Here is a 115,343-nt window from a genome sequence, read left to right on the forward strand (position 1 = left end):
AAGAACACCAACGGTTCGGTACACGCTTACATCGAAGGTGGCCCGGCTGTGTTGTTCAATGGTGACGTGTCGCAGAACATCCCGCTCACCACCAGCCTCAATGGCGTCACGCTGACCGGCACCCCCCAGGAAGTAGTCAATGAAGCCGACTCCACCCCTGGCGTGGGTGCTGAAATGCGCATCGTCGCGGCCAAACCGTCGGCCACCCAGCGTGGTTCCTACACCGCGGTGATGCCGGTGGTGTTCGACGCGGTATTGCCAACGCCTTGAAACCCATAAGTGCCCGCGACGTACGGGCACCCCTTGTATGACTTGCAGGTCGGCTGATTTTTCCTCCTCGGTCTGCCGACCTGATTTTCATTTTTGGCCCTGGCATTCCGAGTATTCCGTTCATGTTTCCGATGACGCCTATCGCGGCAGCGCTTGCGCTGTTGGTGTGTACGAGTGCCCTGGCAGCGCCCGCCACTTCTGGCGCTGCCACCCCCGGCAGCCTGATTTCTCAGGCCCAAGGCTTGCCCGCAGGGTTTGCCGACCATTTTTTTGATGTGCCGCTGGCGGTGCGTGTGGACCTGGACCAACAACTGCTCGGCGAAGCCTTGATCGTGTTGTCTCAAGACGACCGCGTGACCCTTCTGGAATTTACCGATACCGGTGACAGTAAAGTCCCGGCGGCCACCCGCGACACCTGGCAGGCCGTGCTGGAACAAGGCGTGGCGCTGGGCGCCTGCACCCAGTCCTGCCCGCAAAAAATGATCTCGGCGTACTACAACCTCGAAAGCTCGCAGTTGTCGATCCTGACGCAAAACGTCGAATTGGCAGACGACACCCCGCGTTTCTATGACCAACCGGAAGGCGGCAGCCTGGGGTTGATCATCAATAACCAGCTCAATCTCAATGGCAGCCAGCAAGACAGCCTGGGTGGCCGCTATGGCCTGCAAGCCAGCTCCAGCGTGGGTAACTGGAGCCAGGTGTTCAACCTGCAGTTGGCCCGCCAGAGTGGCGATGAGGCGCAAATGCGTCATGCGATCCACGAGCTGTACACCCAGCGCGAACTGCAAGGGCAGTTTTTCCGCCTGGGCCACTTCACGCCGAATTCCGATGGCCTCACCCGTCAACTGCGCAGCTTCGGCGCCAGCCCCGATACGGCGCTGGGTGTGATGTATGGCAGTTCCGACACGTTGGCGATCAATGACGCCAAGCCCAGCGTGTATCCGATCTACGTCACCGCCAGTCGGCAGGCGGCGGTAGAGATTTATCGCAATGGCTTGTTGATCAACACCCAGTCGGTGACGGCCGGCCTGCAAACCCTGGACACCCGGCCACTGCCGGGCGGCATCTATGAGGTCGAAGTGCGCCTGGTGGAAGATGGTCTCACCACCAGCACCAGCCAGGAACTGGTGTACAAGCCCAGCAACTGGCGCAACGCCGACGACCCGTGGCGCTACAACCTGTTTGCCGGGCGCGAGACCAAGCTGTTCAGCAACTGGGATGAGCAGGCCTCCGGCGCGATCACCGCCGGTGCGTCACTCAACTACCTGGTGCATCCGCGCGTGATCCTCGGCCTGTCCGCTCGCCAGGTGCGCGAGCAACTGCAGTACGGCGGCTCGGTGGATTGGACCGTGGCCGGCAATACCAGCCTCTACGCCAACCTGTATCAAACCCAGGAACATGGCACTGGCATGGACCTGCAAGGGCTTTACAGTTTCGGTGCGACCAACCTGGTGTTCAGCCATAACCGCAGTTGGCTCGACACTCGCGACACTTACGAAACCCTGCCCGACGGTACACGCCTGCGGCGCAACACCTTCGTCGGCCAGGCGAGCAATTCTGCCCTGTCGGTCAACCACCGCCTCGACGCACAGAACACCTTGAACCTGCGGGTTTCCCACAGCCAGGGCAATGTGGAAGGGGCAGGCGTGGACTTGGGCTGGAGCCGCCACGACAAACTGTTCGGCAGTGATGCCAACTGGCGTTTCTCGGTATTCGACCGACCGGGCAGCAGCGGCACCAACGACCAACGCAACCGTGGCGTCGACGTGACCCTGAGCATGAACCTGGGCACAGACGGCCGGCAGATTTCCGGCAGCGTCGGCACCCGCACCGCCCGCGATGGTGGGCGTGACAACAACGCCTCGCTGACGATTCGCCAGGACCTCACCGACCACGTGCTGCAAAGCGTTTCGGCCACAGCCATAACCGACACCTACGGCGTCGGCTTGTCGAGTATGGCCAGCTTCAGTACCGATGCGCTCAGTGGTGACGGCTTTGTGCAGCGCAGCTCCTTCAACGGTGATTTCAGCGGTGGCTTGAACCTCAACAGCACGTTCGTCGCGGGCGCCGGCAAGATGTTGCTGAGCAGCCAGTACCAGGGCAATGGGGCAGGCATGATCATCGATGTGGAAACCGACCTCGACGAAATTGCCCTGCGCGCCGACGACCTTGGCGGCGGCAGCGCTGTGTTGCGGCCAGGGCGCAACTATGTGCCGGTCTCGGCCTACAAGAGCAGCAGCGTGAGCTTCGACTTCGAAGGCAATCACCCGCCGGCGGCCAATATCCAGCCCACCCGTTCCAGTTACCACTTGAACAAGGGCGGTGTGGACTACCGCAAGGTCACCGTGATGAAAACCGTCACCGTACTCGGTCGCTTGCTGGACGGGCGAGGCGCGCCGCTCAAGGGGCATCACGTGATCAACCACGCCAGCCGCGGCGTCAGCGAAGTGGACGGGTTTTTCTCCATGGAGATGAGTTCCAGTTCACCGACCCTGCAAGTGCGCTACCAGAACCAGTTGCTCTGCCAGTTCCGCCTCGACCCGAGGCATACGACCAATGAAAACGATGTGTTGATGATCGGTGATCTGCGTTGCACGCCGGACACGCTGGCTGAAGCTAACCACAAGGCCGACACCGCCGGTTGACGGCGGCTTGGATGGGATTCGATGACTTTTATCACTGCAATAAAAACACTGTTGAGGCCGATGCCCCTGGCACTCGCACTCGGCTGTACGAGCTTGACGGCGCAGGCGTTCGTTGAGGACATCACGGCGGTGTTTCGGCCTGATCCGACGAACCCGATGAGTAACAAGTTCAAGAACACCACGGCTCACAGTGGCGTATGCGCCTGGCACATACCGACGCGATGTGAGGCCCTTAATATCTTCAGTATTCGCAACATGGAGTTCCGGGCTGAATCTGCCACACCGATTGCGGCCGGGCATACCGACCCGCGGCAAGGCGCCTATTTCAAAGTGCCTTCAGCGTGGCGCGACGTGCAGGTGACTCACACGGGCACAGGCGAAAGCGCCACCGTGCAGATGCGTATTGCCGGGGTGGGGACCCGCTGGGATATTGCCTACCCGCCCGGTGTCAGTGCTTGGCAGTATGAGGGCAAACCGTGGGATTTTTATTGGAAGGCCGGCGCCCCGCCGTGTGTGGGGCTGGGCTATCACGCGGCGTGGATCAATTTCGGGCTGTTTTTCTGGAGTGTTCCAGAAAATGCCGGGGCGTGCAGCCTCACGCCGGGGTACGACATTCCATGGCTCAAATACAGCTATATGGAATACGGTTACGAGCTCAGAACGCCCAACCCATTGACCATGACGGCCGGCGAGTATCGCGGGTCGTTGACTTACAGCATGGGGCCTGGCGGTGACTTTGACTTCGGTGACGTGATGATTCCCAGCGACAACATCGCCACCTTCAATTTCACCCTGCAAGTCGAGCACATCCTCAAAGTCACCCTGCCTCCGGGCGGCAACCGTGTCGAACTGCTCCCCGAAGGCGGCTGGCAAGCCTGGCTCAACCGCGGGCGGCAGCCCTCGCGATTGTCCCGTGATCAGACCTTCAGCATTTTCTCCAGTGGGCGTTTCAAGATGACTCTTGAATGCGGCCTGGCGATCGGCAACACCTGCGGCCTGCGCAACGGCGCGGGGGATGAGGTGCCGTTGCAGGTCGCGGTCAGCTTGCCGTTTGGCCTGCACAACCAGCGCGACGAGCCCGTAAACCGGCAGCCGTTACGCCGGGATGGGGTAGGCACCGAGTTGATCCAGTCCGTGCACTACGTCAACAACCGTCCCGGCACGCTGCACTTTCAAGTCGACAAAGAAGACGTGGGCGACATGCTCAAGCATCCCGGGAGTACCTATTCAGGCGTAGTCACCGTGATCTGGGATTCGGAAGTCTAGGCGGGTTTTGCCCGCACATCGGCCCGCTGTCGTGGCGGGCCGCGTTCAATCAACAAGGCGTAATCAACTATGAAACATGCAGTGCTATGGGCCGGGCTTTTCCTGATGTCGTTGACGGCGCAGGCGGGGCCGGCAATCAACGTCGGCGTCGTGTACGACTACCTGGAAGGCGACCGCAGCTCCTACCTCAAGCGGGTATTCAACGGCGGCACCAGTACCGCGTTCATCAAGGTCAATGTGCTGGAGATTATCTATAACGCCGACGGTACCTCCCGGGAAGTGCCGGTCGCCTCGATGACCGACGCCAAGGGCAGCACCACCAATCGCGACGGCCTGATGGCCAGCCCGGCGCGCCTGATCGTGCCGGCCGGCGGACGCCAGGGCACTCGTCTGTTGTACATGGGCCAGCGTGACAAGGAGCGTTACTTTCGTGTGCGCTTTATCCCCGTCGTGCCGGAAAAGGAAGATGACTTTGCGGTCACCGACGCAGAGCGCAGCGAATACAAAAAAGACCTGGCAGCCGGGGTCAACGTCATGGCGGGCTATGGCACGGTGTTCTTCGTGCGCCCCAAGGATACCCGCTTCGATACGCAGATCAGCGAGACCGCCAGCCAGTACACCCTGCGCAATGCCGGCAACAGTACGGTCGTGCTCGATGAGTTCCGGGACTGTTCAGTGGCAAAGAAAACCGACTGTGAACCCACCACCAAGCACCACATCCTGCCTGGCCGCCAGCTGGTATTCGAGAAGAAAGTCGAACGCCAATTCAGCTTCCAGTTGGTTGAAGGCCGGGACAAAAAACCGATGAAGGTCACCCGATGATATTTAGACAATTGACGCGACTAGCGGCGCTGATGGTGCCGTTGACCCTGGGCGGGCAAGCGATGGCGTTTCAGGAACGCCAGAGCTTTGATGTGTCGGTGACCATCCCGATCCACGAAGCCTATGTCTTGCCTTCCGAACCCGACTGGATGGGGCAGGATCAGTTGCTGGCCTGGGACTTGACGACCTCCCGGCTTGGCCGCCTGCGCAAGCATTTCGACGTCAAGAATCTCAATGGCGGCGTTGCGGCACGCCTGGGAGACGTGCCCTATCTGTTGAGCGGCAATGACCGTATCGATTTGCGCGTGCTGTTCAACCGGGTGCCCCTGACCCTGGACTCGACCCAGGTACTCAGCGCTGACGAAGCGGGCATGGGCCGGCGCGTCGAGCTGGATATTTCGGCGATCGAGCCGCAGGGGGGTTATCAGGGCGGGGCCTACTACGGCACGGTGCATCTGATGTTTGATTTTCTTGCGCCTTGAACGCCAGGGCCGCATCAAGCCCGGTTTTTACGTGCTCCGGCCCGGTTCAGCGCAACACGCGTCAGATCTCGCAGCCACTGATTGTGCCGGTACCCCAGCTCATTGAGTGCTGTGTCGTACTGTGTTGAACTCATAGGGTTGCCGGATAACACGCTGTCTTCGTCCAATCCCAGGGCTTGCGCCAGGCCGCGCAGTTTTACCCGCTGGGCTTGCCGATCAATCTCCGGCAGCGTCTGTGACTGGGCGTATTGCGCTTGCAGTGCCTGTAATTCATCGAGTTGGAGGTACTTCAAGTCGAAGGCTGTGTCATTGTTCCATTTGGCGGTGGGGTTGTGCTGCTCAAGGTAACGCTCCCAACCTTTGTCCAACAGCATCTGGTTCACCAGCCCGTCACCTTCTTCCAACCTGGCTACTGCGGCGGCCACCTTTTCGATCTGCGCGGGGGTTACATCGGCGAGAGTGCGGTAAGTCATATGGGTCGATAGCCACGGCAGGTCCAGCCGGTCTGCCAGGGTGCTGCGATAGGCTAAGTGAATGCCGGCCTCGTCGACCTCGCCATGCTCGCCGTCGATGACCTGCGACCATAGCCGTTGCCCCAGCCCGCCCTGATCTTTGGGTTTGAGGCGGTGGGCGATGTCTTCACCAATGGCTTTGCCCATATAGGCATCGCGCGCGGCTCCGCGGGCCAGCACCACCAGCCTGGCCTCGAGTTCTGCCGGTGTGGTGCTGGTTCGATAGGCTTCGCTGGCGAGTACTTCGACGCCCAGTTTCTGGAATATCAGCGCGCCGGCGTCGGGGCACAAGCCGGGGTAGCGAGTATCCTTGAACACGCGCTCGCGCAGGTCGCTGTCGGCTTCGACCGCCCTCAGCAGGCGCCATACCCTCTGGCTCAGCTCAGGCCGGTTGTTCTGATAGGCCAGGCGGTCTTCCTCGGCCTGGAACTCGTCCGGCTCTTCGAGCGATTTGATCACCTCAAACAGACCTTGAGAGCCGGATTCCTTTTCAATCGCGTCCCACAGCTGCCGGTGCTGCTCATGCTCCTCAGGCTTGATGTCACTCAGCCAGGGTGCGCTTTCACCTCTAGGCGCGTAGAAGCGCAGCGGGTCCAGCCCCACAGACTCGCGGTATTCAGCGAGCAAGTCCTGAAAGTCCGAGGTGAGCCTGCTCTGGTCCAGGCGGGTACGGGCAATGATGTCGGCATCATCCGAACCTGGGGCGACATGGGGTAACTGGGTGATCGGGTTCTCGCTCAGGTCCAGTTGGAACCCGCGCGCGCGTGAGCGACCGACGAGCCCGACGGGCCAGTCCTTTATTTGCGTATTGCGCAGGTTCAGCAAGGTCAAGGCCGGCATTTGGCTGATATTCGGTGTTTGCCCCAGTGGGTTGCCGGCCATCTCAAGCTGTTTGAGACGCTTGAGCCGTCCAAGTGTTGCAATGGCGGCATCGTCCAGAACCAGGGCATTTGCTTCCAGATGCAAGCGTCGAAGACGTTTGAGCTTGCCCAGGGTCGCAGGTAACTGGGTGAGCTGGTTGTGACTCAGATCGAGGTCGCGCAGATGCGGGAAATTGTCTAGAAAGGCGGCGTGGCGATCGGAAAAATCACAACCACGCAGGTCCAGGTCGCTGATGTGGTTCAGTGGCACGTTAAGGGTGGGCAGTTCGTCGGGCATGGGCGTATTGAACAAGTCCAGAGCGATACCGCCGCGGTGTTCGAAGCTTTCGTCCAGATGCACCGTCAGGCCATTGCTCCAGCCATCATAGAGGCGGGTCGCGACTTGCGCCCGGCGTTTGCGGACTTCCGGCTCCAACAGCGTGCCCGCCCTGGGCGTCGGACCCTTTATGTAGGCGTCGAGCTGATTGAACAACTGCTGTTTTTGCGACTCCATCTGCATCAGCGTTTGCTCGCCTTCGGCTGTGCTCATCGTGATTGATAAGCGTCGAACGCTGTCGTTGCTCATCGCGGGCAGTAACTGTTTGATGCGTTCTTCAATGGTTTTGGGTTGCATGTCATAGCTGTCGACCCGGGACATTTTGCAGGATGCGCCTCCGCCCAGCAGCACCTCGGTCTCGGGAGCGGGCCGCATGCGTAAGGGCGGCTCAGCCAATGCCAGGCGTCGCTCGGCCGGTGCCTGGTTATGTTCGATCACCCACTGCCTGAGCTGTTCACCTTCGCCGACGGTGTAGGGCGGGGCGCGCTGCGGATCCTGCGCCAGGGTCCAGAGCAGGGACTCGTACAGCGTGGTGGCTGGGTTGAGTGGGTTGGCATCGGCGTCGAATACGGTGTAGGTCCCGTCTGCGCTGCGTACCAGTGTGCGGGCCTGCGGCGCGTCGGTTTCACCGACGCTGCAGCGCAACGGGCCGGTGGGGCTGTTGTCCCGGATGTCGATGTTCAGATGGCTGAACACGTCGCTGTGCAGGCGCAGGGTATTGAGCACCAACCGTTCGCTGTGCGCCGAGGGTTGCCGGGGAGGGTAAAGCCCTTCGACAGCGCGGCTGGCCTGATGGTCGAAGTCCAACTCCCGTGCCAGGCTTTTGAGGCGCAGGGGCAGGCGCTGTGTGTCGTTCATCACCGTTGTTTCTTCAGGCCAGGCCTGCTTGAGCAACGCGTTCGCACTGCTCAGCGCCAGCTCGGGAAAGTCCTGGCGCAACAGGGCCACGTGTGGGTCGCTGCTGGCTTGGCCCAACTGGTAATGACTTTTGGCGACATGCCCGCCATAACCCTCTACGTAGTTCGCCAGTTTATTGCGCAGTGCCTGGGCCTGTTGAGCCTGGGGCAAGGTTTCACCCAACAACGTATTGACCTGAGGTTCGTCCAGAAAACCCAGCACGCGCTCGGGCAGCCTGGCAGCCATCACGTCAGCCAGGCTGATGCGCAGGGTATCGGCGGGCGCGGCGTGGGCATCGCCGTATTTGCGCGACTCGCCGCTCAGATCGCTGTTGTGAAACACCTCCAGGGCTTTGCTCGGCGGCCAGCCGGGGAGGTCGGTAACGGCTTGTTCGAACCAGTAGGAATAGGGGGCGAGTGTCTGGCCCGTACGTATTTTCTGGACAGACGCCTGGGCGAAACGGTCTGCGCTAAAGCGTTCGATGCTGTCGGCCAGCAGCGGCGGGGACGGCTGGTTGCGCACATACATGTGGCGCAAATGGTCTGGCTCGCTGCCGCTGATGATACGGATCTGTTCAAGCTGCTCGTTGGTGAGCGTCTGGGTGGCGGGGCTGATGCGGCGCATCAGCGTGTGATCGTCCCAGCTGCGCGGTTGTTCGCCTTCATGTACCCAGGCGCCGTGACCATTGAAGCGCACTTTCGGTTGATAGGCGTGTGGCCGGCGGGGGTGCACGATTCGGTGATGAGGCAACTGCGGGTCCGGTTCTACCTGGTAGTGATGGTCGGCATGGGCCAGCCAGTGTTTCTGGGCATGCTGATACAAACCCTGTGTATCAGCGGCGATGCCTTGGGGCAGGCTGATGGTCTGCTGGTAAGGCGAAAGATCGGGGTTCCACAAGCGCTTATCTCCGCCATCCAGCGTCACCGGGTGCAGGCCCTCGACGAAGGGCGACAGCTTGAGGGTGACAGCCTGGCCGACGGTGCCGGCCCCCGCCCAAATGCCTAGTTGCACCACCGTTTCCACCACGTCCATGACATGCCCGATGGCTTCCAGTCCGTTGCCTTGCGCCCAGTCAACAATACCTTCGAACACATCGCTGGCCACCTGGTAGGCGGTGTAGGCGAGCATCAACTCCCCCAGGAACGGCACGAAGGGGGTGACCACCAGGAGCGCCGCATTGAAAATATCCGAGAGAATCTTGCCCAGGTTATCCCACCAGGCCCAGCGCGCCATCAAGTCGGCGTAAGCGGTGCTGATCGCCACTTCCCGGGTATCGTTGACAATTTTATTGACGTTGACCCGGTACAGGTAGTGCCACAGCGTGTCAGGCTCCGGATGCCCGGAAGGCGCTCGGTTCTCGTGGTCGTCAAAAATGTTTTGCACGCTGAAGTGCAACCGCGGCGTGTCCACCGCGATGGTTTGCCAACTGGGGCCACTATCGGTGCGCTTCTTTTCGTGCCACTGCACCTTGAACAGGCGGCTTTGCAGCTCGGCAAAAAAATGCCCGCGTTGTTTATGGTCGACAAATCGACTGAAAAACTGCCGGTAGGTGGTCTTTGCAGGCGCTTGGCCGTGGGCATCCAGGGTGGCGGTGCTGTCGCGCAGTTGGCGCGTCAACTCATTCATGAATTCAATGGGCGAGGGGTACTCCTTCAACGGGTGCTCCGGGTCTTCAGGAACATAGGCAATCAGGCGTTCGATGTGTTTGTCGCTGCCCTGTGGCGCGGCAATCAGCACGATACCGCTGAGCCGGGCATCCAGCAGGCTGAGGTTGTAGTACTCCACCGGTATGCCGTCCAACGCTGGGTCGGGCTTGCCCTCGACAATATCGAACAGCAGACGTCGGGCGTCCTCATGAATGTGCTGCTGCGACCAGGCGATGCAGGCGGCGTTTTTCAGCGTGGCCTTGTCGCAGGTAATCACTTTGCGCCGTAGCGTATCGGCCTGGACTTGATTGCCGAAGCCAAGGGTGCGCAATAACCGTGTCTGGTATTGGCGGCCTATATCCAGGGTGCGGCACAGATTTTTGAATACTTGCGCGGTCAGGGGCTGGCCGCTGGTATTGGAGGTGAACGTCAGGTTGGGCTGCTGGCCACGGGCGTCGGGCTTGGACAAAAACCCATAGTCGGCAAACTGCTCGCTGGCGGAAAAGTTATGCAGAGCGGCGTCCAGTAACGTTACGGTCCGGCTGGTTACGCCTTTGCGAACGCCAATGACCCACCAGCTTTTTTCGGCCGGGGCATACAGGCGAATGAACGTGTTTTTTACATCAATGTCGCCGTATTCACGCAAGGCCTTTTTGAGCAGAGGCTCTGCGAATGAGTACACGTCCTTGATGTATTTGAAGTGTTCATCCAAGGCATTCCTGGCGGTCCACTGCTCGGCCATGGCCTCTGTGGACACCGTATCTGCGCGCGTGTCGAGCGAGTTGAGTCGGGTGTAGACAAAAGGGCTTGCGGCTTTCAGTGCGCGAGCGCGTGTCAGCGTGGTCGCGCTGAGCCAATCTGGAATGGAGCGCTGGATAACATCAAAGTGCATACCCTTCTGGGCATGGCTCGCAGCGTGTGGGGAGGGGCGTTCGAAGAACATGGTTGTGTTGCCTTGAGATGAGTAGTGGGGGGGTCAACCCGATCTACACTAATCACCCTCATGAAACGTTCAGGCATACATAAACACTACTTGGCCCCTCCCTGGAAAAATCAAACGCAGGGCTCGAGAAATGGGCGTTTTGGATCAATAAGCCTGGAGCAAGCAACAACGGATTACTACTCTGGCGCGGCGCTCATCGAGGCAGGCATGTGCTCTGACTCTCACCTTGCAGATAAGGCATCAATATCGGGGCCATGCCTTTAAGCACTTGTACCGGCAACGCCGAGGTGAACTTGAAGCCCTGCGCCGAACTGCCCGGTACGAACGCAGTGAGTGTGCCGAAGTGGCGCTCGCCGATGTAGAACACGAAAGTGGCGGTGCGGTTGATCGCCTTGGAACTGATGATGCGTCCGCCCGGACCGATCGCTTCGATGCGGTTGTCGCCGGTGCCGGTCTTGCCGCCCATGGCCAGTGGTGTGCCGTCGGCCTGTTTGAAACTGCCGGCGACGCGTTTTGCAGTGCCGGCGTCCACCACTTGGGATAACGCGCCGCGCAAGGCCGTGGCAACTTCGGAGGGCATGACACGATGCGCCCGGTCGGGGGCGTTGATCACGCGGGTGTCGTACGGTGTACCGGCGGCAAAGTGCAGGCTGTCGATGCGCAGTACCGGGATGCGCACGCCGTCGTTGAGAATGATGCCCATCAACTCGGCCAGTGCGGCAGGGCGGTCGCCGGAGCTGCCGATGGCGGTCGCCAGGGACGGCACCAGATGATCGAAGGGGTAGCCTACGTCCTTCCAGCGTTGATGAATCTCCAGGAACGCTTCGATCTCCAGCATGGTGCGGATACGGCTGTCGCGTGCGCTCTGGTGGCGGCTCTTGAACAGCCAGCTGTAGACCTCCTGGCGCTCGAACTGGCTGGCCTTGACGACTTCGCTGAACGTCGCCTCCGGGTGGTTGATCAAGTAGCCCAGCAACCACAGGTCCAGGGGATGCACCTTGGCAATATAGCCCTGATCGGGCAGGTCGTAGGCGCCGGGGCCGTAGCTGTCATAGAGTGCATCGAGGCGCTTGTCGGTCAGCGTCTGCTCGCCCTTGGTGCCGGCCAGGCGCGCGCGCACGAAGCTGTTGAAGCTGTCGCGGCTGGCCTCCGGCAGCAGATAACGGTGGACCGCGGCCAGACGGATCGCCGTGGGATGCAGGCTGTCGAGGAAGGTTTCCAGGCGCGCCTGGGTGTCTTTCTTCTGGTATTTCTTCCAGAACTTGAGCAGGAACGTGGTGCCTTCGCGGTCGGCGAATTGCGCCAGGTATTCCTGACGGCGCGGCTCGTTGTCGTCCTTGAGCAAATGCGCGCTGTTGTTGGCACTGGTGTAGGTGGTGTAGCGCACCAGATCGCGCATCAGGCGGATAAAGGGCAGGTTGATCGATTCACGCAGGGCGTCGCGCAGGGTCGGGTTGCGGCCATTGTCTTCGTTGCGAAAGTTATGGAAGCGGTGCAGGCCACCACCGGTGAAAAAGCTCTCGCCCGGGCTTGCCGAATAGGTGCGGTCAAGCGCAGCGTCGAGCATGTCGGCCAGGGATTTGCGGGGGTTTTGTAGCAGGTAATCGACGGCCCAACGGCTGATGCGGTCCTGCTCCGCAACCTCGATTTTTTTCAGTGCCGCAGGTGTTGCGGCGCCGTAGCGCTCATGCAGTTCGGCGACGATTTGCAGGTAAGTGGTGAGCACCCGCAGCTTGGCGGTGGAGCCCAGTTCCAGTTTGCTGCCGTTGTTGATGTCGAAGGGTTGGTCCGTGTTGTCGGTCTGTACTCGTACCCGTGCGCCATCATCGGTGCGCTCGAACAAGGTGAAGCTGTAGCGTACCTGCGGGGTACTCGCCGGGGTGAGCAAGCGCTCGCCGAGTAACCCGACTTCGGCGGCATAGTCAGGGGCGGCAAGGCGTTTGAGGTAGGCGGTGACTTGCTCTTGCAACTGGCCCTGCAAAGTACTGGTGGCCGACAGGTCCAGGCGGTCCAGGTCGTACAGTGGGCGGTCGAGCAGGGCGGCCAGGCGGCTGCGCGCGACGCTGATACCTTTGTTGGTCTCGACTTTCTGCAGGGTTGGCTGCTGCTGCCAATCACGGTAGCTGACCTTGCTTGCCAGCGCCGCCGTCACCCACTCGGCCGGCACCACACCATTTTGCGCCAGCAACCGTAAGTGGCTGTCGGTCAGTTGCACCAGGTCGTCACGGCCCTTGGTCAAGTAATAGGAGGGGCGGCGCTGGGCGATGATCAGCGAGAGCACTTGGCGCAACGCCAGGCCGCGCGCTGCGAGGCTGGCCGGGGTTTGTGCGGTGTCGTTCAAGGCCCGGTTGACCTGGGCAAAGTCGGCGCCGTACCACACCCGCAACCCCTCGGCGATGCCATGCACTTCGCCGTGCCCAGGGACCGCCGACAGGGGCACGCTGTTGAGGTAGTCGCGCACTACGTTTTGCCGTGCGGTGAGGGTGTCGGGCCCGTGCTGGTAGGCGCGTACGCTGGCGGACAGCATCTGGCGGATCTTTTCGCTGCCCGACAGGGTCAAGCCGTCCGGGGAGTGACGGTACTTCTCCAATTGCGTCGCCAGGGTGCTGCCGCCCGCCGATTGCCCTGGCAGGTGCAACTGACGGGCGACTTGCGACCAGGCAGCCTTGGCAAAGCGCGGCCAGTCCACGGCGGGGTTCGCTTGGGGCGGGTCAGGGTCGAGCAATTGGCGGTTTTCAATGAACAGCAGGCTGTAGACCATCAGCGCTGGCACCTCGTTGAAGTGCTTATACAGCTGAGGCGGATAGTTGAATTGATAGAGCGGTGCGGCGCGGCAGTCGGTGATGGTCAATCCGGCTTGCAGCTTTTCGGCATAGGGAATGAACAGGCCATGGCGGCTGTAGTCCATCAGCGCGTCGGAAAAGCGCGCCTGGGATTCGATCAGATAGTTGCGCTTGAGCAGGCGCGGCAGGAACTCACCCAAGGCGCTGTAGCCCAGGCGCCGATCGAACGGACCGTCGCCGGGGTACACCATGGCATCGCTGGCGCCGGGGCCCACCGTGTAGGTCAGTTGGGCCGCCCACTGGCTGAATGTGCGGGCTTGCCAGTGGGCCGTGTGCATTTCACGGGTGGCGGCAAACCCCAGGGCGATCAGGGCCATTAACAGAATCATCCAGTACAGCCGGCGCCACGACTGGGCGGGTTTGAGTTTTTTTGCCAGCGGCGTGGCTGACGGGCTGTCAGCTTGCGCCTGGTGTGAGTCGGTTTGCCACAGTGCGCCCATAGTCGATTGACCATTCTTATAGATTGATCGGACTTGTCTGAAGCGTAGACGCTGATTGACTGCTCTACGAAGTTTGTAGGGCGCTAAAGATCGAGTCGTCAGACGGGAGGGTAGATAACTACCGCGTCGCCAGGATGGCAGCGGGTAGCGTTCGTGATTTAAACCATCATAGAGCTCTGCCATGACCCTTTCCGATACCGCTTCAGGCTCGCCGCGCCAAGCCACCATTGAGCAAATCCAAACCTTGTTCGGCGAGCCGCCGAGCCTGCTCACAGTCGCGAACGACAGTGTCCAGGCTTATCTGGACGAGCATTTGGGCGCGGGAAAATGGCAGGTTGGCTTGATTTACATCGCCACCCCGACCGATGACGACGACGCGCTGGCCTACCGGTCTTTGCCCGAGTGGGTGCTGCAACGCTTGGCCAGCAGCAAGCCCTTGCTGTTGGTGGCGGACTATCACGTCGTGGTGCAGCGCGTGCGGGAAGTGTTTGTGGTCGGTGGCCCGACCCTCAGCGAGCTGGAGCCGCTGCTCAATCGCTGCGGCGCGGGGTTGTTGGGGGCGTATGCACAGCGCTTGCAAGCCTGGTGGCGTGAGGCGTTGCCGGTGGAGATGACGCGTTGGGGCTACCTGTCGGATGATCTGCTGACGTTGCTGTACGATGCCGGCAAACCACCTGGTTTCAATGACGAGGGGTTTGCCCGGCTGTTCTCCAAGACCCTGCTGCACCCGACGCGGCCCGACCGCGAGTGGAGCGCCCACGGTGAGGCGTTGCGTGTACAGGCGGTGTTCCTGGCCGGCGCGACGCCGTTGATGTTGCCGTTGCTGGTCCTCAGCCACGGGCAACAGACGTTGCTGTTCAGCCCGGCCAGCGGTGTTCATCCATTGGGCAGCATTGAGGATGTGGCGGCGCTGTTACCGGCCTATGTGCCCGAAGACGCCGACACTGAGCAGTGGTTTGCCCAGGACGTGGAAAGCGATCCCTTCGATGCGTTGGCCGCCAGTTACCTGGCGCTGCAGCTGCGGGAAATCGATCGCATCGACCGCAACCTGCCCCTGGCGCCGGGCCAGCACCAAGCGTTGCTTGCGTACATCACCAACCCCCACCGCTGGTTTGTTGCGCACCTGAGTGCAGGCCAGCGCAAGCTGCGTGAGGCCCTGCCGTTGTGGCTGGTCCATGCCAACCGTGACGACAGCATCACCTACGCACGTCTGGTCCAGGCGCTGGTGCTGGCCCGTGAGCACAGTGGCGGGCAACATTTTCTGGACGGGATTGATTCAATTCAGGTGTTTGCCGACCGGGCCTTGCGCACTTGCCTGCAAGCCGAACCCGCCACCAAAACAGTACGGCCCGCCGACGTTCAGTTGACCTTCAACCGCGTGATCGCTGCGGCGATTCCAGTCCCAGGGGGCTTTGTCGCCGGTGAAGTCGACCCGGTCACGGTGAGCCTGACCGAGCTGGCCCTGGAAAACCTGGCCGGCTTCCCGCACACCGTCACCGAGATCACCCTCAAGGGTGCCCAAGCCCCCGAGTGGTTGACCTATGGCCTGCTTCAAGGTTGTGTGGAAAAAGCCGATGTGGGCCAGGCCTACCCGGATCTATTGAAGAAAAAACTGCTGGATGACCCGTTGGAACGCAGTCGTCGCTCAGGGTTGTTCACCCGCCAGTTACGGGTGCAACTGCCGATGCTGGCGCTGGAACTGAAACTCAAAGGTGAGCACGGCCTGACTCAGGAAGGTGTCGACCGCGTACAGGCCGCGTTGCAAGCCAGCCTTGCCGAGCGCAAGGTGCAAGGCCAGGCGATGACGTTGTGGCCGCTGGCATTCAAGGCTTCGCCTGAGGCTGCGCAGGATGTGGTCACTAATCACTTCATCATTGGGCCGGCTACCGGGAACGCTGGCGTTCATCTGCTGTACCGGCCCTTGCTCAAGCCGATGTTGCAAGGGTTCGAGTCGATCAAGGCTTTGTTTGACGCCATCAAGGCTAACGGCCCGCTGCAGGATGACGTGCTGACGTGGCTCGCCCCGGCACGCCAGGCGGTATATGCCAACGGCGGCTTCCTTGAACCGCATATCCGCCGCTTTTTACCCGGTGATGAATTTACGCTGTACGAGAAACCTGCCCCGGTCCAGCTCAGCAAACAATTGAACGACGAGGACGCTTGCAGCCTGGTCTTTGAGGGCACGGCCCAGGCCCTGGTGGCTCTGGCTGATCGGCAATCGGTATCGAATGCCGAGCAGCGCTGGGCCAGGCTTAAAGAGGTGGGGTGGCTGCTGTTTGGCAGCGTGCTGCCGTTTGCCAGCGGGCCCTTGCAACTGGGGGGGTGGCTGGTGCAACTGATCGACAGCCTGCAGCAAGACATTCAGGACTTGGCCAGCCAGGATGAACAGGTCAGGAACAAAGCGGTCATGGACGTGTTAAGCAATCTGATGGTTGTCCTTGCCCATCAAGCCACGCCCCATGATCCTTTACCGCCATTGCAGCTGGAGCATCCGGTGTTCGCCCCCCTGGCCCGAGCCACTGCCACCACCAGGGTGCCCACACGTGGCGCACCGCCCGCGACGTTCAGCTCGCTGACCCGTTGGAGTAACGCCCGCGATACCCTGACCGCCGCGCAACATGCACGGGCCCGTACCTTGAGCCTGGGCGCGTTCTCAGGCGGCTGGGACCACGCCGAGTCAAGCGGCCCGCGCCGTGGCTTGTTGCGTGACACCGCTTATTCGCCGCCGCAATGGCGAGCCTTGGTGCGTGGGCATCTTTATCGGGTGGTGGACGAGTCGGGCGCGTGGCGGGTGATCAGCGCCGATGGTGCCCAGAAAGGGCCGTGGCTCAAGCCGTTGGGGGACGGGCATTGGGATTTCGATGGGCGCTTGCGCTTGGTCGGCGGCAATGCCGATGCGGCGATGGAGGCTCAGTTGCAGGCGCTGGAGCTTTCACTGCCACGCCTTGAAGAACAGTACCGTGAGGCTGGACGTTCGCGTGCCAAAGCGGCTGCCGCCATGCAGGTGGCGCGCAAGCTGGTGGTTGAGTCCAAAGATAAAATCGACGCCCAACAGCTTGCCAGGCTTGAGCAGCGTTACCAGCAGGAACTGCGCAACAAGGTCGAGTTTTCCGAGAAGGAACTGCAACTGCTCATGCGTCTGCGGGCAATCAAGCCCCGTCCCCGTTACGAGGAAAATCTGTGTGAAATACTCGAGTCGCTGATTCTCACCTTGCGATTGATGGACGCTGACACCCGTGAGCGCATGATCCAGATCAATCGGCGGATCAAACCTTTGTTGGATCTGCTGCAAGACGAAACCGATGACGAAGCCGGCTCCGACCTTAACCGTCAGGCCCATGCCAACCTGAAAAAAAACATGCGCGAACAGGTGACGGCCGAGGACGCAGCTATCAGCAATCGCAAGTTGGAAAGCGCCTATATGGAGCAGTTGAACAGCGTACCGCGCCTGGGCCGTGACAAAGCCCGGGCGCTGGACGCACAGCTGCCTTCGCGCCCCTCCATTCTGGATTTGCAGGCGTTGCAGGTCACCACGCTGTGGGGCATCACCATCGACATTGAAGGGCCGCCCCTGGAAGCAGAGTTTTTTGACAGCTTGAACCGGGTGATCAATCGGGCCCGTTGGGCCAGCCGCTCTCTGGCCGAATTGGAGAACCTGACCACCACTGTTGAGGAGCGTATCGAACTGCTTAAAAGCCTCAGTCATGTCTACGCGGTGACCGACGACCATATTCAGTTCTGGCGAGCCATGGCACCGGACACCTTTGACTTGCCCAACCTGGAAAAACTGCAGGCGCTGTTGGCCGACCTGCACCAGCAAGCCGATGGGCAACTGGCTGATCTGCTGGCACCGTTGCCCGGCGGCAGACAACCCAGACAACCCAGGCCGCCCAGCGCAGCAGGGACGCGGGTCAAAAAGATCATACGCACCCGTAACCGGGATGTTTATGTGGCACGCATCAAGACGCCAGCGGGCACTGCAGAGCTGGTGGATGACACAGGCAGTGTGCTTGCCACCTTCACCGAGGCTGAAGACGGCATATGGGAGCCGGTTGAGCCTGCGCCCCAGCGCACGGCCAACCCACAATTGGGCGCGCTGCTGAACAAGGGCCAGCGATTGTTGGAAGATGTCGATATCGCCATCCTCAAGGTGCAGGTCTTGGCCAGCCAATGCGAGCCTTCATCTCTGCAAGCCTTACTGGCGGCTCAGGCCAACAGCCGGCGGATGGTCGCTGCGGATATCGACAAGAAACTGCTGACCTTGAACCCGTCACGGCTGAAGCCTACCCAGCAAAACACGGCGAGAGTGCGTGCCACCCAGTTGCGTGCCGCCGCGCTGCGGTTGGACGCAGCGGGTGTGGAGGCGCGGGTGCGCGCGAGCAAGCTGAAGTTGAGTCGCGCCGAAGACGTGGACTTTCTGCACGGGCTCAATGAAGTTCGCATCGTTCGCCAAGACGCGCGCGTGCCCATCAAGGACAAAGCCCGGGATTTTATCCAAGTGTATGTCGTGCAGGACGCGGACACCGGGCTGCCCCTGTGTTACGCGCATTTTCACTATGAAAACCGCCAGGGGCCGGACGACCACTACACCGCTGCCCACCTCAAGAGCCCTGAACAGGAACGCCTCGGGCGCCAGGCCCAGGCCCAGGCCGAAGCCCAGGCGTTCGCGCGGATTCGCACCGGCCAGACCGGCCGTGTACAGCAGACCCTGGAGATCGAACGGGCGAGCATTTCCAGGCTGTTGGCGCGGCGTTTGTTCTTCAGTGTTGACTGACTGCCAAGGTGGGCTCGCTCGCGCCTGCGGCGGATGCGCGAGCCCAACCGGTAACAGGTTATGCAATACTCTGCGCCGTTTTACCCTGGGAAGGCCGGTCTAGAGGCCTGGTACTTCCCCCGCCCAAGGACTTTTTTACGGGGCATATCGCCAAATTTGTGTGTTTATAGAGTGAAATATCCTACCGCTTGCTTTTTATACTGACGCCCCGCTGACCTGGCCGCCTACGCCCGCCAGGCGGGTTTGCCCACGAGGCAGACCCGGTCAAGCCGGTGTATCGGCCTACACGCTGCTGCACCACAGGCTCGGTGGCTTAATCCAATAACAAAATGAGGTTGTATCCCTATGCCTGTCGGCAAACCACTGCCCCCTGGCGAGACCGCTCAAGGCGGACCGCTCAAACGCGAACTCGGTGAACGGCATATTCGCCTGATGGCGCTTGGCGCCTGCATCGGTGTGGGCCTGTTCCTGGGTTCGGCCAAGGCGATTGAAATGGCCGGCCCGGCGATCATGCTCTCGTACATCATCGGTGGCCTGGCCATTCTGGTGATCATGCGCGCCCTCGGTGAAATGGCGGTACACAACCCCGTGGCCGGTTCGTTCAGCCGCTATGCCCAGGATTACCTCGGGCCGTTGGCGGGTTTTCTCACCGGCTGGAACTACTGGTTCCTGTGGCTGGTGACCTGCGTCGCGGAAATCACCGCCGTAGCGGTGTACATGGGCGTCTGGTTCCCCGACACGCCGCGTTGGATCTGGGCCCTGGCGGCACTGATCAGCATGGGCACCATCAACCTGATCGCGGTAAAGGCTTTCGGTGAGTTCGAATTCTGGTTTGCACTGATCAAGATCGTCACCATCATTGCCATGGTAATCGGCGGCGTCGGCATCATTGCCTTCGGCTTCGGCAATGACGGCGTTGCACTGGGCATTTCCAACCTGTGGGCCCATGGCGGCTTCATGCCCAATGGCGTGCAGGGCGTGCTGATGTCATTGCAGATGGTGATGTTCGCCTACCTGGGCGTCGAGATGATCGGCCTCACCGCCGGTGAGGCGCGCAACCCGCAGAAGACCATCCCCAGCGCCATTGGCTCGGTGTTCTGGCGCATCCTGTTGTTCTACGTCGGCGCGTTGTTCGTGATCCTGTCGATCTACCCGTGGAATGAAATCGGCACCCAGGGCAGTCCGTTCGTGATGACCTTCGAGCGCCTTGGCATCAAGACCGCTGCCGGCATCATCAACTTCGTGGTGATCACCGCCGCGCTGTCCTCCTGCAACGGCGGTATCTTCAGCACCGGGCGCATGCTCTATAGCCTGGCGCAGAACGGCCAGGCGCCAGCTACCTTTGGCCAGACCTCCAGCAATGGCGTGCCGCGCAAGGCGCTGCTGTTGTCAATCTTTGCCTTGCTGCTCGGCGTATTGCTCAACTATCTGGTACCGGACCAGGTGTTCGTCTGGGTGACCTCCATCGCCACCTTCGGCGCGATCTGGACCTGGCTGATGATCCTGCTGGCGCAGCTCAAGTTCCGCAAAGGTTTGAGCCCTGCCGAGCAGGCAGGCCTGAAGTACCGCATGTGGCTGTACCCGGTCAGCTCCTACCTGGCGCTGGCGTTCCTGATACTGGTGGTGGGCCTGATGGCGTACTTCCCGGACACCCGCGTGGCCTTGTATGTGGGGCCTGCGTTCCTGGTATTGCTGACTGTGCTTTACCATGTGTTCAAATTGCAGCCAACGGCTACCCCTAGCACTGCAACGCGCTCGGTTTAACCTGTTGCAACGGCCTGCCGCAGCAGGCGGGCCGTTTTCTTTCAGGGCTGGGTGATTGACGCCCGTATGGCTTGCGTCAGTTGTCGCAGCAGCGAGGCCAACTCCTCCTTTTCATCGTCGATGATTGCCTGGCGCCGGTCCAGGTAGGCGTCCGAGCGTCTGTCCAATTCCTCCCGATTAAGCCTTTCGATTTTGTGGCGCGTGGTGTCCCGAATGGCCGTGAATGGCTCTGGCAGGTGGCGCGTCATGAACTCGATCCAGAAGGGTTCGGTCATCAGCGCTTCGTACGCGGCGTCGGTGTTCTTGAGCGCTTGCAGCCGCTGGCGAGCGCGGGTGACGTCTGCGGCGCTGACCCAGCTGTCGACCGAGTACAGCATTTCCTCGCGACCTACCGGCAGGCTGAACTCCTGAGCCAGCGCTATGCGCAAGTAAAGCTTGATTTCAACGTCGTCCGGGTTTTTGTCAGCGGCACGCAGCGCCAGAATATGTTCCTCGGCGAATTGGTCCAGTTCACGCAGGAAGAATACGCTGATGCTCAGTTCCATCAGTTCGCGGCTGGCTTGCAGAGTGGCGGGTTGCACCTTGGCCTGGTGACGCCGGTGCGCGATTTCCATATCAATGAAGGTCAACAGCGCACCGTCGCCGCAGGTGCCTGCCAGGTAGGTGTTGAGGAAGATTTCATTGCGCAATTCAGTGGAGTTGCCCATGGCCTCCATCAGTTTCCAGACGCGTTCGGTCAGTGCTGGGCGCAAATGCGTATTGCGGTAGGCATAAGCGCTGGTCAAATCCCGGAACACCCGAAAGGCGTCATCGGGCCTGGGCTCTTCGATCTGCAGCAGTTGGTCCCAGAGGGTGCGGCGTTGTGCGTGTTCAGCCTGCGGTATGCCGCTCAACCAATCGGAACAATCTGCCGGGAGGAGTTGATGGACAATTCCGGGTAGTGGCCCACCGGCGGTGTTCCCGGTGCGCAGGCGGTATTCACCTATCAATGCCAGGGACTCGGCATTCAGCGGGTTGTCATGCAAATTGATATTGCGGCTGGAGCGGACCCTTCGATCGGATTGGAACAGGGTCGGCGGTAACGTCGTCAGTTGATTCTCCTGCAGCAGCAGTTGGGTCAGCAGAGGCCTGCTTTCAGCCCCGGCGGGCCATTGATCGAGCTGGGTGTTACGCAGGTTGAGGATTCGTAAACGCTCCATGGCGCTGACGTCCGGAGCCAGGCGCAACGGGTTGTCGTTCAGGTTCAACTCCTGCAACGCCGTCATTTGCCCCAAGCGTTGGCGAGCCTCCTCGGTCAAGGTGATGTTGTTGCCACCCAGGTTCAGAATTTGCAGCTGGCGCATCTGGGTGATTTCGACGGGCAGCTCGTTGAGCAGGCAATCGATATTCAGCGTACGCAGATTGGAAAAGCGACTCAGAAAGGCGTTGCCGGTGGGCGGGAAAGCATTGCCCGAGATGTTCAGGTATTCAATGTGTTCAAAGCCCCGTGTTCCCAGGATGAAGTCGGCGTCGGGCAGGTTGTTGTCATCCAGACGCAGGATCATACAGTGGGTATCGAACTGGCCGTGGATATGGCCGCGCCAGGTTTCCCGGCGCCAGGCCCGACGAATGTGCTGGGCCAGGTGGCGCCGCCGGCCCATGTTCAGCCCCAAGGGGTCGCTGGCAGAGTCGTCAATGGGCTGCGGGGTTTCTGCCCACCGAGTCAAACCGTAATCCAGGCTGGCGTATTCGACTCTGCGCCGTTCCAGTTCCAGCAGCAGGGCGGGTTGTGACAGGCCCAGTGAGTCGATCAGATCACCGGCGTGCAACGCATTGAGGCTGGGGTAGAGCGCCTGGACTTTGCTGATCAGGTCTGGCGACCGAAGGGGGCGGGCGGGCCACAGGTTTTGCAGCGAAAGCGGGTACACCACGAACGAGCTGTTTACCTGCATGGGCGGCTGCAGCCATGGCGGAATATGGGGCAGGTCGAGCAACCGTTTGATCGACACCCGCTGGTTGAGCGCCAGGTCGACGATACGCGCCTGCAGCGCCGTTAGGTCCAGCCGGTCAGCCACGCCCAAGGCCTCGCATTCGCGTGTCGACAGCAGCAGGATAATCGCGCTCAACAAGTCACAGGTACTGTCTGCCGGATCGTTGAGTGAACGGCCTTGTGCGTCGAGCGCACGGTAACGCCCACCCTCCCGGATAAGTGAGCGGCGATCGGTGCCGTTCAGATTGCCGCCGCTCTCGAGCAGGCGCCCCGGGTCGCGTTCAGAGTGAACATCCAGGCGCAATTGTGCAGGCCAGCCCGGAAGGGTTTTGAGCAAGTGCAAGATGATGGAGTCGCTGTCGGGGTTCATCAGGGTGGTCAGGTACAGGCCTTCATACGCACGGTTGAGGCGCAGGTCGTTGGCGGTCAGCCGGGCTTGTTCGGCCAGGCGCAGGCCGACCTGATCCTTGTCCTGGAGCTGGCGCTGTTCTTTGAGCGTGGCCTGGCCGAGGATGGCCCTGACGGCACTGACGGGCAGATGGGGATGTTGAGCTTTCAGGCGCGTCTCCAGAAGTGTGCCGGGCTGTTCGCTTTGCGTGTAAAACTGCTCGAACAACTGGGCCCGTTCCTGGTAGGCGTACTCGGCGATTTTCTTTGCCAACTTGAACTGGCGTTCTTGCACGGTGCCTGGCAGTTCCCCCAGCAGTGCCTGGACCAGGGTGTCATTGAGTGCCGCATCGTGCAGCGGCGTCGGCCCTCGGGCGTCGGCTTCTGAAATCAAGATCTTCTCTATGGGGTTTTTGACCCTGGCCGGGTATTGCGCCAGTACTTGGCGTTGTCTGCCCACCACTTGCAACACATGGGTCTCAGGCCAGCCCGGCAGCAGGCTCAGCAACATCAATTGCAGGGTCGGGCGGGCGTTTTGGCGGGCTGACGCCGTGCGCATGGCCTCGATGAAGTGCAGGATTTGCCGCTCGATAGCCACCCGCTTACGGGTATCGGCAAGCAGCGGCGGTGGCGGCAGGCCGGCGCTGTGCACTTCACGCAGGGCCCGAGCCGGGGTATCGGTGATGGCGAGGATGCGTGCCGAGGTTGGCCGGTCGATGTGGAGCTCTTGCGGGCCCAGGCGATAGAGCAATGCATGGTCATCCCAGCTAAGCGGGTCTTCGCTGGCCAAGCGCCAGGCGCCGTGGCCATTGTGTTCGAGCCGTGGTGTATCGACGCCGACTTTCTGCGGATGCTTGAGCCGCCACTTGAGCACTTGTTGATCGAATGTGATCGGATACAGCGAGCCGTAGAGGGCAATCAACTGCTGGTCTCGCCATTGATAGATGCCCTCGGCATTCGCCTGCACGTGCGCCGGCAGCAGCACATTCTGTTCGTACTGCCCCAGAGAACCGTTGAGCAGGCTGACACCTTCGGGGCCGCGCCGTTCGCTCATCAGGTCGCCCAGGGTTTTGCGCAGGCCCTTGGCATCGGTGTCGGCGGTCATGCCCAATTGGGTGCGTTCGTGAGGTTGCAGCACCGAGGCAATGGCCAGGTAAAAACTGTCGGTGGTGGGCGATACAGGAATGGTGCCGCCGTTGCGCATGTCATACGCTTCGTAGCGGCCTTCGCCGTAATGGCGCAGTTCAACCGTGGTGTCATCGGGCCCCGTCGAGACATAGGGCCGGGTGATAACGCCATCGACGACCTCGGTCACCACGAAAGCGCGGTTGAGCCGCGTGCGTAGCAGGCTGGATGCAAACTCCCGGGCCCACTGGTCGTTGTCTGGATTGAACGGGCGCGAATGGTACAGGCCGTCGATGGCGGCATCGAGACGCAACGCGATGCGGTGTTGTTCCAGCCCTTGATGGACTGTGGGTGGCAGGGTGGCGTCCTGTAAAAAGCGTGCTTGCTGCTCTGAGGTCAGTGGGTGTTGCTCAAGCAATTGTGCCAGGTTGGCTGGCGTGAGCGGGGGATAGCGTTCGTGCAGTTTTCGCAGCAATGGCGTGATCGCTACCAGCGGTTGAGCCACCCTGGTGGGTACAAGCGAACGGGCCGGATGGTCCGCAGGCATTTCGTGGCGGGCGTAACCGGCGAAACGAGTCATGGCGTTGAACAGGTCGGCACGTCGGGCCTGGGCCAGGGCGCTGATTTGCAGGCGCAAGCGGGCGATACGCTGGGTATTGTTGAGCAGCGGGCTACCGGCCTTGCCCAATACGGAACCGGCGGGTTGCTGGCGCAGGATCAGCTCAAACAGTGCCTGCCTCGTCGTTTCGCTGTCAGCAGGATCATCAAGCCCCGCGTAGCGGCCATCGTCGCGCCGCTTGATATTAATGGCCGTGGTCGTCTGCTCACTGGCGCTGTAGGTTTCGCTCAGATTGCCTTGGCCGTCATACACATTGATTGCCGCGCCCGCCGGCCACTCCGGTAATTGAGTCAGCAGGCACAGCACGGCACCGTCGGCGTGGGGCGGCATGTGGTCGCGTCGATGAAAGGTGTGGATGAGTTGTTCGATCACACGGTCGGCCTGCAGTCGACGCACCCCTTCGGTAAGGTTGACCGGCGTCGGCTGGCCTGCCCAGATAGCATCCAGGGTACTGCGGTTGGTGGCCGTGCTGCGCAGCAGGTTTTCCATGGACTCAATGGGCACGGCGGCAGCGCCATTGGGCAGCATGCGTTCGGCCAATTGCACGTTGGACAGGGTGTGTGCGTTTTGCAGGTCCAGCGTCCAGGCGTCCAGGTGCGGGGCGAACACAATCGGTGGGGCAAAGCCGCCCTGGTGGTCGTTCTTGAGCACAAAGCGCATCAGGCGGTTGTCGTAGCCCACCTCCACCACGTGTTTTTGCTCGGCCGCTTGAAGCCACACGTACTGTTTGCCCCTGAGCGAATAGATCCCCTGGGCATTGGCTATCTGGCCGTTGAGCAGATGTTGGTCGAGGATCGCGTAGGGGCTGATGTCGGGTTTCCACAGCGCAGGGCTGCCATCGTTGCGCGTGACTTTGCGCGGGTTGCCCAGTTGCTGGAGCAACTGGTTCATGCGGCGACGATGTACTCGGCCGGCGGTAGAGATCAGCAGGCCGCTGATTGCCAGGTCGGCGACGTCACCTATCGCGGCGGCAAAGGTACTGGCCTCGCCCTTGAGCGCTTCGTTGACGCCCTGCGTGACGCTGTGGGCCAGGCTGCCGAATACCGCCACGTGCATGACCCGGTTCAAGCCGGTGACGCCGCCCGGTACAGGCGTCAGCAACAATTCCAGGACTTCGGCGGCAATCGCGGCGGCGCCATCGATGACGGCTTGCACGTCGCGGTCCGTACGGGTATTGGCCAATGTGGCCAGGTTGGACTGCAATTGTTGCACCATCGAGGCGGTCAAGGTGTCGACCACTGAAACGGGACGCGGGCTCTTGGGCACGGGTGTGAAGCGCAGGTCAGCCAGCGTGCGTTCGGGGAACAGGTAGTGCAGGCTGTCGTACAGAAAAGCGGCAGCGGCAGACAAACCCTCGGGGCGCTCTTGCGCGTACAACAGGCGTTTGAACTCGTTGAGTTCGGTGATCGGCAACTGGCGAGAAAACCAGCCCAGGTCGTGTTTGCGATGGCTTTCTTTGAGTTGCGCCAGAAATTGGGCATGGGCGCTGCGTGCATCGGGATGGAAACGCAGCGCGCCACCGGGGCGGAAAGGGAAGTAGGAGACTACTCCAAGGCTGGCGACCGGAATCAGCAGCAGCGGCAATGGAACAGCGCTGGCGGGCGGCGTGAGGGTGACCTGCGGAAACACACCTGACGGTTTGCTCAGCGCCAATTGCTCAATGTGCTGGACCGTTTCATCCTTGTCGATGGCCTCGATCAACGTGTTGTAAAGCCCAAGGGTCAGGCCAGAGCTGCGGCGATTGCGATAGGCTTCTAGGGCCTCGAAGCGCAGGCAGGCGCGTGCACTGGTGCGCAACAGGGCATGCAGGTTGCCGTCCGGGCGCAACTGCGCATTGAGGGTTGCTTGCAGCGCGCCGCCCAGGTCCAGCTCGCGGGTGATCGCGATAAACGACTCCACCGTCAGCGACTTGTCGTGGCTGCCGGACAGGTAGGAAGCGTCGACGAATGTGTGGCCGGAAGCCTGGCGCGTCTGGGTGGCGAAACTGAAGTTCAGGCACGCGGCTTCCCACAATGACATCGTCGACAGGTGCGGCCGGTATTTCCATTCGTCATACGCCCTGCGAAAGCGCTTGGGGTTCAGGCCGTTGACCGTGCTGGCACGGGGCTCCCACGGGAGGGGCGGCGAGACCGGTTCCAGATAGCGTGTGTGCAGGTAGATTTTTTCTGGATCCTGGCCGCCGACCTTCGCCCTCAGGCGTGCCAGGCCCTGCGCCTTGAAGGTGCTGATCAGGGTGTTGTTGGCGGCTTCCACCGCCATGAGTGCGCGATGTGCCTCGCGCTGCAGCTTCACATACTCACGTTGTTGGGGGGGCGTGAGGCTGGCCAGGGTTTGGGCGACGGTGTCGCGGATCATTGCCAGGGCTTGTTGCCGGTTCCAGGACTCGCTGTCTTGCAAGGTCCCGGATAAACCGTTGAGCAGTAACTGGGTGGGCATGGCGCCATTTCCTTTCACGGTGAGGTGGAAGGGCAATGGAATCATCCCGCTGATGGGCGCCGTGGCTAACTATGTAGCGATGCGGCGCGGGCGGCGGCGCGTTGGTTCAGTTGCTTGTTCACGTCCAGCCACCCCGCGAGTGCCGCCATCAGCGCCGCCCCTGCCAGGGCCGTGGTCAGCTTGATCGCCAGGGAGTCGCCGGCCATGGCATTGAGCATATCGGCCAACGGTGCCAACACCACTCCCAGGCAAAACACTTCCAGTGAATAACGCCCCATCCGCGCCAGTTGTCGGGCCAGCCACTGTTGCGTCCAGCCGACATCGGGAAGGAGTTTGGCGGTGACGTAGGCCAAGGCCAGGAAGTGCAGCAGGCGCACGGGGGACAGGTCAGTCTTGCTGATCGGGTACAGCCATTCGCCAATCGCCCTCGGCATCCAGGCGTCGTGCACCTCGGGCCAGCGCCACGACAAGGTGATCACGCAGGTCACCAACACGTAGACCGCAGCGGCAACGAATAGCGGTTGGCGCAGCAGCGGGCGTGCATCGACCGGGCCTGGCGAACGCAAGGCCGACGCACCGCCGAGGATAAACAGGCATTGCCAGGTGACAGGGTTGAAGTACCACACGCCGCCGTTGCTGGCCGGCAGGTTCCAGCCTTGCCAAGGCGCCAGCAGATACACCGCTAACGATATCGCCACCATCAGCGTGGGCGCTCGCACCAGCAGCGGCAGGGTAATGGGCAGGCTCATCATCAGCACGATATACAGCGGCAATGGGTCGGTCAGGTTGGGTTTGAAGCGCAGCAACAGCTCATCGAGCAGGGCCTGCTGGGTGTGAGTGAGGAAATACTCGAGGCCCATCTCCTGCACCAGATCGCGGGTTTCGATATGGCTGTTGGCAAAAATCACGATGCCCATCAACAACGCCAACAGGAAAATATGCACCACATAAAGCGTCCATACCCGGCGCAGGATCTTCACGCAGGCAAACACGTAGCCGTCGCGCAGCAGGATCTTGCCGTAGGCCAGCACCGCCGCGTAGCCGGCCAGGAACACGAAGATTTCGGCGGCGTCACTGAAGCCGAAATTCTGCACGGTGACATTGGCCAGGGGGTTGTGAGGCACGTGATCCCAGAAAATGAAGATCAACGCCAGGCCCCGAAAAAAATCGATGCGCGGGTCGCGTCCGTTCAGCATGGCAGCGGGCTCTTGAACAAGTAGTTGATTGACGATAGGTGAGCGTGGGCGTCGCCGCACGTAGGGCGGGCGCAGGTTGGCGGTATTTGTAAGCAATTGCAAAGGCTGGGTATTACTGAATGTCTCTAGAGATCAATGATCACCAGGGTGCCCTGGCTGCCTATGAGCACACCGTGGGCAGTGCCGGCTTCCACCAGGTACATCCGGCCGGCGTCCACCCTGATGGCTTGATCACCGATGCGCAGGTGCAAGTACCCGCTGATCACCAACAACCCTTCGTTGTAGTCGTGGGTCTCTTCCTCGTACGCCTGTTCATCCATGCGCAGTACTTTGATCCGCGCCGGGCCAACCTGGCCCAGACGTGTGGATGTCCAACTGCCGGGCAGTTGCGCGGCGATAGCGACGAAGTCCAATAACGGCATGTGAATCTCCTTGTTTCAACGATGCCGTCGGTGGTCCGGTTCAGCAGGCGGCGGGTCAGAAAGCGTCCATCAACAAGACCCGGCATGGCTTGGCTTGATGCTCATTGATCTGGGGCACCAACCGGGTGAAGTGCTCGGTCTGGCAGTGCGCATCCAGCGCCGCTTGATCCGGCCATTGCTCGATAAAAATGAAGTGCCCGGGGTCTTTTTGATCGACAAACAAGTCGTAGGCGATGCACAGCGGTTCCTGGCGGGTTTTTTCCACCAGTTCGGCGTACCAGGGGCGCACGGTTTCCACATGTTCGGGCTTGATAAAGTCCTCAGCGATGACTTTCAGCATGGCAGGCGTCCTTCAGGCTGCTGCGGTTTCATGAGGCTCAAAACTGTCCGCCCGCGCCATCTGCCACATCCGCGAATAAAACTCGCCGTTCACTTCCCCGGTGAGCAATTCCCCAGGCTTCAGGAATACATGCAACTGCGAAAACAGTTTGATCTCGGTCGCCGACATGCGTCGCACCAAGTGCTTGGCCGACAACTGCGACGGGTGATCGAGCCCGGCGGCGGCGAGCATTTCGGCCAAAGCGTGCAGCGTGTTGCGGTGGAAGTTGAATACCCGCTGGGCCTTGTCCGGCACCACCAAGGCACGTTGACGCAGTGGGTCTTGCGTCGCCACGCCGGTCGGGCATTTGTTGGTGTGGCATGACTGCGACTGAATGCAGCCAATGGCGAACATGAAACCACGCGCCGAGTTGGCCCAGTCGGCGCCGATGGCCAGGACGCTGGCGATGTCGAACGCACTGACAATCTTGCCGCTGGCACCCAGCTTGATCTTGTCGCGCAGGTTCAGGCCCACCAGGGTGTTGTGCACGAATAGCAAGCCTTCACGCAGTGGCACGCCAATATGGTCGGTGAACTCCACGGGGGCGGCGCCGGTGCCCCCTTCCTTGCCGTCCACCACGATAAAATCCGGAAGGATGCCGGTTTCGAGCATGGCCTTGGCGATGCCCATGAATTCCCACGGGTGGCCCAGGCAGAACTTGAAGCCCACCGGTTTGCCGCCGGACAGTTCGCGCAATTGGGCAATGAATTGCATCAGCTCGATGGGCGTGGAGAACGCACTGTGGCGCGACGGTGATATGCAGTCTTCGCCCATCATGATGCCGCGCGTATCGGCGATTTCCTGGGTGACCTTGTGCTTGGGCAGGATCCCGCCATGGCCGGGCTTGGCACCTTGGCTCATCTTGATTTCGATCATGCGCACTTGCGGGTTCTGGGCCTGCACGGCGAAGCGTTCGGGGTCGAAACGGCCGTCGCTGGTGCGGCAACCGAAGTAACCGCTGCCCAGTTCCCAGGTCAGGTCGCCGCCGTTTTCTCGGTGATAGGGGCTGATGCTGCCTTCGCCGGTGTCATGGGCAAAGTTGCCGAGCTTGGCGCCGTGGTTGAGTGCCCGGATCGCGTTGGCGCTCAATGAGCCGAAACTCATGGCCGAGATATTGAACACCGACGCCGAGTATGGCTGTGCACACTGCGGGCCGCCGACCATCACGCGAAAGCTGCTGGGGTCGCTCAGTGGCGCAGGGCGCATGGAGTGGCCGATAAATTCAAAGCCTGACTGGTACACGTCAATCAGGGTGCCGAAGGGTTTGTCCGCCGTTTCGTTCTTGGCGCGCGAATACACCAGCGAGCGCTGGGCGCGGGAGAAGGGCAGGGCGTCGCTGTCGGACTCCAGCAGGTACTGGCGGATTTCCGGGCGGATGGTTTCTACCAGGTAACGGATATTGCCCAGGATCGGATAGTTACGGCGCACCGCATGGGGGCTTTGCAGCAGGTCGACAATGCCGATCAGGCTGAGTACGCCGGTGACCAGCGTGATCGGCCACAGCCATTCATGTTCGATAAAGGGGAGGCTGGCGAGGGTGAAAATGACGCACACAGCAAAGAAGGCGTAGCGGCTTAACAAGGACAGGCTCATACGGTTTCCTTGGGTTCGGACTCTTCAGGTCGATCCGCCATTCTGCGCCTGTCAGGAAACCATAGACAACCTGTGGGAATATTCAGTTTGGCAACGCGGGTTGGACAGACTGGCGTGGGATAGACACCTGTCGGCGCTTGATTCGGTTCTACCCTTGTCAGCATTGATAGTTTCGGGCCGCTCTCAGCATCGTCTTACTAGACGCAACAAGCCTAACCTTATTGCAAAAGGTTCTCGTTTGGGTGCTTGATGTTGTGTTACTGTATAACAAATCAACCGCACCCAGACGCCCCGGAGGCCTCATGAAAGCTGGTATCCACCCCGACTACCGCACCGTGCTGTTCCACGACACTGCCGCCGACGTGTTCTTCCTCATCGGTTCTACCGCCGACAGTGATCGCACCCATAAGCACAGCGACGGCAACACCTATCCCTACATCCCGCTGGACGTCTCCAGCGCCTCGCACCCGGTCTACACCGGCCAGCAGCGCAAGACCCAGGCCGAAGGCCGGATTGCCGGGTTCAACAAGCGTTTTGCATCGTTTGGGTCGAGCCCGAAAAAAGCTGACGCATGAGCATGATTCGGCGGCGTGCCCTACGCCGCCGTCTGCCGAATCGGCAGTACTACCCGAAACTTCGTACCCTTGCCTACCTCACTGCTGACGCTGATATCGCCACGGTGTTTCTTGACGATCCCGTAGGACAACGACAACCCCAACCCCGTCCCTTCGCCCACCGGCTTGGTGGTGAAGAAAGGGTCGAAAATCTTCTGCACGGTGTCGGGGGCAATCCCACAGCCGTTGTCTGCGACTTCCAGCCACACGTTTTCGCCTTCCACTCCGTTGCTGATGGTAATGGTGCCGCGCTCAGGGCCCATGGCTTGTGCGGCGTTGATCACCAGGTTCATCACCACCTGGTTGAGTTGGGAGGCCAGGCATTCGATTTCCGGCAGCGGCGTGTAGTGCTTGACCACATCGGCCTTGTACTTGAGTTCGCTGGCGACGATGTTCAGCGTCGAATCGATGCCTTGCTGCAGGTTGGCGAATTGCCAGGTCTGGTCGTTATCCACCCGTGAGAAGTTCTTCAGGTCCTTGACGATCTGCACCACACGGCCGATGCCGTCCTTGGATTCGCGGATCAGGATCGGAATGTCGTCCTTGAGAAAATCCAGGTCCAGCTCGTTGCGCAATGCCGTGAGCGGTTCGCGATGTTCTGGCGCCCCGATGTGCGCTTCGCTGCGCTGGTAGGCATCGAGCATCTGTTGCAGCTGCTTGAAGTAGCTGTCGAGGGTGCTGAGGTTGGAGGAAATAAAGCCCACCGGGTTGTTGATCTCATGGGCGACACCGGCCGCGAGTTGCCCCAGTGAGGCGAGTTTTTCCGACTGCACCAGTTGGCTTTCCAGGAGCTTGCGCTCTTCAATTTCCAGTTGCAGCGCTTGGGTGCGTTCTTCCACCAACCGCTCCAGCTGCGAGGTTTGCAGGGAGGCGCGGCGCGCCATGTCCCATTTGTTGGCCAGGGTGTTGGCCATTTGCTGGACTTCAATGTTGTCGAACGGCTTTTTCAGGATCAGCAGGCGGTCGTGGGCGTGCAGGCGAAACAACAGGTCATCCCAGGAATAGTCCGAGTAGGCGGTGCACACCACCACTTGCAGGTCAGGGGCGACTTTCCACAGTTCTTCAATGGTCTTGGCGCCGTCCCAACCCTGGGGCATCCGCATGTCAACGAAGGCCAACGCATAGGGGCGCTCTTGCGCCATGGCGCTGGTCAGCAAGCCCAGGCCTTCTTCGCCGCCATAAGCGCCGTGCAGTTCGAATGCCTGGGCTTGAGGTTTGGCCGCGTCGCCAAACAGTGCCGACTCCATCTCATCCAGCGCTTCGGTTGAGGCTTCGTCGGGCATCAGGATCTTGCGAAAATCCTCATGGATGGACGGTGTGTCATCGATCAGCAGGATGCGCCGGTTGGGAGGTTGGTTCATGAGCTGCTTCCGGCAAGGGTCAGGGGGATGGTCAAGGTGAAGACGGCGCCAAGGCCCGGCCCGTCGCTGTGGGCGCTGAGCTGGCCGTTCATTTCCACGGCGGCCAGGGCGCAGCTGTGCAGGCCGAAGCCGTGGCCTTCCTTGCGGGTGGTAAAACCGTGGGTGAAGATGCGTGCCATGTTCTCGGGCGGTATGCCTTCGCCATCGTCCTTCACACTGATCTTCAGGGTCTCATCGCCTACCGATTCCACCGCCAGGGTGATTTGCCGTGGCCGCTCAGACAGTTTGTCCATGGCGTATTTGGCATTGCTGATCAGGTTGACCATGATCAGCAGTAACCGGTGCTTGTCCGCCAATATCTCCGGCACCGGGGCGTACGCCTTCACAACAGTGACATGGTGACGGCTCAGCGCGCCGGCGTTCATGCGCAGGGCGTCATCCATCAAGGCGCTGATATTGACCGGCTCCAGCAAGGTAGACGCACCCGCATAGGATTGCTGGGTCGAGACGATGTCCTTGATGTGGTCCACGCTTTTGCTCAACTGCGCCAGCTCATCGCTCATGCCTTGCTGTTCGGTGGCAATCGCTTCGACCAACTGGTTCAGATAGCCCGGCAGCAACTTGCCCTTTTCATCCTCGGTAAGGAAGGTACCCAGGTCGCCTTGGTGAGCGTTGATCAGTTGCATGGCCTTGCCCAGGCCGGGCGCCTTGCTGCTGCGCAACTTGCGGCTGACCAGGTCGGCGGAGATGTTCACACTGTTGAGCACGTTACCGACGTTGTGCAGCACGTTGGTGGCGATCTCCGCCATGCCGGCCTGGCGGGCGCTGTCCATCAGCTCGCTCTGGGCATCCTTGAGCTGTTGCGTGCGCCGCTCCACCCGTTGCTCCAGGGTTTCGTTGGCGGCCTGCAACGCGCGGTTGACGCGGTTGATCTCGGCGAAGCTGCGCAGCAGGCGCACCGCCAGATAAAGCAGTAACACCACCAGCAAGGTCGAGAAGATCAGCAGGTAGCGATGGTACTGATGATCGATGAGGTCAGTGGCCTGCTGGTCCTGATTGAGGTGAGTGGTCAGGTCATCGAGGTGTTCGGCCACCGGTACGGCGGCAATCCGCTCGAGCAGGCTGTTGACCAGTGGCTGTTCGCGCAGGATCAGCGAAATATGATTGCTGAGAATCTCCACCGGTGCCTGGAACTCGCTGGGCAGGCTCTGTTGGTTGATGGCCAGCTTGCCCAGGCCCACCAGGATATCGGCGGCACGTTCGTCGCTGGTGACCTGGGCGAACTCCAGGCTGCTGAGCAGCAGGTCGTAAGTGTCGGTGGCCACGCTTTGCAGTTGCAGGCGGCCTTCGTCGGTCATGCTGTTGAATTGGGCCTGGATGTCGTCTTCGGCCGTCGGCAAAAAAGCCAATGAGTTACGCAGCACTGCGTTGTGGGATTTGAACTGGTCGACGAGCCGGGCTTTTTCCTCGATGGCCGTCAGGTACGCCGCATGGCTGGCTTGCCAACCGGGCAGGTCGGCAGCGCTGTGGTAGGTGTCGCGGCTCTCCAGTTCAGCGCCGATGCGGGTCATTTCGGTCAGCGGTGTGACCAGTGGGTCGTAGTTGTGGGTGATCGCGATGCGGGCCTTGAGTACTTCGCTGTCCCACTGGGCATTGAGCTGCTGGAGTTGGCGGATCAAGTCGCGCGACTGGGTATAAGTGGCTGTCTGGTCGCGTGAAGACTTGAAGTACAAAAACACCAGGGTGGAGGCCAGGAGCAGGGTGATGAGGCCTAGCAGGATCTGACTGGTGCGTCGGCGTGACAAGGGTCTCATAACGGTTTGCCCGCCCATTCACCGGTCAGGGTCTTGAGAAACTGGATAATCAGGTCCTTGTCTTCCTGGGACGGGTTGCGCCCCAACTGGTACTTGAACATTACGTCAACCGCCTCTTCAAGGGTCTTGGCCGAGGCGTCGTGGAAGTACGGCGCCGTGACGGCCACATTGCGCAGGCTGGGCACCTTGAACACATGGCGGTCCTCTTCATCCTGGGTCAGCAGGTAGCGCCCCAGGTCTGATTCCAGCGGGTTGCCGCGGGCCTTGAAGTAGTCGCCCATCACGCCGAACTTCTGGAACATATTGCCGCCAATGTTCACGCCCTGGTGACAGGCGATGCAGCCGTAATCCTTGAAGCGTTGGTAGCCGTATTTTTCCTGGCGGGTCAGGATATCGGTGTTGCCCAGCACGTATTGGTCAAACCGCGAGTTGGGTGTCAGCAGCGTGCGCTCGTAGGTGGCCAGGGCATTTTGCACATTGGAAGCGGTGACGCCATCGGGATAGGCCTGTTCGAACGCGTTCTGGTAGGCGGGCAGGGCAGACAGGTTGCGCACCACGGTTTTCCAGTCGCTGCCCATTTCCACCGGGCTGATCACCACCTGCTCGACCTGGGCCTCCAGCGTGTCCACCCGACCGTTCCAGAACTGTTTGAAGTTCAGGCTGGCGTTGAACACGGACGGGGTGTTGATCTGCACCGGTTTGCCGTCAAAGCCAATGGAGAATGGCTTGTTGTCGGCGCCGCCGCTGGTCAGTTGGTGACAGCTCGCGCAGGACAAGGTGTTGTTGACCGACAAACGCGGCTCGTTGAACAGTTGGCGACCCAATTCAACCTTGGCAGGGTCCAGTACTGGAACCGCCGGCAAGGGCTTGAGTGCTTCGTCCAGCGGCGCGGCTGACAGCGATGCGGTGCCCAGGCATAACGCGAACATCAGGCCGGAACGGTGGTTTACGACATTGCTCAAGCGAGCACTCCTTGCAGGCCCAGGGCTATTGATTTTATTGATCCGGCATCAGTGTCGCGCTATCCGTTTGCAGCAACTGCACGAAATCTTTCGAAGGCAGCGCCTTGCTGAACAGAAAACCCTGGCCCTCCTCACACTGCTGGGCTTTGAGGAAATTCAGTTGGCCGACGGTTTCCACGCCTTCGGCAATGATGTTCAGTTCCAGGCTCTTGCCCATGCCGATGATAGCGCTGATCAGTTGTTCGTCCTGGCTATTGATGCGCAGGCCGCGCACGAAGGATTGATCGATCTTCAGCACGTCGATGGGAAAGCGCCGCAGGTAGCTGAGGCTGGAGTAGCCAGTGCCGAAATCGTCCAGGGCCAGGCGGATGCCCATGGCCTTGATCTTTTGCAGGGTTTCCACGGTTTCGTCGACGTTCTGCATCAGCACGCTTTCGGTGATTTCCAGTTCCAGTTGGGTGGGCGGCAGGCCGGTGTCCTTGAGGATGGCGGCCAGGTTGTCGACGAAGTCCCGTTGGCGAAAGTCGATCGCCGAGATGTTCACCGACATGCGCAGGGGCGCCAGGCCCATCTCGCGCCAGGCTTGGGCCTGTGTACAGGCTTGGCGCAGTACCCACTGAGTCAGGCGTACGATCAGGCCGCTGTCTTCGGCGACCGGAATAAACTCCGCCGGGCTGACCCAACCCGACTGCGGTCGAAACCAGCGTGTCAGCGCTTCCGCACCGACGATGCGCCCGGTCTCCAGCGCCAGCTTGGGCTGGTAATGCAGCACAAACTCATCGCGGTCCAGCGCCTGGCGGATCGCGCTTTCCAGGTTTTGCTGGTGCTGGGCGCGCAGGTTCATGTCTTCGGTGTAAAAGCTGAGATCCCCCGGGCCGCGTTCTTTGCTGGTGCGCATCGCGGTTTCAGCGTGCTTGAGCAAACCCACGGCATTGTCGCTGTCATCGGGGTAAATACTGATGCCCAGGCTGGCGCTCACACTCAGGTCATGCCCCGCGACATGGCGAGTCGCGCTGACGGCATTGAGTACCTTTTGCGCAATGTGCTGGGTTTGCTGGGGGGGCTGGATATCGTTAAGCAGCACCACGAACTCATCGGAGCCATAACGAAACACCGAATCCGACGCCCGCACCGCCGCCACCAGGCTCAGGCTCACCTGCGCCAGCACCTCGTCGCCTGCCGGATAGCCCAGGGCGTTGTTGATGCGCTTGAAGCGGTCGAGCCCCAGAAACATCACCGCCAGTTGCGTGTCGTGCCTGCGGGCCAAGGCGATCGCCTGGGTCAGGCGGTCGCCCAGCAACGTGCTGTTGGGCAACTCCGTCAGGGCGTCGTATTGCAATAAGTGCGAGACCTTGAGCAGCTCCTGCACGCGTTCCTCGATGGTGCGCTCCAGGCTGATCACCTTGAGGGCCGCGTCCTGGGCCAGTTGCCATTTCCAGGTCAGGGCGCTGGCCATCTGGCGGATTTCCAGGTGGTCGAAGGGCTTTTTCAGGATCAGCAGTTGGTCGTTGTACTTCAGGCGCGCTTCGATGGCCTCGAAGGAATAGTCGGAATAGGCCGTGCAGAGCGCGATTTGCAGGTTGGGGTCCACCTCCCACAACTGTTCGATGGTGTGCAGGCCGTCCCAGCCAGGGGGCATGCGCATGTCGATAAACACCATGGCGTAGGGCGAGTGGGCGTCCAGGGCTTTCTTGACCAGCGCCAAGGCTTCCTGGCCCTGATAGGCCGAGTCCAGGTCAAACGCCTGGCGCACCGGCACCGTGGTGCCGAACAGGGCGGACTCCAGAGTGTCGAGGGAGGGCTCGCCGTACTCGTCGGCACAAAGGATCTTGCGGAAATCCTGGTGGATCGAAGCCGTGTCATCCACGATCAGGATGCGCCGGTTGGCCCGGCCCGATTCCGTCCTCATGGCGCACTCGGCACGTGCAAAAGGCTTGATGGCATGACAATTCCTTCCCTGGTTCTACAACTGAACGGGGCGCGAGCATGCAGTGCAGCATAGTTGAGTTCCCTTGATATCGACGGCCAGTTGGCGTCAAATCAATCGCGCTTTGTATTGCGCGGATTCAATTTAGCCTAACTTCGTTTAATTTGAAGGCAGAGTCGCCATGGATGAACAACTCGCTACGAAGTCCGTTGTTTTGCTGGTCGACGATGAAGAGTCGATCCTTAACAGCCTGCGCCGCCTGCTGCGCGGCCAGCCCTATGACGTGGTATTGGCCACCAGCGGCGCCCAGGCGCTGGAGATCATGGCGACCCGGCCTATCGATCTGGTGATGAGCGATGCGCGCATGCCCGGCATGGACGGCGCCACGCTGCTGGCCGAGGTCCACCGCCTGTATCCCGCCACCAGCCGCATCCTGCTCACCGGCTACGCCGACCTGACCACCATCATCAAGGCGATCAACGACGGGCAGATCCACCGCTACATCAGCAAACCCTGGAACGACGAGGAGTTGCAACTGGTGTTGCAGCAAACCCTCGAGCACCAACGGCTTGAACGCCTGGCCCGAGACCAGACCGAACAGCTCAAGCTGCTCAACGCCACCCTGGAAAAACGTGTGGCGGCGCGTACCGCCGAGTTGCAACAAACCGCCGACATGCTCGACCTGGCCTACGACGAGCTCAAGCGCAGCTACGTGACCGGCACCGAAGTGTTCTCGCTGCTGGCCAACCTGCGCTTGCCCAAGGACAAACAGACCAACCGTGCGTTGATCGAGTTGATCCGCGTGTATTGCGCCGCCCAGTCCATGGACGAATCCAGCACCCGTGACCTGACCATGGCCGCCGCGTTGTACAACATCGGCAAGTTGAGCTGGACCGACAGCATGATGGTTGCACCGTCGGACAAACTGCATAGCACCGACCGCGGTTTGTACCGTGAGTATCCGGGGCAGAGCGAGTCGTTGCTGATGACCCTGGAGCCGATGAAGGACGCGGCGCGGATCATTCGTCATCACCAGGAACGTTGGGACGGCACGGGGTTTCCCGACCACCTCAAGGGCGATACCATCCCGCCCGGTTCACGGCTGCTGAAGCTGGCGGTGGACTTTATCGAATTGCAGAAAGGCCTGATCCTGGAGCGACACCTCAACAGCGACGAAGCGCTGTTGTATATCCGCAAGTACGCCGGGCGCCTGTATGACCCGGCGTTGGTGGAAGATTTTGTGCAAGCCTGCGCCACCTTCCTCAGCGACGTGACCCTGGGCGACCCTACGGTCAAAGTCCTCACCACCCGTGAGCTTGAGGCCGGTATGGTGTTGGCCCGTAACCTCAACGCCGATAACGGCATGCTGTTGCTCAATGCCGGCAAAGTGCTGAACTTGCCGCTGGTGGACAAATTGATCGCGTTCGAAGCGATGGAAGGCGCCAAGTACAGCGTATTTATCAAACAGCCCGAAGAGACCTCGATTCTTTCATGAATGATTCAACCATCCGCATCGCCGCCGCCATCCTCATTGATCAAGCCGGCCAGACCCTGCTGGTGCGCAAGCGCGGCACCCAGGCGTTCATGCAACCTGGCGGCAAGATCGACGCGGGTGAACAACCCGTCCAGGCGCTGGCCCGTGAGCTTTATGAAGAGTTGAACCTGCACATCAAGGTAGAGGACGCCACGTACTTGGGCCAATTCTCGGCGCCTGCCGCCAACGAACCGGGCTTCACCGTGCAGGCCGAGCTGTTCCAGGTGCAGATCGACGTTGCGGTGATGCCAGCGGCGGAAATTGAAGAAATCCGCTGGATCGACCCCTCGGGCGATGGCGGCCTGCAATTGGCGCCGTTGACCCGCGATACGATCCTGCCGCTCTACCGCGCGTCGCTGATCGACGCATGATCATTCGCGCGCTGGAGGCTAAAGACGCGCCTGCTTACCGGGCGTTGATGCTACAGGCGTATGGCGCTTATCCCCAGGCGTTCACCTCCAGCGTGGCCGAGCGTGCTCTGATGCCCCTGAACTGGTGGGAAAAACGCCTCGACAGCCCGCTGGACCGTCTGTTTGGCGCCTTCGACGGCGATCAGTTGGCGGGTATTGTCGGCCTTGCGTTCGAGCCACGGGAAAAGGCCCGGCACAAAGTGACCTTGTTCGGCATGTACGTGACCGAGGCTTATCAACAGCAGGGGCTGGGGCGGCAACTGGTGCAAGCGGCACTGGAAGAAGCCCGCCGCCACCCGCGCCTGAAGCTGATCCAACTGACGGTCACCGCCGGCAATGACGCCGCCTTTGCGCTCTACCAGCGCTGCGGTTTCATTCAGTACGGCCTGGAGCCACTGGCGGTGCGGGTAGGCGTCGAATACTTCGACAAGATCCACATGTGGCGTGAATTGCACGTTGACTGAAATTCACTGTGGGAGCTGGCTTGCCTGCATCGCTGGCAAGCCCTGATCCCGGTCAGTTAAGCGAACGCAATACTCAAAGCAACGAAGATCAAAATGTGGGAGCGAGCTTGCTCGCGAAAGCGCGATACCAGTCACTGGATACGTTGACTGACCCACCGCATTCGCGAGCAAGCCCGCTCCCACAGGGGGGGCTGCGTTTAACTGACCGGCATTACTCACACAAGGCCACACACTTGAAGCCCGTTCAACGCGCCGCGCTGACGCCATCCAAGGTGGAAAATGAGGTGTCCTTGGCCGTCAGCAAAAAGTCGCGCATGTAAGGCGCATCGAGCATGTCGGCACGAATGCCCGCATACAAGGTGGCGAACAAACCCTTCTCACCCAAACGCTTGGCCTTCACATACCCGCGCGAGCTGTATTCATGCAGCGCCCAGTGGGGCATGCCGCACACCCCACGGCCGCTGGCCACCAGTTGCATCATCATCACCGTCAGCTCCGAAGTCCGTACCTGGGCCGGTTCAACGTCGGCCGGTTCCAGGAAGCGGGTGAAGATGTCCAGGCGGTCACGTTCCACCGGGTAGGTGATCAGGGTTTCTGTCAGCAGGTCTTCCGGCACGATGTAGGACTTGTTCGCCAACGCGTGCTGGTTGGCCACCGCCAGCATGGCTTCGTAAGTGAACAGCGGCACGTAGGTGATGCCCGGCAGTTCCAGCGGGTCGGAGGTCACCACCAGGTCCAGGTCGCCACGGGCCAGGGCCGGCAGCGGCGCGAAGGCAAAGCCCGAGGCCAGGTCCAGCTCGACTTCCGGCCAGGCATCGCGGAACTGGTCGATGGTCGGCATCAGCCACTGGAAACAACTGTGACATTCGATCGCCATGTGCAAACGCCCGGCGGTGCCCCCGGCCAGCCGCGCAATATCGCGCTCGGCGCCGCGCAGCAAGGGCAGGGTGGCGTCGGCCAATTGCAGCAGGCGCAGGCCGGCACTGGTGAAGCGCACAGGCTTGGTCTTGCGCGCGAACAACTGCATGCCCAGGCGCTCTTCCAGCTCCTTGAACTGATGGGACAGGGCGGACTGGGTCAGGTGCAGGCGTTCGGCGGCCTCGACCAGGCTGTCAGCTTCGCGCAAGGCGTGAAGCGTCTTGAGGTGGCGAATTTCGAGCATGGCGGCCTTCATGAGTGCAATTTGCGTTCAATGATAATGCATTGAGCTTTGTTCATGTTGGCCGCAGCGTAACGGCGTCAACCCAATGGCAGGAAGTGGGTTTCGGCGATCGACTTGTCGATGTTGCCGCGCCAGATCCTGGTGTCGGCAAAGGCAGCGCCAGCACCCTCTTTGGCGGCTTGCCATTTCATCCCGAGATATTGCTGATGTTGCAGCTTTAAATGTGCTTTGCGAAAACTGTCGAATGCCGAGTTCGGCGCATCGTAATGAAAATGGGCGTACCAGATCGGTTTGTCGGTTTTCGCCTGCTTGCTCGCCTCGTATATTTCATATTCTTGCAGGTAGTCGTCTTGTCCATCGGGACGCTTTTCGCGCATTTTTTGCCGTGTGCCTTTCTTGCGGATTACCACGCGACCTTTGCCCATCAGGTAATCCAGGTAGCCCTCGGTAGGCGTACTGCTTTGCAGGCTGCGCGTGATACGCAACGCTTCACCGGACTTTTCAAGCGCACTGGCTCGAGTGTTCAGTTGTTCGATGATCGGGTTGTTTGCATCCAGGCTCTGCACTTTGCTGGCGCGGGCACGCAGATCGTTGGCCTCGGTCACCAGCATATGTTCAAGATTGATCGGTTCCATGGTTTTGTAGCTTCGCACCTTATTTTCAAAGGCATCCGCCGCCGCCAAGCGTGCACGGGCGTTCGCGAGCAAGGCGTTTACGTCGGTGGGGAGCTTCGGTGGGGCGGCAACCGTTCGGCTTTGGTTGGTGTTCAAGCGAAAGGTGTTGCTGTCGCCAATCTTGTCCCACACTTCAACAGTCGCCCCATCCGCATCGTTGATGATCAATTGCCTCGGCGACTGCTGGCCGGCCGGCTTCTCGATACCAATCAATAACTGACCCTCGTCAGTTTCAAACACCGTTTGGGTGGTGTTCGATGTTGACTGGGAAGCGGGCTTTTTTATCGTGCGCTGGGCTTTTCGTATCAGGCGGGCAAGATCCTTCTGCAGCAGCGCCAGAAAGCTTTGGTCGAAATGGCTGGGCGATTTTTCGTTCCAGGTTATCAAGTCAAGCGACAAGTCTTCATAGACCTTGATGCAGTTTTGCAGGACCCGGTTGCGTTCGACACGGCTGATGTTGGCATCGGGCAACGTCATGTGGCTGGTGACGGCACGATCGAACCTGCTTCTGGCTCGATGCACTGCGGCCTCCAGAAACAGCCAGTCAATGCTCAAGGTGTCTGGCCGCAGGCTGAGCGCTTGCATGAGATTGCTGCTTCTCGTGCTCGCCATGCGCAGGTCGGTAAACCTGTTTTTCCAGGCATCCAAGTAGGTGGAGACCTCCGTGCGCGTGTGCCTGACGGTGATGCGTTTGACCCACGTGCTCATGTCTTTCATCGAGGCCTCTATCCGGTTCAGCTCATCGAGCAAGTCAAGGCGACACTGTCTGATTTCCTGGGTCAGTGCTTGAAGAGCCCCTGGTGTGTGAGATGAGCGGTTCAGTTGGTGGTTGATCTCGATGATTCGATCGATAAGCACACCGGCCCGGTCTTTTGCATTCTGGATCAGGTGGTTCAGGCGGTCCGCTACGATGTGGGCTGTCCGGTTCAGTTCCTCGGAATAGTCGAGGTCGCGAATATGCACTTGACGCTGTTTAGCCGTTTCGAACGATGCATACAGGTGCTTGGCATCGTCGACGTCTTTGGTCAGCGCGATATCCAGGATTTTGCTGTCCGTTAATTTTTGTGGTGATACGTCTGACGGGGCCGGATAGTCACTGGCAAATTTCTTTAGCTTGCTGGTGGTCTCGCTGACCTGACCGTAACAGGCACGGGCCTGGTTTTGCAGGGATTGGCCGAGTTCGAGGCGCTGCATATTGACCTCAAGCGCGTCTGCAGGCAGTTGCCGAGCGACGGTTGCTGGCACGTTGGCCCGCGCCCGCGATGCGTCACGTCCTGTGCGCCTGCTGCCGCCGCCATAACCCGTGAGGTGGCCGCCATGCAGTGCCGAGTAAGTGTCCCACTGCAACGCGTGGTCCAGGGCAACGGCCGGTGAGTAATACTTGCCCTTGGCGACCAGACGCATCTCGTGAGCCGTTGGGTCAAACTTGACGTTGTAATAGCGCCCCTCACTGAGGATGAAATGCTCGCCAGAGGTGTGGCGCAGGGTATGGCGATAAGGCCCGGTATGTACCGGTTGCAGGCTGTCGATACTGAAGATATGCGGGTGTTCGTAACCGGCAAAACGCTGGCGTGCGGTTGTGCGCTGGTGTGTTTTGACAGAGCGCCAAAAGTTTGGGCGTCGCGGATGCTTGAGCTGGTGGGCGGCGCTCAATCGCCGGGCCGAACTGCCGCGTGAGCCGGGCACGGCCGCCAGCGCCAGGGTATCCATCGCCGCGTATACCAGGCACTCGAACACCGAGGCTAATTGTTCGATGCCATGCCCGCTGTCACCGCGCCTGAAGGCAGCTACGGCTTGGTACAGGCTGGTGGTGGCGTCTGCCAGGGACACTGCAGTGCCGATAAAGGGTACGAACGACAGAGCGATTTTGATGCCGTTGAACACCTTGCCGCTTTTGAGAGAATATTTTTCGTGGGCCAGGTCATCATTGGATCGCGCATCATTACGATGCGCTTCCAGCAAACGGCCCATCTGAGCATTCAACTGATGGGCGGCCAATGAAGTGGTGACTGGCCAGGGGAGTCCGGCCTGTATCATCGCGTCGTAGCCTTTACCGGTGGCATGGTCGATACGACCCAGGTGTGCTCGCACATCACCCTTGATTGCGCGACCCGCCACGTATAGCGCCATGCTGTCGAGACGGCAGAGTTCGAACAGGGCAATGCGCGCCTGCTCAAGATTGGCATAACGGCGCAGGTAGCGTTCGTCAGGCGCGTCCGGAAGGTAAAGCAAGGTGCTGCCCGAGTTTTGTTCCTCGATGAATGTGATGCCCGACAGGGTAATCTGGCTCTCCTGCCGGGTGTCCGCACCACCAACACTCAGATGAGCCGGCAGCAGACGGATGCGCTTCGCGCTGGCGTGCCAGGCGGCCTGGGTATCGGCGTCGATGGCGGTGTTCAACACCCGTACTTCGTCGGCGCTGATGTGGTTCTGCATGTGCGCCAATATGCCCTGCGTTTTGAGCATCAGGCGCAAAGGCTCCACCAGGCATTCGCGGCGGTAGAGTTTTTGATGGATGGATTCGCCCTGGGCGCCCTTGAACGCGTCGAGGATGCGGACTTCGTACTGTTTAGCCAGGTCAAGGCCGGTAACTAGATCCTTCAGGTAGCTTTTTGTGATGCCAGCCTTGAGGGTGTCACGCTCTTCGACATCGTCGGCTGTCACCTGGACAGTCACGAACCCCAGGCGCTGGCTCAGTTCGGCGTCGATGTTGCGTAGCGCCAGGTCGTCCAACGTCATCTGGCTGCGCCTGGCACTGGGTATATCAATGATTTTGACCGGAGTACCCGGTGCGGCGCCGGCAATGATGTCGCGTTTTTGCTCCACCGAGTCAGGCAGTTCCAGTTGAAGAGTAAAGCCTTTGCGGATGGAAAAATCCTTGCGTATACGCGCATCGAGCTTGTGCCTGACGAACGCGTCACGCGGTGGCAGGGAGCGCTCCAGCAGCGTCTGGGCATTGTTCAGCGCCGGTATATAGGCGCGTAGCAGGGCCTTGAATGCCTCGCGTTTTTCAACGGGTTGAGTGATCAGCCATGACGGCAGTCGTTCGGCCAGCAGCCGCGCATTATGTTGTTCGACAAGTAGCAGAAACGCCGCCTCACGCGCCGAGTTTTCGGGCACCAACAAGCCAGGCAGCGTTTGCTCCACCCGTTGCTCCAGTTCACCGACGCGCTGTGACGCGTGTTCATCGGCTGACCACGTCTGGCGCACGCGGGCGGCCTGTTCTTCAAAGGCGGCCTGTTGACTGCTCAAGCTGTAGTCGAATGGGTCCTGGGTCAGTGTCGTGAATTGCAGCGCCAGTTGTTGATCCTCGGGCTGAATGCCAAATATCCCATCCTCCAGTGCCTGGCGCGACGAGAAACGCTGCAAACCACCGTCCCTGCCGGGCCAGTAAATGATATGCACGCCTTCACGTGTCCCGGCCGTGGATTCGTCCTGGGGTGGAAGGAAAACCAGTGGCCCGTTGAGTTCGGTGCGGGTAGGCGTTGGATTCCCGGCTTGAGTGACCGACAAGGTCAACGCGACGACATCCGGCGAGGGTGCGGCCAGGGCGTTTTCGATCAGTTGCAGTTCGTCCTCACTTAGTTGATCGAGGGTTCTCTGGATACGCGCTTCGGTCTTGACCCCCTGCAAACGTGCCTGGTACAGCGCGGTGTAGTGGGTGTTGAGCGTGTCGAAATCCAGGGGCGCTCGGTTGAGCATGGCCCGCGCCGCCGCTTCGGCAGCGTGTTGTAGCGCCTTGAGTGCGTCCAGTTGTTGCTTGAATGACTGCCAGCGCTCACTCGTTGGTGTGTCGTTGCCCAACAGGTTTTCCAGGGCGCGCCGTTGGTGCTCGATCAAAGCTTTGCGTTGGCGGGTATCGACACCGTTATGCAGCCGGCCGAATTGGGGAACGGGTGGGGTGCTAGTGGTGCCGACGGCCGATTCCGGGTGTTCAGGCTCCGAGGCAAACAGACAGCGGGTTTTACGCATGTCATCAAGCCGGTCGACGTGCTGGAGGGCCAAGTAAGCGTCGTGGATCTGTACGTTCGCAAGCGGGCTCAGAGCGTCCTGATATTGCGCCTCGGTCAATTGTTTCAGCCAAAGGGTGATGCCCGTTTCCAGCGGGTTGTGGCTGGCCTTGTAGTCGATCCTTGCCAAAGGATCGACCTCGGTGATGCCGAACAGCGTTTGCTGTCGGTCGAGCAGCCAGCGTTCCAGGTCTTCGCGTCTGCTCAATACCTTCCATGTCGGAACCTGAGTGGGCAGGTACAGCAGTTGACTGGCCGGCGTTTCCGTATCGAGGCTCAATACCCAGGCACCAGGCAGGGCGATGGCTGGGGCGTCGTGGGGCTTGAGAAATAGGTGTTCGGTGTAGCGGCGAGGTGTCTGCGCTGTAGCCGACTGCGAATGGAGCAGTGAAAACACGGGATCGAGGACTTCGGCATGCACCTTCCCCGAGGCGAGTGACCGCTCAGCGCTGGCTTCAATGTGAATCCGGTACAGCTCCAGCACCCGCTTGTAGCAAGTTACCGGCGAGCGGGGCGCTCGCTCTGTACGCCAGTAGCGCAGCCAGTGGTCATCCAGGCTTTGTTCCAGGTCCAGGCCCTTGAGCTCGTCGAGCAGCATCGCCGCGGTGTAGCGCGACAACGCGTGGGCCTGCGGCAGGTTGAGCACACGTGCGTCTGGCACCTGCGCTGTATCAAGGGCCGGATGCTGTTGCATATAGAGGCAGGCATCTGTCAGGACAATGCGGCTGCGCCCACGTCGCTCGGTGGCGGGAAACTCCAGTGCCACGCGCTCGCCGTCCAATTGAAGCTGCGCTTGGAGCATCCGATTGATGGTGTCGCGCACCGTCGGGATACCCTCCATTAGCACGAGCAGCTCGGCGCGGCAGTTCTGCAAGCGTGGCGTGGCATCGGCGAGCAGGTGTTCGTCGATGGCCGGTTGCATCAGTGGGTGTGTCGCAGGAGGTAGGGCAATGGAAGAAGGCATGGGGCGGATTCGCTCTATCTAAAAGGCCAAAGCCCTATTAGAGATCGACATGCCAAGTGGGCTGCGGCACATAGCTATCGACATGACCGCTGGGCACTCTTCATCAAACTGTCATCGAACTGTGGCAGCGCGCTTGAACAAACTTCATCAGACTCGCGCTCTACTGGGGTTCTGCGTTTTGGTGTTTTTCATGCGTGCGTTGTTTTTAGTGGCCGCTCTCCTGTTCGGCCTGCCGTCTTTTGCGGCTTCTCGGTGTGATGTCAATGTCCCGACCCAAACGGTCGACCTGGCTCAGGTGAGCATCGCCTATCAAAGTATCGGCCGTGCGTCCGACCCTGCGTTGCTGCTGGTGATGGGGCTGGGCGGGCAGTTGATTCACTGGCCGGATGAAGTGGTGGTGGCCCTGTGCGAACAAGGCTTTCGGGTGATTCGCTACGACAACCGCGACGTCGGCCTGTCCACCTGGCGGCAGGCGCCGGCGAGCGCCAACCTGACCTTCGAAGTGCTGCGCTACAAGCTCGGTTTGCCGGTGGCGGCACCCTATACGTTGACCGACATGGCCGACGACGCGCTGGGCTTGATGGATGCATTGCAGGTGCAGCAATTTCATGTCCTTGGCGCAAGCATGGGCGGCATGATCGCTCAACACCTGGCGGCCATGGCGCCACAGCGTGTGGAAAGCCTGACCCTGATCATGACCAGCTCCGGCGCCGAGGGCCTGCCCGCACCGAACGCAGCCCTGGTGCAATTGCTGTCGCGGCGCAGCGCGCCCAATCGTGAGGTGGCGCTGGAGCAACAGGCAGACTTGCTCGCGGCGTTGGGCAGCCCGGATATCAAGGACGATCGCCAGGCGTTGCTGCACCAGGCGGCGCTGTCCTATGACCGCGCCTTCAACCCCGAAGGCGTGAAGCGCCAGATCATGGCGATCCTGGCCGAGCCGAGCCGTGTGCCCTTGCTCAACCAACTGCGGGTGCCGACCCTGGTCGTACACGGCACCGCCGACCCGTTGTTGCCGGTAATGCACGGCGTGCATCTGGCCGCGCATATCCAGGGCAGCCAGTTGAAATTGATTCCCGGCCTGGCCCACCGTTTTCAGGAAGCGTTCAAGGCGCCCTTGCTGGCGGCGGTGTTGCCCTACCTGCAAGCCCATCGCCAGGATGCCGCGCACTGGGCGCAGATCGATTTGAGCGAGCCTTCGAAGGTGCTGTGAAGGTGGTGTATCGTGCAACCTTTATGTATGCGCATGACTGCCCGCGAGGTTGCCCACCATGAGTACCCCCCTGAAAATCGATTTCGTCAGCGACGTATCCTGCCCCTGGTGCATCATCGGCCTGCGCGGCCTGACCGAAGCCCTCGACCAGCTCGGCAGCGAAGTGCAGGCCGAGATTCATTTCCAGCCGTTCGAACTGAACCCGAACATGCCCGCCATCGGGCAGAACATCGTCGAGCACATCACCGAAAAGTACGGCTCCACGGCGCAAGAGTCCCAGGCTAATCGTGCGCGTATCCGCGACATGGGCGCCGCATTGGGCTTTGCGTTCCGCACCGACGGCCAGAGCCGTATCTACAACACCTTCGACGCGCACCGCCTGTTGCATTGGGCCGGGTTGGAAGGTTTGCAATACAACCTCAAGGAAGCGCTGTTCAAGGCGTATTTCAGCGATGGCCAGGACCCTTCCGACCACGCGACCCTGGCGATCATCGCCGAGAGCGTAGGGCTGGACATTGCGCGCGCCGCCGAGATTCTTGCCAGCGATGAATACGCCGCCGAAGTCCGCGAGCAGGAACAGCTGTGGGTTTCTCGTGGGGTGAGTTCGGTGCCGACCATTGTCTTCAATGACCAATATGCGGTGAGCGGTGGGCAACCGGCGGAAGCCTTCGTCGGCGCGATTCGCCAGATTATCAACGAATCGAAATCCTGAGGCCGAGCACGGAGCAAAATGTGGGAGCTGGCTTGCCTGCGATAGCGGACTGTCAGTTGCAAATGGGCTGGCTGACACACCGTTATCGCCGGCAAGCCAGCTCCCACACGTGATACTCATTGTTTGCAAACATGGCGCTCATCCGAGCGCTGGCCCATCCCTTGCATTACACCCCTAAAGCCCAACCGGCCTGCGGTTGGGCGCTGCCATTAGGGGTGAAACTTACCTTGAACATTCTAGACCTTGACCACAGCCTCACCGGCCAGGCACCGATTGCCCGGCGGTTGGCCAGCGGTCGGGCCACGCGCCTGGACCTGCTGGACCTGGGCCCGAAATTGCGTTTGTGGTCCACCGAAAAAACCTGGAAGCGTTTCGTCGAGCGCCTGGCCCAACGGCCACGGCCCCGTGACGCGCGCCCGGAAATCCTGTTTGTCGGTTCCGGCGATTATCACCACCTTACGCCGGCGTTTTTGGCCGATCTCAAAGAGCCCGTCAGCCTGATTCACTTTGACAACCACCCCGACTGGGTGCGCTTTGCGCCCAAGCGGCACTGCGGTTCGTGGGTCAACCGGGCGCTGAAGATGCCGGCGATCCAACGCATCGTCACCCTCGGCCCGTGCAGCGATGACCTGCATAACCCGCAACTGCGCGGCGGCAACCTTGGCGCCCTCAAGCGCGGGCGTTTGCAGTTGTTTCCCTGGCAGCATCCGCCGTCCAAGGTCTGGGGCCGGGTGGGGGACGGCGCCGGCCACCAGCAACAGGAAAACCACCTGCATTGGCGCAACCTGGCGGACCTGGATTGGGCAGCCTTCCTCGACCAGATGATTGCCAGCCTGCCCACCGAGGCGATCTGGATCACCATCGACAAAGATGTGCTGGCCAGTGAAGACGCCGCCACCAACTGGGACCAGGGCGGCATGCGCCTGACCCATTTGCTCCAGGCCCTGCGGGCGTTGGCGGCGGGTAAACGCATCATTGGCATCGACATCTGCGGTGAGTTCGCCACACCGGCGTTCAGCAACGCGTTCAAGCGCTGGGAAGCCAAGTCCGACCAGCCGCCACCGGAGCGCTGGAGCCCGCAAGACTTGCAGCGCAATGCTGCAACCAATGAAGCCTTGATCGACCTGTTTGAGGAGCTGTTCCCGTGACCCTGACCGTGGTGTTGTTACTGGCGTTTTCCATCGTCCTCGATGTGATTGGCCAGCTGTGTTTCAAATTGGGCGTGGACCGTTTGCCCCAACTCGATGGCGGTTTTCGCCTGCGTGCGTTCTGGGGCCAGGTGTTCAATGCGCCGCTGCTGTGGGCCGGCGTCGGCGCCTATGTGATTGAGTTTTTTGTGTGGCTCGAAGCGCTGTCCCGTGCGCCCTTGAGTCTGCTGTTTCCGCTGGCGGCGTTGGCCTATTGCCTGGTGGTGTTGGCGGGCAGGGTGGTGCTCAAGGAAACCGTCAGCGGACGTCGCTGGCTGGGCACATTGGTGATCACTTTGGGTGTGATGTTGGTAGCAATCGCGGGGAACCAGGCATGACAACGCAAACAATCAATACCGGCTGGCTGCATGGGCGGCTTGGCACCCTGGTGCTGTGGGCACTGCTGATCGCCACCGAAAGCGCCGGGCAGTTGTTCACCAAGGTGGCCGGCGATCAATTGGGGCCGATGGACTTCAGTTGGCAATGGCTGGCGGACGTGGCGCGTAACCCGGGGATTCTGGCGGCGATTGCCAGCTATCTGGGTGCGTTTTTTGTGTGGATGCTGATCCTGCGGCGTAGCAGTTTGTCCCTGGCGTTTCCGCTGAGTTCGCTGGTGTTTGTGGCCGTATTGCTGGGGTCTTGGCTGGGGCTGGGCGAGCACATCAGCGTGCTGCATTGGGTGGGCGTGGTGGTGATTATCGGTGGTATCGCGCTGTTGGCTGAAGGCGAAGAACACTGAAGTTAGTGCTATGAAACACAGGCTCAATGTGGGAGCGGGCTTGCTCGCGAATGCGGTGGGTCAGTTAAGTATCGGGTGACGGACACACTGCTTTCACGAGCAAGCCCGCTCCCACAATTTTGCTCCCGTGTAATTCAGTCGAAGGTGTAGCTGATCGCCGTCTGCACCTGGCCCTGATTCACATGGCCAGCCTCCTTGACGATGCTGCTCTTGGCCGCCGACCCCACCAGGTGTACCCAGCTGGCGCTGGTCAGCAGCGACCAATGGGGCGCCATGGGGAAGGCGAAGCTTTGGCTCAGCGTCACATTCTGGAAGCCCCCGCTCGCGTTATAGGGCCGCAAGCCTGAAGCGACGGCTTCGTTGTTGTCCACGCCGAAGAAGGTATTGGTCTGGCGCGCATCGGCAAAATGCGCAACCAGGCTATTGCTGCCGATAATCCCGCCACCCACGGGGTAACCCAGCTCGCCGCCGATTTTGCCCAGGGCGCCGCTCTGGGAATGCCCGCCGCCCACGGCCTGGCCCAATTGCGCATAGACCCGCCAGAAATTGGCCGGGGCGTATTGGACGAAGCCGCCCACCTCGGCCATGTCCGACACGTTGCGCAGGCCCTGCAATTCGCCGTTGGAAGTACGCCCCGGAAGGTAGTTGATATAGGGGCCAGCGGTCAGGCCGTGGGTATCCAGGGCGCTCCAGGTGAGGCCGTCATCGGTACTCAGGCTGACGTCGCCCCAATCCAGGTCCAGGTAAGGCACAGGCCGGGTTTCGTAGCGGCTGGCGCTGGGGTCGTGGGGCTGATAGCTGAGGCCCGCGCCCACGTCGCCCGTGATGCCTTCTGCCCACGCGGCACTGCAAAGGCCCCACCCTCCAAGTAAACCGGTGAATACAGCAGCAGCGAGCTTGGACATGGAGACGTTTCCTGAAGGTGGGCAGGCGCGCATGAACGCGCAAACCGACGCGCCTGCGCAAGCACTCATGTTGTTTGTAGCAAGCTACAAAAATTGTAGCTCCTGCGACATATATCGCTGCGCATTTCGCGCTCACCCCCAGCCCTGCGGGGTTTTGGCCAGTTGGCACAGTCCCTGCTCTATCCCTTGGCAAGCGCAGACAGCGCGCTCCTCCAAGGCCCTTTACCTAAAGGAAAGGCAGATGATCAACTGGCATATCGTGTGTGACTTCGACGGGACCATTACCCCCACCGATGTCATCGACAACGTCCTCCAACGCTTCGCCGGCCCCGAGTGGGAAACCATTGAGCAGGAATGGCTGGATGGGCATATCGGTTCACGCGAATGCCTGAGCCGCCAACTGGCGCTGATCAAGGCCACCCCGGCTGAACTGCTGGCGTACTTTGACAGCGTCCAGATCGACCCGGACTTCCCGGATTTTGTCGATCACGTCATGGGCCTGGGTGCTTCCATCGAGGTGGTCAGCGATGGCATCGAGCAGGGCATTGCCCGCATCCTTTCGCGCAACTACGTGACCTTGTTGCCGATCCTCGCCAACCGCCTGCGCCAGGTCGACCAGGACAGCTGGCGCATCGACTTCCCGTATTCCAGCGATGCCTGTCGCGCCGCTGCCGGCAACTGCAAGTGCAAATCCACGCCGCGCAACAAGCGCGTGCTGGTGATCGGCGACGGCAAGTCCGACATGTGCGTGGCCTCCACCGCCGACTTCGTGTTCGCCAAGGGCAGCCTCGCCGACTACTGCGTCGCCCACCAGATTCCTCATGCGCGCTTCGACAGCTTTGCGCAAGTGCCGGCGTTGCTGGCCAAGCTGCCACAAGGCCTCGCCGCCAACGCCACCACCTTCAACACCTCTTCTGACAATCAGGAACTCTTCCATCATGTCTGATATCCGTATCGCTACCGCTGAAGACCAGGTGCTTCTGGATAAAGAAGCCAAGTATTGCTCCTACGGCGACACCGTTCACTACATCGAGCCGCCGCGTATTTTCAGCCGCTGCGAAGGCTCCTATGTGTGGGACACCGAAGACCAGGCCTACCTCGATCTGCAGATGTGGTACTCGGCCGTCAACTTCGGCTATGCCAACCCGCGCCTGAACAACGCGCTGAAAAAGCAGATCGACACCCTGCCGCAAATCGCCAGCCAGTACCTGCACAAAGGCAAGATCGAGCTGTCGGAAATGATCGCGGTCGATGCCAAGAACAAGTTCGGCCTCGACGGCCGTGTGCACTTCAACGTCGGCGGTTCGCAGTCCATCGAAGATTCCCTGAAGGTGGTGCGCAACGCCAGCAACGGCAAAAGCTTGATGTTCGCCTTCGAAGGCGGCTACCACGGGCGCACCCTCGGCGCCTCGTCGATCACCTCTAGCTTCCGCTATCGTCGTCGCTACGGCCACTTTGGCGAACGCGCCAATTTCATCCCATTCCCTTACCACTTCCGTGGCCCGAAGGGCATGACCAAGGAAGAGTACGGCAGCCATTGCGTGCAGCAGTTCGCCCGCTTGTTCGAGACCGAATACAACGGCGTGTGGGACCCTAAGACCAACCAGTGCGAATACGCAGCTTTCTATGTCGAGCCGATCCAGGGCACCGGCGGCTACGTGATCCCGCCGATGAATTTCTACCGCGAGCTCAAGCACGTCCTGGACCAGCACGGCATCCTGATGGTGTCCGACGAAATCCAGATGGGCTTCTATCGCACCGGCAAACTCTGGTCGATCGAGCACTTCGATGTACAGCCGGACGTGATCGTGTTCGGCAAGGCGTTGACCAATGGTCTCAACCCATTGGGCGGTATCTGGGCCCGTGAAGAGTTGATCAACCCGAAGGTGTTCCCGCCAGGTTCGACTCACTCCACCTTCGCCTCCAACCCGTTGGGCACCGCGGTGGGCCTGGAAATGTTCAAGATGACCAGCGAAGTCGACTACGGCGCCATGGTCATGGCCAAGGGCAAATACTTCCTGGAAGGCCTGCAAGACTTGCAAAAACGCTTCCCCATCATCGGCGATGTGGACGGCCTGGGCCTGGCGCTGCGCTGCGAAATCTGCGGCCCGGATGGCTTCACCCCGGACAAGGCGACCCTGGACTACATGGTCGAAGAAGGCATGAAAGGCGACATGCTGGTAGACGGCCAGAAGCTCGGGTTGATCCTCGATGTGGGCGGTTACTACAAGAACGTGATCACCCTGGCGCCGTCCCTGGAAATCAGCTACCCGGAAATCGACCTGGGCCTGAAGTTGCTCGAGCAACTGCTGGTGCGAGCAACCACGCGGTGAATGCTCAAGGGATCGACCTCGGTGAAGGCACTGCCGGTTTCGTTCTCGGTGATGGTCCGGTCGGGATCCTGTTGATCCACGGCCTGACCGGCACACCGACCGAGTTGCGCCAGGTCGCCAAGGGCCTGGCCAAGGCGGGCAACTGCACGGTGTATGTGCCCACGCTGGCCGGGCACTGCGGCGACAACAGCGACTTGCAGGCCACCGGCTGGCAGGACTGGTACGAAGGCGTGCGCAAGACCTTCGTACAGGTCAAGCAACGCCACGGGCAGGTGTTTGTCGGTGGCTTGTCCATGGGCGCGGTGATGTCGATGTATGTGGCGTCCGAACACCCAGGGCAAGTCGCCGGGTTGCTGATGTATTCCACCACCTTGAAGTACGACGGCTGGAGCATCAACAAACTGGCGTTTCTCACGCCCTTGCTGATGAAGATTCCGTTCGGCGTGCACATTTGCAGCTTCGAAGAGAAGCCGCCCTATGGCATTAAGAACGAGCGCCTGCGGGCCATCGTCGAGCGGCAGATGAAGGAAGGCGAGAGCAGTGAGGCGGGGTTGCTGACCATGGAAGGCATCACCGTGCGCGAGCTGCACCGCATGAACGCGGTGGTCAAGAAACGCATGCCCCAGATCAAGGTGCCGGCGCTGGTGCTGCATTCCATCGAGGACGACATCACCAGCCGCTGGAACGCCGATTACGTGGAGCGCCACCTCGGCGGGCCGGTGACCAAGATCCTGCTGGACAACTGCTACCACATGATCACGGTCGATTTGCAGTACCGCCGGGTGATCGAGTTGAGTGCCAGGTTTGTCGAGCAGCACGCAGTCTTCAAGCCAACGCAGGCACCTGTGGGAGCTGGCTTGCCGGCGATGGCATCACTGCAATCTGCCTGATACACCGCGGCGCCTGCATCGCAGCGATGCGGCGACCCGACAAGCCAGCTCCCACATTGGATCGGCGTTCGCCATTGAAATAAGGGCAATCTGTGATAACCACCCAAGCCTTCCCGACCATCCGGGCTATCCAGCGCGATGCCTGGAACGACTGTTTTCCCGGTGCCCTGGAGGATTGGGACTATTACCTGGCCGTGGAAAACGCCGCGATCGATGACTTTCAGTGGCGTTACCTCGCGGTCTTCGAGGATCAAACGCTGGTGGCCGTGGCTGCCGCGTTCATCACCCATTATCGCCTCGACACTACGCTGTCGGGGGCCGGCAAACGCTTGACCGAGCGCCTGGAGCGGCTGTGGCCGGGCGTTTTGCAACTGGCGTTGTACGCCATCGGTTCGCCGGTGGCTGAGCGCTGTGATGCCGGTGTCGCCAGCCATGTGGCCGAATCCCGGCGCCCGTTGCTGTTGCAGCAGTTACTGGCGGCTGCGCGCAGCGATGCCAACGCGCTCGGTATCGGCTTGCTGGCGGTCAAGGATGCGCCCACCAACGACCCGCATTGGGCCCAGAGCTGCCTTGCCGCAGGCTTTCAAAGCATGCCCAGTTTGCCCACGGGGGTGTTGCCCCTGCCTTATGGCTCGGTGGATGCCTACCTGGGGTCGCTGGGCAAATCCACGCGCAAGGACCTGCGCCGCAAACTGCGCGCACCAGGGCCGCGCGTCGAGTGGCGGCGCAATATCGATGACGTGCTGCCCGAGGTCATGCGCCTGTACGAGGCCACGCTCGCGCGCGCAGACTTGCAGTTCGAGCGCCTGCCCGCCGGTTACTTCACGGGGGTGCTCGAACACCTGCACGAGCGGGCGGTCTGTGTTCTGTACTGGGTGGACGAGCGCCTGGTGGCGTTCAACCTGATCCTGCTGGATGAGCATCGGCTGGTGGACAAGTTCTTTGGCCATGACCTTGCGTTCAGCCGCGAGTACAACCTGTACTTCCGTAGCTGGTTGACCAATGTCGACTACTGTATTGAACACCGTATTGCGCTGTACGAGTGCGGCCAGGCCGGGTATGCCAGTAAACTGCGCCTGGGGTGCGAGTTCGAGGGCAACAGCCTGTTCTTCCGCCACCGTAACTGGCTGGTCAACGGCCTGCTCAAGCTTGTAAAACTGTTTATTCGACCGGATCGTTCCGACCCTGCCATGGCTGCTGCGATAAGCGAAACCTGATGATTACCAAGACCCGCCAGAAAGCCCGCCCCTTTGCCATTTCGCGTTGGAGCGTCCAGCGCAAGCTGGTGCTGGCGTTCTGGCTGGTCAGCGTGATTCCTACGATGATCGCGGCTGAGCTGGCTGCCACCACGCTGTCGCAGATTTTCGACAGCAACGTGCGTATCTGGCTGCAAGAGTCGACCAAGATCGTCAAGGACGAAATCGGCGACATCCTTCACGACAACGCGCGCATGGCCAAGCTGTTCCTGCGCTATACCAGCCCGCCGTCGTCCAAAAATGCCGAAAAGCATGACCGGCTCACCGCCGACATTGCCGATGCCACCGATATCGACGTGGTCGCACTGATTCGCACCAGCGACCGCAAAGTGATGTTCAGCACGGCCGCCGATGACATCGTCAGGCAGATCAACCTCACCAGCAACGCGGTGCTGCAAACCGTGCAAGTCGCCGGCGTGAGCACGGGCCTGGTGGTGTCCACCTTCGAAACCAGCCGTGACGGCGTTGATTACCTGTTGCTGGTCGCCACTTACCTGGACAGCAGTTTCCTCACCAGCGTGGCCGATGTGCATTCCCTCGACCTGCGTCTGTATTTGGCCAACCCTGCCGGTTTTTCCGAAATATTTTCCACCCAGCGCTTCGCCAATCATCCCTCGCGCATCCCCAAGAATGTCGAGGCCTACCTGCGCAGCACCAAGCAGCCCAGCGAGCAGTTCACTAACCAGTACAGCGGTTTGTATTGGCCGATTTTCAATGACGCCGGTGAGTTGCAAGGCGTGATCTTCAGCGGCCTGCTACGCCATACCAGCCTGGTGGGGTTGGTGAACCAGAGCAACCTGTTCGTGCTGATCTTCCTGGTCAGCTCGGCGCTGTCATTGGCGGCTGGGTTGTTGGTGTCGCGGCGCCTGACCAAGCCTCTGCGCGATTTGTCCCAGGGCGTGGATGCGGTGATCTCGGGCAGTTATGCACACCGTGTGGTGGTCAGTGGCGGTGACGAACTGGCGCAATTGAGCAGCACCTTCAACCACATGACCGAACGCCTGGGCGAGTTGCATCATCTGGAAGCCCAACTGCGCCGGCGTGACCGCTTGCATGCCCTGGGTGAAGTCGCCATGGGCCTGGCTCACGAAATTCGCAACCCATTGGGCATCATCAAGACCGCCACCCAACTGTTGCATCGGCGCGCTGACCTGGCGGAAACCGACAAGCGTCACCTGGAATATGTCATCAGCGAAGTCAGCCGCATCAACGAGCTGATTACCGAGTTCCTCGATTTCGCCAAGCCCAACCCGCCGATACGCGTGCAGCAACCGGCACGCGCCCTGGTGGAAGAAATCCTCGGTTTCTGCGGCCCGGAGCTGAGCAGCCATCGCATTGACGCGCAGATCGACGACCAGGCGCCTGGCGCGACGATCTACGCCGATGCCAAGCAGCTCAAGCAGGCCTGTCTCAACCTGATTCTCAACGCCATCGACGCGATGCCCGACGGCGGGCGCCTGACCCTGGGCATTCGCAGCGTGGGCGACAACACCGTGATCAGCATCGCCGATACCGGCGAGGGCATCCCTGCGGACATGGTGGAGCGTATCTTCACGCCATTCGTCACCACCAAGGCCTCGGGCACAGGCCTGGGCCTGGCCAAAGTCTATTCGATCATGGAAAGTCACGACGGCAGCATCGAATGCGCCAGTGAGAAAGATGCCGGCGCGACCTTCAGCCTGTACATTCCGGCTGACGGTGAAGACGACGGTGAAGATGAGGAAGGGCATGACGCATAACGTATTGGTGGTCGACGACGAGCCCAAGCTCTGTGATCTGCTGACCCAGGCCTTGAGCCAGAACGGCATCCAGGTGTTCAGCGCGGGCAATGGCCTGCATGCGCTCAAGGTGCTGGGGGAGGAGGACATCGACCTGGTCATCAGCGACTGGCGCATGCCGGGCATGGACGGGCCGGCGTTGCTGGCCGAAATCAAGGTGCGTTATCCGACCTTGCCGGTGATCGTGATGACGGCCTACAGCACGGTGAAAAACGCCGTGCAGTCGATGCGTAACGGTGCCTATGACTACATTGCCAAGCCGTTCGACATCGACGAGCTGGACATCACCGTGGCCAAGGCCCTGCAGTTTCGCGACATCATGCGCGACAACGCGCGCATGCGCGCCGAGCTGGACGAGCATGCGCAGTTCGACAGCCTGGTGGGCGATAGCCCGGCGTTTCGCCAAGTGCTCCAGGCGGTCGATTCGGTGCGCGACAGCAACGCTACTATCCTGCTGACCGGCGAAAGCGGCACTGGCAAGGAAATGGTCGCCCGCGCCATCCACAAGCATGGCAGCCGTGCCGACCAACCCTTCGTGGCGGTCAATTGCGCGGCCATCCCTGAAGGCTTGCTGGAAAGCGAGATGTTTGGCCATCGCAAAGGCGCGTTCACCGGCGCCGTGGCTGACCGGGTAGGGCGCTTCATGCAGGCCGACAAGGGCACGCTGTTTCTGGATGAGGTGGGTGATATGCCCTTGGCGTTGCAGGCCAAGATTCTGCGCGCCTTGCAGGAGCGGGTTATCGAACCGGTGGGCGACCCCCGCGAGCGCAAGGTGGATGTACGGGTAATTGCCGCCACCAACAAGAACCTGCTGGATGCGGTGGCAGCCAAGGAGTTTCGCGAAGACTTGTATTACCGCCTGAATGTCTTCCCGATTCCGTTGCCGTCGTTGCGCGAACGTGTGGAAGACATTGCGCCCCTGGCGCGCCACTTCGCCCACACCCTGAGCGCCACCACCGGCAAACGCATCGCCGGTTTCAGCCCCGAGGCGTTGCAGGCCATGGCAGCGTATCACTGGCCGGGCAATATCCGCGAGCTGCAAAACTGCGTGGAGCGCGCAACCATCGTCGCGGCTTCATCGGTGATCGAGGATATTGATTTGCCGGGGTATCTGTTTGCTTCCAAACCAAGCGAGGGCGATGTGACCGCGATCCTCAGCGACGGGCCGGGCGTGCCGCGGGATCTGGATGCGGCGCTGGCCGAGGTGGAGAAAGCCTACATTCTTGCAGCGTTGCAGGAGAGCAATGGGGTGCAGGCCGCAGCGGCGCAGCGGATCGGGATTTCCGAGCGCAGCTTCTGGTATCGCCTGAAAAAGCTGGGGATTCAGGTAGACAAGATCGTGCGCTGATCTGAGTGTGGGAGCTGGCTTGCCTGCGATGATCGCTCCCACGCTTCGCGTGGGAGTGCCTCTGGTGACGCTCTGCGTCACGCGCGTGGACGCGGAGCGTCGTTGGCTGCATTCCCACGCGGGAGCGTGGGAACGATCTGCCGCGTTGTGTCAGGTGTGCAGGCGTACCCACACGCTGACCAACACCGTCGCGGCCATCAACCAGGCCACGGCGGCGACTGCCAGCGATGCCTCCAACCGCAGCCGATCGACCATTACATACAGCGTCGCCAAATACACAAAGTACGGAATGATCGACCACATCCCGAACAAGATGGTGGTCTTCAAATCCGCAACTGTTCGGCCTTTGCCGACGATGTAATGGGCGATCAGCGCAAAAGTGGGAAACAGCGGCACCAAGCCTGCGATGTAATAGTTTCTGGTCTTGGCCAGCGCCGCCAGGATCAGCACCACTGCGGCGCCAAGTGCAGCCTTCAAGAACAGATCCATCAGTGACTCAACCCGTATTTCTTGACCTTGTCGAACAGGGTGGTCTTGGCCATCCCCAGTTCCTGGCTGGCCTGGGTCAGGTTGCCGCCGCTGCGTTGCAGGGCATCGTTGAGCAGGTTGCGCTCAAAGGCTTCCACCGCCTCGGTAAAGGCAACCCCTTGGTTGCCGCTGCCGGCGCCGCTTTTCTTGAAGGCGGGCAAGCCCAGGGCGAAGCGTTCGGCGACGTTGCGCAACTCACGCACGTTGCCCGGCCAGTCGTGGCTCATCAGGCTGGACAGGGTCTGGTTGTCCAGCTCCGGCACGGCGCGGTCGAAGCGTAGCGACGATTGCTGCAGGAAGTGTTCGAACAGTTGCAGGATGTCTTCGCGCCGCTCGCGCAAAGGCGGCAGTTCCAGGGTGACGACATTGAGGCGGTAGTACAGGTCGCTGCGGAACTGGCTGGCGCGGCTCAACTCGTCGAGGTCGGACTTGGTGGCAGCGATTACCCGACAATCCACTGCCACGCTCTGGTTCGAACCCAGGCGTTCCAACGTACGTTCTTGCAGCACCCGCAGCAATTTGATCTGCAGGTTGATCGGCATGCTCTCTACTTCATCGAGGAACAGCGTGCCTTGATGGGCATGCTCGATCTTGCCGATGCGACGTTTGCCGGCGCCGGTGAAGGCGTTGGCCTCGTGGCCGAAAATCTCGCTTTCGAAGAGGTTCTCCGGCAGGCCGCCGCAGTTGAGCGCGACGAACTGGTGCGTATGGCGTCGGCTGAAATCATGCAGGCAGCGCGCGACCAGTTCCTTGCCGGTGCCGGTTTCGCCTTCGATCAACACGTTGGCCGAGGTGTCGGCGACGTTGGCGATCAGTTCACGCAGGTTTTGCATCGCTGGCGAGCGGCCGATGATGCGGCCTTCCAGCGAGTCGCGCTCGGCCAGTTGCCGGCGTAACGACCAGACTTCCCGCGCCAGGCCGCGCTGTTCCAGGGCGCGGCGTGCCACGTCCACCAGGCGTTCGGGCGAGAAGGGTTTCTCCATGAAGTCGTAGGCGCCGTTACGCATGGCGCCCACCGCCATGGAGATATCGCCATGCCCAGTGATCAACACCACCGGCAGGCTTTTATCCATGGCCTTGAGGCGGGTCAGCAGTTCCAGGCCATCGATGCCCGGCAGGCGGATATCGCTGATGACGATGCCAGCGAAGTTCTCGCCGATGCGCTTGAGCGCTTCTTCGGCGCTGCCCACGCCGACGCTGGTGATGTCTTCGAGCGCCAGTGCTTGCTGGCAACCGAGCAGTACGTGGGGGTCGTCTTCGACGATCAGGACGGTAAGGTCTTGGGCTTGTGTATTCATGTCGACTCAGCTCGTTGAGCGCCCACCAATGGCAGGTTAAGGACAAAGGCGGTACCACCATTGGCCGGATGTTCCACGGCAAGGCTACCGCCGGTAGCGGCCGCGAGGCTTGCGGAAAGGGTCAGGCCCAGGCCCAGGCCTTGTTCGCCGGGCTTGGTGGTAAAAAAGGGTTCGAACAAATGCTTGCGCGCCTCGGGGTCGATGCCGTGGCCATTATCACGCACCAACAGGCGGTATTTGCCATCGCCGCTCTGGCCTTCCAGCCACAGTTGCGGCACCGCTTGGGCTTGCATGGCATCGAGCGCGTTACCGATCAGGTTGACCAGGATCTGCTCCAGGCGGGTCTGGTCGATCTGCAATTGGGCGTTGGCAAAGTCACGGTGCACGGTCAACGGCAGGCTGTCCAGGCGCGCGCCGAGCACCTGGAACGCGGCGTCCACGGCCTTGCCGAGGCTGGCTTCGCCCTGGTCGTCGCCGCGCCGAGCAAAGGAGCGCAGGCTGGCGGTGATGCGGCCCATGCGGTCGATCAGTTCGTTGATGGTCTTGAGGTTGGTGCTGGCGGTGTCCAGGGCGCCGCGCTCAAGGAAGCGTACGGTGTTGCCCGACAGCGTGCGCAAGGCCGCCAGCGGCTGGTTCAGTTCGTGGGCGATGCTGGTGGACATCTGGCCGATGGCCGCGAGTTTGCCGGCCTGTACCAGTTCGTCTTGGGCGCGGCGCAAGGTTTCTTCGGCCTGGCGTCGTTCGCGAATCTGGCCCTTGAGCCGTTCGTTGCTGGCGCGCAGGTCGGCGGTGCGTTCGGCAATCCGACGCTCAAGCTGGCTGTTGGCTTCCTGCAAGGCTTCCCGTGCGGCGAGGCGGGTGGCGATGACCTTGCGTCGCTCGTTCCAGGCAATCAGCAGGAAGGCGACCAGGCCGAAGGCGACGGCCACCAGGATGCCCTGGTTGATCGCGGCGCGGCGCAGGTCGTTGAGCGGGGTGAGCAGGGTGAAGTTCCACGGCGTGTCGTTCAGCGGGCGGGTCTGCGCCAGGTAGCTGACCGCGTGCTGGTCGTTGACCACTTCGGTGTTGGCCGGGAAGGTCAGTTTCTCGGTGCCTTCGTTCAGGCGCTCACGGGCCAGGGGTTGCAGTTCATTGAGCGTCGCCCAGTAATATTGCAGGCTGTGGGCCAGGCGGTCCTTGGTGTCATCGCTCAGCGGGCGTACGGCCTTGAGGCGACGCGCCGGGTCGCTGGAAAGAATAATGATGCCGTTCTCATCGCTCACGAAAGCTTCGAGGCGCGCACGTTGCCAGCGCTCTTCTAGCGCTTCGAGGCGTACCTTGACCACAGCGACGCCGATGATCTTGCCGTGCTCTTCCAGGCCATGGGCCAGGTAATAGCCGGGTTCGCCGTTGGTGCTGCCGATGCCGTAGAAACGACCGGGCTGGCCGCGTACGGCGTTCTGGAAATAGGCGCGAAAGGACAGGTCCTCACCTTGGTAACTGTCGGCATCGCGCCAGTTACTGGTGGCCAGCACGCGGCCGGTGGTGTCCATCACGTAGATGGCGCGGCTGCGACTGCGGCGGTTCAGGCCTTCGAGGTAGTCGTTGACCGTCTTGCGGGTTTCCTGGTTCGGGTCGGCGAGCAGTTGGGAAACACTGGACTCCAGTTCCAGCAGGCTGGGCAGGTAGGTGTACTTGCTCAGTTCGCTTTCGACGGTGCGGGCGTGCAGCTCCAACTGGCGTTCGCCGTTGTCGCTGAGGGTGCGGATGCCGTAGTAGTCACTGACCCAGAAGCCGATATAACCCAGGCCGACCATCAGGGCGATGATCAACGGCGGCAGGAACAGTTGGCGTATCAGACGAGGCTTCACGGCAAGTGATGGCGGCGCGGCGCGATATTGATTGGGGTCGCATTTCATCACAGATGCCTTGGGTCAGCTACTTCTCGCCAGTGTAAGAGCGGGCTTGTGTGGGAGTCGGGCTTGCCCGCGATGCAGGCGCCTCGGTGTAACAGTTGCACCGAGGCGATGCCATCGCAGGCAAGCCAGCTCCCACACAAGCCCGGCTCCTACAGGACGAACGGTGTTGCTTTTAGTGCTGCAGGATTTTCTCGAGGAAGTGCTGCGCACGCTCGGAGCGTGCGCTGATGTCGCCGAAGAACTCTTCCTTCGGGCAGTCTTCGATGATCTTGCCGGCGTCCATGAAGATCACGCGGTCGGCCACTTTGCGCGCAAAGCCCATTTCGTGGGTCACACACATCATGGTCATGCCTTCGTGGGCCAGTTGCACCATCACGTCGAGCACTTCGTTGACCATTTCCGGGTCCAGCGCCGAGGTCGGTTCGTCGAACAGCATGACGATCGGGTCCATGGCCAGGGCGCGGGCAATCGCCACACGTTGTTGCTGGCCGCCGGAGAGCTGGCCAGGATGCTTGTGGGCGTGAGCCGACAAGCCCACGCGGTCGAGCAGTTGCAGGCCCTTCTTGGTGGCTTCTTCCTTGCTGCGGCCCAATACCTTGATCTGCGCGATGGTCAGGTTTTCGGTGATGGTCAGGTGCGGGAACAGCTCGAAGTGCTGAAACACCATGCCCACGCGCGAACGCAGTTTTGGCAGGTTGGTCTTCGGGTCGGCGATGGAGGTGCCGTCGACGACAATGTCGCCTTTCTGGAACGGTTCCAGCGCGTTCACGCACTTGATCAGGGTGGATTTGCCCGAGCCGGATGGCCCGCACACCACGATCACTTCGCCTTTTTTAACCTCAGTGCTGCAATCGGTCAGCACCTGGAAGTCGCCATACCACTTGTTGATGTTCTTGATAGAGATCATACGGCAAACCTTTTTTGCAGACGCTTGACCAGCAGCGAGGCGGAAAAGCTGATGATGAAGTAGACGACACCGGCAAAGATCAAGAACTCGTTGGAGCGGCCGATGATGTCGCCATTGGAGCGGGCGGAGTTGAGGAAGTCCACCAGGCCCACGGTGTAGACCAGGGAGGTGTCCTGGAACAGGATGATCGACTGTTGCAGCAGCAACGGCGTCATCTTGCGGAACGCCTGGGGCAGGATGATCAGGCGCATGGTCTGGCCGTAGGTCATGCCCATGGCTTGTGCCGCCGCCATCTGGCCCTTGGGAATCGACTGCACGCCGGCTCGTACGATTTCGCAGAAGTACGCAGCCTCGAACATCATGAACGCCACGACGCAGGAGGTGAACGCGCCGATCGGGGTGTCTTCGCCGGTGATCCAGCGCAGCACGAACGGCACCGCCAGGTAAAACCAGGTGATCACCAGCAGCAGCGGGATCGAGCGGAAGTAGTTCACATAGGCGCCGGCCACGCGGGACAGCAGTTTATTGGACGACAAGCGCATCAGGGCCAGAATGGTCCCGATGATGATGCCGCCGACCACACCCATGACCATCAGCTTCAAGGTCATGACCATGCCGTTCCACAGGCCCGGGATGGCGGGGATGATGCCGCTGAAATCGAAGTCCATTATTTGCCCCCCACGGAGATCAGGCCGGGCACTGCGACTTTCTTCTCGACCACGCGCATCAGCAGCATCAGGCTCATGTTCAGGGTGAAGTAGATCAGCGTGGCCAGGGTGAAGGCTTCAAACAGGTTGGCCGAGAACTCGGCGGTCTGTTTGGTTTGCGCCAGCAGTTCCATCAAGCCGATCAAGGACGCCACGGAGGAGTTCTTGAACACGTTGAGGAATTCCGAGGTAAGCGGCGGAATGATGATGCGGTAAGCCTGGGGCAGCAGCACGTTCCAGTAGATCTGCGGCAGCTTGAAGCCCATGGCGCGCGCCGCGGATTCCTGGCCCCGTGGCAGCGCCTGGATACCGGTACGCACTTGCTCGCACACACGGGCGGCAGTGAACAGGCCCAGGCACACTACGACACTCAGGTAGGCCGAAGTGGTCGGGTTCAGGTCTTGTTTGTACCAGTCCTGCAGGTTCTGCGGCAGCATGTCCGGTACCAGGAAGTACCAGATGAACAGCTGAACCAGCAGCGGCACGTTACGAAACAGTTCCACGTAGCAGGTCGCGATGCCCGATACGAGGCGGTTTGGCACCGTGCGCATGACCCCCAGAATGGAGCCCAGCAGCAAGGCGATAATCCATGCCACGACAGCAATGGCGATGGTCCAGCCCAGCCCGGAGAGGTACCAGTCGAGATAAGTCTCGCTGCCCACGCCGGTGGACTTGAAGAACACGCCCCAGTCCCAGTTGTAATTCATTAGGGTCTCCCCTCGAGATCGATCGATGTACAAGCACCCGCTTGGGGAAGATCCGTTCCCGCCTGACGTTGAACGCCAGGCACACACGATCGGCTCGAAAACCGCCAGGTCGAGTGTTCCAAGTTAAAACCAGCAGGTAATTACAGACGCCTGAGGGAGGGTTGGCTCCCTCAGGACATAAGCTTAGTCAGGTATCAGATTTTTACTTCTGGCGCTGGTTTGTCGCTAGGGTTAGCGATCAGCTCCTTGACCTTGTCGCTCATCGGGAAGTTCAGGTTCAGGCCTTTCGGTGGGATCGGGCTTTCGAACCATTTGGCGTAGATCTTGTTGATCTCGCCGGACTTGTACAGGGCGACAATGGCGTCATCCACGGCTTTCTTGAAGTCCGGGTCGCCTTTGCGAACCATGCATGCATAGGCTTCGAATGACTGCGGAGTGCCGGTGATAACCCAGTCATCGGGCTTCTTGGCCTTGGCTTCTTCACCGGCCAGCAGGGCGTCGTCCATCATGAATGCAACGGCACGGCCGCTTTCGAGCATCTGGAAGGATTCGCCGTGGTCTTTGGCGGAGATAACGTTCATGCCCATCTGCTTGTCGGCGTTCATCGCCTTGATGATGCGCTCGGACGTGGTGCCGGCGGTGGTCACGACGTTTTTGCCTTTCAGGTCGGCAAAGTCAGCGTAGGACGGCTTGCCTTCCTTGTCTTTCTTGACCAGCAGGCGAGTGCCGATTTCGAAGATGTTGACGGTGAAGTCAACTTGCTGGGCGCGTTCGGCGTTATTGGTGGTGGAGCCGCACTCCAGATCCGCGGTGCCGTTCTGGATCAACGGGATACGGGTTTGCGAGGTCACCAGGTTGTACTTGGCTTTGAGGTCGGGTTTGTTCAGGTCTTTTTTCAGTTGCTCGACAACGGCCAACTGGATGTCGTGGGAGTAGCCCACGGGTTTGCCCGAACCATCCGCGATGTAGGAAAACGGAATGGAGCTGTCGCGGTGAGCGAGAGTGATGGTGCCGGAGTCGTTGATTTTCTTCAGTGTGCCGGTGAGTTCGGCGGCAAAAACTGGAGTGCTGATCAGAGCAGCAGCGATAGCTGCGCCCAGGATATGGGGAACGATGCGCATCAATACTTCCTCGACATTTGTTTTTTTTATGAAGCCAGCTGAACGGCTCTCTTGTACAGCGACTGCCCGTGACGGCTCCTAAGGCGCCTCAGGCAATCGTTGAAGAGTGTAGAGCATGAGTCGTGCCATACCGAAAATAAAAGGATAACTGCATGATTTATATGGAAATTAACTTTTTGTTTCGGTGATATTTTCGGTCTTTGATCCGGCAAACCGAATAGAGTTGTGGGGCGCGTTCGGAAAACCGAATAGTCTGTAGGAGCGAGCTTGCTCGCGAAAAACGCAAAAACGCCGCGTTTATGCTGAATAAACGCGGCGCTCTCTAGTTTTTCGCGAGCAAGCTCGCTCCTACAGTCAGGCGGTCAGGCCGCTTCGATCTTGCTGCGGTTCTGCTCGACCTTGGACAAATAGCGTTGCAGGTTTTCCTGCTCCTGCTCGGTGGTGAACAGGCCAAGCTTGGTACGGCGCCACAGCACGTCCTGCGGTTGCGTCACCCACTCTTCGGCGCACAGATAGTCGACTTCGCGGCTATACAGGCCGCCACCCAGGTGGTCACCCAGATCGGCGAGCGTTTGCACGCCCTCCAGCAAGCGCCAGGTGCGGCTGCCGTAAGTGGTGGACCAGCGGCGGGCGATCTCGCTCGGTACCCAGTCGAACTTGGCGCGGATGGCGTCAGCCAGGGCTTCAGGGGTGGTCATGTCTTCACCGCCGGGCAGGCTGGCCGTGGCGGTCCAGCTAGGGCGCATCTGGGTGAAGTACGGCGCCAGTTGGGCCATGGCCGACTCGGCCAGTTTGCGATAGGTGGTCAGCTTGCCGCCGAATACCGACAGGATCGGCGCTTCGCCGGTGCCGCCGGACAAGGCCAGGGTGTAATCGCGCGTGATGGCCGATGGGTTGTCGGACTCGTCGTTGCACAGCGGGCGCACGCCGGAGTAAGTGTGGACGATATCGTCACGGCTCAGTTGTTTCTTGAAGTGCGCATTGACCACTTTGAGCATGTAGTCGGTTTCGCCTTCGGTGATCGCCACTGCAGCCGGGTCGCCGGTGTATTCGCGGTCGGTGGTGCCGATGATCGTCAAGTGGTTCAGGTACGGAATGGTGAAGACGATGCGCTGGTCTTCGTTCTGCAGGATGTGCGCGTGGGCGCCTTCGTACAGGCGCGGCACGATCAGGTGGCTGCCTTGAATCAGGCGGATGCCGTAGGGCGAATCCAGCTTCAGGTCGTCCTTGATGAATTTGGCCACCCAAGGGCCGGCAGCATTCACCAGGGCGCGGGCGCGGATCGAGAACAGGCTGCCGTCGGCACGCTCCATGTTCATTTCCCACAGGCCGTTACTGCGATGGGCGCTGACGCAACGGGTCTGCGTGTGGATGTGCGCGCCTTTCTCGCGGGCCGCCATGGCGTTGAGCACGACCAGGCGAGCGTCATCGACCCAGCAGTCGGAGTATTCGAAGCCTCGGGTAATTTCACTTTTCAGCGGGCTGTCGGCACCGAACTTGAGGCTTTTGGAGCCTGCCAGTTTTTCGCGCTTGCCCAAGTGGTCATACAGGAACAAGCCAGCGCGAATCATCCACGCCGGGCGCAAGTGCGGGCGGTGCGGCAGCACGAAGCGCATTTGCTTGACGATGTGTGGGGCTTTGCCTAGCAGCACCTCACGTTCGGCCAGGGCTTCGCGCACCAGGCGGAATTCGTAGTGTTCCAGGTAACGCAGGCCGCCGTGGATCAGCTTACTGCTGGCCGAGGAGGTGTGGCTGGCCAAGTCATCCTTTTCGCAAAGGAATACCGACAAACCGCGACCGGCTGCGTCTGCCGCAATCCCGACGCCATTGATCCCGCCACCAATTACGGCAACGTCATAGACTTCGGCAAGCGGTGGAGCAGGCAAGGTGGAAGGGTTCATCGGCTGGCCTCGCGATCTTTTCGTCTTGGAATTCGAACATTAATGTTCATTTGCGAAAATGGTAGCTGATAATTGCGGGCACAGCCACCCGACTTCGATTGAAAAAACTCATCGAAGGGCGGAGAAAGGAAGAATTATGAACAAAGGTGAATGTATGGGTGTGAGTGAGGCCGTCATCGCGGGCAAGCCCGGCTCCCACATTTAATCGCATTTCAAACTGTGGGAGTCGGGCTTGCCCGCGATGACGCCTGAACAGGCGCTAAACGACTTCCAGCCGCACCTTGTGCTCATTCAGCACTTGCACCAAGGCCGGCACCGGCTGCTGGTCAGTCACCAGGCAGTCCACCAGGCTGATCGGCCCCAGGCGAATCATGGCATTGCGCCCGAATTTGCTGGAGTCTGCCGCCAGAATCACTTGCCGCGCATTGGCGATGATGGCCTGGGAAACCCGCACTTCTTGGTAATCGAAGTCCAGCAGGCTGCCGTCCTCGTCGATCCCGCTGATGCCCACCAGGGCAAAGTCGACCTTGAACTGGTTGATGAAGTCGACACTGGCCTGGCCCACCACGCCACCGTCACGGCGTACATTGCCGCCGGTGAGCAACACATCAAAGTCGTCCTTGGCGCTGAGCATGGTGGCAACGTTGAGGTTGTTGGTGATGATTTTCAGGTGGCTGTGATTGAGCAGCGCACGGGCGATGGATTCGGTGGTGGTGCCGATGTTGATGAACAGCGAGGCATGATCGGGAATCTGCGCGGCGATGGCTTCACCGATGCGTTGCTTCTCGTCGCGCATCTGGTCGGCACGCATGGCGTACGCGGTGTTCTCGACACTGGAGTCATAGGCTGCGCCGCCGTGGTAGCGGCGCAACAGGTTGGCGTCCGCCAGCTGGTTGATATCGCGGCGGATGGTTTGCGGGGTGACAACGAATAGCTGCGCCATTTCCTCGATACTGACGTAGCCGCGTTCGCGGACCAGTTCGAGGATTTGTTGTTGGCGGGGAGGCAGATTCATGGGGCGTCCTTTGGGCTGCCATACAAAAGTGGCCCATGATGACGCAGGAATCCGCTCCCTGCCAGTTACAACCTGCCGTAAGCCAGCGCTTGGCTTATTCGGCGCCTTCGTGCGGCTCCCAGTCACGGGTGCGGCTCACGGCTTTTTGCCAGCCGGCATAGAGTTTTTCTTTGGCCGCTTCATCCAGCTGTGGTTCGAACTCGCGCTCGATCACTGCTTTGCCGCGCAACTCGTCCAGGCTGCCCCAGAAGCCACACGCCAGGCCGGCCAGGTAGGCTGCGCCCAAGGCAGTGGTCTCACGCATTTGCGGGCGTTCTACCTGGGTGCCGAGGATGTCGGCCTGGAATTGCATCAGGAAATTGTTGGCAACCGCGCCGCCGTCCACGCGCAAGGCCTTGAGGCGTTCGCCCGAGTCCTGTTGCATGGCGTCGAGGACGTCGCGGGTCTGGTAGGCAATCGATTCCAGGGCTGCGCGAATAATGTGGTCTACGCGTACGCCACGGGTCAGGCCGAACAGTGCGCCACGGGCATACGGGTCCCAGTAGGGCGCGCCGAGACCGGTGAAGGCCGGTACCAGGTACACGCCGTTGCTGTCCTTGACCTTGCCGGCAAAGTATTCGGTGTCGTGGGCATCGTTGATGATCTTCAGCTCGTCACGCAGCCATTGCACGGTGGAGCCGCCGTTGAAGACCGCGCCTTCCAGGGCATAGGCCACCTCACCGCGCGGGCCGCAGGCAATGGTGGTGAGCATGCCGTGCTTGGATTTCACCGCCTTGTCGCCGGTGTTCATCAGCAGGAAGCAGCCGGTGCCGTAGGTGTTCTTGGCCTGGCCCGCCTCCACGCACATCTGGCCAAACAGGGCCGCTTGCTGGTCACCGGCAATGCCGCCGATAGCGATGCCGCTCTTGGTACGGCCGTAGATTTGCGATGATGACTTCACTTCAGGGAGCATTTCCCGTGGGATGTCGAGAATCTCCAGCATCTTCGCATCCCACTCCAGGGTGTGGATGTTGAAGAGCATGGTGCGCGACGCGTTGGTGTAGTCGGTGACGTGGGTCTTGCCGCCGGTGAATTTCCAGATCAGCCAGCTGTCGACGGTGCCGAACAGCAGTTCGCCATTGCGCGCACGTTCGCGACTGCCTTCGACGTTGTCGAGGATCCACTTGAGCTTGGTGCCGGAGAAGTACGGGTCGGTCACAAGGCCCGTGGTGTCGCTGATGTATTGCTCATGGCCGTCGCGCTTGAGCTGCTGGCAGATCTCGGTGCTGCGACGGCACTGCCAGACGATGGCGTTGTAGATCGGGCGGCCGGTGATCTTGTCCCAGACCACCGTGGTTTCACGCTGGTTGGTGATACCGATGGCGGCCACCTGGTCATGGTGCAGGCCGGCCTGGGCCAGCGCCTCAACCATCACCGCGCTCTGGGTGGCGAAGATTTCCATCGGGTCATGTTCAACCCAGCCCGCCTGCGGGTAGTGCTGGACGAATTCACGCTGGGCGGTACACACCACGTTGGCGTCACGATCGAAGATGATCGCCCGGGAACTGGTGGTGCCCTGATCAAGGGCAATGATGTAGTTCTTATTCTGAAGGTCGGTCATGTCAATTGCCTTGGACGAAATAAGGAAGTCAGAAATCAGCCTGGGCCGCGAAGGGCAGGGGACCAGGGCTGGCGCTTTCAGGAAATACGAGTCTTGCCGTTGACAGCCGTGTCAGGTGTTTCTTCAGCGATAGCCGGTGCTGCGCTCGGCAGATGGCGGGCAATCAGCCCGCGATAGGCCGCAGCACCCAGGCATGCGCCGACAATCGGGGCGAAAATCGGCACCAGGAAGTAAGGAATATCTCGACCGCCAGTAAAGGCCATTTCACCCCAACCGGCGAAAAAGGTCATCAGCTTGGGGCCGAAATCCCGTGCCGGGTTCATCGCAAAGCCGGTCAGGGGGCCCATGGCGCTACCAATCACCGCGATCAGCAAACCGATCAGCAGGGGGGCCAGGGGGCCGCGTGGCAGGCCGTTGTTATCGTCGGTGAGGGCCATGATCACGCCCATCAGGATGGCGGTGATGACCATTTCCACCAGGAATGCCTGGGCCGTGCTCAGCAGCGCATGAGGATAGGTGGAGAACACCGAGGCCAATTCCAGGCTGGCTTGGGAGCCGCGGACCATGTGGTGGGTTTGTTCGTAATCGAAAAACAGATTGCTGTAGAGCGTGTACACCAGGGCGGCGGAGCAAAAGGCGCCGGCGACCTGGGCAAGAATATAGAAGGGCAGCTTGCGCTTTTCAAAATCGGCAAAGATGCACAGGGCGATACTGACCGCGGGGTTGAGGTGAGCCCCGGAAATACCGGCACTCAGGTAGATCGCCATGCTCACGCCGACCCCCCAGATGATACTGATTTCCCACAAGCCAAAGCTCGCACCCGCGACCTTGAGCGCGGCGACGCATCCTGTGCCGAAGAAGATCAGCAGCGCGGTGCCCAGGAATTCGGCCATGCATTGGCTCGAAAGTGAAGGCTGTTGAAGAGCAGTTGTCATGGAAAACCTCAATTGTTGTTCTTGTCTTGCGCACGGCCTCAACGGGCAGTTGCGCGATATTCACCACGAGAAGGATCCCCATCCTGGATCGCGGCTTACTGCGGAGTACCAGAGGATTATTCCTACGGTATTCGGAAACGAAAAAATATAGACAAGAATGACCGCTGTCAAAGGTCGAAAGTGAACCATTGGTCATTTCCGAACTATTGGTGTGATGAATGATCATGGCCAAGGCGCGTTGCTTAAGCGGTAATAGGTCTGTGCTAGAGCGTTTTAGGTAGGCTTGGCCTAGAATTGGCCATCAGTTTGCCCGCCCGGAGCCGCTATGACCCCTGCATTGGACCTGTTGAAAAAAGTTCGCGCCGAACATCGTGTGCATAGTTATGAACATGATCCCAAGGCAGCCTCGTATGGGCTGGAGGCCGCGGAGAAATTGAGCCTGGACCCGGCCCAGGTGTTCAAGACGCTGCTGGCGAGCAGTGAGAAGGGTGAATTGTTGGTGGCGGTGGTGCCGGTCGTCGGAAGTCTGGACTTGAAAGCCCTGGCTCACGCTGCGGGTGTGAAGAAAGTCGAAATGGCTGACCCGGCAGCGGCGCAGCGCTCCACGGGTTATCTGTTGGGCGGCATCAGTCCGTTGGGGCAGAAAAAGCGCCTGCGCACGTTTATCGATGAAACGGCGCAACCCTTTGCAACGATTTTTGTCAGCGCGGGCAGAAGAGGCCTGGAAGTTGAATTGCCAGCGGCGGTGCTGGCAGAACACACCCAGGCCAAATTCGCACCGATCGGGCGGGCCTGATAATCATCTTTGAAGTCTATGAGGATCAAGTGTGGAAGCTGGCTTGCCTGCGATAGCATCAACGCGGTGTAACAGATAACCCGAGTTGTCTGTATCGCAGGCAAGCCAGCTCCCACAGTTTGATCCGGTTTCGTCAGTGAGCGACGCTGTGGCGGCGCACGCCTGACTCAACAGCGGGAATCTGCGCCGCTGTGCTGCCGGATGCCTGGAACACCACCAAATGTTCAGCCGCCACACGGATCCCCACCTCTGCGCCCACTTGGTGATCGGCATGGCTGGGGAAAATCGACTCTAATTGCGCGCCGGTCGGCAGCTGTAACCGGTACAGCGTTGAGGCGCCGAGGAAGGTCTTGCCGACGATCCGGGCTTTCAACGCGCTGTCCGGCGCATACACGATGTCGTCCGGGCGCAGCAGCACATCCACTGCTGCACCGGTCGGCAAGGTATAGGCTCGGTTTCCGCGCAAGTCGCCCAGTTCAGTGCTGACCGATTCCGGTGAGTTCAGCCGCCCACGGATGAAATACCCCTGGCCGATGAAACTGGCAACGTAAGGCGTCTGCGGTTCGTGATAGAGGTTGTAGGGTGTGTCCCACTGCTCTAGTCGGCCTTCCTTGAAGACCCCGACGTGATCGCTGACGGCGAAGGCCTCTTCCTGATCATGGGTCACCAGGATCGCGCTAGTGCCGCGTGCCTTGAGGATGTCGCGCACTTCATGGCTGAGCTTGCGGCGCAGTTCGCCATCGAGGTTGGAAAAGGGTTCATCCAGCAACAGCAGCTGCGGCTCCGGCGCCAGGGCGCGGGCGAGGGCGACGCGTTGTTGCTGGCCACCGGAAAGCTCATGGGGGAAGCGCTTGCCCAGGTTCTTCAAGTTGACCAGTTCCAGCAACTCGGCGACCACGCGCTCTTTTTGCGGGTGTTTGCGAATGCCAAAGGCGATGTTGTCAGCCACGCTCAGGTGCGGGAACAATGCGTAGTCCTGGAACACCATGCCGATGCGACGCTTCTCCGGCGCGAGGGTGAAACCGGCGCGGGAGATGACGTCGCCCGCCAGGCTGATTTCGCCTTCATGCACCGGCTCAAAGCCTGCGATCGCGCGCAGGGTAGTGGTCTTGCCGCAGCCCGAAGAGCCGAGCAGGCAACCGATATCACCGGCGTTGAGGTGCAGGTTGAGGTTCTGCACCACCCGCTGGTCTTGATAGCCGCATGCCAGATTGCGCAGGTTCAGCAGTAATGGCTGGCTCATGCGTGGTGGTACGACGGCGGGACGAGGAATTCGAGCAAGGCTTTTTGCGCATGCAGGCGGTTCTCGGCCTGATCCCACGCGACTGAGCGCGGATCGTCGAGCAGGTCCTGGCTGATTTCTTCGCCCCGGTGGGCGGGTAGGCAGTGCATGAACAGCACGTCCGGCGCGGCCAGGTCGAGCAACGCGCGAGTCACCTGGAACGGCGCGAACCGGGCCAGGCGCTTGGCGGTTTCGTCTTCCTGGCCCATGGAGGTCCAGACGTCTGTGCTGACCAGGTGCGCGCCGACCACTGCGTCTTTTGGATCGCGCAGCAGTTGCACACGGCCATCGGCCTTGGCCATGAACTCGGCGCTGGGCTCGTAGCCTTCAGGGCAGGCGATACGCAGGTGGAAGTCGAACTGGATCGCCGCTTCTATATAGCTGTTGCACATATTGTTGCCGTCGCCGATCCAGGCCACGGTCTTGCCTTGGATCGAGCCACGGTGTTCGAGGAAGGTTTGCATGTCGGCCAGCAACTGGCAGGGATGCAGGTCATCGGACAGGCCGTTGATCACGGGCACACGGGAGTTGGCGGCAAATTCGGTCAAGGTGCTGTGGGCGAAGGTACGGATCATCACGGCATCGAGCATGCGCGACATCACGATGGCGCAATCGCTGATCGGCTCACCACGGCCCAACTGGGTGTCGCGCGGTGACAGGAAGATGGCCTGGCCACCCAGCTGGATCATGCCGGCTTCGAACGACAGGCGTGTGCGCGTCGAGGACTTTTCGAAAATCATCCCGAGCACCCGGTTTTTCAACGGCTCAAACAGTACACCGCGGTTACGCAGGTCTTTAAGCTCAATGCCGCGACGGATCACGCTGACCAGCTCTTCGGGCGTGCAATCCATCAGGGAGAGAAAGTGCCTTGCGCTCATCATTAACTACCTTTTGCAACAGACCGCAGATACTCAAAGCCTTGTTTATTGCGACAACGGGCGAGACCTGCGGCGAAAGCCGCACGGGGCGACGAAATAGGGGAAGACGCGATATTGACATTAAATGTCGCGTTTTACCAATAGGGCTACGGCTTTAGGGATGTTCAAGCAGGGCGCTGGCGCGCGTTTGAAGACGATTTCCTGACAGCAGCGAGCCATTTGTACACTGGCGTCCAGGCCTTTTGCAATGCGCGGGGGCGGGCTTGGGCCAGGCCGCGTCGGTTTCAGCGCCTGCTGGCAAGGTTTCTGAAACATTTGCTCATGCTTAGCCATGCCCTGGCCTATGCCTGTCGATTCACAACGCGAAGGTTGCTGGCGCCCCAAGTGGTCGCGGCCCATAGTTGAGCCAAAGCCCCTATAAAAGAGACTGGCCATGACCAAGACTCTCCACCACCGTGCCTGCCACCTGTGCGAAGCCATCTGCGGCCTCACCCTGGAAACCACCCAAGGCGAAGACGGTCGCCTGGCGATCACCTCGATCAAGGGCGACCCTCTGGACAGTTTCAGTCGCGGCCACATCTGCCCCAAAGCCGTGGCCCTGCAGGACATCCAGAATGACCCGGACCGCCTGCACCAACCCATGCGGCGGGTGGGCAGCGAATGGCAGCCGATTGGCTGGGATGAAGCCTTTGCCCTGGTGGCCGAGCGGCTTGCGGGTATCCAGGCGCGGCATGGGCAGAACGCGGTGGCGGTGTATCAGGGCAACCCAAGCGTGCATAACTATGGGTTGATGACCCACAGCAACTACTTTCTAGGGCTGTTGAAGACGCGCAATCGCTTTTCCGCGACCTCGGTAGACCAGTTGCCTCATCACCTCACCAGCCACCTGATGTACGGCCACGGCCTGTTGTTGCCCATCCCCGACATCGACCAGACCGACTTCATGTTGATCCTCGGCGGCAACCCGCTGGCCTCCAATGGCAGCATCATGACCGTGCCCGATGTGGAAAAACGCCTCAAGGCCATCCAGGCGCGGGGCGGAAAAGTGGTGGTGGTCGACCCGCGGCGCAGCGAGACGGCAGCCATCGCCGACCAGCACGTGTTCGTACGCCCCGGCGGCGATGCGGCATTGTTGTTTGGGGTGCTCAACACTTTGTTCTCCGAAGGGCTGACACGCGACAGCCATTTGCCGGTGCAAGGCCTGGATGATGTACGCAAGGCGATTGCCGGCTTCGATGCCGAGGCCATAAGCCGCCAGTGTGCGGTGCCTGCCGAGCAGATTCGCCAGTTGGCCAGGGACTTCGCCGGCGCTGACAAGGCCGTTTGTTATGGCCGCATGGGGGTCTCGACCCAAGCGTTTGGCACGCTGTGCCATTGGCTGGTGCAACTGATCAACCTGGTGACCGGCAACCTGGACCGTGTCGGCGGCGCGCTCTGCACCAGCCCCGCGGTGGACCTGGTGGCCTCCACCAGCGGCGGCCATTTCAACCGCTGGCAGAGCCGCGTGTCCGGGCGGCCGGAGTACGGCGGAGAACTGCCGGTGTCGGCGCTGGCCGAAGAAATGCTGACCGAGGGTGATGGGCAGATCCGCGCCCTGGTGACGGTGGCCGGCAACCCGGTACTGTCCACGCCTAACGGCCGCCAATTGGAACAAGCCCTGGACGGGTTGGAGTTCATGGTCAGCATCGACCTGTATATCAACGAGACCACGCGTTATGCCGACCTGATCTTGCCCTCCACCTCGGCGCTGGAAAACGATCACTACGACACCACCTTCAATCTGTTTGCGGTGCGCAATGTCACGCGTTTCAATCGTGCCATCCTGCCCAAGCCTGAGGGGGCGTTGCATGACTGGGAGATTTTTGTCGGCTTGGCCAAGGCGTTTGCGGCGCACACTGGCGCGGTGCTCAAGCCCACCCTGCCACCGGCACAGATGATCGACTTCGGCCTGCGTGCGGGTGCCTATGGTGACGCATCTAGTCATAAACTGTCGGTGGCCATGCTGGCGGATCATCCCCATGGCGTGGACCTGGGGCCGCTCAAGCCCAACCTCGGGGCACGTTTGAAAACCGCGGATGCCAAGGTGCAAGCGGCACCGGCCGTGATCCTGGCAGACCTGGCGCGTTTCACCGCGCAGCCGGTGCCGGTGGCCGACGAACTGCTATTGATTGGCAGGCGGCATGTGCGCAGCAATAATTCCTGGATGCATAACTATCACCGGCTGGTGAAGGGTAAGCCACGCCATCAACTGCTGATGCACCCCGATGATCTGGCTAGCCGTCAGTTGAGCGATGGCCAGCGGGTGCGGGTGAGTTCGCGTATCGGTATGGTCGAGGTGGAAGTAGCGGCCAGCACGGACATGATGCCGGGTGTGGTCAGCCTGCCTCACGGCTGGGGCCACGGTCGTCCTGGCGTGCAGATGAGCATCGCGAGCAGCCAGCCGGGGGCGAGTGCCAATGACTTGACCGACGAGCGGCAATTGGATGAGTTGTCGGGTAATGCGGCGCTCAATGGCGTACCGGTGAAGGTGGCGGCGGCCTGAGCATCCTGCTGGATTTTTGCGTTACAATGCGCCACCGTGCCGACCCGTGAGTCGCAAAGTTCCTGCAGAGGTGTTCCATGGATATCATCGAAACGATCAAAGAGCAGATTGCCAACAACACCATTCTGCTTTACATGAAAGGCGCTCCAAACGCGCCTCAGTGCGGTTTCTCCGCGAAAGCGTCCCAGGCAGTCATGGCATGTGGCGAGAAGTTCGCTTACGTGGATATCCTGCAAAACCCCGAGATCCGCGCCAACCTGCCAAAGTACGCCAACTGGCCGACTTTCCCGCAGTTGTGGGTAGCCGGTGAGCTGGTTGGCGGTAGCGACATCATCACTGAAATGGCAGCTGATGGTTCGCTGCAAGCGCTGATCAAAGACGCAGCGCAAAAAGCAGCAGTCAAGACTGACGCCTAATTGGCGAGCAATAAAAAGCCCCGCTTCTCACAAGAGAGCGGGGCTTTTTTTGAGCTTTTCTTTAGGAGCGAGCGCAGTTATTCGCCCATCTGCGATTGCAGGTAATTCTCCAGGCTGACCTTGTCGATCAGGCCCAACTGGGTTTCAAGCCAGTCGATATGCTCTTCCTGATCTTCCAGGATATCTTCCAGCAGTTCACGGCTGCCGAAATCGCCCTTGGTTTCGCAGTGAGCGATAGCGGCTTTCAGATCGCTGTGGCTCTTGCGCTCGAAGCCCAGGTCGCTGCTGATCATTTCCTGGGTGTGCTCGCCGATGTTCAGCTTGCCCAAGTCCTGTACGTTCGGCAGGCCTTCCAGGAACAGGATGCGCTTGATCAGCGCGTCGGCGTCCTTCATGGCCTTGATCGACTCTTTGTATTCACGCTTGCCGAGCTTTTCCAGGCCCCAATCGTCGTACATGCGCGCATGCAGAAAGTACTGATTGATCGCGACCAGTTCATTGGCAAGGATTTTGTTGAGTTGCTGGATGACTGAGATGTCGCCTTTCATGACTGGGGTCCTGCCCTGTAATAGCTGTGTATAGGGCGGAGTCTGAGCGGTGAAAATCCTAGTGTCAAACCTAAGTTATTGAATAATAAATGAAAATTAATCGGAATAAGAATGTTTGTGTTCCGCGTCTTGGCGCTAACTATTTGAATTGATGGCATAAAAAAACCGGACACTAGGTCCGGTTCTTCAAAACATGCCTATTCAGGCGTGTTTAAATTCTGCTGGGTAGGGGAGCGCGGCCTGGGCTGTTTGCAGCTGCGTCAGGGTTTCCCGTACCACTTGCTTGGCCAGGCAAGCACATTTGCCACACTGGCTGGCAACGCCGGTGGTTTCACGTACTTCCTTATAGCTGCAGCAACCTTCGTAGATTGCTTCGCGGATTTGTCCGTCGGTGACGCCAGTGCAGAGGCAGACATACATAAGTGAGAACCGTCGCGGGTTTATGGCTTAAGTGCGATGGATCTTAATGTTAACGAGAATGATTGTCAAAATAGTTTCAGCAGCAATCCGGGGGGAATTGCCCGTGCGCTGACGAACGGTTTTTTCGGTGTATGATGGTCGGTCTTCACGAAGCGTGATTGCGTCATATTTTTGTCTGTTTCCACAGGCAGATTCGACCGGTCCTTTTACTTCAATCGTCACCCCTATATCAGGAGATATCCAATGAGCGTACTCGTCGGTAAACAAGCCCCGGATTTCGACGTACCAGCCGTCCTCGGCAATGGCGAAATCGTAGACAGCTTCAAGCTGTCTGAAGCCATCAAAGGCAAATACGGCCTGGTGTTCTTCTACCCGCTGGACTTCACCTTCGTCTGCCCTTCAGAGCTGATCGCCCTGGACCACCGCATGGACGATTTCAAAGCGCGCAATGTTGAAGTGGTCGCGGTTTCCATCGACTCCCATTTCACCCACAACGCCTGGCGCAACACCGCCATCAACGACGGCGGCATTGGCAAAGTCAAATACACCATGGCTGCCGACATGAAGCACGACATCGCCAAGGCCTACGACGTTGAGTCCGAAGGCGGCGTGGCGTTCCGTGGCGCGTTCCTCATCGATGACAAGGGCGTTGTGCGCTCGCAGATCATCAACGACCTGCCGCTGGGCCGTAACATGGAAGAGCTGATCCGCCTGGTCGACGCGCTGCAATTCCACGAAGAGCACGGCGAAGTCTGCCCTGCCAACTGGAAAAAAGGCGACAAAGGCATGAACGCTTCGCCAGAAGGCGTTGCGGCTTACCTGACCGAGAACGCTGGCAAGCTGTAAGCCAACGTCACGGTAAAAAAAACCGGCCTGAAAAGGCCGGTTTTTTTATGCGCGGGATTTGACTTCAGTCGTTGAAGTCTTCCCAGCCGCCCATCTGCTTCCAGCGGTTGACGATGCCGCAGAACAGCTCGGCGGTCTTCTCGGTGTCGTAGCGGGCCGAGTGGGCTTCACGCCCGTCAAAGTCGATACCGGCCGCCTGGCAGGCTTTGGCCAGAACGGTCTGACCGTAGGCCAGGCCTGCAAGCGTTGCGGTGTCGAAACTGGAGAACGGATGAAACGGGTTGCGCTTCATGTCCAACCGCGCCACGGCGGCGTTCAGGAAGCCCAGGTCGAAACTGCTGTTGTGACCGACCAGGATCGCACGTTTGCAGCCATTGGCCTTCAATGCCTTGCGCACGCCACGGAAGATGTCGGTCAGCGCCGCTTCTTCACTTACCGCCATGCGCAGTGGGTGGTCGAGCTTGATCCCGGTGAATTCCAGGGCAGCGGCTTCGATATTGGCGCCTTCAAACGGCTCGACGCGAAAGAAATGGGTGTGCTCCGGGTACACAAAGCCCTGTTCGTCCATGCCGATGGTGGTTGCGGCAATTTCCAGCAAGGCATCGGTGGCGCAGTTGAAACCACCGGTTTCTACGTCGATGACGACCGGCAGATAGCCGCGAAAACGCTCGGCCATCGGATGGCGCGAGCCACCACCGCCGTGCTCTTGTTCGTCGTCGTAATGGTCTTCACTCACTTGCTTTCCTCCAGCAGGCGCCAGCGCAGTGTTTCACCGGCGCGCAGCGGGATAACGGTCAGCTCGCCAAACGGCAGGCTGGCAGGGGCGGTCCAGTCTTCACGAACCAGGGTAATGCGGTCGGTATTCGCCGGCAGGCCGTAGAAACGCGGGCCGTTGAGGCTGGCGAAACCTTCGAGCTTGTCCAGAGCATTACGTTGTTCAAACGCTTCGGCGTACAACTCGATGGCGGCAAACGCGGTGTAGCAGCCGGCGCAGCCGCATGCGGCTTCCTTGGCGTGCTGGGCGTGGGGCGCCGAGTCGGTGCCGAGGAAGAACTTCGGGTTGCCGCTGGTGGCGGCATCCAGCAGGGCTACCTGATGGGTGTTGCGTTTGAGGATCGGCAGGCAGTAGAAATGCGGCCGAATCCCGCCCACCAGCATGTGGTTGCGGTTGTAGAGCAGGTGATGAGCGGTGATGGTCGCGCCAACGTTGGCCGACGCTTCGCTGACGAACTGCACCGCATCGGCGGTGGTGATGTGTTCAAACACCACCTTGAGCGTAGGGAACAACTCGACCACACGACGCATGTGTTCATCGATGAAGATTTTTTCGCGATCGAACACGTCCACATCGCCACGGGTGACTTCCCCGTGGATCAGCAATGGCATGCCGACCTCCGCCATGGCTTCGATCGCCGGCAGGATCTTATCGATACTGGTCACGCCGGAATCGGAGTTGGTGGTCGCGCCTGCCGGGTACAGCTTGGCGGCGTGCACGTAACCGCTGGCCTTGGCTTCTCGGATTTCTTCAGGCTGGGTGCGGTCGGTGAGGTAGAGCACCATCAACGGTTCGAAGCGGCTGCCGGCCGGTCGCGCAGCGAGGATGCGCTGGCGATAGGCGTCGGCTTCTGCGGCATTGCGCACCGGAGGTACGAGGTTAGGCATGATGATGGCGCGGCCAAACGTGCGCGCGACATCGGCCACGGTTTGAGGTAACGCAGCACCATCGCGAAGATGAATATGCCAGTCGTCGGGACGCAGCAGGGTCAGGCGGTCGGACATTGGGGATTCCAGGCGGGTCAATCTGGTGGGAATGCTACCGGAAAAGACTCTTGCAGGCACTCGCTATCAAGTTTTGCCGGATGCTACCGATATCTCCGGGTATGCCTTAACGATGTATGACGCTTTGAAGTGTTGTAGAAACCAGTGGAGCCTCCCGTGCGCCAGTATTATCTAGCCCTGCTCAGTGTGTTCGCCAGCCTGCCTGCGGCTGCCCTCACGTTCCAGACACGTCTGGAGAATATTGAGTGGAAGGTAGAGGGCGATCAGTTCGAGTGCCGCCTGACCCAGCCGATCAGCGATTTCGGTTCCGGTGAATTCGTACGCCGGGCCGGCGAACAGGCGACGTTTCGTCTGAAAACCTATGGCGGCACCCTTGGCGCCGGCTCGGCAACCTTATTGGCCGCGGCCGCGCCGTGGCAGCCGGGCCGAGGTGATATCAACCTTGGGGCCGTGCGTGTCGGCAGCGGCGACGTCCTGTTCAATAGCTCCCAGGCCCAGGCCGGCCGCCTGTTCACGGGTTTGCTTGAAGGGCGCAGCCCGACCGTGCGGCATTACGGGCGTCAAGGCGGCTACTCGGAAATTCGCCTGCTGCCTGTGAAGTTCAACAAGGCGTACAACGATTATCAGGTGTGCACCACCAAGCTGCTGCCCATGAATTACGACCAGGTCAAACAGACTGAAGTGGGCTTCCCCGGTGGTGGTATTGAGCTGGACGCGGCGGCCAAGAAGAAGTTGTCGGTGATCCTGGCATTCATGAAAGCCGATCCCACGGTCAATCATGTCGAGTTGAACGGTCATTCCGATAACAGTGGCAATCGCCTGACCAACCGTGACGTCTCACGGCGCCGCGCCCTGGCGGTGATGGACTACTTCAAGGCCAACGGCATTCAGGAATCGCAAATCACGATGCGCTTCCATGGCGAAAGCTACCCCTTGGCGCCCAACACCAATGCCGCCAACCGCGCGCGTAACCGCCGTGTGAATATTCAGCTGGAGCGCGTGGCTGCCCCCGAGAAACCGGCGCCCCAGACCATTGCGCCAAGCAACCCGGCGGCTACCTCATAAGGGCGACCATCGGTCGCCCACTCGACATAATCTGTCGCTTTATCTTCATTTGCTGTCGCGCCCCTGTAATTTCACGGTTTTGATCGGTAGAATCGTCGCCTTTCCGTACAACCCCGTGGAGTGATGGCATGGCCGACGTAAACAAGGTCGTTCTCGCGTATTCCGGCGGCCTGGACACTTCGGTGATCCTCAAGTGGCTGCAGGATACTTATAACTGTGAAGTGGTGACCTTCACCGCTGACCTGGGTCAGGGTGAAGAGGTCGAGCCTGCACGTGCCAAGGCGCAAGCCATGGGCGTGAAAGAGATCTACATTGACGACCTGCGCGAAGAATTCGTCCGCGATTTCGTTTTCCCGATGTTTCGCGCCAACACTGTCTACGAAGGTGAGTACCTGCTGGGTACCTCCATCGCACGTCCGCTGATCGCCAAGCGCCTGATCGAGATCGCCAACGAAACGGGCGCCGACGCCATTTCTCACGGCGCCACCGGCAAGGGCAACGACCAGGTCCGTTTCGAACTGGGTGCCTACGCACTCAAGCCAGGCGTTAAAGTCATTGCGCCGTGGCGTGAATGGGATCTGCTGTCCCGTGAAAAGCTGATGGATTACGCTGAAAAGCACGCCATCCCGATCGAGCGCCACGGCAAGAAGAAGTCGCCGTACTCAATGGACGCCAACCTGTTGCACATCTCCTATGAAGGCGGCGTGCTGGAAGACACCTGGACCGAGCACGAAGAAGACATGTGGAAATGGACGGTCTCCCCGGAGAACGCTCCAGACAAGGCGCAGTACCTGGAACTGACTTACCGTAACGGCGATATCGTTGCGCTGGACGGCGTTGAAATGACCCCGGCCACCGTACTGGCGACCCTGAACCGGATCGGTGGCCAGCATGGTATCGGCCGTCTCGACATCGTCGAGAACCGTTACGTGGGCATGAAGTCCCGTGGCTGCTACGAAACCCCAGGTGGCACCATCATGCTGCGCGCCCACCGCGCCATCGAATCCATCACCCTGGACCGCGAAGTCGCTCACCTCAAAGACGAGCTGATGCCCAAGTACGCCAGCCTGATCTACACCGGTTACTGGTGGAGCCCTGAGCGTCTGATGCTGCAACAGATGATCGACGCCTCCCAGGCTCATGTGAACGGTGTTGTGCGCCTGAAGCTGTACAAGGGCAACGTGATCGTCACCGGCCGCAAGTCCGATGAGTCGCTGTTCGACTCCAACATCGCCACCTTCGAAGAAGACGGCGGGGCCTACAATCAGGCGGACGCGGCAGGCTTCATCAAGTTGAACGCACTGCGCATGCGCATTGCTGCCAACAAGGGCCGCTCGTTGTTCTGAACCGTGCGCCTGTCGTGAAAAATGGCCCCTTATGCAAGGGGCCATTTTTTTTTGCCTGGATTTTAGATGTCGCACTGTTTATTAGCGTTTAGCGTGTGTTTAAGGTTTTTTCGTAACTTGCGCAATTATTTACCGGTTTATCTTTTTTTAAGGCTGAATCATTTTTTACATCTGGGGAGGAACTATGTCTGACAGAAAATTCACTCATGTAGTTGCAATGGAGATGTGAGTTGTTGAATTTTCTGTAGGAATTGCGGAAGTGTTGAAATATGTTAAATGGAACTAATGCGGACGGTTTTTCCGGGTCGGTTTGCGGGCGTCATTGCGACAAGCAAGGGGCATTTCCTGAAAGTCTTGTGCGGCACGTTTACCTTCAGGGGCTCATGCCCCAGACATTTCACTCAAAATATGTGCGCGCCGGGAAAGGTCTGAAAGCAACCATAAAGCTACATGCATCTAAGTTGGCGAATTTTTGTAGGTTAATTCCTATCTTCTTGTGGGTTGGGTCTCTGCCTGCTCTTGCTCGGGGTGGAATGCTATGCCAACTAGTAATCGACTAGGCTATTGTGTTTGCTCTAAATAATTCGAACAGCGAAATTGGACTTTCTCATGAATAAAGTGCTGATCGTGGATGATCATCCCGTCATTCGTCTTGCTGTGCGCATGCTAATGGAGCGTCATGGTTATGAGGTCGTTGCCGAGACTGATAACGGTGTCGATGCGTTGCAACTTGCACGGGAACATATGCCGGATATTGTGATACTGGATATCGGAATCCCCAAGCTCGACGGCTTGGAAGTTATTTGTCGGCTGGCTTCGACCAAGCAAGCCGTCTCGTTCAAGGTGCTGGTGCTGACGTCCCAGGCTCCCGGCCATTTTTCCATGCGCTGCATGCAGGCGGGTGCCGCCGGCTATGTGTGCAAGCAGCAGGATCTGACAGAGTTGCTCAGTGCCATCAAGGCGGTGCTTTCCGGCTATAGCTATTTCCCGAACCAGGCGCTCAACTCAGTGCGGTCAACCATGGGCAATGCCAGTGAAGCCGACATGGTCGAACGCTTATCGGGGCGGGAGATGATGGTGCTGCAGCAACTGGCCCGTGGCAAAACCAACAAGGAGATTGCCGATGGCATGTTCCTCAGCAACAAAACCGTCAGTACCTACAAGACGCGCTTGCTGCTCAAGCTCAATGCCAGGTCCCTCGTGGACTTGATCGAACTGGCCCAGCGCAACGGCCTGGTCTAGGAGGATATTGCATCTCTTGAATACCCGTGTAACCGGCAGAAAAAAGCCTCCGTCAGGGAGGCTTCCGGCCGCCAACGGCTCGATCAGAGATCGAAGTCGTAATCGGCCAGCTGTTTTTGCAAGCGTCGCTCTTCCAGAAGATTGTCGATAGTGCGGCGTTTGCTTAAATTGGTCTTGGCCACCTCTGCCACAGGTGCCTCTACCACATCGTCATCCGACTCAACGAGGTCGTCTTCCACTTCCAGTTGTTCGTTGCCAGCGCTCATAAGGTCAACTCCAGGCTAAGACTGCCGTTGGGGCTCCTTATAGCGATAATCCGCGAACGGGTAAAAAAGATTTTTTCAATCGCCTGATCACAAAAAGCAATGATCGCTCAATCGTCGGAGGTCTTGTCCTTGTATTCGCACAAGTCTTCGATACGGCAGCTGCCGCAGCGCGGCTTGCGGGCCTGGCAAACGTAGCGTCCGTGCAGGATCAGCCAATGGTGGGAGTCGAGCAAATAGGGCTTGGGCACGAACTTCATCAATTGCTTTTCCACCTCAACCACATTCTTGCCCCGTGCAATGCCGGTTCGGTTGCTGACGCGGAAAATGTGCGTGTCCACCGCCATGGTCAACTGCCGAAACGCCGTATTGAGCACCACGTTCGCCGTTTTGCGGCCCACGCCTGGCAAGGCTTCGAGGGCTTCGCGGGTTTGTGGCACCTCACCCCCATGCAGCTCCAACAACAGGCGGCACGTTTCGATCACATTCTTGGCCTTGCTGTTATACAGGCCGATGGTTTTGATGTATTCGGACAAGCCTTCCACACCCAGGGCGTAAATCGCGGCGGGTGTATTGGCCACGGGGTACAACTTCGCCGTGGCCTTGTTAACGCCTACGTCTGTGGATTGAGCCGATAGGATCACCGCAATCAGTAATTCGAACGGTGAGGAGTAGGCCAGTTCGGTTTTCGGTTCCGGATTGTCTTCGTGAAACCTGCGGAAGATTTCCAGGCGTTTTGCGGCATTCATAGGGACAGGCGTTTCCTTGCAGGCGGTCGGCGTGATGTTAGCAATACACAGCGCACTGGGTCAGCCGTTGGCCTCGGCATCTTGCAGCGTTTGCTCGGCAGCATTCAATGCGGCTTTCAAGGTTGCCAATTGATGCTCGTCGGCATGGTGATCCTGAGCCTTTTTCAACGCTGCACGGCGCATGGCCAGCTGGATTTGTGCGCGCTTGAACTCGGCGCTTTTAGTGGTCGTCTTTGGTGGCTGCGGTGAGCTGTTGGCCTCCAGTGCGGCAAGCGCCTGCTCGGATGCCTCGAACTGTCGCTGCAGCATAATCAATTGCGACTGTTGCTCAAAGGTCGGCGGATGCCCAAACGCTTTCAAGGATTTGTGCAACTGAGCGCGACTCATGGCGACGCTGCTTTTGGCCTGCTTGATCGCAGCGTCCTGAGCGGCCTGAGTGTTATCAACCGGTGCCACCTCCATCGGCGCTGTGCGCTTGGCTCGTGCCAGGCGTTCGGCGAGCTTGTAGGCTTCTTCACGTTGCAGGCGGGCGTTACGTTGCTCGAAGCGCCGCCGCGCCCGGTTGCGTTTGCGGTCGCGTACACGCCGTTCATCATCGTTGCTGGCCAAGTCACCGACGATAGGCAGAACGTCAGCAAGTGGGCGCATCTCGATACAGTCGACAGGGCAAGGCGCAACGCACAGGTCGCAACCGGTGCACTCGTCGACAATCACGGTGTGCATCAACTTGGCGGCACCCACAATGGCGTCCACCGGGCAGGCCTGGATGCATTTGGTACAGCCGATGCATTCGGCCTCGCGGATATAGGCGACTTGCGCAGGCGCATCTCCACGGCTGGTGTCCAGCTCCAGTACCGGCAGGCGCAGCAGTTGCGCGAGCCCGGCAATGGTTTCCTGCCCACCGGGCGGGCACTTGTTGATGGCTTCGCCTTTAGCGATGCCTTCTGCGTAGGGCTTGCAGCCCGGGTGCCCGCACTTGCCGCATTGAGTCTGCGGCAGCAGCGCGTCGATACGTTGAATGAGGTTCATGCTGTGATCATAGCGTTGATGCCCGGTCCAGGGAGGAGGGCAAGCTGAGAAGCCCCGCTGTAGCAACAGCGGGGCATTTTGCAGAGGTTACTTGATGCGTTGACCCGGCTTGGCACCGCTGTCCGGGCTCAGCAGGTAGATTTCTTCGCCGCCAGGGCCCGCAGCCATCACCATGCCTTCGGAAATGCCAAACTTCATTTTTCGTGGCTTGAGGTTGGCGATCATCATGGTCAGGCGACCATCGAGCTTGGACGGGTCCGGGTAAGCGCTCTTGATGCCGGAGAACACGTTGCGCTGTTCGTCACCGATATCCAGCGTCAGGCGCAGCAGCTTGTCGGCGCCTTCCACGGCCTCGGCCTTGATGATCAGCGCCACGCGCAGGTCCACGGCAGCAAAGGCGTCGAAATCGATTTCCGGGGAAATCGGGTCCTTGACCAGCTCGCCATTGCCCGCCGGCGCGGATTGGCCGGTATCGGTCTGGCTGGCCACCAGGTCTTCTTTCGAAGCATCGGTCATGGCCTGGACTTTCACCGGGTCAATCCGGGTCATCAAGGGCTTGAACGCGTTCAACTGATGATTACCGAGCAAGGTGGTGTGATCGTTCCAGCTCAACGGCGCCACGTTGAGGAACGCCTCGGCATCGGCGGCCAGCAATGGCAGCACCGGCTTGAGGAAGATCACCAACTGACGGAACAGGTTGACCCCGGTGGCGCAGATCGCCTGAACCTCCGCTTCCTTGCCTTCCTGCTTGTTCAGCGACCATGGCGCCTTGTCGGCGATCCAGGCGTTGGCGCGGTCGGCCAGGCCCATGATCTCGCGCATGGCGCGGGCAAAGTCGCGGGCTTCATAAGCGTCGGCGATGCTCGGCGCGGCGGCCAGGAAGGCGTCGGTCAGTTCCGGTGCGGCGTTCTCGGCTACCAGTACACCGGCGTTGCCCTTGTGGATGAACCCGGCGCAACGGCTGGCGATGTTGACGACTTTACCTACAAGGTCCGAGTTGACCTTCTGTACGAAGTCTTCCAGGTTCAGGTCCAGGTCGTCCACACCACGGCCCAGCTTGGATGCGTAGTAATAGCGCAGGTATTCCGGCGACAGATGGTCCAGGTAGGTGCGCGCCTTGATAAAGGTGCCACGGGACTTGGACATTTTCTGGCCGTTGACCGTCAGGTAGCCGTGCACGGCGATGCCGGTCGGCTTGCGGTAGCCCGAGCCTTCAAGCATTGCCGGCCAGAACAGCGCGTGGAAGTTGACGATGTCCTTGCCGATGAAGTGGTACAGCTCGGCGGTGGAGTCCTTGCCCCAGAACGCGTCGAAGTCCAACTGCGGGGTGCGGTCGCACAGATTCTTGAAGCTGGCCATGTAGCCGATCGGCGCGTCCAGCCATACATAGAAATACTTGCCTGGCTCGCCCGGAATCTCGAAGCCGAAGTACGGCGCGTCGCGGGAGATGTCCCACTGCTGCAGGCCACTGTCGAGCCATTCGGAGAGTTTGTTGGCCACGGCGTCCTGCAAGGTGCCGCTGCGCGTCCAGGTTTGCAACATTTGCTGGAAATCCGGGAGTTTGAAGAAGAAGTGCTGCGAGTCCTTGAGCACCGGCGTGGCGCCGGAGATCGCTGACTTGGGATCCTTCAAGTCGGTCGGTGCGTAGGTCGCACCACATTTTTCGCAGTTGTCGCCGTACTGGTCTTCGGTGCCGCATTTCGGGCAGGTGCCCTTGATGAAACGGTCGGCCAGGAACATTTTCTTTTCCGGGTCGAAATACTGGGTCACCGAACGTTGGTCGATGTGCCCGGCTTCCTTCAACCGCAGGTAGATCTGGCTCGACAGCTCGCGGTTTTCGTCGGAGTGGGTCGAGTGGAAATTGTCGAAGTCCACCAGGAACTCCGCAAAGTCGGCGCTGTGTTCAGCCTGCACATTGGCGATCAGCTGTTCCGGGGTGATGCCTTCCTTTTCGGCGCGCAACATGATGGCCGAACCGTGGGCGTCGTCCGCGCAGACATAAATGCATTGATTGCCGCGATGCTTCTGGAAGCGCACCCACATATCGGTCTGGATGTACTCAAGCATATGGCCAAGATGGATCGAACCATTGGCATAGGGCAGGGCGCTGGTGACGAGGATCTTGCGTGGCTCGGACATGGGGCTCGGCTACTTGATGAAACGGAGGTCGGCCACTATAAAGCGCCGGGAAATTTATTTCACCCCGTGACGCTGTTTCAGAATCTTCCGTACTTTCGAAAGCATGCCGTTCGGCGGCTGGAACGGTTAGGATAGCCGCCTGTTTCAGTCAGTCTTTTTTTCGGGAGTAGCCCATGAGCGCCGTCAATCGCGCAGCGGTGGAAGCCGTTCTTCGCCAGTACACCGACCCCTATTTGAACCAGGACCCGGTCAGTGCCGGCTGTGTACGTGCCATCGAGGTCCAGGGCGACCAGGTGTCGGTGCAGTTGCAACTGGGTTATGCCGCGGGATTGTTCAAAAGCGGTTGGGCGCAGATGCTGCAAATGGCTATCGAGGGCCTCGACGGTGTGGGTTCGGCCAAGGTCGACATTCAATGCGTGATCGCGCCGCACAAGGCCCAGGCGCAGATCCCTGGCCTGGCCAACGTCAAGAACGTGGTGGCGGTGGCGTCCGGCAAGGGCGGCGTGGGTAAATCGACCACGGCGGCCAACCTGGCCTTGGCCCTGGCCCGGGAAGGTGCGCGCGTGGGCATTCTGGATGCCGACATCTATGGGCCGAGCCAGGGCGTGATGTTCGGCATCGCCGAAGGCACACGGCCGAAGGTCAAGGATCAGAAATGGTTTGTACCGATCGAGTCCCTGGGTGTGGAAGTGATGTCCATGGCGTTTCTCACCGACGACAACACGCCGATGGTCTGGCGCGGGCCAATGGTCTCCGGTGCGTTGCTGCAACTGGTCACACAAACAGCTTGGGGCGACCTCGACTACCTGGTGATCGACATGCCGCCAGGCACCGGCGACATCCAGTTGACCCTTGCGCAGAAAGTCCCGGTGGCCGGTGCAGTGATTGTCACCACGCCTCAGGACCTGGCGCTGCTCGATGCCAGGAAAGGTGTGGAGATGTTCCGCAAGGTCAACATCCCGGTGCTGGGCGTTGTGGAAAACATGGCGGTGCACATCTGTTCCAACTGCGGGCATGCCGAGCATTTGTTCGGTGAAGGTGGGGGAGAGAAGCTGGCTACTCAGTATGGCGTCGAACTGCTGGCATCGCTGCCATTGGCGATGGAGATTCGCGAGCAGGCCGATGGTGGCAAACCTACCGTCGCGGCAGAGGCCGATGGGCAGATCGCGATGATCTATCAGGAATTGGCCCGTCACGTCGGTGCGCGGATTGTTTTGCAGGAAGCGACGGCGCCGGCAATGCCGACCATTACCGTGAGCGACGATTGATTAGGCTTTAACGGTTACGCGAAAAGTCTGACGATCCGTGGTGCTCTCAGGTTTTTCGCGAGCGAGCTCGCTCCTACAGGTGGGGCGCCAAAAGGGCTTGTTGCTACTTTGCGCAATGCACGTGTAAGCATTCGCTTACTTTTTCGTAAGTGTTTGGTTTTTTTAGCGGTTGCGTACGTCTTGAATCGACGAAGCTATTATCTATCTTTTTGAAAAATAACGATTATTTTCATGCTGGCGAGCGGCAACTTTTGTCAGCCCGCCGTGGGGATCGCGTTGAACTTCCCTTGGAACGCTCTAACATCAGCCCTGTGTCCACGGATTGGCACAGCCATCAAGGAACGATGGTTTGAAGGAACGTCGCAGGATGCGATTCATCAGGATGATGAAAAGGAATACAGGGACTAGGGAAAAAATGTGGGCGGGTCATACCGCCCCTTTTTTTGCCTGTAGAAAAGTGAACCCAGGCACCCGAACGCAAAAAAGGCCCTCAAGGGCCTTTTTTTGTTGGGCAGTGGCGCTTTAGCGCTCTAGTTGCTCAATCTTGTTGGGCTTGCCATCCCATTCGGCGGCGTCCGGCATCGGATCTTTGCGCTCAGTGATGTTTGGCCAGATGTCTGCCAACTCGACGTTCAACTGAATGAATTGCTCCATGCCCGCAGGCACTTCGTCCTCGGAGAAAATCGCGACGGCCGGGCATTCTGGTTCACACAGGGCGCAGTCGATGCACTCGTCCGGGTGGATAACCAGGAAATTCGGGCCTTCGTAGAAGCAGTCCACCGGACAGACTTCTACGCAGTCGGTGTACTTGCACTTGATGCAGTTGTCGGTGACGACGAAGGTCATTTCTAATTTTCTCCTCAGGCGGCGGCAGCGAAACCCCTTGTGGTGGGGTTCGCGAGGTTTGAGAGCGATAGTCTGCGGACCAGGCTAAAAGCCCGCAGCATCCCAAACCGCGCGAGATTCTATCAGCTTGCAAGCGTCTGCGTTATATCCGAGTCTTCAGTGCATATAACATTTCGAGCGCTTTACGCGGCGTCAAGTCATCCAGGTCAAGCTTTGCCAACTCATCCAGCACCGGATGGGGCAGGCTGGCGAACATATCGCTCTGATGCGGCGCGGCAGGTTTCTTGCCGGCCTTGGCCGGGCTGGCGACCACGGTTTCATGGGGCAGGGCCGTGGTTTCCAGGCGGCTGAGGTGTTCGCGGGCACGGGTGATCACCTCGTTCGGCACACCGGCCAACTGCGCCACGGCCAGGCCGTAGCTCTGGCTCGCAGGCCCTGGCAGCACATGGTGCAGGAACACGATGCGCTCGTTGTGCTCGGTGGCATTGAGATGCACGTTGGCCACCAGCGGCTCGCTTTCCGGCAACACCGTCAGCTCGAAGTAGTGCGTGGCGAACAGCGTGTACGCACGCAAATGCGCCAAGCGTTCGGCCGCGGCCCAAGCCAGGGACAGGCCGTCGAAGGTGCTGGTACCACGACCTACTTCGTCCATCAGCACCAGGCTGCGCTCGGTGGCGTTGTGCAAAATGTTGGCGGTCTCGCTCATTTCCACCATAAAGGTCGAACGGCCACCGGCCAGGTCATCGCTGGAGCCGATCCGCGTGAAAATGCGGTCCACCAGCGACAACTCGCAACTGGCTGCGGGTACAAAGCTGCCGATATGCGCCAACAGCACGATCAACGCGGTCTGGCGCATGTAGGTGGATTTACCACCCATGTTCGGACCGGTGATCACCAACATGCGGGTATCGTCGTCCAGCGACAGGTCATTGGCGACGAACGGCGTGGTCAGCACCTGCTCTACCACCGGGTGACGGCCTTGCACGATGCGCATGCACGGTTCGCTGACAAACCGTGGGCAGTTGAGGTCCAGGTTCAGCGCCCGTTCGGCGAGGTTGCTCAACACATCCAGCTCCGCCAGGGCGGCGGCGGTGTCTTGCAACGGCGCCAGGCGGCTGATCAGGTCCTCGAGCAAGGCTTCGTACAGCATCTTTTCCCGCGCCAGGGCGCGGCTTTTGGCCGATAGCGCCTTGTCTTCGAACTCTTTGAGCTCTGGGGTGATAAAACGCTCGGCGCCTTTGAGGGTCTGGCGACGTTGATAGTCGATAGGCGCAGACTCCGCCTGCTTGCTCGGCAACTCGATAAAGTAGCCATGCACGCGGTTGTAGCCGACTTTCAGGTTAGCCAGGCCGGTACGGGCTTTTTCGCGGGCTTCCAGGTCGATCAGGAACTGCCCGGCGTTTTCGCTCAGGGATTGCAGCTCATCCAGCTCACTGTCGTAGCCGGTTTTCAACACACCGCCGTCACGAATGATCGCCGGCGGGTTGTCGATGATGGCCTTTTCCAGCAACGCGGCGAGGTCCGGGTACGTGCCGGCCGTCACGGCCAGCTGTTGCAGGTGCGGCGTGTCCAGTTCGGTCATCGCCACTTGCAACTGAGGCAGGGCACTCAAGGCATCACGCAGGCGCGCCAGGTCACGGGGCCGTGCATTGCGCAAACCGATCCGTGCCAGGATACGTTCGATATCGCCGATTTCTTTCAGTTGCGGCTGCAGCTTTTCAAAGCGATAGCCGTCGAGCAGGCAAGTAATAGAAGACTGGCGTGCTTGCAGCACGGTCAAGTCCCGCAGCGGACGGTTCAGCCAACGGGTCAGCAAACGGCTGCCCATGGCGGTCTGGCAACGGTCTACCACCGATTGCAGGGTGTTATCGCGGCCACCGGCCAGGTTGGTGTCCAGTTCCAGGTTGCGACGGCTGGCGCCATCAAGCACCACGGTATCGTCCAGACGCTCATGGCGCAGGCTGCGCAAGTGCGGCAGGGCGGTGCGCTGGGTTTCCTTGGCGTAGCTGAGCAGGCAGCCGGCAGCGCCGATAGCCAGGGTCAGGGTTTCGCAACCAAAGCCTTTAAGGTCCTGCACCGAGAACTGCTGGCACAGACTTTTCAGTGCCGAATCACGTTCAAAATCCCACGGTGCACGACGTTTGGTTCCCCGACGCTTCTCGGCGGGCAAGTCCTTGGGCCAATCATCCGGGATCAACAACTCCACCGGATTGATACGCTCCAGCTCCGCCAGCAGGTTTTCCCAACCCTTGATCTCCAGCACGCTGAAGTTGCCGCTGGTGATATCCAGCACCGACAGGCCGAACAGACGCTCATCGCCCAACACCGCCGCAATCAGGTTATCGCGACGCTCATCCAGCAACGCCTCATCACTCACCGTGCCTGGGGTGATGATGCGCACCACCTGGCGCTCCACCGGCCCTTTGCTGGTGGCCGGGTCACCGATCTGCTCACAGATCACCACCGACTCGCCCAGCTTGACCAGCTTGACCAAGTAGCCTTCCAACGAGTGATAAGGAATCCCACACATCGGAATCGACTGCCCCGCCGACTGCCCGCGCGCGGTCAGGGTAATGTCCAGCAGCTTGGCGGCCTTCTTCGCGTCTTCGTAGAAGATCTCGTAGAAGTCGCCCATGCGATAGAACATCAACTGATCAGGGTGCTGGTTTTTCAGGCGCCAGTACTGCTGCATCATTGGGGTGTGGGAGGACAGGTCTGAAGTGTTTTTACTCATTGGGTAGTAGGCAAATTCGTTGAAAGTGATGGGGCAAAGGGGGCGCTTGGCCCAGCATTTTTTGCGATGGCGGCAAGGTTAACACGCGAGGTCGGGGGTTCGCAGGTCGCAAACGGATAGGTAAAAAGCAAAAGCGGTGCCGCCCCGATATCCACCACTAAAGGAGCGGCGCCGCCACAGGTTAGCGGTTGCCCGCCTTTTCTATTTTCGCGGCTTACTGGGTATTAACCGGCGAATCCAACACCTTCACCCCATCATCAACCACCGCCTTGACCATTTCCTGCAAGTCATGCGAAGCCCAGGCGTAACGGTCCGTCTCCTTGGTCATCGCCGCATCTTCTACGAGCAGCTTGGCGACGTGGAGAAGATTGGAGGTGGGGTGCAAGGCGTTTTGCAAGGAGACACCGCTGTTAATGCGTGAACCTGCTCTGGTTTTTCATAAAGCCGTGTTTATGAAGAATTGTTTAAGTTGCGCTCGCAGGTCGTGCCTTCGCGAGATCCTTCCTGGGGCAAGCGTTTTTGAGCGGGTGAATATAATTTCGAATAATCAGGGTTTTAGAAAAAACATCCGCACTAAAAAGAATCGTTGATGTGATTTTTATTAGCTTCCTATCATTTTTTCCTGGCTGTCTATTCCAAAAAGGTCTTTTGTCGAAAAATTCGGAGCATGTTTTATTGCTCACAGATGTAACAAATTGTTTCATTTTTTGCCGTTTTTCGGTATCGACAAGGGGGCTTTCTGTCGGCGAACAGGTGAGTTCCGTTCGTTGCGACGCAGTGGGTTAAGCCTGGAACATTGATGATTTTGCGTGTGTCTGTTCGGCGCACTGCAAACAAGGGATTTGACAATTATCGAGGCTTGAACCCATGAATCATGTGATCAACTCCATACTGGAAAATGCATCAACTCGCCCCTCAATCGGCCATACCAACCCCGCGCTACTGCATGACGTCCTATGGCGAGCCCTGGAGCACGCACTCAAGGCCAACACGGATGATGCTTCCCATACCCCGCATGCCCGTGCCTGTCTCAGGATCTATGCTGAAATCGATACGCTGTCGTATCTGGACAAGGGTGATTCGAAATTGGCCGCAGCTCTGGGCAAGGCGTTCTTCGAATCGCGCTCCAGCAAAGACGTCGAGGCATTCTGGAAGTTGTTACTGATCAAGCAACTGCTGTTCGAATTGTCGGTCAGGGGTGTGGCGACCCAGATTGCTTCGCAAGCCAGTCTGCCTCGTCAGTTGCTCACGCTCGATCCGCAGTTGATTGCAGCGCCTGCGGGCGTGAATATCAGCCTGGGAGTGCTGTGCAAAGAAACCGATCAGCTCAAGCATTCCGTTGTGCTGGTCTTGCAGAAACTGGCACAGCACGTCGAGGATCGTGGCCTGAAAAAGCCTCAAGTCACTGCGCAGCTTCTGCTGGAGTTGTACAACGCCGTGTGGTCGGGCAGTAATGGCACCGATATCGAGTCACAGATTTTTTACGCCGACAGTGTGTATGACGCGTTGCCCGACGTGCATCACGCCCTGGGCCTGGCGCCGCAGGAAAAATGGCTGACTTTGTTCACCTGGTTATACGGCGACAAGGATGGCCGCCCCTATGACACCAACCAGCACACCGAAACCCTGGTGGTGGCGCTGGAAACGGCGCTGCGCAATCGCTACATCGCTGATATCGACAGTCTGATCAAGGACGGCGGCGCACGGCATCGCCTTGAAGAGATTCGTGCTCGCGTGGGCAAGGATCATCCCGAGCATTTCAAGCGTCCCGCCGAACTGATCGACGCACTGAGCAGCATCCGTTTTACCCAGCCCGCCGCCATCGACCGTCTGCTGCTGCGGGTGCATGCGTTTGGCTTTCACTATCTGGATATCGAGTTTCGTGAAAACGCCGAGATGTTCAGCTGCGTGGTCGATGAGATCCTTTCCAGTCAGTGGCTGGAAACCATCGGCCTGGGCCAGGGCCGGCACTATCACGAGCTGGATGAGCGTGCGCGTCAGGCCGCCCTTGAGGTCGCGCTGGAGGGCGGGGCGGCCCGGACGCCCGCTGCCCTGTGGCAGGAGTATTTGCAACGCACCACGCCGATTTACACGCGGAAAGTCGAGCAATATGCCGGCCAGGATTACATTGCGCTGATGGAGCAGGATCCGAGCTATATCCGCATGCACGATGCGCGCAACGCGGTGGAACGGTTTGAAATGATTGACCGTTATCGCGACCGGATGAAAATCCACGGGATCGCCGAGTACACCTCGGCCCTCAGCGCGCTGGAGGTGCTGTTCCTGATGAAAGCGGCCCAGGTACGGGACGGGATTGACATCGCTCTGCAACCTGAAGACCTGGCAGGTGCCGAGCGCACGCTGGCCACGGTGCATGAGGTGTACGAAAACCCGGTGTACCGCCAGCACCTGGCAACGCGCGGCAACCGCCAATACATCACGTTTGGCCCCAGCGACACGGGCAAGCAAGGCGGCAAGGCCATGCACAAGCTGAACATGGCGATTGCCAACCAGCACAAGTTGATCGCGGCTCGTTATGGCATCGAGGTGGTCGTCCACGTCATCATGGGCGGGGAACACGCACGGTGTAATGGGGTGATCGCCGAGACCTTGCAGGAGTTCGGCGCGCTGGAGGGCCCGGAAACCCGCTTCATGCTGGCCGGCTGCGCGGAGATGCGCGCTCATCTGCTGACCCGCAACCAGTCCGTCAACTTTCTCAGCCAGTTGTACCGTATGCACGCCGAGCCCAAGCCGCAGCCGTCCGAGGAGGTCATTGCCGGCAGGGTTCAACGTTGGGGGGGCGTGGTGCGCCGCTACCAGGCGACGTTCTTCGAGCATCCGGCGCTGCCTTCCCTGCTGCGGGACCTGGCGCGATTCGATGTGGTCAGGGCCACCGCCAAAGGCACCCGGCCGCCTTCTCGTATCTTCAACATCAAGGTGTTCGAGTCGCGTCCCGATGCCATTCGTGCGATTCCCTGGACCCGCGCCTTGCTGGCCGGTGGATTGCACAGCGAACTGATCGGCGTCGGGCAGTTTGCGCAAGAGCCGGCAACTTGCTTGTCCAAGGCCTTCAACGAGGATGAGAGCTTTCACACCTACGTCAAAGGCATGGCCTACGCCATTGCGCGAACCGACCTCAAATGCGCCTGGCTGACCCTGACCGGCAGCATCCCGGAAAAGGCCCACATCCAGAGGCTGGCGCAAGCCTTGAAGACCGAAGCCGTCGGTACCGCCGAACAGCTGCTGGCCAGCCTGCACCTGGAAGTGATTGAAGGTAAGCGCTTCGTGTACAAAGCCACCAACGGCACCGAGCCGGCGGATCCATGGAAAATCAAGGAAGGCAGCTTGCTCAACCTCTGGCCCAGCCTCAGGGCCGAGGTCTATCTCAAGGAAAAGAACTTGCGAATCTATCGCTTGTTTCTGCTCTACGCCAAAAGCAATCCCGCGTTCATCCAGTCGTCATCGCTGAATGATTTCTACAGCGGGTTCCTCGCGGCCGTGAGTACCGATGCAGGTTTGGTCGATCCCGCAAGCGCCCACCATTTCACCTGGTGATTAACCCCGATGCCCAGGGCAACCTGGGTATCGGCAGGCGCTACCCTCCAAGAGGATCAACTGTATGGCATTTACCACCTTGATACTGGATGCCCCCGGGCCGCCGTTACTGTTTGAGGAAGTCGATCGCTTTCTTGAACTGGGCCTGGGCGTCACCCTCAACCTGCATTATTTCGCGGACAAAGAGTGCATCCGGCAGCACTACGGCACGCGCATTCACTATGCCGAGATCAACTGCCATGACGAGCCTGGCTTTATTGCCGCCGTGAGTCAGGCCGGGGGTTACAGCGTGTTCAAGACGCGCCTGAACATCCCGTTGGGCGCTGGCCTGATCCGCGCTGCCACCTCGCCGGCGTTGGCCACGCCACTGCGCGCCATTGCCCAGGCTGGCACAGGGATCAATCATATTGATCGGCTGGCGTGCGAGCAGTGTGGCGTGGCGATCCTCAACACTCCGGGCTCCAACGCGACCGCTGTTGCCGAATACGTCGTGGCCCAGGCGCTGTTTCTGTCGCGCGACCTGGATGACTACAACGCTGAAACGCACAACGGCCATTGGGCAAAAGGCTCCTTGGCACCTGCCTGCGAATACGCCGAACTGACGCTTGGGCTGGTGGGCACCGGCAGCATTGCCCGGCAGGTGGCGCGCAAGGCTGCGGCGCTGGGCATCAGGGTGATCGCCACCGGGTCCGAACGTTTTACCGAACCGGTGGCGCACAGCCTTGGGCTTGAGCGGCGGGCAGGTCTTGAACAGTTACTGGCCGAGGCGAACATCGTCTCGATCCACGTACCGCTCACCCCGCAGACCCGAGGCTTGTTCGGCACCGCCGAGTTCCAGCAGATGCGCCAGGGATCAATCCTCATCAATACCGCGCGCGGCGGGATCGTCGACGAACACCGGTTGGCCGCTTTCATGCGCCAGTTTCCCAGGCATATCAAAGCCGTCGCCATCGATACCTTTGCCCTTGAAAAAGACCGCTTCGACTCGCCATTGACCGCTATTGCCAATGCGCAATTGACGCCGCACATCGCTGGCAATACCACCACGGCAATCCGGACGGCGTCACGCCAGATCGTCGACAAGATCCACGCATTCAGTGCCGACGCCACCGCGCGTTAACCCACAGGACACAAGGAAGGCCACATCATGCAAACCTCTATTGTTACCCGCCTCGACGCCCTGAGTTGCACCGACCTCAGCGATGCGATGGACCGCCTGAAAATCGTTTGCCAGTGCACCGACATCATGCCTCTGGACCGGTCGTTCAACCTCACAGGCAAAGCCTGGACCCTGCGCTACGGCCCTATTGGCCTGGACGGCGGCTCGGTGGGTGACTACATCGACGACCTTGAGGCTGGCCAGGTGGTAGTGATCGACAACCAGGCGCGGCTCGACACCACCGTGTGGGGCGATTTACTGACCTCTACCGCCGCCCGTAAGCAGTTGGCCGGGACGGTGATTGACGGTATCTGCCGCGATGTCGACCGTGCGTTGGAGCTTAACTACCCGATCTTTTCCCGGGGGAACTGGATGCGCACCGGCAAGGATCGCGTGCGTGTCGAAGCGATCCAGGCGCCCGTTACGCTGGGTGGCGTGCGGGTACAACCCGATGATTGGTTGCGCGGCGACGCTGACGGCCTGGTGGTGATTCCGGCCGGCTCACTGAGCGAAGTGCTGGAGGTGGCCGAAGAAATCCACCAGGCCGAAGAACATATTCGTACGGCTATTGAGGAGGGCGTTCCTTTACGCAAAGCTCGCGCCGATTACGGCTACCACGCCTTGCAGACTCCGCGCCGCTGACTGGCCGACGACAGAAGCCGCCGCGGCTGCGGCTTCAGTTGATGCTGGTCGGGGTGGTCAATAGCACCGACCCGGTTAAGCGGGACCGGGTCTTGCGCAATACAGACGTGGCGGAAATCCGAGGTGTTGGCCGCAAGATGAAACTCCACCTCGGTGCGATTTTTGCAGCCGGTCGCTGCTGGATAAGCTCGGCAAAAACTAAAAAAAAGATCAGTGCCTTGAAGATGATTAACTGACTTTTGCGTGCTCACACCTTAATGCCGGATAGAGAGAAGTCAGGGTATGAGTACGACCAGACTATTTGGATTTACGCCCACTAGCCGGAAACAACCCTCTGATCACCCCAAGAAACGCCGCAAACAAGTTGATTGAAGTCGCCGTAGTGATGGCTATCAACACATTGTCCGAGAACGGCGCTTTACCCGAGTAATACGTCGACCAGCCATTCCACACCAGCAGGACCCCCCAGAAGATCACCCCGCACGCAGCGAACCAAAACGCACGCCCCGCATATTTCTTGCGCAGTTGCCTTTCAGCCTTCTGGTCTTTGAGGTTCTGGCTTCTTTCATCGTCGGTGCCTATGGCTTGCTCGCCACCGGCTTGGGTGTCCTGGTCAGGCCCTGCCACGGGGGGCAAGGTGAGTTCCAGGTTGTCGAGTTCTTCACTCACGGATGCGGCTCTTTGGGTGAATGAGTGTGGCCATGTCTTCCCAGTCGATGGCCGAACCGTCGGCGCCCTTGAGGGCCCAGGCTGTGCCGTCCTCGTGGGAGAGGTTGGACAGTTGGGTGCCAGACCACTTGCCGTATTTGTTGATGATCCGGTCAATCAAACGATGGGTGTAGGTATCGCTCTCAGGCACTCTCGGTGTCACGAAGACAATGTCTTCGGCGTCGGGCTTCAGGTTGCTGAGCAACGCGGTCACCGGGCGATTACCGTAGGATTTTAACTCATGGTAAAGCGACGGAATGACCGGGCCATATTGCCAGCGGGCGAAGTGATCATCCATGAGGGGCTGATCCCGTTCGCGCAAATGCCAGGACTGCGTATAAAACAGCAGTTTTTGCAGCTTCATGGGCGTCAGGCCCGAAAGCTTGCCTTCCTTCGCACGTTCAATGAAGGCGTTAGCGACAGCTAGCGCTGAATAAGCCATGAGCACCTCCGTCGTTGCTGGCTACGTTGTCAAAGAGTTTTATACATAGGCCTTGAGTTGTCGACATGCAAGGTGTTGATCGGCAGCAATACCAAGCTGTCGGAATAATAGAGTGTCGATAACTGGTTGCATATACAGTATTCTGATTCGAATTAAGTAAGGTCCGGATGTTTAATGCATAAATATGCAAATTAGCATTTGCCAACCCCCCAAACTCCCGTCACTATCCGCGCTATGCAAAAACGCAACGTTTCTATCGTCTTAAGAGAGCTGCTGGACCGCGACCGGATCTCCCCCACGGAGCTTCACCGACGCACTGGCGTGCCTCAATCCACACTGTCCCGGATCCTCAGCGGCAAGATCGTTGATCCGTCGGATAAACACATCTCCCGTATCGCCGAGTATTTTCGCGTGAGCACTGATTACCTGCGCGGGCGCGCAGCAGTGGGCGCTTTGCGCGATGACGGGCGCGACCCGATGCATTCGGAACTCAAGGACATAAGCCTGTGGGACGACGACACCCCCGTCAATGATGACGAGGTGTCGATCCCCTTTCTGCGCGAGGTTGAATTGGCTGCTGGATCAGGAAGATTCGTCATCGAGGAAAGCGAAAAGGCCAGCCTGCGGTTCGGCAAGCGCAGCCTGCGGCATAACGGTGTGCAGTTCGACCAGGCCAAGTGCGTGACGGTGCGCGGCAACAGTATGTTGCCGGTGTTGCGCGACGGCGCCACGGTGGGGGTCAATGCCGGCAAGAGCGGCATTGGCGATATCGTCGATGGTGACCTGTATGCCATCAATCACAACGGCCAGTTGCGGGTTAAACAGCTCTACCGCCTGCCGTCCGGTATCCGCCTGCGCAGCTTCAATCGTGATGAACACCCCGATGAGGACTACAGCTTCCAGGATATCCAGGACGAGCAGATCAGCATCCTCGGTCATGTTTTCTGGTGGGGTATGTACGCCCGCTAACTCCCACTCGTAAGAAGAAACCCGCCCATGTGCGGGTTTTTTTTCACCCGCAGAAAACCGGCAAACCCCAAGCCAGTAGGCCTTCTAATGCATATGCGCATTTCCGCAGCAAAAATAAATGCATTTGTGCATTGACTGTATATGCATACATGCATATTCTTCATATCAAGCCAGCCAACAAGGCCTGGTGGAGGCGGCAAGGATGCTGCCAAGGAAGACAAGGAAGGCACGCAACATCGGCAAGGACGCCATCGAAGCGATGGCAGGGATGCCAGGCAACACCGGCAAGGATGCCGACGCTCTTTAGTTTCACCGCTTCAACAACAGGCAGCGATGAACCGGCCTTGACGGTTCAGAGGGTTGGCAACTGACCCGGGTGTGCAGCGTAAAGCACCAGAAGCAGTTATCCGGCAGACAGGGATCGTGGTCGGAAAAACATCGAGGAAAGGACCGTACCGCGCCAGTAGCGCCGAAAGTCCGAGGACATCATTACTGAAAAGCCCGGGCGACCGGGCTTTTTGGAATGCCTACCTACTCAAGCATTTGTAAATGAAAGACGGACTATCTATTGCTCAGCCAGGAGGCGTGACATGACAAATGAACAGCAAGCGTTAGCGGAAATGCCTATCTGGCTGGTGATCGTATTGGCAGTGATCGGCGGCGTATCCGGCGAGATGTGGCGGGCCGACAAGGAGGGCGCCCGCGGTTGGTCACTGATCCGCCGTCTGGCCCTGCGTTCCGGGGCGTGCATGGTTTGCGGGGTTTCCGCCCTGATGCTGTGCTACGCCGCCGGAATGTCGATCTGGACCGCCGGCGCCATTGGTTGCCTGACCGCCATGGCCGGTGCCGACGTGGCCATCGGTCTTTATGAACGGTGGGCAGCCAAGCGCATCGGGATCAACCAAGGCTCCCGCCAGGACCCGCAGTAATTGTTGCAAGGACGCTACTTAAAATGACGCTTATCGAAAAGCCATCCCAACTGCCCCAGGCCATCGGCGCGGTGCTGCACGCGGCCTTCCCGGACATCAAGGTCGGTAGCCACCAGGACTTTAAGGGCGACGCCGAAAAAAACCGGTGTGCAGGTCACGGTCGAAGGCAATGGCCCGGGCATTCGCTCTCGCGAAGGGCGCAAGGCTCACGTGCTGAGCATTTCACTGAGGGCCATGGTCGCCCCCGGTGCATTGCCGTTCGATGCCTGCGACCTGGCCAGCCAACTCATGGACCTGGTGTTGGATAACCGTTGGAACCTGCCCCAGACGCAGTGCGATTTGCCGGCGAATATCGTCGCCGCTCCCGCTGCGCGCACTTCCGTGGAAACGGACTACGACACCTGGACGGTTTCCTTCACACAAACCCTCTATCTGGGGCCGGTGTTACTCGACGATCCCACAGGCCAACCGCTATTTGCCTGCACTTGGGACGTCTCCAACATCGACGACCCAACCCAATACCAGCCACTGGCGGAGTAGCCCATGTTCGACGCGCTGTTACGCATGCAATTGGGACCGATCGTCGAACGCCTGGCAGAGATGGAAACCCAGCTCGAAGACCTCTACCGCCGCGCCGAAAGCTTCTGCCGGATTGGCATTTGCCAGCAGGTCGACGCGGCCAGCAACACCTGCAAGGTCAGCCACGGTGACCTGCTCACCCCGGCGATCCGCTTTTTCAACCCCAGCGCCGGTGCGCAAACCGAAACCCGTATCCCCACGGTGGGTGAACAATGCCTGCTGCTCAACTACGGCGGGGGGGAGGGCGGGGTGCAGTCTGTGGCGCTGTTTGGTCTCAACAGTGATCGCTTCCCGCCGGTCTCCAGCGTGGCGACGCTGACCCGGCGGCGCCATCAAGACGGCACCCAAAGCGACTACGACGATGCCAGCCATACCTTCAACTGGGTCAACGGCCCAACCACCGTCAGCGGCTCCCGTGAACAGGTCGATATTAAAGTCGGCGCTGCCAGCCTGACCATGAATGCCCAGAGCATCACCCTGCAAATCGGCGGTACCAGCCTGTTGCTGGATGCCGGCGGCGCGCACTTCAGCGGCCCGGTGGTGGACCATCAAGGACGCGTCATCAGCCCCCGATAAGGACACCCCATGCTCGGAATCGATAGGAACACCGGGGCGGCCGTCGACGACTGGCTGCAATTTGTGCAGCGCGCCACCCGAGCGCTGACCACCCCCATCGGAACGCGGCAAAAACGCCCGCTGTACGGCTCACTGATCCCGCAATTGCTCGGCCAGAACCTGGGCGATGACTTGCTGATCCTCGCCCAAAGCCACGCCGCCCAAGCGTTCTACAACATTCATAACGGCATTGGCGATTTTGACCCTCAGGTCATTGTCGCTACCCGCCAGGGCGCCGGCCTGCTGCTGCGGTTTGCCGGCACCTGGAAAAACCGCCAACAATCCTTCGAGGTCGTGACATGAGCATGCTGATCCCCGGCCAGAACCAACTGGCGGAACCGGCCATCATTAAGGTCGATGAGTTCGAACCGTTGCTGGCCGAATTCAAAGCGTTTGTCATCGACTACGTCGCCACTCGCGCGCCGCAAAGCGCAGCCAAACTCCAGGTCAGCCTCGACAACGAAAGCGAACTGCTGACCCTGGCCCTGGAAGCGTTTTGCGTGCGCCTGCAAACCCATGAGCGCAAATACAACGCGCGCATCAAGCAGATGCTGGCGTGGTGGGCCACCGGCAGCAACCTGGATGCGCGCCTGGCCGATATGGGCCTGGAACGCCAAGTGCTCGACCCAGGCGACCCGGCGGCTTTCCCGCCGGTGCCGCCCACCTTGGAAAGCGACGACGACGCCCGCCTGCGCTACTACTTGGCACCCCACGCCCCAGCGGCGGGCTCGCGCATGCAGTATCGCCGCGAAGTGTTCACCTTGGGCGAGCGCCCAGCAGTGAAAGTACAAAGCGCGACGCCCGGTGTGGTCACGGTCACCTACACCTTCGACCCCGACGGCTACGCGGCCCAGGTCAAGGACGGCAACGCTCGCCGCACCGCACCGGGGGAAGTCATGGTCACCGTGCTTTCCAGGGAGGGCGACGGCACGCCATCTGTCGACTTGCTTGACGGTGTACGTCGACATTTCGCACGGCCGGATGTACGGCCGGAAACCGATCTTGTCAGCGTCCAAGGCGCGCAGATTCAACCCTATAAAATTCGCGTGGTGGCCAAGATCAACGCCGGCCCGGACTCGGGGCTGACCCAAGTGGCCGCGCAGAAACTGCTGCAAGACTACGCCGAGTCCTGCCACCGTCTGGAAGGGCGGGTGGACCCCAGCTGGATCGACTACGCCATCCACAGTGCCGGGGCCGCGCAACTGCACATCCTCGAACCGCTGGCGCCGATTGTCAGCACGGCGTTCCAGGCCCCGTATTGCACGGGCGTCGAGGTGGAGGTGCGCACACTATGAGTGAACCCAAAGCGAGTTTGCTGCCCGCCAACAGCTCACCGCTGGAAAAGGCGTTGGACCTGGGCTTCGGCACATTGCTTGAGCGTGTCGCCCCGCCGTTTCCGGCGCTGATGAACCCGCTGTATACCCCTAGCGAGTTCCTGCCTTACCTGGCCGCCGACCGTGGCGTCAGCGAATGGGATGCCGAGGCCAGCGAAGCGGAAAAACGCCTGACCGTGGCCTTGTCCTGGCAGATCCAACGCCAGGCCGGCACACCCAAGGCACTGAGCCATGCGGTGGAGTCATTGGGCTTCACGCCGAATATCAGCGCTTGGTATCAGCAGCGCCCCTTGGGCGTGCCTTACACCTTCGACGTGCAGGCGATCATCGGGCGCAGTTGGTCCAGCGGCGACCACAACCGGCTGATCCGTCGCATCAACGCGGCGAAAAGCGAGCGCGATCAGGCGACGATTACCATCGTGCATGAAACCGAAGGCCAGCTCGCGCTCACGCAAGTGCTCGACGCGCCTTTAAGCGACGGCGAGTTCTACCTGAACGGCGCATTGCCGGACCTGGCGCTGGTGGCTCGCCTAAACAGTGCCGGGGTTGCCCAGCACTACACCATTAACGATTACGACCTCAGGGCGCAGCCATGACAGATGAAATCACGCGCCTGGTGCGCTTCACCTCCAAAGGTTTGGATGAAGTGCTGCAGGCAAAGAACCAAGGCCTCAAAGGCGAAATCACCCACATCGGCGCCGGCACCGGCCGCTACAACCCCGACGGCACGGAAGTGGCCTTGCGTGACGAGCGTCAACGGGTGGCCATCGTCGATTACGAAGACCTGGGCGAGCGCCAACTCAGGATGGCCGCGCTGTTTGATGGCGACGGTGAGTATGAGATAGGCGAGTTCGGGTTTTACCTCGCCAGTGGCACCTTGCTGGCGGTGTATTCCGTGGCGGGGAAGTTGCTGACGTATAAAGCGGCGGCGGCGCGGGTGCTGCAGAAGTTTACGCTGGATGTTTCGCCGTTGCCGGCGGATAGCGTGACGGTTGTGGTAGGGACTGAGAACCTCAATATTCTGCTGACTGAAGAGCTAGCGTCGCTCTCGGCAGCGAGCATTGACACTATGACAAGGGGTATCGGGGTGCTGTTTCGCCTGATGGCGCTCGAGGCGAAGACAGCTTGACCGCCTGCTTCATATGACCGTCAGGACGTAATACGTTGGCTTGATTGCAAGCCGTTAAGGAATGACCAGTAAAACAAGGAGTTCAAACATTGAGTACTGAACAGCAATTGGCCGCCGTTGTCAGCGCGGCAAACAACTTGACGAATACGGTGGCGGGTAAGGTAGGGGAGATTGATAAAGCCCTTGCAGATGCTCAGAGGAAATATGAAGACCAGCTTTCGAGTTTGAGTCGCCATATACCCAGAGTGGCGATGACAAAGAACTTTCACATGGCCCCTGATGTGACGGGCAACCTGATTGACGGTTGGTATGTTCATACTCAGGTCACGGCGACAAAGTCACGAACGATTACTCAGGCAGCTCAGTCGGCGGGACGTCCTCAGGCAGACGTCGATTTTATGCGCCAGGTTCAGGCAGATGTGCGTGAGCAGTTTCCTGATTTCGATATTAGTTCGGCCGAATATTGGCGAAATCCGATTCACGTCTGGCAAATGAAATGGTCGGAGGACAATGTCAGCCCGTGGCTTGCATTTCCTTGTGCCGTCGATATGGAACGATTGAGCGGAACAACACCTGTGCCTCTCAACACCCATATGACGATAGCCGCTTTTGTTCGGGTGGTAGAGGGTTCTGTCGACGGTACATGGACGACAGGCAACAAAAAGGGTAAGTGGCGCTGGTGCTCCGTGCCCGTACCACCGACAGGGTTCTTTTCTCACTACATGCATATTCATCCTATGCGTACTTCTGGCAGTGGGTTAATTGAAGTCATGCTCGGCGGTGCCTGTACCGGTGTCGTCACGCACCCTTCCGATTGGGGAACTATGTTGGCTTTGGGTTAAGGAAAATACTGATGAAACCTGAGTTTGCACTTGCTGAGATTCACCCGCTGATTAAATGGACACTGATTCGTAAAGCTCGCGATGCGGACTTGGCGGCCAGTGATTACGCCGCCATGCCTGACTATCCAATGCTGGACAAGGATCGCCCTGTATTTATGGCCTACCGTCAGGGCTTGCGAGATATTCCAGATCAAGGCAGCGATCCTGATGCCGTTGTATGGCCCCATAAGCCGGAGTTCCTGAAATAACCCACCGCGAAAGCGGTTTTTTTTCGCCTCCCCAAAGCCCCTCCCCGCAGGGGCTTTTGCATTTCCCACTCGGAGATTTCCACCCATGCCCACCCGCCAAACCTACACCGTCCTCATCCCATTCCCCATCGGCAACGGCCATTGGTCCACCGCCGGCGAGGAGCTGGAACTGCTCGACGTCGAAGCATCCGCCCTGCGCACCGCCGGCCGCCTGGAACTGACCAGCGTCCTCAACTCCACCCCCCAGAAGGCTGAATAACCATGGCAGAAGTCCTGAACTTCGAGCACAACGGCATCACTGTGAATGCCACTGAATCTCCCGAGGCCATGGGTGGCCTTGGCGATAACGTCATCGGCCTGGTCGGCACTGCGCCGAATGCCCATGCGTCGATCCCCAAAAACGCGCCTTTTCGCATCAACAGCTTTACCACTCAGGCGTTGCTGGACCCTACCGGCACCGAGTCGGGCACCCTGTTCCAGGCGGTGTACCAGATCCTCAAAGTGGTCAAGGTGCCGGTCTATGTCGTGATCGTCGAAGAGGGCGCCACCCCGGCCGATACGATCAACAATGTGATCGGCGGCAACGACCCGGTCACCGGTCGCAAACTGGGCCTGGCTGCCTTGAGCAGCGTCCCTGAAGACCTGACCATCATCGGCGCTCCAGGCTTTACCGGCACCAAGGCCGTGGCCGGTGAGTTCGCCTCCTTCGGCAAGCGCATCAAGGCCCGTGTAGTGCTGGATGGCAAGGACGCTTCCGTTGCCGATCAAGTGACGTACAGCGGCGAGCTGGGCGGTGCAGACCTGGGCTTCGACCGTTGCCTGCTGGTGCACAACATGCCGTCGGTGTACTCCAAGGCCGCGAAGAAAAACGTGTTCCTGTCGCCATCCTCGCTGGCCATCGCCGCGCTGGCCAAGGTCAAGCAGTGGGAAAGCCCGGGCAACCAGGTGACCTTCGCCGAGGACGTTTCCCGCGTGGTCGAGTACAACATCCTCGACACCTCCACCGAAGGCGACTTGCTCAACCGCTACGGCGTGAGCTACTACGCTCGCACCATCCTCGGCGGCTTCTCGCTGTTGGGCAACCGCTCCATCACCGGCAAGTTCATCAGCTACGTCGGCCTGGAAGATGCCATCAGCCGCAAGCTGGTCAAGGCTGGCCAGAAAGCCATGGCCAAGAACCTCACCAAGTCCTTCATGGACCAGGAGGTCAAGCGCATCAACGACTGGCTGCAAACCCTGGTGGCCGACGAAACCATCCCCGGCGGCAGCGTGTACCTGCACCCGGAGCTGAACAGCGTCGAGAAGTACAAGAACGGCACCTGGTTTATCGTCATCGACTACGGCCGCTACGCGCCGAACGAACACATGGTTTATCAACTCAACGCCCGCGATGAAATCATCGAGCAGTTCCTGGAGGACGTTCTCTAATGTTTACCAACCGAGTCAGACAGGCCATTGCGGCCACCCTTCAAGGCCTGCCGTTGTCCGCAACCGTGGAAGAGTTCACCCCGCCGAAGATCGAGTTCGACATGGAGGCCATGTCCGGCGGGCGTTTCATCGCCGAGGAGATGGCCAAGAGCGGCAAGGTGCTCAATGCCAAGCTGGTGCTGCAAGGTGCGGGCCCGGAAATCATGCTGGCCCTGGGCGTGCGCATGGGCGACGACATTTTGCTGAACGTGCGTGAAGCCGGCCAGGATCAGGATGGCAAAACCTACTTCACCTACCACACCGTCGGCGGCAAGCTCAAATCCCTGGAGGAGGCGAAGCTGAAGATGGGCGACAAGGCCACCACCACACTGGAACTGTCCTGCCGTACCTACAACCGTCTGGAAAATGGCATTTCGGTGATCGACATCGACGTGCGCACCCAGAAGTTCGTACTGAACGGTGTCGACATTCTTGGCGATGCGCGCCGCGCCGTACTGATGCCTTAAAGGCCAGCACAACCTGAAGCGAGCACGGTCAAGGTGGGAGCTGGCTTGCCTGCGATACAGGCGACTCGGTATCCCTGGTGTATCGAGTGGATGCCATCGCAGGCAAGCCAGCTCCCACAGAGGCCGTGCTCAGGTTTAGATTTTTCGCACTTTTCAACACCGTTCAACAAGGAATTGCCCCATGGCCTGGATGCCACCGTTGCATACCCTGCTGGCCCCGATCACCGCCGACACCGGTGCGACAATCCAGCAGGTTCAGCTCAAACCGTTGTTCTACGCCGCGCAAAAAGACGCGCTGGCCCGGGCCGGTGATGACGAGGACGACCAGTTCTTTGAGCTGGCGAAACTCGCCACCGGCCTGTCGGAAAAAGAGCTCGACCAACTCAAGCGCCCGGACTACGTGAGCATTGCGCAGTACGTACACGAAATGTCGACGCGCCCGGCCTCGTTCTTCCTGAAACAACAGGACGTGACGACCCACGACCAGCCTGTCCACCTGCTATTGCCCCTGGAAGCCGCCGGCCGAACCCTGACCGAACTGCCCCTGGAAGTACCCGCCTTGCGCGCCACCAAAGTGATGAAAAAACTCGCCACCAACAAAGAGCGCGCCGAGTTCATCACTGCCCATTGCACGGGCCTGATGATCCCCGACCTGGCCGGCTTGACCGTGCCCGACTGGACGGAACTGCAGGAGCGTATCGACGATTTTTTAAATCAACCGGCGGACTTCTTTCGCAGCGCGACATCGAAGTAATCCTCGATGTGGTGCCGCTGATCTACTCGGTCAATGAGGCAGAGATCCTCGACTGGGACGCCGGAAAAGCATTGCGCCGCTACGACATCGCGATCACTCGCCTTGGCGTTAAACAGGAGTAAGCGGGATGCAGAACAGCTATTCGCTCGCATATGCCGTTGCCTTGAATGGCCGGGATGCGTTCGGCAATACAAACGGCGCACATGACGCCGATATCCTCAGCCCCGGTGCGTTGTCGGTTGGCAGCCCACCCCCGTCAACGGATTTGGCGGCCTTGTCCGGGACAGTTGCCGCGCTCGCCAACGCAACGCTGAAACTTGATGAACTGGCACTGTCGCTCGGCTCATTGCGTGAGGGTGTAGATTCGCTCGACACCGCCTTGTCGACGCTGCGGGCAATTGATGTGCGTTCATCCAATGTGGGTGAGCGAACAGAATCGAAGACGGTATCTGAATCCGCTTCGAGCACCTCTGAGGATCTACGCCATACCCGCGAGGCCATGACCCTGGGCAACGCCCAGATACTAGACCTGGCAAGCGCGCTGCAGCATTCAGGCAGCTATTTGAAGTTCGACAAATCCGCGACGTCGGAGAAGTCAGTCAAGGTGCTGCGCGAGGAGTCGAGCGAAAGCAGCAAACGCTTCTCTACAACCCTGGATGCCACATCGGTCTGGGGAGAATCGCTTTGGCTGAAAGCCAAGACGAGCCTGACGGACAGCGCCAATGTCGCCGCTGAAGACTCACCGGTTCTGGCGAGCGCGATCAAAACGGCTGGAGCTGTTACGCCGGTGTTTACCGAACTGTTCTCAGGTTTGGGAGACACGATAAAAAGCCGCGTTGCCGGCAATGTGGTCGATGCGACGCTGGGTAAGCTCCCCGGTGTTGGCAAGCTGTTCAAGGATGGCGGTTCGGAGAAAGACAAAGCGTGCTGCTGTGCGACCGCAACTGAGCGCCCGATTGGAAGTCGACGTTCGCGCTCGCAGGGCTCCCGGGGGAAAAAGAGTTCTCGTCAGTCGTCCTCGCAAAAACAGCAGAGATCTCGAAGCCCTCAAAGCGCGCAGAGCAGGCAAAAGAAACAGCCGCTTGCGCCGAAGACAGCCTCGACCAAACGATCGCCGGCAGGCAGGAAAGGCGGTGTGTTTGCCAGGATTCTAAGCGGCCTCGAACGTGATGCAAAAGCGTTGTTACCGCCGCCGTTTTTAGGCCTGAATGCCGCTGGCCCGGCTCAGCGGTTGCAACCCCGTGAGGGGCTGGCGAACGGTCGAGCAAAGAACCCATCCGCAGGCCCGTCGACCGCGAACAAAGGCCCCGGGCTGATCGAGGCACTAGAGCGCAAGCTCATCCCCATGCCTTTCGAAAGCCGGGTAATGACTCCGGCCAATACTCCCGATTTCAAGCGTGAACCTCTGCCTGGCACGCTGAAGATGCCTGCCAACCCGCTGGGAACCGTGAGTAGATTGGGATTGGCCGGCGCCCGCCGCCTAGGTCCACTGAAGTACGTCGACACCGCCGTGGATGTGATCCAGGGCGTGCGCACTGGTGACGTCAAGGCTGTCGGTTCTGGCCTGAGCACCGCCGGTGGCGCCTGGGCCGGGGCGTCCGCCGGCGCCGCGCTCGGCACCCTGGTTTTCCCTGGTATCGGCACCGCAGTCGGCGGCGCCATCGGTGGCTTGCTCGGCAGCGAAGCAGGCAGTTGGCTTGGGGATAAGTTGTTCGCTTCAAGCGATCGTCTGCCTGCGCCGAACGCCCTGAGTAAAGAGCTCAACAGCGCGCGAACAGACAACGTCCAGGTCACGCTCTCACCGAGCATCCAGATCACCGGCGTCAACCCGGCGGACGCTCAGCAGGTGGTCAATCAGGTGATCCAGGCCCTGCAGTTTCAATGCGTGCCGATGGTTACCGACTCCCTGGGCATCCGGCGCAACGCGGCCCTGGCCGATCCTTCAGGAGGTGATTGATGCGACAACAAATGGTGCTGGGCGACTTTATTTTTGGCTTGTCCCGAGGTTTTGCCTATTCATCGCTGATGCGCAACAGCGACGGCGGTTGGAGTGACCTGGCGATCATTGCCAGCAAACCGCAGTCGCGCCAGAACGGCCAGAAGCTGGAAAAACTCACGTTCAGCGGCACCGCCATGTACGCCGTCGGTATGCAACGCCTGGACGAATTGCGCGCTCTGCAAAATGCGCGGGCGCCGTTGCCGCTGGTTGATGGTATCGGCCGTAACTGGGGCCAGTGGCGGATCAATGCGGTGATGGAAAACCAGAGCCATGTGATCGATGACGGCACTGCCATGGTCATGACCTGGACCCTTGAACTGGAGGAATTCGTCAATGCGTAGAGTGCGAAGTATTGCCGGTGATTCGGTCAACCTGTTGCTCTACCGCGAACTGGGCCGTTGCGATGACGCGGCGGAAGAAACCCTCTGGCGCTTGAACCCTGAACTCGCCGAATACGGCCCGGTACTGCCCGCAGGTGTATGGGTGATTGTGCCTGAGATGCAAGCCAGGCCGGCCGCGGTGCGTCCCGTCCTGGCCTGGGATTAAGGAGGCGGTATGGCACAGGGATTCACCCCGATCGTGGAGTTCTATGGCGCCAATGCGACGCTGCTCAATCAACGCTTGATGCACTGGAGCCACACCGACGCGGCGGGCATCGAGACCGATCGCCTGGAGCTGACCCTCAACATCGAAGGGTTGGAAGGCTTGCCCAGCCTCAGTGGCAAGATCGGCCTGCGCGTCGGCTATCAGGAAACCGGCCTGGTGGAAAAAGGCGAATTTGTCGTCACCCAACGAACCCCGGTGCTCTTTCCAATGCGCCTGATGATCGTGGCCACCGCCGCACCCTTCAGCGGGACGGATAAAAGCGGCTACCGCCAGCGCCGTTCCGCCAGTCATGGGCCGACCACCCTGGGCGCATTGTTCCGGCAACTGGTCAGCCGCCACGGCTTTTCGCCGCGTGTGGCACCCACGCTGGACGGTATTGCGATCGAGCATATCGACCAGTCCAACGAAAGCGACATGGCCTTCATCACCCGCCTGGCCAAGCGTTACAACGCGGTCACCAAGCCGTTCAACGAGCTTTATGTGCTGGCCGAAGCGGGGCAGGCCAAATCACTCACCGGCCAGTTGCTGCCCGAAGTGAAGCTGTCCGTGACACACGACAACCGCCCGGGAAACCAGGCCTTTATCACCGCCAAGCTTGATGAAAAATCGCGCTCCAAATACATGGGCAGCCGCGTCAGCTGGTGGGACGCCGCGGCAGGCAAACAGCGTGTGGTCCAGGTCGGAATAGCCCCGTTCAAGACCTTGCGTCAGCCTTGCCAGAACGAAGCCGAAGCCCGCGCCGTGGCCGAAGGTGAACTGCGCCGCGTGGGCCGTGAAGGCTTGAAGTTACAGATCGATTGCCCAGGCAACCCGTTGCTGGCAGCCGAAGGGTTGCTGGTGCTGGATGACACCTGGCCTGTGTACATGCAGGGGCGCTGGTCGATTACCAAAGTGACCCACGTTGGCGACCCGGCGACGGGGTATCGCAGTTCGATCATGGCTGGTGGGTTGGCGTCTTGATCGTCACCGTTGCACGTTTCGCACGCTCACCACTGACTCGCTACAGGAACCAGGATGCCTATGAATGACGAAGAATTGGCCGCGATCAACCGTTTGATCGCCGCCCTGCAAACCCAGACCGATGGCCAGGTGGCGCTCAACGCAGCCATTCGACTGTTGGCCCAGAGCAACCAGGCATTGGTCGACCTGATCAAGAGCCGAGAACCGGACCCGAATGCACCGCCTTACCTGGACGGCAAACCGGCGCCCTGATCCCGTCTCGACCTGCCTTGTACGCAGCACCATAGCCGTTGCACCCCACAACCCGCCTTCGCGGGTTTTTTATTGTTCATGGAGAACACTCGATGTCGATTCTTACCCAAGGTACCCAGATTTTCGCCCTCGTTCCGCCGGTCTCCGGCACCGGGCCCTATACCGTGCTGGAAGTCGAGCACGCCACTTCGTTCGAACCGGGCGGCGCGCCGGCCGAGCAGATTGAAGACACCAGCCTCAATGCCGAAGAGCGCAGCTACAAGAAAGGTTTGCGCACCCCTGGCACAGCGAGCCTGGGCCTGAACGCCGACCCCACCAATGCCAGCCACATCCGCCTGCACCAGCTGTCGGAAGCCAAGGGCGATACCGGCGTGAAGTGGGCCGTGGGCTGGTCCGACGGCAAGGACGTACTGCCGACCGTCAACGCTAAAGGCGATGGCTTTGAACTGCCGGCGACGCGCACCTGGTTCACCTTCGACGGCTACGTGTCGGACTTCCCGTTCAACTTCGCACTGAACGCGGTCGTGACCACCACCGTCACCATCCAACGTACCGGCGCCAGCGCCTGGATCAAGAAAGCCTGAGAGCCGCCATGAACCTCAAACAACTGAAAGCCAAGGGCGGCATCGTCGATGGCCAACTGGTGAAGAAGGAAATCAGCTGGACGCACCTGGACAGCAAAACTGGCAAGGAAGTGACTGACACGTTCACGTTGCACATCCGCCGCCAGTCCTTTGGCGTGATCGAGCGTCTGTTCAGTCAAGGCGAATCGGCACAGAGCCGTAACGCCAGCTACCTCGCCGCCTCAGTGTCGTTGGGGGCCGAGGGTGATGAAGCCCTGAGTTATGACGATGCCTTCGGCCTTGAGCCGTCATTGGGGTTTGTGATGCTCAATGCAGTCAATGAGGTCAATGGCACCCAGGGTGGCGGCGCAAAGAACTGACGGTCGCCGATGAGTTCTGGCACGAACTGGTGCTGAACGGAGTCGGCGGCCGCACGATCGCCGAAGCCAAGGAACGCATGACCTACCACGAAGCCCTGGCCTGGGGGCGCTATATCGACCGATATGGCTCCCTGCACGCCGGTAGGCGGCTGGAGGCGGGCAGCGCGTTGGTGGCGCTGCAGACCCACCGGCTGGGCGGCGGCACGGCCGAGATGATTGACTTCATGCCCCACGAGCTGCGCCGGGGTGTGTCGCTCGAACGTGCGATGAACGAGTGGCGTTAAGGACGACGCGACTTTCCTTGAAACCCGTTTCGACGGGTTTTATCCATGACCCGGAGAAACCTATGGCAACTGCTTCCCAGGGTAATCTGACGCTCAACCTCGGCAGCCTGGAGCAGGCCCTGGCGAAGGCGTCACGGATTACCGAAAACAGCATGCGCGAGATGCAGCAGAAGATCGAGGACGCCAGCAAAAAGGTCAGCGCCTCTGCCGCAGCGGCGCTACAGGTCACGTCCGGCCAGTTCAAGGGCTTTCAGAGGGCCTATGACCCGGCCACGGATGCGGCAGAAAAATTTATCCAGAAAAATGCGCAGCTGGTGCAAGTGCTCAAGCAGAGCCAGGGTGCGCAGAATGATTTTGTTGGGGCGTTGGATGCGCAGTCCAGTTACACCGAGCGGGCGGGGCTGAAGTTTCCAACGGGTGGGCCGTATGGGGATGCAGCTTCATCGGATCAGGAGGGGATGGCTCTTCTGAGTGAAGAAAAAACTGGGCAGGTTAAAAGTAATTTCGCCGATATGACCCAACTGCTCGATGATTGGCGCGAAGGTGCCAGTGCTGCGTTCAAAGAGTATTCTACTAACGCAGGTACGGCAGCCGAGCAATCGAAGGCGGTGTTCGCCAGTGCTTTTGAGAAGATGGACGCCGCGGTCCTGACGTTTGCGACTACGGGGAAGTTCAACTTCTCTGACTTTGCCACCTCGGTACTTAAAGACATGGCGGCGATGGCTGCCAAAACGGCGGCCTCTAGTGCCCTGAAGTCGTTGTTCAGTTTGGCCG

The 115,343-nt window shown here is 60.0% G+C and carries 94 protein-coding genes and 2 pseudogenes (2 of these 96 only partly in view); 56 read left to right on the forward strand and 40 right to left on the reverse strand.

All coding sequences use genetic code 11. The features are described 5' to 3' along the window. From AB9N64_RS23755 to AB9N64_RS23775, 5 genes are all read left to right on the forward strand, one after another. On the forward strand, positions 1 to 270 hold the 3' portion of the coding sequence (locus tag AB9N64_RS23755) for a CS1 type fimbrial major subunit (RefSeq protein ID WP_172832672.1). Its footprint begins 228 nt before the window's first position; the window shows 270 of its 498 coding nt (coding positions 229–498); its start codon lies off the left edge, out of view; its stop codon occupies positions 268 to 270. 122 nt (positions 271 to 392) lie between these two features. Further along, on the forward strand, positions 393 to 2,915 hold the full coding sequence (locus AB9N64_RS23760) for a CS1-pili formation C-terminal domain-containing protein (protein WP_103451491.1): 2,523 nt from the start codon (positions 393 to 395) through the stop codon (positions 2,913 to 2,915). Positions 2,916 to 3,071: 156 nt separating this feature from the next. Beyond that, positions 3,072 to 4,181, forward strand: coding sequence for a hypothetical protein (locus AB9N64_RS23765; protein ID WP_014717095.1), 1,110 nt, complete (start codon positions 3,072 to 3,074; stop codon positions 4,179 to 4,181). A 69-nt stretch (positions 4,182 to 4,250) separates the two neighbouring features. Continuing rightward, complete coding sequence (locus AB9N64_RS23770; RefSeq protein ID WP_014717096.1) at positions 4,251 to 5,003, forward strand: hypothetical protein; 753 nt, start codon at positions 4,251 to 4,253, stop codon at positions 5,001 to 5,003. After that, the gene (locus tag AB9N64_RS23775) at positions 5,000 to 5,485 is read left to right on the forward strand and encodes a CS1 type fimbrial major subunit (protein ID WP_014717097.1); all 486 of its coding nucleotides are present in this window, start codon (positions 5,000 to 5,002) and stop codon (positions 5,483 to 5,485) included. Before AB9N64_RS23770 ends, AB9N64_RS23775 begins: the two co-directional genes overlap by 4 nt. A gap of 14 nt (positions 5,486 to 5,499) precedes the next feature. Here the strand turns inward: AB9N64_RS23775 and AB9N64_RS23780 are convergent, their stop codons facing one another. Both AB9N64_RS23780 and AB9N64_RS23785 read right to left on the reverse strand, forming a co-directional pair. Then, the gene (locus AB9N64_RS23780) at positions 5,500 to 10,629 is read right to left on the reverse strand and encodes a dermonecrotic toxin domain-containing protein (RefSeq protein WP_371359697.1); all 5,130 of its coding nucleotides are present in this window, start codon (positions 10,627 to 10,629) and stop codon (positions 5,500 to 5,502) included. Positions 10,630 to 10,873: 244 nt separating this feature from the next. After that, positions 10,874 to 13,963, reverse strand: a complete 3,090-nt coding sequence (locus AB9N64_RS23785) for a transglycosylase domain-containing protein (RefSeq protein ID WP_371359698.1) — start codon at positions 13,961 to 13,963, stop codon at positions 10,874 to 10,876. 181 nt (positions 13,964 to 14,144) lie between these two features. On the opposite strand from AB9N64_RS23785, the gene AB9N64_RS23790 reads away from it, so the two are divergent. Both AB9N64_RS23790 and AB9N64_RS23795 read left to right on the forward strand, forming a co-directional pair. Then, a complete protein-coding gene (locus AB9N64_RS23790; RefSeq protein ID WP_371359699.1) occupies positions 14,145 to 18,737 on the forward strand; it encodes a hypothetical protein in 4,593 nt (1,530 codons plus the stop codon). A 345-nt stretch (positions 18,738 to 19,082) separates the two neighbouring features. Further along, on the forward strand, positions 19,083 to 20,501 hold the full coding sequence (locus tag AB9N64_RS23795; protein ID WP_371359700.1) for an amino acid permease: 1,419 nt from the start codon (positions 19,083 to 19,085) through the stop codon (positions 20,499 to 20,501). 41 nt (positions 20,502 to 20,542) lie between these two features. Here the strand turns inward: AB9N64_RS23795 and AB9N64_RS23800 are convergent, their stop codons facing one another. The 5 genes from AB9N64_RS23800 to AB9N64_RS23820 all read right to left on the reverse strand — a co-directional run bounded on the left by AB9N64_RS23800 (position 20,543) and on the right by AB9N64_RS23820 (position 30,627). Further along, complete coding sequence (locus AB9N64_RS23800; RefSeq protein ID WP_371359701.1) at positions 20,543 to 27,037, reverse strand: NEL-type E3 ubiquitin ligase domain-containing protein; 6,495 nt, start codon at positions 27,035 to 27,037, stop codon at positions 20,543 to 20,545. Between the two features lie 65 nt (positions 27,038 to 27,102). Continuing rightward, a complete protein-coding gene (locus tag AB9N64_RS23805; protein ID WP_020301188.1) occupies positions 27,103 to 28,233 on the reverse strand; it encodes an OpgC family protein in 1,131 nt (376 codons plus the stop codon). 125 nt (positions 28,234 to 28,358) lie between these two features. Further along, positions 28,359 to 28,655 (reverse strand): cupin domain-containing protein, encoded by a 297-nt coding sequence (locus AB9N64_RS23810; RefSeq protein ID WP_019817686.1) that lies wholly within the window; start codon positions 28,653 to 28,655, stop codon positions 28,359 to 28,361. A gap of 55 nt (positions 28,656 to 28,710) precedes the next feature. Next, positions 28,711 to 28,995 carry a putative quinol monooxygenase gene (locus tag AB9N64_RS23815; RefSeq protein WP_014717106.1) on the reverse strand — a complete coding sequence of 95 codons (285 nt, stop codon included), beginning with the start codon at positions 28,993 to 28,995 and terminating at the stop codon, positions 28,711 to 28,713. 12 nt (positions 28,996 to 29,007) lie between these two features. Beyond that, a complete protein-coding gene (locus AB9N64_RS23820) occupies positions 29,008 to 30,627 on the reverse strand; it encodes an FMN-binding glutamate synthase family protein (protein WP_019817687.1) in 1,620 nt (539 codons plus the stop codon). A gap of 302 nt (positions 30,628 to 30,929) precedes the next feature. Here AB9N64_RS23820 and AB9N64_RS23825 point away from each other — a divergent pair, with 302 nt between their 5' ends. Further along, positions 30,930 to 31,202, forward strand: coding sequence for a type B 50S ribosomal protein L31 (locus tag AB9N64_RS23825; protein ID WP_014717108.1), 273 nt, complete (start codon positions 30,930 to 30,932; stop codon positions 31,200 to 31,202). A gap of 20 nt (positions 31,203 to 31,222) precedes the next feature. Here AB9N64_RS23825 and AB9N64_RS23830 read toward each other — a convergent pair whose 3' ends face one another. From AB9N64_RS23830 to AB9N64_RS23845, 4 genes are read right to left on the reverse strand one after another with little or no spacing between them, the layout of a single operon-like run. Beyond that, entirely contained in the window at positions 31,223 to 32,602 is a 1,380-nt protein-coding gene (locus AB9N64_RS23830; RefSeq protein ID WP_014717109.1) for an ATP-binding protein, read from the reverse strand. Beyond that, on the reverse strand, positions 32,599 to 34,416 hold the full coding sequence (locus AB9N64_RS23835; protein ID WP_371359702.1) for a DAHL domain-containing protein: 1,818 nt from the start codon (positions 34,414 to 34,416) through the stop codon (positions 32,599 to 32,601). The genes AB9N64_RS23830 and AB9N64_RS23835 overlap by 4 nt, the downstream gene beginning before the upstream one ends. Further along, positions 34,413 to 35,378, reverse strand: coding sequence for a cytochrome-c peroxidase (locus tag AB9N64_RS23840; protein ID WP_014717111.1), 966 nt, complete (start codon positions 35,376 to 35,378; stop codon positions 34,413 to 34,415). The genes AB9N64_RS23835 and AB9N64_RS23840 overlap by 4 nt, the downstream gene beginning before the upstream one ends. Positions 35,379 to 35,412: 34 nt before the next feature. Continuing rightward, positions 35,413 to 37,287, reverse strand: a complete 1,875-nt coding sequence (locus tag AB9N64_RS23845; protein ID WP_014717112.1) for a bifunctional diguanylate cyclase/phosphodiesterase — start codon at positions 37,285 to 37,287, stop codon at positions 35,413 to 35,415. A 199-nt stretch (positions 37,288 to 37,486) separates the two neighbouring features. Between AB9N64_RS23845 and AB9N64_RS23850 the strand changes: the two genes are divergently transcribed. From AB9N64_RS23850 to AB9N64_RS23860, 3 genes are read left to right on the forward strand one after another with little or no spacing between them, the layout of a single operon-like run. Beyond that, a complete protein-coding gene (locus AB9N64_RS23850) occupies positions 37,487 to 38,800 on the forward strand; it encodes an HD domain-containing phosphohydrolase (protein WP_014717113.1) in 1,314 nt (437 codons plus the stop codon). Then, positions 38,797 to 39,210: an NUDIX domain-containing protein gene (locus tag AB9N64_RS23855; RefSeq protein WP_014717114.1), complete on the forward strand. Its 414-nt coding sequence runs from the start codon at positions 38,797 to 38,799 to the stop codon at positions 39,208 to 39,210. Before AB9N64_RS23850 ends, AB9N64_RS23855 begins: the two co-directional genes overlap by 4 nt. Then, positions 39,207 to 39,713, forward strand: coding sequence for a GNAT family N-acetyltransferase (locus tag AB9N64_RS23860; RefSeq protein WP_014717115.1), 507 nt, complete (start codon positions 39,207 to 39,209; stop codon positions 39,711 to 39,713). Before AB9N64_RS23855 ends, AB9N64_RS23860 begins: the two co-directional genes overlap by 4 nt. 244 nt (positions 39,714 to 39,957) lie before the next feature. On the opposite strand, the gene metR is transcribed toward AB9N64_RS23860, so the two are convergent. Together metR and AB9N64_RS23870 are read right to left on the reverse strand one after the other, a co-directional pair. After that, positions 39,958 to 40,875 carry a transcriptional regulator MetR gene (gene metR / locus AB9N64_RS23865; RefSeq protein ID WP_014717116.1) on the reverse strand — a complete coding sequence of 306 codons (918 nt, stop codon included), beginning with the start codon at positions 40,873 to 40,875 and terminating at the stop codon, positions 39,958 to 39,960. Positions 40,876 to 40,952: 77 nt separating this feature from the next. Then, a complete protein-coding gene (locus AB9N64_RS23870; protein ID WP_371359703.1) occupies positions 40,953 to 46,523 on the reverse strand; it encodes a dermonecrotic toxin domain-containing protein in 5,571 nt (1,856 codons plus the stop codon). A 190-nt stretch (positions 46,524 to 46,713) separates the two neighbouring features. Here AB9N64_RS23870 and AB9N64_RS23875 point away from each other — a divergent pair, with 190 nt between their 5' ends. The 5 genes from AB9N64_RS23875 (at position 46,714) to AB9N64_RS23895 (ending at position 50,371) form a co-directional block, all read left to right on the forward strand. Beyond that, positions 46,714 to 47,733 (forward strand): alpha/beta fold hydrolase, encoded by a 1,020-nt coding sequence (locus AB9N64_RS23875; RefSeq protein WP_019817689.1) that lies wholly within the window; start codon positions 46,714 to 46,716, stop codon positions 47,731 to 47,733. 58 nt (positions 47,734 to 47,791) lie between these two features. Beyond that, positions 47,792 to 48,445, forward strand: a complete 654-nt coding sequence (locus AB9N64_RS23880; RefSeq protein WP_014717119.1) for a DsbA family oxidoreductase — start codon at positions 47,792 to 47,794, stop codon at positions 48,443 to 48,445. Positions 48,446 to 48,672: 227 nt separating this feature from the next. Then, positions 48,673 to 49,593, forward strand: coding sequence for an arginase (locus tag AB9N64_RS23885; protein WP_032872911.1), 921 nt, complete (start codon positions 48,673 to 48,675; stop codon positions 49,591 to 49,593). Next, positions 49,590 to 49,970: an EamA family transporter gene (locus tag AB9N64_RS23890; RefSeq protein WP_014717121.1), complete on the forward strand. Its 381-nt coding sequence runs from the start codon at positions 49,590 to 49,592 to the stop codon at positions 49,968 to 49,970. The genes AB9N64_RS23885 and AB9N64_RS23890 overlap by 4 nt, the downstream gene beginning before the upstream one ends. Next, the gene (locus tag AB9N64_RS23895) at positions 49,967 to 50,371 is read left to right on the forward strand and encodes an EamA family transporter (protein ID WP_014717122.1); all 405 of its coding nucleotides are present in this window, start codon (positions 49,967 to 49,969) and stop codon (positions 50,369 to 50,371) included. Before AB9N64_RS23890 ends, AB9N64_RS23895 begins: the two co-directional genes overlap by 4 nt. A gap of 134 nt (positions 50,372 to 50,505) precedes the next feature. Here AB9N64_RS23895 and AB9N64_RS23900 read toward each other — a convergent pair whose 3' ends face one another. After that, positions 50,506 to 51,276, reverse strand: a complete 771-nt coding sequence (locus AB9N64_RS23900; protein WP_014717123.1) for a MipA/OmpV family protein — start codon at positions 51,274 to 51,276, stop codon at positions 50,506 to 50,508. 241 nt (positions 51,277 to 51,517) lie between these two features. Here AB9N64_RS23900 and AB9N64_RS23905 point away from each other — a divergent pair, with 241 nt between their 5' ends. The 6 genes from AB9N64_RS23905 to AB9N64_RS23930 all read left to right on the forward strand — a co-directional run bounded on the left by AB9N64_RS23905 (position 51,518) and on the right by AB9N64_RS23930 (position 58,881). Continuing rightward, a complete protein-coding gene (locus tag AB9N64_RS23905) occupies positions 51,518 to 52,222 on the forward strand; it encodes an MtnX-like HAD-IB family phosphatase (protein WP_014717124.1) in 705 nt (234 codons plus the stop codon). Beyond that, the gene (locus AB9N64_RS23910) at positions 52,215 to 53,609 is read left to right on the forward strand and encodes an aspartate aminotransferase family protein (RefSeq protein WP_003188936.1); all 1,395 of its coding nucleotides are present in this window, start codon (positions 52,215 to 52,217) and stop codon (positions 53,607 to 53,609) included. Before AB9N64_RS23905 ends, AB9N64_RS23910 begins: the two co-directional genes overlap by 8 nt. After that, positions 53,606 to 54,499, forward strand: a complete 894-nt coding sequence (locus tag AB9N64_RS23915; RefSeq protein WP_058410457.1) for a carboxylesterase — start codon at positions 53,606 to 53,608, stop codon at positions 54,497 to 54,499. Before AB9N64_RS23910 ends, AB9N64_RS23915 begins: the two co-directional genes overlap by 4 nt. A gap of 92 nt (positions 54,500 to 54,591) precedes the next feature. Further along, entirely contained in the window at positions 54,592 to 55,716 is a 1,125-nt protein-coding gene (locus AB9N64_RS23920) for a GNAT family N-acetyltransferase (RefSeq protein WP_020301176.1), read from the forward strand. Then, a complete protein-coding gene (locus tag AB9N64_RS23925) occupies positions 55,716 to 57,494 on the forward strand; it encodes a HAMP domain-containing sensor histidine kinase (protein ID WP_032903293.1) in 1,779 nt (592 codons plus the stop codon). The genes AB9N64_RS23920 and AB9N64_RS23925 overlap by 1 nt, the downstream gene beginning before the upstream one ends. Further along, complete coding sequence (locus AB9N64_RS23930) at positions 57,484 to 58,881, forward strand: sigma-54 dependent transcriptional regulator (RefSeq protein WP_072434259.1); 1,398 nt, start codon at positions 57,484 to 57,486, stop codon at positions 58,879 to 58,881. The genes AB9N64_RS23925 and AB9N64_RS23930 overlap by 11 nt, the downstream gene beginning before the upstream one ends. A 150-nt stretch (positions 58,882 to 59,031) precedes the next feature. Here AB9N64_RS23930 and AB9N64_RS23935 read toward each other — a convergent pair whose 3' ends face one another. The 11 genes from AB9N64_RS23935 to AB9N64_RS23985 all read right to left on the reverse strand — a co-directional run bounded on the left by AB9N64_RS23935 (position 59,032) and on the right by AB9N64_RS23985 (position 71,498). Continuing rightward, a complete protein-coding gene (locus AB9N64_RS23935; protein ID WP_014717129.1) occupies positions 59,032 to 59,370 on the reverse strand; it encodes a GlpM family protein in 339 nt (112 codons plus the stop codon). Continuing rightward, the gene (locus AB9N64_RS23940) at positions 59,370 to 60,650 is read right to left on the reverse strand and encodes a sigma-54 dependent transcriptional regulator (protein WP_230957543.1); all 1,281 of its coding nucleotides are present in this window, start codon (positions 60,648 to 60,650) and stop codon (positions 59,370 to 59,372) included. The genes AB9N64_RS23935 and AB9N64_RS23940 overlap by 1 nt, the downstream gene beginning before the upstream one ends. 53 nt (positions 60,651 to 60,703) lie before the next feature. Next, positions 60,704 to 62,605: a sensor histidine kinase gene (locus tag AB9N64_RS23945; RefSeq protein ID WP_014717131.1), complete on the reverse strand. Its 1,902-nt coding sequence runs from the start codon at positions 62,603 to 62,605 to the stop codon at positions 60,704 to 60,706. 172 nt (positions 62,606 to 62,777) lie between these two features. Then, positions 62,778 to 63,512, reverse strand: a complete 735-nt coding sequence (locus AB9N64_RS23950) for an amino acid ABC transporter ATP-binding protein (protein WP_003188952.1) — start codon at positions 63,510 to 63,512, stop codon at positions 62,778 to 62,780. After that, positions 63,509 to 64,180 carry an amino acid ABC transporter permease gene (locus tag AB9N64_RS23955; protein ID WP_003188954.1) on the reverse strand — a complete coding sequence of 224 codons (672 nt, stop codon included), beginning with the start codon at positions 64,178 to 64,180 and terminating at the stop codon, positions 63,509 to 63,511. The genes AB9N64_RS23950 and AB9N64_RS23955 overlap by 4 nt, the downstream gene beginning before the upstream one ends. Continuing rightward, positions 64,180 to 64,926 carry an amino acid ABC transporter permease gene (locus AB9N64_RS23960; protein ID WP_014717132.1) on the reverse strand — a complete coding sequence of 249 codons (747 nt, stop codon included), beginning with the start codon at positions 64,924 to 64,926 and terminating at the stop codon, positions 64,180 to 64,182. Before AB9N64_RS23960 ends, AB9N64_RS23955 begins: the two co-directional genes overlap by 1 nt. Before the next feature lie 194 nt (positions 64,927 to 65,120). Then, positions 65,121 to 66,047, reverse strand: a complete 927-nt coding sequence (locus tag AB9N64_RS23965) for a glutamate/aspartate ABC transporter substrate-binding protein (RefSeq protein ID WP_005785249.1) — start codon at positions 66,045 to 66,047, stop codon at positions 65,121 to 65,123. A gap of 362 nt (positions 66,048 to 66,409) precedes the next feature. After that, complete coding sequence (glpD, locus tag AB9N64_RS23970) at positions 66,410 to 67,948, reverse strand: glycerol-3-phosphate dehydrogenase (RefSeq protein WP_020301173.1); 1,539 nt, start codon at positions 67,946 to 67,948, stop codon at positions 66,410 to 66,412. Positions 67,949 to 68,207: 259 nt separating this feature from the next. Then, positions 68,208 to 68,963 carry a DeoR/GlpR family transcriptional regulator gene (locus AB9N64_RS23975; RefSeq protein WP_003188962.1) on the reverse strand — a complete coding sequence of 252 codons (756 nt, stop codon included), beginning with the start codon at positions 68,961 to 68,963 and terminating at the stop codon, positions 68,208 to 68,210. Between the two features lie 94 nt (positions 68,964 to 69,057). Next, on the reverse strand, positions 69,058 to 70,563 hold the full coding sequence (gene glpK / locus AB9N64_RS23980; protein WP_014717135.1) for a glycerol kinase GlpK: 1,506 nt from the start codon (positions 70,561 to 70,563) through the stop codon (positions 69,058 to 69,060). A gap of 77 nt (positions 70,564 to 70,640) precedes the next feature. Continuing rightward, positions 70,641 to 71,498, reverse strand: coding sequence for an MIP/aquaporin family protein (locus AB9N64_RS23985; RefSeq protein WP_014717136.1), 858 nt, complete (start codon positions 71,496 to 71,498; stop codon positions 70,641 to 70,643). A gap of 325 nt (positions 71,499 to 71,823) precedes the next feature. On the opposite strand from AB9N64_RS23985, the gene ybaK reads away from it, so the two are divergent. After that, entirely contained in the window at positions 71,824 to 72,294 is a 471-nt protein-coding gene (ybaK, locus tag AB9N64_RS23990; protein ID WP_014717137.1) for a Cys-tRNA(Pro) deacylase, read from the forward strand. 133 nt (positions 72,295 to 72,427) lie between these two features. On the opposite strand, the gene AB9N64_RS23995 is transcribed toward ybaK, so the two are convergent. Together AB9N64_RS23995 and argF are read right to left on the reverse strand one after the other, a co-directional pair. Then, positions 72,428 to 73,537 carry an ABC transporter ATP-binding protein gene (locus AB9N64_RS23995; protein ID WP_014717138.1) on the reverse strand — a complete coding sequence of 370 codons (1,110 nt, stop codon included), beginning with the start codon at positions 73,535 to 73,537 and terminating at the stop codon, positions 72,428 to 72,430. Beyond that, positions 73,534 to 74,454, reverse strand: coding sequence for an ornithine carbamoyltransferase (gene argF / locus AB9N64_RS24000; protein WP_014717139.1), 921 nt, complete (start codon positions 74,452 to 74,454; stop codon positions 73,534 to 73,536). Before argF ends, AB9N64_RS23995 begins: the two co-directional genes overlap by 4 nt. A gap of 433 nt (positions 74,455 to 74,887) precedes the next feature. Here argF and AB9N64_RS24005 point away from each other — a divergent pair, with 433 nt between their 5' ends. Continuing rightward, positions 74,888 to 76,996 (forward strand): molybdopterin oxidoreductase family protein, encoded by a 2,109-nt coding sequence (locus AB9N64_RS24005; RefSeq protein ID WP_371359706.1) that lies wholly within the window; start codon positions 74,888 to 74,890, stop codon positions 76,994 to 76,996. 77 nt (positions 76,997 to 77,073) lie between these two features. Next, positions 77,074 to 77,412 carry a Grx4 family monothiol glutaredoxin gene (gene grxD / locus AB9N64_RS24010; RefSeq protein WP_054898038.1) on the forward strand — a complete coding sequence of 113 codons (339 nt, stop codon included), beginning with the start codon at positions 77,074 to 77,076 and terminating at the stop codon, positions 77,410 to 77,412. 77 nt (positions 77,413 to 77,489) lie between these two features. Here grxD and bfr read toward each other — a convergent pair whose 3' ends face one another. Continuing rightward, the gene (gene bfr / locus AB9N64_RS24015) at positions 77,490 to 77,960 is read right to left on the reverse strand and encodes a bacterioferritin (protein ID WP_012722487.1); all 471 of its coding nucleotides are present in this window, start codon (positions 77,958 to 77,960) and stop codon (positions 77,490 to 77,492) included. A 201-nt stretch (positions 77,961 to 78,161) separates the two neighbouring features. Then, entirely contained in the window at positions 78,162 to 78,380 is a 219-nt protein-coding gene (locus tag AB9N64_RS24020; protein ID WP_003188977.1) for a bacterioferritin-associated ferredoxin, read from the reverse strand. A gap of 243 nt (positions 78,381 to 78,623) precedes the next feature. Here AB9N64_RS24020 and AB9N64_RS24025 point away from each other — a divergent pair, with 243 nt between their 5' ends. Beyond that, positions 78,624 to 79,226 (forward strand): peroxiredoxin, encoded by a 603-nt coding sequence (locus tag AB9N64_RS24025; protein ID WP_003172097.1) that lies wholly within the window; start codon positions 78,624 to 78,626, stop codon positions 79,224 to 79,226. A 64-nt stretch (positions 79,227 to 79,290) separates the two neighbouring features. On the opposite strand, the gene rnt is transcribed toward AB9N64_RS24025, so the two are convergent. Further along, positions 79,291 to 79,962, reverse strand: coding sequence for a ribonuclease T (gene rnt, locus AB9N64_RS24030; RefSeq protein WP_003188980.1), 672 nt, complete (start codon positions 79,960 to 79,962; stop codon positions 79,291 to 79,293). Then, complete coding sequence (pyrC, locus tag AB9N64_RS24035; RefSeq protein ID WP_014717142.1) at positions 79,959 to 81,005, reverse strand: dihydroorotase; 1,047 nt, start codon at positions 81,003 to 81,005, stop codon at positions 79,959 to 79,961. Before pyrC ends, rnt begins: the two co-directional genes overlap by 4 nt. Positions 81,006 to 81,161: 156 nt before the next feature. Here pyrC and AB9N64_RS24040 point away from each other — a divergent pair, with 156 nt between their 5' ends. From AB9N64_RS24040 to AB9N64_RS24050, 3 genes are all read left to right on the forward strand, one after another. Next, a complete protein-coding gene (locus AB9N64_RS24040) occupies positions 81,162 to 82,070 on the forward strand; it encodes an OmpA family protein (protein ID WP_019817696.1) in 909 nt (302 codons plus the stop codon). Positions 82,071 to 82,198: 128 nt separating this feature from the next. Next, positions 82,199 to 83,416, forward strand: coding sequence for an argininosuccinate synthase (locus tag AB9N64_RS24045; protein WP_003188984.1), 1,218 nt, complete (start codon positions 82,199 to 82,201; stop codon positions 83,414 to 83,416). A gap of 609 nt (positions 83,417 to 84,025) precedes the next feature. Further along, entirely contained in the window at positions 84,026 to 84,658 is a 633-nt protein-coding gene (locus AB9N64_RS24050; protein WP_003188986.1) for a response regulator transcription factor, read from the forward strand. A gap of 83 nt (positions 84,659 to 84,741) precedes the next feature. Here the strand turns inward: AB9N64_RS24050 and AB9N64_RS24055 are convergent, their stop codons facing one another. The 4 genes from AB9N64_RS24055 to metG form a co-directional block, all read right to left on the reverse strand. Then, positions 84,742 to 84,924, reverse strand: coding sequence for a PA3496 family putative envelope integrity protein (locus AB9N64_RS24055; RefSeq protein WP_014717144.1), 183 nt, complete (start codon positions 84,922 to 84,924; stop codon positions 84,742 to 84,744). Positions 84,925 to 85,031: 107 nt separating this feature from the next. Continuing rightward, complete coding sequence (nth, locus tag AB9N64_RS24060) at positions 85,032 to 85,670, reverse strand: endonuclease III (RefSeq protein ID WP_003188989.1); 639 nt, start codon at positions 85,668 to 85,670, stop codon at positions 85,032 to 85,034. 60 nt (positions 85,671 to 85,730) lie between these two features. Further along, positions 85,731 to 86,699 (reverse strand): electron transport complex subunit RsxB, encoded by a 969-nt coding sequence (rsxB, locus tag AB9N64_RS24065; protein WP_201491238.1) that lies wholly within the window; start codon positions 86,697 to 86,699, stop codon positions 85,731 to 85,733. Positions 86,700 to 86,786: 87 nt separating this feature from the next. Further along, the gene (gene metG, locus AB9N64_RS24070; protein ID WP_060767092.1) at positions 86,787 to 88,838 is read right to left on the reverse strand and encodes a methionine--tRNA ligase; all 2,052 of its coding nucleotides are present in this window, start codon (positions 88,836 to 88,838) and stop codon (positions 86,787 to 86,789) included. A 173-nt stretch (positions 88,839 to 89,011) separates the two neighbouring features. Between metG and apbC the strand changes: the two genes are divergently transcribed. Next, positions 89,012 to 90,106, forward strand: coding sequence for an iron-sulfur cluster carrier protein ApbC (apbC, locus tag AB9N64_RS24075; protein WP_034135812.1), 1,095 nt, complete (start codon positions 89,012 to 89,014; stop codon positions 90,104 to 90,106). A 522-nt stretch (positions 90,107 to 90,628) separates the two neighbouring features. Here the strand turns inward: apbC and fdxA are convergent. From fdxA to AB9N64_RS24090, 3 genes and pseudogenes are all read right to left on the reverse strand, one after another. After that, the gene (gene fdxA / locus AB9N64_RS24080) at positions 90,629 to 90,952 is read right to left on the reverse strand and encodes a ferredoxin FdxA (RefSeq protein WP_014717148.1); all 324 of its coding nucleotides are present in this window, start codon (positions 90,950 to 90,952) and stop codon (positions 90,629 to 90,631) included. 142 nt (positions 90,953 to 91,094) lie between these two features. After that, positions 91,095 to 93,686 (reverse strand): DNA mismatch repair protein MutS, encoded by a 2,592-nt coding sequence (gene mutS, locus AB9N64_RS24085; protein ID WP_014717149.1) that lies wholly within the window; start codon positions 93,684 to 93,686, stop codon positions 91,095 to 91,097. Between the two features lie 214 nt (positions 93,687 to 93,900). Next, positions 93,901 to 94,104: pseudogene (locus tag AB9N64_RS24090) on the reverse strand (DUF3077 domain-containing protein); the annotation flags it as partial. 449 nt (positions 94,105 to 94,553) lie between these two features. Between AB9N64_RS24090 and AB9N64_RS24095 the strand changes: the two are divergent. The 3 genes from AB9N64_RS24095 (at position 94,554) to AB9N64_RS24105 (ending at position 99,042) form a co-directional block, all read left to right on the forward strand. Continuing rightward, positions 94,554 to 97,241, forward strand: coding sequence for a phosphoenolpyruvate carboxylase (locus AB9N64_RS24095; protein ID WP_371359708.1), 2,688 nt, complete (start codon positions 94,554 to 94,556; stop codon positions 97,239 to 97,241). 64 nt (positions 97,242 to 97,305) lie between these two features. Next, complete coding sequence (locus AB9N64_RS24100) at positions 97,306 to 98,361, forward strand: D-isomer specific 2-hydroxyacid dehydrogenase family protein (protein ID WP_058410451.1); 1,056 nt, start codon at positions 97,306 to 97,308, stop codon at positions 98,359 to 98,361. Between the two features lie 27 nt (positions 98,362 to 98,388). After that, positions 98,389 to 99,042: an RraA family protein gene (locus AB9N64_RS24105; protein ID WP_038449083.1), complete on the forward strand. Its 654-nt coding sequence runs from the start codon at positions 98,389 to 98,391 to the stop codon at positions 99,040 to 99,042. Positions 99,043 to 99,339: 297 nt separating this feature from the next. Here AB9N64_RS24105 and AB9N64_RS24110 read toward each other — a convergent pair whose 3' ends face one another. Beyond that, complete coding sequence (locus tag AB9N64_RS24110; RefSeq protein ID WP_014717155.1) at positions 99,340 to 99,711, reverse strand: hypothetical protein; 372 nt, start codon at positions 99,709 to 99,711, stop codon at positions 99,340 to 99,342. After that, positions 99,704 to 100,192: a Panacea domain-containing protein gene (locus AB9N64_RS24115; RefSeq protein WP_014717156.1), complete on the reverse strand. Its 489-nt coding sequence runs from the start codon at positions 100,190 to 100,192 to the stop codon at positions 99,704 to 99,706. Before AB9N64_RS24115 ends, AB9N64_RS24110 begins: the two co-directional genes overlap by 8 nt. A gap of 225 nt (positions 100,193 to 100,417) precedes the next feature. On the opposite strand from AB9N64_RS24115, the gene AB9N64_RS24120 reads away from it, so the two are divergent. The 23 genes and pseudogenes from AB9N64_RS24120 to AB9N64_RS24230 all read left to right on the forward strand — a co-directional run. Continuing rightward, positions 100,418 to 101,161 carry an XRE family transcriptional regulator gene (locus AB9N64_RS24120; protein ID WP_172832690.1) on the forward strand — a complete coding sequence of 248 codons (744 nt, stop codon included), beginning with the start codon at positions 100,418 to 100,420 and terminating at the stop codon, positions 101,159 to 101,161. A gap of 590 nt (positions 101,162 to 101,751) precedes the next feature. After that, a complete protein-coding gene (locus AB9N64_RS24125; RefSeq protein ID WP_005785384.1) occupies positions 101,752 to 102,090 on the forward strand; it encodes a phage holin family protein in 339 nt (112 codons plus the stop codon). A 23-nt stretch (positions 102,091 to 102,113) separates the two neighbouring features. Beyond that, positions 102,114 to 102,630: pseudogene (locus AB9N64_RS24130) on the forward strand (hypothetical protein). Between the two features lie 3 nt (positions 102,631 to 102,633). Beyond that, the gene (locus AB9N64_RS24135; RefSeq protein WP_073453114.1) at positions 102,634 to 103,245 is read left to right on the forward strand and encodes a phage baseplate assembly protein V; all 612 of its coding nucleotides are present in this window, start codon (positions 102,634 to 102,636) and stop codon (positions 103,243 to 103,245) included. A 9-nt stretch (positions 103,246 to 103,254) separates the two neighbouring features. Then, entirely contained in the window at positions 103,255 to 103,587 is a 333-nt protein-coding gene (locus AB9N64_RS24140) for a phage baseplate protein (protein ID WP_014717160.1), read from the forward strand. Then, the gene (locus tag AB9N64_RS24145; protein WP_014717161.1) at positions 103,584 to 104,579 is read left to right on the forward strand and encodes a baseplate J/gp47 family protein; all 996 of its coding nucleotides are present in this window, start codon (positions 103,584 to 103,586) and stop codon (positions 104,577 to 104,579) included. The genes AB9N64_RS24140 and AB9N64_RS24145 overlap by 4 nt, the downstream gene beginning before the upstream one ends. Then, positions 104,576 to 105,214 carry a phage tail protein I gene (locus tag AB9N64_RS24150; protein ID WP_014717162.1) on the forward strand — a complete coding sequence of 213 codons (639 nt, stop codon included), beginning with the start codon at positions 104,576 to 104,578 and terminating at the stop codon, positions 105,212 to 105,214. Before AB9N64_RS24145 ends, AB9N64_RS24150 begins: the two co-directional genes overlap by 4 nt. After that, positions 105,211 to 105,747 carry a tail fiber protein gene (locus tag AB9N64_RS24155; RefSeq protein ID WP_032903278.1) on the forward strand — a complete coding sequence of 179 codons (537 nt, stop codon included), beginning with the start codon at positions 105,211 to 105,213 and terminating at the stop codon, positions 105,745 to 105,747. The genes AB9N64_RS24150 and AB9N64_RS24155 overlap by 4 nt, the downstream gene beginning before the upstream one ends. A gap of 89 nt (positions 105,748 to 105,836) precedes the next feature. After that, the gene (locus AB9N64_RS24160; protein ID WP_186559790.1) at positions 105,837 to 106,589 is read left to right on the forward strand and encodes a hypothetical protein; all 753 of its coding nucleotides are present in this window, start codon (positions 105,837 to 105,839) and stop codon (positions 106,587 to 106,589) included. Positions 106,590 to 106,600: 11 nt separating this feature from the next. Beyond that, entirely contained in the window at positions 106,601 to 106,837 is a 237-nt protein-coding gene (locus tag AB9N64_RS24165) for a tail fiber assembly protein (RefSeq protein WP_032903274.1), read from the forward strand. An 85-nt stretch (positions 106,838 to 106,922) separates the two neighbouring features. After that, positions 106,923 to 107,096 (forward strand): hypothetical protein, encoded by a 174-nt coding sequence (locus AB9N64_RS24170; RefSeq protein ID WP_175562987.1) that lies wholly within the window; start codon positions 106,923 to 106,925, stop codon positions 107,094 to 107,096. 2 nt (positions 107,097 to 107,098) lie between these two features. Continuing rightward, entirely contained in the window at positions 107,099 to 108,265 is a 1,167-nt protein-coding gene (locus tag AB9N64_RS24175; RefSeq protein ID WP_032877508.1) for a tail protein, read from the forward strand. After that, the gene (locus tag AB9N64_RS24180) at positions 108,265 to 108,771 is read left to right on the forward strand and encodes a phage major tail tube protein (RefSeq protein WP_003189025.1); all 507 of its coding nucleotides are present in this window, start codon (positions 108,265 to 108,267) and stop codon (positions 108,769 to 108,771) included. Before AB9N64_RS24175 ends, AB9N64_RS24180 begins: the two co-directional genes overlap by 1 nt. Before the next feature lie 181 nt (positions 108,772 to 108,952). Next, complete coding sequence (locus AB9N64_RS24185; RefSeq protein WP_371359709.1) at positions 108,953 to 109,525, forward strand: phage tail assembly protein; 573 nt, start codon at positions 108,953 to 108,955, stop codon at positions 109,523 to 109,525. Between the two features lie 127 nt (positions 109,526 to 109,652). Continuing rightward, positions 109,653 to 111,482, forward strand: coding sequence for a phage tail tape measure protein (locus AB9N64_RS24190; RefSeq protein WP_371359710.1), 1,830 nt, complete (start codon positions 109,653 to 109,655; stop codon positions 111,480 to 111,482). Next, positions 111,482 to 111,865, forward strand: coding sequence for a phage tail protein (locus AB9N64_RS24195; RefSeq protein WP_371359711.1), 384 nt, complete (start codon positions 111,482 to 111,484; stop codon positions 111,863 to 111,865). Before AB9N64_RS24190 ends, AB9N64_RS24195 begins: the two co-directional genes overlap by 1 nt. After that, positions 111,858 to 112,070, forward strand: a complete 213-nt coding sequence (locus tag AB9N64_RS24200) for a tail protein X (protein WP_017137071.1) — start codon at positions 111,858 to 111,860, stop codon at positions 112,068 to 112,070. The genes AB9N64_RS24195 and AB9N64_RS24200 overlap by 8 nt, the downstream gene beginning before the upstream one ends. Before the next feature lie 9 nt (positions 112,071 to 112,079). Next, entirely contained in the window at positions 112,080 to 113,090 is a 1,011-nt protein-coding gene (locus AB9N64_RS24205) for a phage late control D family protein (protein ID WP_371359712.1), read from the forward strand. A 54-nt stretch (positions 113,091 to 113,144) separates the two neighbouring features. After that, a complete protein-coding gene (locus tag AB9N64_RS24210) occupies positions 113,145 to 113,342 on the forward strand; it encodes a hypothetical protein (protein ID WP_228391189.1) in 198 nt (65 codons plus the stop codon). A gap of 92 nt (positions 113,343 to 113,434) precedes the next feature. Next, entirely contained in the window at positions 113,435 to 113,926 is a 492-nt protein-coding gene (locus tag AB9N64_RS24215) for a phage tail tube protein (RefSeq protein ID WP_032893279.1), read from the forward strand. A gap of 8 nt (positions 113,927 to 113,934) precedes the next feature. Then, positions 113,935 to 114,285, forward strand: coding sequence for a phage tail assembly chaperone family protein, TAC (locus AB9N64_RS24220; protein ID WP_032893278.1), 351 nt, complete (start codon positions 113,935 to 113,937; stop codon positions 114,283 to 114,285). A 29-nt stretch (positions 114,286 to 114,314) separates the two neighbouring features. After that, positions 114,315 to 114,569 (forward strand): hypothetical protein, encoded by a 255-nt coding sequence (locus AB9N64_RS24225; protein ID WP_032803291.1) that lies wholly within the window; start codon positions 114,315 to 114,317, stop codon positions 114,567 to 114,569. Between the two features lie 62 nt (positions 114,570 to 114,631). Beyond that, on the forward strand, positions 114,632 to 115,343 hold the 5' portion of the coding sequence (locus AB9N64_RS24230) for a phage tail tape measure C-terminal domain-containing protein (RefSeq protein WP_371359714.1). 449 nt of this gene lie beyond the right edge of the window; only the first 712 of its 1,161 coding nucleotides appear in the window; it begins with the start codon at positions 114,632 to 114,634; its stop codon lies off the right edge, out of view.

It is taken from the genome of Pseudomonas sp. KT_2_4 (assembly GCF_041410225.1).
Classification (GTDB): Bacteria; Pseudomonadota; Gammaproteobacteria; order Pseudomonadales; family Pseudomonadaceae; genus Aquipseudomonas; species Aquipseudomonas paracarnis.

What these genes read in the sequence shown, in the direction of transcription:
- AB9N64_RS23955 (WP_003188954.1), bottom strand. Translation starts at nt 64,180, where the DNA reads ATGGACTTCGATTTCAGCGGCATCATCCCCGCCATCCCGGGCCTGTGG.
- AB9N64_RS24005 (WP_371359706.1), top strand. Translation starts at nt 74,888, where the DNA reads ATGACCAAGACTCTCCACCACCGTGCCTGCCACCTGTGCGAAGCCATC.
- AB9N64_RS23910 (WP_003188936.1), top strand. Translation starts at nt 52,215, where the DNA reads ATGTCTGATATCCGTATCGCTACCGCTGAAGACCAGGTGCTTCTGGAT.
- rsxB (WP_201491238.1), bottom strand. Translation starts at nt 86,699, where the DNA reads ATGAACCTCATTCAACGTATCGACGCGCTGCTGCCGCAGACTCAATGC.
- AB9N64_RS23945 (WP_014717131.1), bottom strand. Translation starts at nt 62,605, where the DNA reads ATGAAATGCGACCCCAATCAATATCGCGCCGCGCCGCCATCACTTGCC.
- AB9N64_RS24020 (WP_003188977.1), bottom strand. Translation starts at nt 78,380, where the DNA reads ATGTATGTCTGCCTCTGCACTGGCGTCACCGACGGACAAATCCGCGAA.
- AB9N64_RS23850 (WP_014717113.1), top strand. Translation starts at nt 37,487, where the DNA reads ATGGATGAACAACTCGCTACGAAGTCCGTTGTTTTGCTGGTCGACGAT.
- AB9N64_RS24125 (WP_005785384.1), top strand. Translation starts at nt 101,752, where the DNA reads ATGACAAATGAACAGCAAGCGTTAGCGGAAATGCCTATCTGGCTGGTG.
- AB9N64_RS23800 (WP_371359701.1), bottom strand. Translation starts at nt 27,037, where the DNA reads ATGCCCACCCAGTTACTGCTCAACGGTTTATCCGGGACCTTGCAAGAC.
- AB9N64_RS23815 (WP_014717106.1), bottom strand. Translation starts at nt 28,995, where the DNA reads ATGCTGAAAGTCATCGCTGAGGACTTTATCAAGCCCGAACATGTGGAA.
- AB9N64_RS23835 (WP_371359702.1), bottom strand. Translation starts at nt 34,416, where the DNA reads ATGAGACCCTTGTCACGCCGACGCACCAGTCAGATCCTGCTAGGCCTC.
- AB9N64_RS24140 (WP_014717160.1), top strand. Translation starts at nt 103,255, where the DNA reads ATGCTCGGAATCGATAGGAACACCGGGGCGGCCGTCGACGACTGGCTG.
- metG (WP_060767092.1), bottom strand. Translation starts at nt 88,838, where the DNA reads ATGTCCGAGCCACGCAAGATCCTCGTCACCAGCGCCCTGCCCTATGCC.
- AB9N64_RS24150 (WP_014717162.1), top strand. Translation starts at nt 104,576, where the DNA reads ATGAGTGAACCCAAAGCGAGTTTGCTGCCCGCCAACAGCTCACCGCTG.
- AB9N64_RS24025 (WP_003172097.1), top strand. Translation starts at nt 78,624, where the DNA reads ATGAGCGTACTCGTCGGTAAACAAGCCCCGGATTTCGACGTACCAGCC.
- AB9N64_RS24195 (WP_371359711.1), top strand. Translation starts at nt 111,482, where the DNA reads ATGCGACAACAAATGGTGCTGGGCGACTTTATTTTTGGCTTGTCCCGA.
- AB9N64_RS23790 (WP_371359699.1), top strand. Translation starts at nt 14,145, where the DNA reads ATGACCCTTTCCGATACCGCTTCAGGCTCGCCGCGCCAAGCCACCATT.
- AB9N64_RS23845 (WP_014717112.1), bottom strand. Translation starts at nt 37,287, where the DNA reads ATGAGGACGGAATCGGGCCGGGCCAACCGGCGCATCCTGATCGTGGAT.
- AB9N64_RS23780 (WP_371359697.1), bottom strand. Translation starts at nt 10,629, where the DNA reads ATGCACTTTGATGTTATCCAGCGCTCCATTCCAGATTGGCTCAGCGCG.
- AB9N64_RS24215 (WP_032893279.1), top strand. Translation starts at nt 113,435, where the DNA reads ATGTCGATTCTTACCCAAGGTACCCAGATTTTCGCCCTCGTTCCGCCG.
- AB9N64_RS24175 (WP_032877508.1), top strand. Translation starts at nt 107,099, where the DNA reads ATGGCAGAAGTCCTGAACTTCGAGCACAACGGCATCACTGTGAATGCC.
- AB9N64_RS23760 (WP_103451491.1), top strand. Translation starts at nt 393, where the DNA reads ATGTTTCCGATGACGCCTATCGCGGCAGCGCTTGCGCTGTTGGTGTGT.
- AB9N64_RS24045 (WP_003188984.1), top strand. Translation starts at nt 82,199, where the DNA reads ATGGCCGACGTAAACAAGGTCGTTCTCGCGTATTCCGGCGGCCTGGAC.
- AB9N64_RS23805 (WP_020301188.1), bottom strand. Translation starts at nt 28,233, where the DNA reads ATGCTGAACGGACGCGACCCGCGCATCGATTTTTTTCGGGGCCTGGCG.
- AB9N64_RS23895 (WP_014717122.1), top strand. Translation starts at nt 49,967, where the DNA reads ATGACAACGCAAACAATCAATACCGGCTGGCTGCATGGGCGGCTTGGC.
- AB9N64_RS24170 (WP_175562987.1), top strand. Translation starts at nt 106,923, where the DNA reads ATGCCCACCCGCCAAACCTACACCGTCCTCATCCCATTCCCCATCGGC.
- AB9N64_RS23765 (WP_014717095.1), top strand. Translation starts at nt 3,072, where the DNA reads ATGAGTAACAAGTTCAAGAACACCACGGCTCACAGTGGCGTATGCGCC.
- AB9N64_RS24100 (WP_058410451.1), top strand. Translation starts at nt 97,306, where the DNA reads ATGGCATTTACCACCTTGATACTGGATGCCCCCGGGCCGCCGTTACTG.
- AB9N64_RS24185 (WP_371359709.1), top strand. Translation starts at nt 108,953, where the DNA reads ATGGCCTGGATGCCACCGTTGCATACCCTGCTGGCCCCGATCACCGCC.
- AB9N64_RS24220 (WP_032893278.1), top strand. Translation starts at nt 113,935, where the DNA reads ATGAACCTCAAACAACTGAAAGCCAAGGGCGGCATCGTCGATGGCCAA.
- AB9N64_RS23880 (WP_014717119.1), top strand. Translation starts at nt 47,792, where the DNA reads ATGAGTACCCCCCTGAAAATCGATTTCGTCAGCGACGTATCCTGCCCC.
- AB9N64_RS23825 (WP_014717108.1), top strand. Translation starts at nt 30,930, where the DNA reads ATGAAAGCTGGTATCCACCCCGACTACCGCACCGTGCTGTTCCACGAC.
- apbC (WP_034135812.1), top strand. Translation starts at nt 89,012, where the DNA reads ATGAGCGCCGTCAATCGCGCAGCGGTGGAAGCCGTTCTTCGCCAGTAC.
- AB9N64_RS24210 (WP_228391189.1), top strand. Translation starts at nt 113,145, where the DNA reads ATGCCTATGAATGACGAAGAATTGGCCGCGATCAACCGTTTGATCGCC.
- AB9N64_RS24190 (WP_371359710.1), top strand. Translation starts at nt 109,653, where the DNA reads ATGCAGAACAGCTATTCGCTCGCATATGCCGTTGCCTTGAATGGCCGG.
- bfr (WP_012722487.1), bottom strand. Translation starts at nt 77,960, where the DNA reads ATGAAAGGCGACATCTCAGTCATCCAGCAACTCAACAAAATCCTTGCC.
- AB9N64_RS23830 (WP_014717109.1), bottom strand. Translation starts at nt 32,602, where the DNA reads ATGAACCAACCTCCCAACCGGCGCATCCTGCTGATCGATGACACACCG.
- grxD (WP_054898038.1), top strand. Translation starts at nt 77,074, where the DNA reads ATGGATATCATCGAAACGATCAAAGAGCAGATTGCCAACAACACCATT.
- AB9N64_RS23855 (WP_014717114.1), top strand. Translation starts at nt 38,797, where the DNA reads ATGAATGATTCAACCATCCGCATCGCCGCCGCCATCCTCATTGATCAA.
- mutS (WP_014717149.1), bottom strand. Translation starts at nt 93,686, where the DNA reads ATGAGTAAAAACACTTCAGACCTGTCCTCCCACACCCCAATGATGCAG.
- AB9N64_RS24205 (WP_371359712.1), top strand. Translation starts at nt 112,080, where the DNA reads ATGGCACAGGGATTCACCCCGATCGTGGAGTTCTATGGCGCCAATGCG.
- AB9N64_RS23985 (WP_014717136.1), bottom strand. Translation starts at nt 71,498, where the DNA reads ATGACAACTGCTCTTCAACAGCCTTCACTTTCGAGCCAATGCATGGCC.
- nth (WP_003188989.1), bottom strand. Translation starts at nt 85,670, where the DNA reads ATGAATGCCGCAAAACGCCTGGAAATCTTCCGCAGGTTTCACGAAGAC.
- AB9N64_RS23975 (WP_003188962.1), bottom strand. Translation starts at nt 68,963, where the DNA reads ATGAATCTGCCTCCCCGCCAACAACAAATCCTCGAACTGGTCCGCGAA.
- argF (WP_014717139.1), bottom strand. Translation starts at nt 74,454, where the DNA reads ATGAGCGCAAGGCACTTTCTCTCCCTGATGGATTGCACGCCCGAAGAG.
- pyrC (WP_014717142.1), bottom strand. Translation starts at nt 81,005, where the DNA reads ATGTCCGACCGCCTGACCCTGCTGCGTCCCGACGACTGGCATATTCAT.
- AB9N64_RS23770 (WP_014717096.1), top strand. Translation starts at nt 4,251, where the DNA reads ATGAAACATGCAGTGCTATGGGCCGGGCTTTTCCTGATGTCGTTGACG.
- AB9N64_RS23935 (WP_014717129.1), bottom strand. Translation starts at nt 59,370, where the DNA reads ATGGATCTGTTCTTGAAGGCTGCACTTGGCGCCGCAGTGGTGCTGATC.
- AB9N64_RS24095 (WP_371359708.1), top strand. Translation starts at nt 94,554, where the DNA reads ATGAATCATGTGATCAACTCCATACTGGAAAATGCATCAACTCGCCCC.
- AB9N64_RS24180 (WP_003189025.1), top strand. Translation starts at nt 108,265, where the DNA reads ATGTTTACCAACCGAGTCAGACAGGCCATTGCGGCCACCCTTCAAGGC.
- AB9N64_RS24105 (WP_038449083.1), top strand. Translation starts at nt 98,389, where the DNA reads ATGCAAACCTCTATTGTTACCCGCCTCGACGCCCTGAGTTGCACCGAC.
- ybaK (WP_014717137.1), top strand. Translation starts at nt 71,824, where the DNA reads ATGACCCCTGCATTGGACCTGTTGAAAAAAGTTCGCGCCGAACATCGT.
- AB9N64_RS23960 (WP_014717132.1), bottom strand. Translation starts at nt 64,926, where the DNA reads ATGAATTACAACTGGGACTGGGGCGTGTTCTTCAAGTCCACCGGCGTG.
- AB9N64_RS24145 (WP_014717161.1), top strand. Translation starts at nt 103,584, where the DNA reads ATGAGCATGCTGATCCCCGGCCAGAACCAACTGGCGGAACCGGCCATC.
- AB9N64_RS24055 (WP_014717144.1), bottom strand. Translation starts at nt 84,924, where the DNA reads ATGAGCGCTGGCAACGAACAACTGGAAGTGGAAGACGACCTCGTTGAG.
- metR (WP_014717116.1), bottom strand. Translation starts at nt 40,875, where the DNA reads ATGCTCGAAATTCGCCACCTCAAGACGCTTCACGCCTTGCGCGAAGCT.
- AB9N64_RS23775 (WP_014717097.1), top strand. Translation starts at nt 5,000, where the DNA reads ATGATATTTAGACAATTGACGCGACTAGCGGCGCTGATGGTGCCGTTG.
- AB9N64_RS24200 (WP_017137071.1), top strand. Translation starts at nt 111,858, where the DNA reads ATGCGTAGAGTGCGAAGTATTGCCGGTGATTCGGTCAACCTGTTGCTC.
- AB9N64_RS23870 (WP_371359703.1), bottom strand. Translation starts at nt 46,523, where the DNA reads ATGCCTTCTTCCATTGCCCTACCTCCTGCGACACACCCACTGATGCAA.
- AB9N64_RS23875 (WP_019817689.1), top strand. Translation starts at nt 46,714, where the DNA reads ATGCGTGCGTTGTTTTTAGTGGCCGCTCTCCTGTTCGGCCTGCCGTCT.
- AB9N64_RS23810 (WP_019817686.1), bottom strand. Translation starts at nt 28,655, where the DNA reads ATGCCGTTATTGGACTTCGTCGCTATCGCCGCGCAACTGCCCGGCAGT.
- AB9N64_RS23900 (WP_014717123.1), bottom strand. Translation starts at nt 51,276, where the DNA reads ATGTCCAAGCTCGCTGCTGCTGTATTCACCGGTTTACTTGGAGGGTGG.
- AB9N64_RS24115 (WP_014717156.1), bottom strand. Translation starts at nt 100,192, where the DNA reads ATGGCTTATTCAGCGCTAGCTGTCGCTAACGCCTTCATTGAACGTGCG.
- fdxA (WP_014717148.1), bottom strand. Translation starts at nt 90,952, where the DNA reads ATGACCTTCGTCGTCACCGACAACTGCATCAAGTGCAAGTACACCGAC.
- AB9N64_RS23965 (WP_005785249.1), bottom strand. Translation starts at nt 66,047, where the DNA reads ATGCGCATCGTTCCCCATATCCTGGGCGCAGCTATCGCTGCTGCTCTG.
- AB9N64_RS23950 (WP_003188952.1), bottom strand. Translation starts at nt 63,512, where the DNA reads ATGATCTCTATCAAGAACATCAACAAGTGGTATGGCGACTTCCAGGTG.
- AB9N64_RS24155 (WP_032903278.1), top strand. Translation starts at nt 105,211, where the DNA reads ATGACAGATGAAATCACGCGCCTGGTGCGCTTCACCTCCAAAGGTTTG.
- AB9N64_RS24050 (WP_003188986.1), top strand. Translation starts at nt 84,026, where the DNA reads ATGAATAAAGTGCTGATCGTGGATGATCATCCCGTCATTCGTCTTGCT.
- AB9N64_RS24165 (WP_032903274.1), top strand. Translation starts at nt 106,601, where the DNA reads ATGAAACCTGAGTTTGCACTTGCTGAGATTCACCCGCTGATTAAATGG.
- AB9N64_RS24135 (WP_073453114.1), top strand. Translation starts at nt 102,634, where the DNA reads ATGTTCGACGCGCTGTTACGCATGCAATTGGGACCGATCGTCGAACGC.
- AB9N64_RS23905 (WP_014717124.1), top strand. Translation starts at nt 51,518, where the DNA reads ATGATCAACTGGCATATCGTGTGTGACTTCGACGGGACCATTACCCCC.
- AB9N64_RS23820 (WP_019817687.1), bottom strand. Translation starts at nt 30,627, where the DNA reads ATGAGCCTGTCCTTGTTAAGCCGCTACGCCTTCTTTGCTGTGTGCGTC.
- AB9N64_RS23925 (WP_032903293.1), top strand. Translation starts at nt 55,716, where the DNA reads ATGATTACCAAGACCCGCCAGAAAGCCCGCCCCTTTGCCATTTCGCGT.
- AB9N64_RS23995 (WP_014717138.1), bottom strand. Translation starts at nt 73,537, where the DNA reads ATGAGCCAGCCATTACTGCTGAACCTGCGCAATCTGGCATGCGGCTAT.
- AB9N64_RS23930 (WP_072434259.1), top strand. Translation starts at nt 57,484, where the DNA reads ATGACGCATAACGTATTGGTGGTCGACGACGAGCCCAAGCTCTGTGAT.
- AB9N64_RS23785 (WP_371359698.1), bottom strand. Translation starts at nt 13,963, where the DNA reads ATGGGCGCACTGTGGCAAACCGACTCACACCAGGCGCAAGCTGACAGC.
- glpK (WP_014717135.1), bottom strand. Translation starts at nt 70,563, where the DNA reads ATGACCGACCTTCAGAATAAGAACTACATCATTGCCCTTGATCAGGGC.
- AB9N64_RS23860 (WP_014717115.1), top strand. Translation starts at nt 39,207, where the DNA reads ATGATCATTCGCGCGCTGGAGGCTAAAGACGCGCCTGCTTACCGGGCG.
- AB9N64_RS23795 (WP_371359700.1), top strand. Translation starts at nt 19,083, where the DNA reads ATGCCTGTCGGCAAACCACTGCCCCCTGGCGAGACCGCTCAAGGCGGA.
- glpD (WP_020301173.1), bottom strand. Translation starts at nt 67,948, where the DNA reads ATGAACCCTTCCACCTTGCCTGCTCCACCGCTTGCCGAAGTCTATGAC.